Origin of the sequence: Roseivivax halotolerans (assembly GCF_900115815.1) — a bacterium.
GTDB lineage: Bacteria > Pseudomonadota > Alphaproteobacteria > Rhodobacterales > Rhodobacteraceae > Roseivivax > Roseivivax halotolerans.
Window position 1 is genome coordinate 1 of record NZ_FOXV01000006.1, and the last position, 109,794, is coordinate 109,794.

At 64.8% G+C, this 109,794-nt stretch carries 120 protein-coding genes and 1 tRNA gene (1 of these 121 only partly in view); 70 read left to right on the forward strand and 51 right to left on the reverse strand.

Annotation, left to right across the window (positions count from 1 at the left end):
• Positions 1–165 precede the first annotated feature (165 nt).
• Both csgH and BM171_RS18695 read left to right on the forward strand, forming a co-directional pair.
• Positions 166–516, forward strand: a complete 351-nt coding sequence (gene csgH / locus BM171_RS19435) for a curli-like amyloid fiber formation chaperone CsgH (RefSeq protein ID WP_425438944.1) — start codon at positions 166–168, stop codon at positions 514–516.
• Positions 517–610: 94 nt separating this feature from the next.
• A complete protein-coding gene (locus BM171_RS18695; RefSeq protein WP_139218689.1) occupies positions 611–934 on the forward strand; it encodes a hypothetical protein in 324 nt (107 codons plus the stop codon).
• A 34-nt stretch (positions 935–968) separates the two neighbouring features.
• Here the strand turns inward: BM171_RS18695 and BM171_RS09530 are convergent, their stop codons facing one another.
• The 3 genes from BM171_RS09530 to BM171_RS09540 all read right to left on the reverse strand — a co-directional run bounded on the left by BM171_RS09530 (position 969) and on the right by BM171_RS09540 (position 3,467).
• The gene (locus BM171_RS09530) at positions 969–1,505 is read right to left on the reverse strand and encodes an invasion associated locus B family protein (protein WP_175497526.1); all 537 of its coding nucleotides are present in this window, start codon (positions 1,503–1,505) and stop codon (positions 969–971) included.
• Positions 1,506–1,679: 174 nt separating this feature from the next.
• A complete protein-coding gene (locus BM171_RS09535; protein ID WP_093011111.1) occupies positions 1,680–1,997 on the reverse strand; it encodes a hypothetical protein in 318 nt (105 codons plus the stop codon).
• A 126-nt stretch (positions 1,998–2,123) separates the two neighbouring features.
• A complete protein-coding gene (locus tag BM171_RS09540; protein WP_093011114.1) occupies positions 2,124–3,467 on the reverse strand; it encodes a plasmid recombination protein in 1,344 nt (447 codons plus the stop codon).
• 479 nt (positions 3,468–3,946) lie between these two features.
• On the opposite strand from BM171_RS09540, the gene BM171_RS09545 reads away from it, so the two are divergent.
• The 4 genes from BM171_RS09545 to BM171_RS09560 all read left to right on the forward strand — a co-directional run bounded on the left by BM171_RS09545 (position 3,947) and on the right by BM171_RS09560 (position 6,760).
• Positions 3,947–4,477, forward strand: a complete 531-nt coding sequence (locus tag BM171_RS09545; RefSeq protein WP_093011118.1) for a hypothetical protein — start codon at positions 3,947–3,949, stop codon at positions 4,475–4,477.
• The gene (locus BM171_RS09550) at positions 4,470–4,871 is read left to right on the forward strand and encodes a hypothetical protein (RefSeq protein WP_093011121.1); all 402 of its coding nucleotides are present in this window, start codon (positions 4,470–4,472) and stop codon (positions 4,869–4,871) included. The genes BM171_RS09545 and BM171_RS09550 overlap by 8 nt, the downstream gene beginning before the upstream one ends.
• Positions 4,872–4,997: 126 nt before the next feature.
• The gene (locus BM171_RS09555) at positions 4,998–5,180 is read left to right on the forward strand and encodes a hypothetical protein (RefSeq protein WP_093011124.1); all 183 of its coding nucleotides are present in this window, start codon (positions 4,998–5,000) and stop codon (positions 5,178–5,180) included.
• Entirely contained in the window at positions 5,177–6,760 is a 1,584-nt protein-coding gene (locus tag BM171_RS09560) for a recombinase family protein (protein WP_093011127.1), read from the forward strand. The genes BM171_RS09555 and BM171_RS09560 overlap by 4 nt, the downstream gene beginning before the upstream one ends.
• Before the next feature lie 258 nt (positions 6,761–7,018).
• Here the strand turns inward: BM171_RS09560 and BM171_RS09565 are convergent, their stop codons facing one another.
• From BM171_RS09565 to BM171_RS09580, 4 genes are all read right to left on the reverse strand, one after another.
• The gene (locus BM171_RS09565; RefSeq protein WP_093011130.1) at positions 7,019–8,086 is read right to left on the reverse strand and encodes a hypothetical protein; all 1,068 of its coding nucleotides are present in this window, start codon (positions 8,084–8,086) and stop codon (positions 7,019–7,021) included.
• Positions 8,087–8,439: 353 nt separating this feature from the next.
• The gene (locus BM171_RS09570) at positions 8,440–8,940 is read right to left on the reverse strand and encodes a hypothetical protein (protein ID WP_139218690.1); all 501 of its coding nucleotides are present in this window, start codon (positions 8,938–8,940) and stop codon (positions 8,440–8,442) included.
• Between the two features lie 542 nt (positions 8,941–9,482).
• Complete coding sequence (locus BM171_RS09575; RefSeq protein ID WP_093011137.1) at positions 9,483–9,986, reverse strand: HugZ family pyridoxamine 5'-phosphate oxidase; 504 nt, start codon at positions 9,984–9,986, stop codon at positions 9,483–9,485.
• 20 nt (positions 9,987–10,006) lie between these two features.
• On the reverse strand, positions 10,007–10,666 hold the full coding sequence (locus BM171_RS09580; protein WP_093011140.1) for a hypothetical protein: 660 nt from the start codon (positions 10,664–10,666) through the stop codon (positions 10,007–10,009).
• 145 nt (positions 10,667–10,811) lie between these two features.
• Here BM171_RS09580 and parA point away from each other — a divergent pair, with 145 nt between their 5' ends.
• The 3 genes from parA to zapE are packed head-to-tail and all read left to right on the forward strand — an operon-like array spanning position 10,812 to position 13,390.
• The gene (parA, locus tag BM171_RS09585; RefSeq protein ID WP_093011143.1) at positions 10,812–11,453 is read left to right on the forward strand and encodes a ParA family partition ATPase; all 642 of its coding nucleotides are present in this window, start codon (positions 10,812–10,814) and stop codon (positions 11,451–11,453) included.
• Between the two features lie 34 nt (positions 11,454–11,487).
• Positions 11,488–12,333 carry a DUF6206 family protein gene (locus BM171_RS09590; protein ID WP_093011146.1) on the forward strand — a complete coding sequence of 282 codons (846 nt, stop codon included), beginning with the start codon at positions 11,488–11,490 and terminating at the stop codon, positions 12,331–12,333.
• Positions 12,326–13,390, forward strand: coding sequence for a cell division protein ZapE (gene zapE / locus BM171_RS09595; RefSeq protein WP_093011149.1), 1,065 nt, complete (start codon positions 12,326–12,328; stop codon positions 13,388–13,390). Before BM171_RS09590 ends, zapE begins: the two co-directional genes overlap by 8 nt.
• A 299-nt stretch (positions 13,391–13,689) precedes the next feature.
• On the opposite strand, the gene BM171_RS09600 is transcribed toward zapE, so the two are convergent.
• The 4 genes from BM171_RS09600 to BM171_RS09615 form a co-directional block, all read right to left on the reverse strand.
• A complete protein-coding gene (locus tag BM171_RS09600) occupies positions 13,690–14,964 on the reverse strand; it encodes a bifunctional folylpolyglutamate synthase/dihydrofolate synthase (RefSeq protein WP_093011152.1) in 1,275 nt (424 codons plus the stop codon).
• Positions 14,961–15,914, reverse strand: coding sequence for an acetyl-CoA carboxylase, carboxyltransferase subunit beta (accD, locus tag BM171_RS09605; RefSeq protein ID WP_093011155.1), 954 nt, complete (start codon positions 15,912–15,914; stop codon positions 14,961–14,963). Before accD ends, BM171_RS09600 begins: the two co-directional genes overlap by 4 nt.
• A 72-nt stretch (positions 15,915–15,986) precedes the next feature.
• Positions 15,987–16,865, reverse strand: a complete 879-nt coding sequence (locus tag BM171_RS09610) for a CPBP family intramembrane glutamic endopeptidase (protein ID WP_093011158.1) — start codon at positions 16,863–16,865, stop codon at positions 15,987–15,989.
• On the reverse strand, positions 16,862–17,806 hold the full coding sequence (locus tag BM171_RS09615) for a fatty acid desaturase family protein (RefSeq protein ID WP_093011161.1): 945 nt from the start codon (positions 17,804–17,806) through the stop codon (positions 16,862–16,864). Before BM171_RS09615 ends, BM171_RS09610 begins: the two co-directional genes overlap by 4 nt.
• A gap of 103 nt (positions 17,807–17,909) precedes the next feature.
• On the opposite strand from BM171_RS09615, the gene BM171_RS09620 reads away from it, so the two are divergent.
• The 3 genes from BM171_RS09620 to BM171_RS09630 all read left to right on the forward strand — a co-directional run bounded on the left by BM171_RS09620 (position 17,910) and on the right by BM171_RS09630 (position 19,623).
• Complete coding sequence (locus BM171_RS09620; RefSeq protein ID WP_175497527.1) at positions 17,910–18,527, forward strand: HAD family hydrolase; 618 nt, start codon at positions 17,910–17,912, stop codon at positions 18,525–18,527.
• A 100-nt stretch (positions 18,528–18,627) separates the two neighbouring features.
• Entirely contained in the window at positions 18,628–18,906 is a 279-nt protein-coding gene (locus tag BM171_RS09625; RefSeq protein ID WP_139218691.1) for a hypothetical protein, read from the forward strand.
• A 165-nt stretch (positions 18,907–19,071) separates the two neighbouring features.
• A complete protein-coding gene (locus BM171_RS09630) occupies positions 19,072–19,623 on the forward strand; it encodes a helix-turn-helix transcriptional regulator (protein WP_093011169.1) in 552 nt (183 codons plus the stop codon).
• Between the two features lie 33 nt (positions 19,624–19,656).
• Here BM171_RS09630 and BM171_RS09635 read toward each other — a convergent pair whose 3' ends face one another.
• The 8 genes from BM171_RS09635 to BM171_RS09670 form a co-directional block, all read right to left on the reverse strand.
• Positions 19,657–21,429 (reverse strand): pilus assembly protein TadG-related protein, encoded by a 1,773-nt coding sequence (locus BM171_RS09635; RefSeq protein ID WP_175497528.1) that lies wholly within the window; start codon positions 21,427–21,429, stop codon positions 19,657–19,659.
• Positions 21,416–21,835: a TadE/TadG family type IV pilus assembly protein gene (locus tag BM171_RS09640; RefSeq protein ID WP_175497529.1), complete on the reverse strand. Its 420-nt coding sequence runs from the start codon at positions 21,833–21,835 to the stop codon at positions 21,416–21,418. Before BM171_RS09640 ends, BM171_RS09635 begins: the two co-directional genes overlap by 14 nt.
• A gap of 5 nt (positions 21,836–21,840) precedes the next feature.
• Positions 21,841–22,812, reverse strand: a complete 972-nt coding sequence (locus tag BM171_RS09645; protein WP_093011178.1) for a type II secretion system F family protein — start codon at positions 22,810–22,812, stop codon at positions 21,841–21,843.
• A complete protein-coding gene (locus BM171_RS09650; RefSeq protein ID WP_175497530.1) occupies positions 22,805–23,749 on the reverse strand; it encodes a type II secretion system F family protein in 945 nt (314 codons plus the stop codon). Before BM171_RS09650 ends, BM171_RS09645 begins: the two co-directional genes overlap by 8 nt.
• A 9-nt stretch (positions 23,750–23,758) precedes the next feature.
• Positions 23,759–25,396, reverse strand: coding sequence for a TadA family conjugal transfer-associated ATPase (locus BM171_RS09655; protein ID WP_093011184.1), 1,638 nt, complete (start codon positions 25,394–25,396; stop codon positions 23,759–23,761).
• Positions 25,397–25,404: 8 nt separating this feature from the next.
• A complete protein-coding gene (locus BM171_RS09660) occupies positions 25,405–26,619 on the reverse strand; it encodes a CpaE/TadZ family protein (protein ID WP_093011187.1) in 1,215 nt (404 codons plus the stop codon).
• A gap of 76 nt (positions 26,620–26,695) precedes the next feature.
• Positions 26,696–26,908: a Flp family type IVb pilin gene (locus BM171_RS09665; RefSeq protein WP_093011190.1), complete on the reverse strand. Its 213-nt coding sequence runs from the start codon at positions 26,906–26,908 to the stop codon at positions 26,696–26,698.
• 520 nt (positions 26,909–27,428) lie between these two features.
• Positions 27,429–27,917 carry a peroxiredoxin gene (locus tag BM171_RS09670; protein WP_093011193.1) on the reverse strand — a complete coding sequence of 163 codons (489 nt, stop codon included), beginning with the start codon at positions 27,915–27,917 and terminating at the stop codon, positions 27,429–27,431.
• Positions 27,918–27,993: 76 nt separating this feature from the next.
• Here BM171_RS09670 and BM171_RS09675 point away from each other — a divergent pair, with 76 nt between their 5' ends.
• Together BM171_RS09675 and rsmD are read left to right on the forward strand one after the other, a co-directional pair.
• Complete coding sequence (locus BM171_RS09675) at positions 27,994–29,205, forward strand: NAD(P)/FAD-dependent oxidoreductase (protein WP_093011196.1); 1,212 nt, start codon at positions 27,994–27,996, stop codon at positions 29,203–29,205.
• Positions 29,202–29,759, forward strand: a complete 558-nt coding sequence (gene rsmD, locus BM171_RS09680) for a 16S rRNA (guanine(966)-N(2))-methyltransferase RsmD (protein ID WP_093011198.1) — start codon at positions 29,202–29,204, stop codon at positions 29,757–29,759. Before BM171_RS09675 ends, rsmD begins: the two co-directional genes overlap by 4 nt.
• Positions 29,760–29,791: 32 nt before the next feature.
• On the opposite strand, the gene BM171_RS09685 is transcribed toward rsmD, so the two are convergent.
• From BM171_RS09685 to sfsA, 3 genes are all read right to left on the reverse strand, one after another.
• A complete protein-coding gene (locus BM171_RS09685; protein ID WP_093011201.1) occupies positions 29,792–30,964 on the reverse strand; it encodes an MFS transporter in 1,173 nt (390 codons plus the stop codon).
• Positions 30,957–31,769 carry a type I methionyl aminopeptidase gene (map, locus tag BM171_RS09690; protein WP_093011204.1) on the reverse strand — a complete coding sequence of 271 codons (813 nt, stop codon included), beginning with the start codon at positions 31,767–31,769 and terminating at the stop codon, positions 30,957–30,959. The genes BM171_RS09685 and map overlap by 8 nt, the downstream gene beginning before the upstream one ends.
• A gap of 114 nt (positions 31,770–31,883) precedes the next feature.
• Positions 31,884–32,591 (reverse strand): DNA/RNA nuclease SfsA, encoded by a 708-nt coding sequence (sfsA, locus tag BM171_RS09695; protein WP_093011207.1) that lies wholly within the window; start codon positions 32,589–32,591, stop codon positions 31,884–31,886.
• A gap of 49 nt (positions 32,592–32,640) precedes the next feature.
• Between sfsA and BM171_RS09700 the strand changes: the two genes are divergently transcribed.
• The 7 genes from BM171_RS09700 (at position 32,641) to BM171_RS09730 (ending at position 37,821) form a co-directional block, all read left to right on the forward strand.
• On the forward strand, positions 32,641–33,363 hold the full coding sequence (locus BM171_RS09700) for a competence/damage-inducible protein A (protein ID WP_093011210.1): 723 nt from the start codon (positions 32,641–32,643) through the stop codon (positions 33,361–33,363).
• Positions 33,360–34,079 (forward strand): GNAT family N-acetyltransferase, encoded by a 720-nt coding sequence (locus BM171_RS09705; protein WP_093011213.1) that lies wholly within the window; start codon positions 33,360–33,362, stop codon positions 34,077–34,079. The genes BM171_RS09700 and BM171_RS09705 overlap by 4 nt, the downstream gene beginning before the upstream one ends.
• On the forward strand, positions 34,076–34,648 hold the full coding sequence (locus BM171_RS09710) for a peroxidase-related enzyme (RefSeq protein WP_093011216.1): 573 nt from the start codon (positions 34,076–34,078) through the stop codon (positions 34,646–34,648). The genes BM171_RS09705 and BM171_RS09710 overlap by 4 nt, the downstream gene beginning before the upstream one ends.
• The gene (locus BM171_RS09715; protein ID WP_093011219.1) at positions 34,623–35,549 is read left to right on the forward strand and encodes an OmpA family protein; all 927 of its coding nucleotides are present in this window, start codon (positions 34,623–34,625) and stop codon (positions 35,547–35,549) included. The genes BM171_RS09710 and BM171_RS09715 overlap by 26 nt, the downstream gene beginning before the upstream one ends.
• 70 nt (positions 35,550–35,619) lie before the next feature.
• Positions 35,620–36,570 carry a 4-hydroxy-3-methylbut-2-enyl diphosphate reductase gene (gene ispH, locus BM171_RS09720; protein WP_093011222.1) on the forward strand — a complete coding sequence of 317 codons (951 nt, stop codon included), beginning with the start codon at positions 35,620–35,622 and terminating at the stop codon, positions 36,568–36,570.
• A gap of 126 nt (positions 36,571–36,696) precedes the next feature.
• A complete protein-coding gene (locus BM171_RS09725) occupies positions 36,697–37,311 on the forward strand; it encodes a LysE family translocator (protein WP_093011225.1) in 615 nt (204 codons plus the stop codon).
• 57 nt (positions 37,312–37,368) lie between these two features.
• Positions 37,369–37,821: a DUF3429 domain-containing protein gene (locus BM171_RS09730; protein WP_093011228.1), complete on the forward strand. Its 453-nt coding sequence runs from the start codon at positions 37,369–37,371 to the stop codon at positions 37,819–37,821.
• A 1-nt stretch (position 37,822) separates the two neighbouring features.
• On the opposite strand, the gene BM171_RS09735 is transcribed toward BM171_RS09730, so the two are convergent.
• Positions 37,823–38,263, reverse strand: a complete 441-nt coding sequence (locus BM171_RS09735) for a YqaA family protein (RefSeq protein WP_093011231.1) — start codon at positions 38,261–38,263, stop codon at positions 37,823–37,825.
• Between the two features lie 9 nt (positions 38,264–38,272).
• A complete protein-coding gene (locus BM171_RS09740; RefSeq protein ID WP_093011234.1) occupies positions 38,273–38,842 on the reverse strand; it encodes a LabA-like NYN domain-containing protein in 570 nt (189 codons plus the stop codon).
• A gap of 133 nt (positions 38,843–38,975) precedes the next feature.
• On the opposite strand from BM171_RS09740, the gene folK reads away from it, so the two are divergent.
• From folK to BM171_RS09825, 17 genes are all read left to right on the forward strand, one after another.
• Positions 38,976–39,578 (forward strand): 2-amino-4-hydroxy-6-hydroxymethyldihydropteridine diphosphokinase, encoded by a 603-nt coding sequence (gene folK, locus BM171_RS09745; RefSeq protein WP_093011237.1) that lies wholly within the window; start codon positions 38,976–38,978, stop codon positions 39,576–39,578.
• Between the two features lie 80 nt (positions 39,579–39,658).
• Positions 39,659–40,015 carry a DNA-directed RNA polymerase subunit omega gene (rpoZ, locus tag BM171_RS09750; protein WP_093011240.1) on the forward strand — a complete coding sequence of 119 codons (357 nt, stop codon included), beginning with the start codon at positions 39,659–39,661 and terminating at the stop codon, positions 40,013–40,015.
• A gap of 38 nt (positions 40,016–40,053) precedes the next feature.
• Positions 40,054–42,195, forward strand: coding sequence for a RelA/SpoT family protein (locus BM171_RS09755; RefSeq protein WP_093011243.1), 2,142 nt, complete (start codon positions 40,054–40,056; stop codon positions 42,193–42,195).
• A gap of 15 nt (positions 42,196–42,210) precedes the next feature.
• A complete protein-coding gene (locus BM171_RS09760) occupies positions 42,211–42,867 on the forward strand; it encodes a DUF2062 domain-containing protein (protein ID WP_093011246.1) in 657 nt (218 codons plus the stop codon).
• A gap of 34 nt (positions 42,868–42,901) precedes the next feature.
• Complete coding sequence (locus BM171_RS09765) at positions 42,902–43,654, forward strand: pyridoxine 5'-phosphate synthase (RefSeq protein WP_093011249.1); 753 nt, start codon at positions 42,902–42,904, stop codon at positions 43,652–43,654.
• Complete coding sequence (locus tag BM171_RS09770; protein ID WP_093011252.1) at positions 43,651–44,097, forward strand: hypothetical protein; 447 nt, start codon at positions 43,651–43,653, stop codon at positions 44,095–44,097. Before BM171_RS09765 ends, BM171_RS09770 begins: the two co-directional genes overlap by 4 nt.
• On the forward strand, positions 44,094–44,558 hold the full coding sequence (locus BM171_RS09775; protein WP_245760223.1) for a nucleoside deaminase: 465 nt from the start codon (positions 44,094–44,096) through the stop codon (positions 44,556–44,558). Before BM171_RS09770 ends, BM171_RS09775 begins: the two co-directional genes overlap by 4 nt.
• The gene (gene acpS, locus BM171_RS09780; protein WP_093011256.1) at positions 44,555–44,956 is read left to right on the forward strand and encodes a holo-ACP synthase; all 402 of its coding nucleotides are present in this window, start codon (positions 44,555–44,557) and stop codon (positions 44,954–44,956) included. The genes BM171_RS09775 and acpS overlap by 4 nt, the downstream gene beginning before the upstream one ends.
• A 53-nt stretch (positions 44,957–45,009) precedes the next feature.
• The gene (lepB, locus tag BM171_RS09785) at positions 45,010–45,843 is read left to right on the forward strand and encodes a signal peptidase I (protein ID WP_093011259.1); all 834 of its coding nucleotides are present in this window, start codon (positions 45,010–45,012) and stop codon (positions 45,841–45,843) included.
• A complete protein-coding gene (rnc, locus tag BM171_RS09790; RefSeq protein WP_093011262.1) occupies positions 45,840–46,526 on the forward strand; it encodes a ribonuclease III in 687 nt (228 codons plus the stop codon). The genes lepB and rnc overlap by 4 nt, the downstream gene beginning before the upstream one ends.
• Entirely contained in the window at positions 46,523–47,443 is a 921-nt protein-coding gene (locus BM171_RS09795) for a DMT family transporter (protein WP_245760224.1), read from the forward strand. The genes rnc and BM171_RS09795 overlap by 4 nt, the downstream gene beginning before the upstream one ends.
• Positions 47,440–48,348, forward strand: a complete 909-nt coding sequence (gene era / locus BM171_RS09800) for a GTPase Era (protein ID WP_093011265.1) — start codon at positions 47,440–47,442, stop codon at positions 48,346–48,348. Before BM171_RS09795 ends, era begins: the two co-directional genes overlap by 4 nt.
• Positions 48,341–48,676: a DUF1491 family protein gene (locus BM171_RS09805; protein WP_093011268.1), complete on the forward strand. Its 336-nt coding sequence runs from the start codon at positions 48,341–48,343 to the stop codon at positions 48,674–48,676. The genes era and BM171_RS09805 overlap by 8 nt, the downstream gene beginning before the upstream one ends.
• A 109-nt stretch (positions 48,677–48,785) precedes the next feature.
• A complete protein-coding gene (recO, locus tag BM171_RS09810; RefSeq protein ID WP_093011271.1) occupies positions 48,786–49,523 on the forward strand; it encodes a DNA repair protein RecO in 738 nt (245 codons plus the stop codon).
• Between the two features lie 44 nt (positions 49,524–49,567).
• Entirely contained in the window at positions 49,568–50,233 is a 666-nt protein-coding gene (gene pgsA, locus BM171_RS09815; protein WP_093011274.1) for a CDP-diacylglycerol--glycerol-3-phosphate 3-phosphatidyltransferase, read from the forward strand.
• Positions 50,233–50,478 (forward strand): molybdopterin converting factor subunit 1, encoded by a 246-nt coding sequence (gene moaD, locus BM171_RS09820; RefSeq protein ID WP_093011277.1) that lies wholly within the window; start codon positions 50,233–50,235, stop codon positions 50,476–50,478. The genes pgsA and moaD overlap by 1 nt, the downstream gene beginning before the upstream one ends.
• On the forward strand, positions 50,478–50,915 hold the full coding sequence (locus BM171_RS09825) for a molybdenum cofactor biosynthesis protein MoaE (RefSeq protein WP_093011280.1): 438 nt from the start codon (positions 50,478–50,480) through the stop codon (positions 50,913–50,915). The genes moaD and BM171_RS09825 overlap by 1 nt, the downstream gene beginning before the upstream one ends.
• 9 nt (positions 50,916–50,924) lie before the next feature.
• Here BM171_RS09825 and BM171_RS09830 read toward each other — a convergent pair whose 3' ends face one another.
• Positions 50,925–52,319 (reverse strand): aspartate aminotransferase family protein, encoded by a 1,395-nt coding sequence (locus tag BM171_RS09830; protein ID WP_093011283.1) that lies wholly within the window; start codon positions 52,317–52,319, stop codon positions 50,925–50,927.
• A 57-nt stretch (positions 52,320–52,376) separates the two neighbouring features.
• The gene (locus BM171_RS09835; protein ID WP_093011286.1) at positions 52,377–53,066 is read right to left on the reverse strand and encodes a GntR family transcriptional regulator; all 690 of its coding nucleotides are present in this window, start codon (positions 53,064–53,066) and stop codon (positions 52,377–52,379) included.
• Positions 53,067–53,218: 152 nt separating this feature from the next.
• Between BM171_RS09835 and BM171_RS09840 the strand changes: the two genes are divergently transcribed.
• The 5 genes from BM171_RS09840 to BM171_RS09860 all read left to right on the forward strand — a co-directional run bounded on the left by BM171_RS09840 (position 53,219) and on the right by BM171_RS09860 (position 58,518).
• The gene (locus BM171_RS09840) at positions 53,219–54,304 is read left to right on the forward strand and encodes a polyamine ABC transporter substrate-binding protein (RefSeq protein WP_093011289.1); all 1,086 of its coding nucleotides are present in this window, start codon (positions 53,219–53,221) and stop codon (positions 54,302–54,304) included.
• 67 nt (positions 54,305–54,371) lie between these two features.
• Complete coding sequence (locus BM171_RS09845; protein ID WP_093011292.1) at positions 54,372–55,496, forward strand: ABC transporter ATP-binding protein; 1,125 nt, start codon at positions 54,372–54,374, stop codon at positions 55,494–55,496.
• A gap of 3 nt (positions 55,497–55,499) precedes the next feature.
• Positions 55,500–56,390: an ABC transporter permease subunit gene (locus BM171_RS09850; protein ID WP_093011295.1), complete on the forward strand. Its 891-nt coding sequence runs from the start codon at positions 55,500–55,502 to the stop codon at positions 56,388–56,390.
• Positions 56,387–57,208, forward strand: a complete 822-nt coding sequence (locus BM171_RS09855; protein WP_093011298.1) for an ABC transporter permease — start codon at positions 56,387–56,389, stop codon at positions 57,206–57,208. The genes BM171_RS09850 and BM171_RS09855 overlap by 4 nt, the downstream gene beginning before the upstream one ends.
• Positions 57,205–58,518 carry an NAD(P)/FAD-dependent oxidoreductase gene (locus BM171_RS09860; RefSeq protein WP_093011301.1) on the forward strand — a complete coding sequence of 438 codons (1,314 nt, stop codon included), beginning with the start codon at positions 57,205–57,207 and terminating at the stop codon, positions 58,516–58,518. The genes BM171_RS09855 and BM171_RS09860 overlap by 4 nt, the downstream gene beginning before the upstream one ends.
• Positions 58,519–58,633: 115 nt before the next feature.
• On the opposite strand, the gene BM171_RS09865 is transcribed toward BM171_RS09860, so the two are convergent.
• From BM171_RS09865 to BM171_RS09910, 10 genes are all read right to left on the reverse strand, one after another.
• Positions 58,634–59,011, reverse strand: a complete 378-nt coding sequence (locus BM171_RS09865) for a hypothetical protein (RefSeq protein ID WP_093011304.1) — start codon at positions 59,009–59,011, stop codon at positions 58,634–58,636.
• A 13-nt stretch (positions 59,012–59,024) separates the two neighbouring features.
• Entirely contained in the window at positions 59,025–59,795 is a 771-nt protein-coding gene (locus tag BM171_RS09870) for a DUF6478 family protein (RefSeq protein ID WP_093011306.1), read from the reverse strand.
• An 81-nt stretch (positions 59,796–59,876) separates the two neighbouring features.
• Positions 59,877–60,575, reverse strand: coding sequence for a hypothetical protein (locus tag BM171_RS09875; RefSeq protein WP_093011309.1), 699 nt, complete (start codon positions 60,573–60,575; stop codon positions 59,877–59,879).
• The gene (ilvD, locus tag BM171_RS09880) at positions 60,575–62,338 is read right to left on the reverse strand and encodes a dihydroxy-acid dehydratase (protein WP_093011312.1); all 1,764 of its coding nucleotides are present in this window, start codon (positions 62,336–62,338) and stop codon (positions 60,575–60,577) included. Before ilvD ends, BM171_RS09875 begins: the two co-directional genes overlap by 1 nt.
• A gap of 259 nt (positions 62,339–62,597) precedes the next feature.
• Positions 62,598–63,533, reverse strand: coding sequence for a 2-hydroxyacid dehydrogenase (locus BM171_RS09885; RefSeq protein WP_093011315.1), 936 nt, complete (start codon positions 63,531–63,533; stop codon positions 62,598–62,600).
• Entirely contained in the window at positions 63,533–64,672 is a 1,140-nt protein-coding gene (gene rodA, locus BM171_RS09890; protein ID WP_093011318.1) for a rod shape-determining protein RodA, read from the reverse strand. Before rodA ends, BM171_RS09885 begins: the two co-directional genes overlap by 1 nt.
• A complete protein-coding gene (gene mrdA, locus BM171_RS09895) occupies positions 64,669–66,612 on the reverse strand; it encodes a penicillin-binding protein 2 (protein ID WP_093011321.1) in 1,944 nt (647 codons plus the stop codon). Before mrdA ends, rodA begins: the two co-directional genes overlap by 4 nt.
• Entirely contained in the window at positions 66,609–67,145 is a 537-nt protein-coding gene (gene mreD / locus BM171_RS09900; RefSeq protein WP_093011325.1) for a rod shape-determining protein MreD, read from the reverse strand. Before mreD ends, mrdA begins: the two co-directional genes overlap by 4 nt.
• The gene (mreC, locus tag BM171_RS09905; RefSeq protein WP_093011328.1) at positions 67,142–68,068 is read right to left on the reverse strand and encodes a rod shape-determining protein MreC; all 927 of its coding nucleotides are present in this window, start codon (positions 68,066–68,068) and stop codon (positions 67,142–67,144) included. Before mreC ends, mreD begins: the two co-directional genes overlap by 4 nt.
• 30 nt (positions 68,069–68,098) lie before the next feature.
• Positions 68,099–69,145, reverse strand: coding sequence for a rod shape-determining protein (locus tag BM171_RS09910; protein ID WP_093011331.1), 1,047 nt, complete (start codon positions 69,143–69,145; stop codon positions 68,099–68,101).
• A gap of 307 nt (positions 69,146–69,452) precedes the next feature.
• Between BM171_RS09910 and BM171_RS09915 the strand changes: the two genes are divergently transcribed.
• Entirely contained in the window at positions 69,453–71,954 is a 2,502-nt protein-coding gene (locus tag BM171_RS09915) for a GcvT family protein (RefSeq protein WP_093011334.1), read from the forward strand.
• Positions 71,955–72,055: 101 nt separating this feature from the next.
• On the opposite strand, the gene BM171_RS09920 is transcribed toward BM171_RS09915, so the two are convergent.
• Positions 72,056–73,018: an acetyl-CoA carboxylase carboxyltransferase subunit alpha gene (locus BM171_RS09920; RefSeq protein WP_093011337.1), complete on the reverse strand. Its 963-nt coding sequence runs from the start codon at positions 73,016–73,018 to the stop codon at positions 72,056–72,058.
• Between the two features lie 58 nt (positions 73,019–73,076).
• The gene (locus tag BM171_RS09925) at positions 73,077–73,670 is read right to left on the reverse strand and encodes a LysE family translocator (RefSeq protein WP_093011341.1); all 594 of its coding nucleotides are present in this window, start codon (positions 73,668–73,670) and stop codon (positions 73,077–73,079) included.
• Between the two features lie 197 nt (positions 73,671–73,867).
• Between BM171_RS09925 and BM171_RS09930 the strand changes: the two genes are divergently transcribed.
• From BM171_RS09930 to BM171_RS09950, 5 genes are read left to right on the forward strand one after another with little or no spacing between them, the layout of a single operon-like run.
• Positions 73,868–74,326 (forward strand): GAF domain-containing protein, encoded by a 459-nt coding sequence (locus BM171_RS09930; protein WP_093011344.1) that lies wholly within the window; start codon positions 73,868–73,870, stop codon positions 74,324–74,326.
• Positions 74,323–74,934 carry a LysE family translocator gene (locus tag BM171_RS09935; RefSeq protein WP_093011347.1) on the forward strand — a complete coding sequence of 204 codons (612 nt, stop codon included), beginning with the start codon at positions 74,323–74,325 and terminating at the stop codon, positions 74,932–74,934. Before BM171_RS09930 ends, BM171_RS09935 begins: the two co-directional genes overlap by 4 nt.
• Before the next feature lie 9 nt (positions 74,935–74,943).
• Positions 74,944–75,555: a LysE family translocator gene (locus BM171_RS09940; RefSeq protein ID WP_093011350.1), complete on the forward strand. Its 612-nt coding sequence runs from the start codon at positions 74,944–74,946 to the stop codon at positions 75,553–75,555.
• A gap of 23 nt (positions 75,556–75,578) precedes the next feature.
• A complete protein-coding gene (locus BM171_RS09945; protein WP_093011353.1) occupies positions 75,579–76,475 on the forward strand; it encodes a homocysteine S-methyltransferase family protein in 897 nt (298 codons plus the stop codon).
• Entirely contained in the window at positions 76,468–77,127 is a 660-nt protein-coding gene (locus tag BM171_RS09950; protein ID WP_425438943.1) for an RluA family pseudouridine synthase, read from the forward strand. The genes BM171_RS09945 and BM171_RS09950 overlap by 8 nt, the downstream gene beginning before the upstream one ends.
• Before the next feature lie 84 nt (positions 77,128–77,211).
• On the opposite strand, the gene truB is transcribed toward BM171_RS09950, so the two are convergent.
• From truB to BM171_RS09995, 9 genes are all read right to left on the reverse strand, one after another.
• Positions 77,212–78,117, reverse strand: a complete 906-nt coding sequence (gene truB / locus BM171_RS09955; RefSeq protein WP_093011357.1) for a tRNA pseudouridine(55) synthase TruB — start codon at positions 78,115–78,117, stop codon at positions 77,212–77,214.
• A 52-nt stretch (positions 78,118–78,169) separates the two neighbouring features.
• Positions 78,170–79,555, reverse strand: coding sequence for an MATE family efflux transporter (locus BM171_RS09960; protein WP_245760225.1), 1,386 nt, complete (start codon positions 79,553–79,555; stop codon positions 78,170–78,172).
• Positions 79,556–79,595: 40 nt separating this feature from the next.
• Positions 79,596–79,787 carry a Trm112 family protein gene (locus tag BM171_RS09965; protein WP_093011360.1) on the reverse strand — a complete coding sequence of 64 codons (192 nt, stop codon included), beginning with the start codon at positions 79,785–79,787 and terminating at the stop codon, positions 79,596–79,598.
• On the reverse strand, positions 79,784–80,431 hold the full coding sequence (locus BM171_RS09970; RefSeq protein ID WP_093011362.1) for an LON peptidase substrate-binding domain-containing protein: 648 nt from the start codon (positions 80,429–80,431) through the stop codon (positions 79,784–79,786). The genes BM171_RS09965 and BM171_RS09970 overlap by 4 nt, the downstream gene beginning before the upstream one ends.
• Before the next feature lie 27 nt (positions 80,432–80,458).
• A complete protein-coding gene (trxA, locus tag BM171_RS09975; RefSeq protein ID WP_093011365.1) occupies positions 80,459–81,379 on the reverse strand; it encodes a thioredoxin in 921 nt (306 codons plus the stop codon).
• A 171-nt stretch (positions 81,380–81,550) separates the two neighbouring features.
• On the reverse strand, positions 81,551–82,339 hold the full coding sequence (locus tag BM171_RS09980) for an exodeoxyribonuclease III (protein WP_093011368.1): 789 nt from the start codon (positions 82,337–82,339) through the stop codon (positions 81,551–81,553).
• 17 nt (positions 82,340–82,356) lie between these two features.
• Positions 82,357–83,382 (reverse strand): succinylglutamate desuccinylase/aspartoacylase family protein, encoded by a 1,026-nt coding sequence (locus BM171_RS09985; protein ID WP_093011371.1) that lies wholly within the window; start codon positions 83,380–83,382, stop codon positions 82,357–82,359.
• Positions 83,383–83,442: 60 nt separating this feature from the next.
• A complete protein-coding gene (locus tag BM171_RS09990) occupies positions 83,443–84,717 on the reverse strand; it encodes a multidrug effflux MFS transporter (protein ID WP_093011374.1) in 1,275 nt (424 codons plus the stop codon).
• Between the two features lie 139 nt (positions 84,718–84,856).
• Positions 84,857–85,510: a peroxiredoxin gene (locus BM171_RS09995; protein ID WP_093011377.1), complete on the reverse strand. Its 654-nt coding sequence runs from the start codon at positions 85,508–85,510 to the stop codon at positions 84,857–84,859.
• Positions 85,511–85,652: 142 nt separating this feature from the next.
• On the opposite strand from BM171_RS09995, the gene BM171_RS10000 reads away from it, so the two are divergent.
• The gene (locus BM171_RS10000; RefSeq protein ID WP_093011382.1) at positions 85,653–87,098 is read left to right on the forward strand and encodes an aldehyde dehydrogenase family protein; all 1,446 of its coding nucleotides are present in this window, start codon (positions 85,653–85,655) and stop codon (positions 87,096–87,098) included.
• A 7-nt stretch (positions 87,099–87,105) separates the two neighbouring features.
• On the opposite strand, the gene BM171_RS10005 is transcribed toward BM171_RS10000, so the two are convergent.
• Positions 87,106–87,780 carry a GntR family transcriptional regulator gene (locus tag BM171_RS10005; protein WP_093011385.1) on the reverse strand — a complete coding sequence of 225 codons (675 nt, stop codon included), beginning with the start codon at positions 87,778–87,780 and terminating at the stop codon, positions 87,106–87,108.
• A gap of 33 nt (positions 87,781–87,813) precedes the next feature.
• The gene (locus tag BM171_RS10010) at positions 87,814–88,506 is read right to left on the reverse strand and encodes a M48 family metallopeptidase (protein WP_093011388.1); all 693 of its coding nucleotides are present in this window, start codon (positions 88,504–88,506) and stop codon (positions 87,814–87,816) included.
• Between the two features lie 117 nt (positions 88,507–88,623).
• On the opposite strand from BM171_RS10010, the gene BM171_RS10015 reads away from it, so the two are divergent.
• The 8 genes from BM171_RS10015 (at position 88,624) to BM171_RS10045 (ending at position 96,074) form a co-directional block, all read left to right on the forward strand.
• Positions 88,624–88,944 carry a TIGR02300 family protein gene (locus BM171_RS10015; protein WP_093011391.1) on the forward strand — a complete coding sequence of 107 codons (321 nt, stop codon included), beginning with the start codon at positions 88,624–88,626 and terminating at the stop codon, positions 88,942–88,944.
• A gap of 101 nt (positions 88,945–89,045) precedes the next feature.
• Positions 89,046–89,121 (forward strand) — tRNA-Ala (locus BM171_RS10020).
• A 171-nt stretch (positions 89,122–89,292) separates the two neighbouring features.
• Positions 89,293–90,918: a magnesium-protoporphyrin IX monomethyl ester anaerobic oxidative cyclase gene (gene bchE, locus BM171_RS10025; protein WP_093011394.1), complete on the forward strand. Its 1,626-nt coding sequence runs from the start codon at positions 89,293–89,295 to the stop codon at positions 90,916–90,918.
• 2 nt (positions 90,919–90,920) lie between these two features.
• On the forward strand, positions 90,921–91,643 hold the full coding sequence (gene bchJ, locus BM171_RS10030) for a bacteriochlorophyll 4-vinyl reductase (RefSeq protein WP_093011397.1): 723 nt from the start codon (positions 90,921–90,923) through the stop codon (positions 91,641–91,643).
• On the forward strand, positions 91,633–91,854 hold the full coding sequence (locus tag BM171_RS18700) for a hypothetical protein (protein WP_139218692.1): 222 nt from the start codon (positions 91,633–91,635) through the stop codon (positions 91,852–91,854). The genes bchJ and BM171_RS18700 overlap by 11 nt, the downstream gene beginning before the upstream one ends.
• Before the next feature lie 158 nt (positions 91,855–92,012).
• Positions 92,013–92,900: an MBL fold metallo-hydrolase gene (locus BM171_RS10035; protein ID WP_093011400.1), complete on the forward strand. Its 888-nt coding sequence runs from the start codon at positions 92,013–92,015 to the stop codon at positions 92,898–92,900.
• 106 nt (positions 92,901–93,006) lie between these two features.
• Complete coding sequence (locus tag BM171_RS10040; RefSeq protein ID WP_093011403.1) at positions 93,007–93,450, forward strand: pyridoxamine 5'-phosphate oxidase family protein; 444 nt, start codon at positions 93,007–93,009, stop codon at positions 93,448–93,450.
• Between the two features lie 164 nt (positions 93,451–93,614).
• Positions 93,615–96,074, forward strand: coding sequence for a mechanosensitive ion channel domain-containing protein (locus BM171_RS10045; RefSeq protein WP_093011406.1), 2,460 nt, complete (start codon positions 93,615–93,617; stop codon positions 96,072–96,074).
• Positions 96,075–96,140: 66 nt separating this feature from the next.
• On the opposite strand, the gene BM171_RS10050 is transcribed toward BM171_RS10045, so the two are convergent.
• Positions 96,141–96,893 (reverse strand): dienelactone hydrolase family protein, encoded by a 753-nt coding sequence (locus tag BM171_RS10050; protein WP_093011409.1) that lies wholly within the window; start codon positions 96,891–96,893, stop codon positions 96,141–96,143.
• A 111-nt stretch (positions 96,894–97,004) separates the two neighbouring features.
• Between BM171_RS10050 and BM171_RS10055 the strand changes: the two genes are divergently transcribed.
• The 5 genes from BM171_RS10055 to pnp all read left to right on the forward strand — a co-directional run bounded on the left by BM171_RS10055 (position 97,005) and on the right by pnp (position 102,521).
• Positions 97,005–97,511, forward strand: coding sequence for a DUF1643 domain-containing protein (locus BM171_RS10055; RefSeq protein WP_093011413.1), 507 nt, complete (start codon positions 97,005–97,007; stop codon positions 97,509–97,511).
• Positions 97,512–97,591: 80 nt separating this feature from the next.
• The gene (locus BM171_RS10060; RefSeq protein ID WP_093011415.1) at positions 97,592–98,584 is read left to right on the forward strand and encodes a calcium-binding protein; all 993 of its coding nucleotides are present in this window, start codon (positions 97,592–97,594) and stop codon (positions 98,582–98,584) included.
• A gap of 150 nt (positions 98,585–98,734) precedes the next feature.
• Complete coding sequence (gene rpsO, locus BM171_RS10065; protein ID WP_093011418.1) at positions 98,735–99,004, forward strand: 30S ribosomal protein S15; 270 nt, start codon at positions 98,735–98,737, stop codon at positions 99,002–99,004.
• A gap of 88 nt (positions 99,005–99,092) precedes the next feature.
• Positions 99,093–100,196 (forward strand): THUMP domain-containing class I SAM-dependent RNA methyltransferase, encoded by a 1,104-nt coding sequence (locus BM171_RS10070; protein ID WP_093011421.1) that lies wholly within the window; start codon positions 99,093–99,095, stop codon positions 100,194–100,196.
• 192 nt (positions 100,197–100,388) lie between these two features.
• Positions 100,389–102,521 carry a polyribonucleotide nucleotidyltransferase gene (pnp, locus tag BM171_RS10075; protein WP_093011793.1) on the forward strand — a complete coding sequence of 711 codons (2,133 nt, stop codon included), beginning with the start codon at positions 100,389–100,391 and terminating at the stop codon, positions 102,519–102,521.
• Positions 102,522–102,758: 237 nt separating this feature from the next.
• Here the strand turns inward: pnp and BM171_RS10080 are convergent, their stop codons facing one another.
• Positions 102,759–103,445 (reverse strand): response regulator transcription factor, encoded by a 687-nt coding sequence (locus BM171_RS10080; protein WP_093011424.1) that lies wholly within the window; start codon positions 103,443–103,445, stop codon positions 102,759–102,761.
• A gap of 120 nt (positions 103,446–103,565) precedes the next feature.
• On the opposite strand from BM171_RS10080, the gene ribA reads away from it, so the two are divergent.
• The 7 genes from ribA to BM171_RS10115 form a co-directional block, all read left to right on the forward strand.
• Positions 103,566–104,660, forward strand: coding sequence for a GTP cyclohydrolase II (gene ribA / locus BM171_RS10085; RefSeq protein ID WP_245760226.1), 1,095 nt, complete (start codon positions 103,566–103,568; stop codon positions 104,658–104,660).
• A 62-nt stretch (positions 104,661–104,722) separates the two neighbouring features.
• The gene (locus BM171_RS10090) at positions 104,723–105,724 is read left to right on the forward strand and encodes an LLM class flavin-dependent oxidoreductase (protein ID WP_093011427.1); all 1,002 of its coding nucleotides are present in this window, start codon (positions 104,723–104,725) and stop codon (positions 105,722–105,724) included.
• The gene (locus BM171_RS10095; protein WP_093011430.1) at positions 105,721–106,230 is read left to right on the forward strand and encodes a L,D-transpeptidase family protein; all 510 of its coding nucleotides are present in this window, start codon (positions 105,721–105,723) and stop codon (positions 106,228–106,230) included. Before BM171_RS10090 ends, BM171_RS10095 begins: the two co-directional genes overlap by 4 nt.
• Positions 106,227–106,808 carry a uracil-DNA glycosylase family protein gene (locus tag BM171_RS10100; RefSeq protein ID WP_245760227.1) on the forward strand — a complete coding sequence of 194 codons (582 nt, stop codon included), beginning with the start codon at positions 106,227–106,229 and terminating at the stop codon, positions 106,806–106,808. The genes BM171_RS10095 and BM171_RS10100 overlap by 4 nt, the downstream gene beginning before the upstream one ends.
• Before the next feature lie 137 nt (positions 106,809–106,945).
• The gene (locus tag BM171_RS10105; protein ID WP_093011436.1) at positions 106,946–108,115 is read left to right on the forward strand and encodes a DUF2235 domain-containing protein; all 1,170 of its coding nucleotides are present in this window, start codon (positions 106,946–106,948) and stop codon (positions 108,113–108,115) included.
• A 38-nt stretch (positions 108,116–108,153) separates the two neighbouring features.
• On the forward strand, positions 108,154–108,945 hold the full coding sequence (locus BM171_RS10110; protein ID WP_093011439.1) for an SseB family protein: 792 nt from the start codon (positions 108,154–108,156) through the stop codon (positions 108,943–108,945).
• 87 nt (positions 108,946–109,032) lie between these two features.
• Positions 109,033–109,794 carry the 5' portion of an ABC transporter substrate-binding protein gene (locus BM171_RS10115; RefSeq protein WP_093011442.1) on the forward strand. The gene runs 705 nt beyond the window's last position, so 762 of the gene's 1,467 nt are visible here — the first part of the coding sequence; it begins with the start codon at positions 109,033–109,035; its stop codon lies beyond the right edge, outside the window.

A 109,794-nucleotide genomic window follows, 5' to 3' on the forward strand; every position in this document is an offset into this window, starting at 1 on the left:
CTTGCGTTTCGACATCTCTGATCTCCTTCTCGTCGAAGATCAGCAGACTGCAAATCGTAGCTTATGTCAGTGTCCGAATTTCGGGGGATAGCTCAGATGGAAGGCCGAAGATAATCCTTGCTTGCTCTCTGAGCTTCGGGTCAGGCTATATTTATGAATATCCTGATGTCCGCAGTCTTGGCCGCAGCGACGCTACAGAGCTCGGCGGCGTCCTCTTCCGAGGATGTTTGCCGGATTCACATATCCGAAACGGGCGGCGTAGTAGGGGTCGAGGCGTATTTAACTGCGCAGGGCTGGGCTGATGGGAGCTTCTTTTTCACGAGCATCAGCCAAGTGGGATCTAACCGTTCGCAGAACTTTCAGGCTGGAATGATACCCTCAAACGCGAATTTGCTGCTTCCCGCCCGGCTGGCTTCTGTGACACTTAGTACTGGACCTGCTGCCCGTATGGAATTCCGTCTTCAGTTTTCCAAGGGCCGGGAGACAGCCGAGTGTACTGCTGTCTTCAGGCAGTAGGAGCCTTGCTCACACAAACTTTGCTCCCAAGGTTGAGATTGCACATCGTCTGCCGCAAGTATGCTTAAACGGCAAGAGACGGAGGACAACCAACATGGACGGTTTGTACGTGGTGCGAATTGCAGCGCTGGCGGCACTTGCGACACTTCTTTCGCCGAGTGTAAACGCTCAGGAGGCATTCCTTAACTACACGCAACCCTTCGCTACAGTTTCGACACCAGGCTACATCGCTCAAGTAGAGAATTATCCAGCTTTCCGCCCGGTATCGCCCCCGGCTGGAGACACCGCCTCGTCTGCTCCTGAGCCAGCTTCTGCACAATCGGCAGCACAGCCCGAACCGGAAGCCGAAGAGAACGTCATCCTTAATGTCGGTGGCAGCTTTCAGGTTGTTCCAAGGGCGCGGATTTCCGACAATTGACTGACGGACCCTCACACCACAGACCAAACTCACTTCACGATCCAGCCTCGTTGGAAGGATCTTCGGGCAAAGCACCGGCGCGTTCCACAAGTTGATCAAAAGCGTCGCTAAAACTCGAAATCGAAAATGGAATGTTGATGACATCGCCTGCGGCAGACTGCATGACCACTGATGCAGTTTCGCCATCGTTGATTGCTGACAGGATGTCTGAGGGTAATGAGCCTTGCACGAGACATCCTTCAGGCACACAAGTTCCGACAGGCAAAGGCACCGAAACCTCCTCATCGACACGCAACTCGGGCGGCACAGAGAACCTTATACCGAGTGGAAGCGCAATCTCGGTTTGGACCGTGCCATCGCCTAAAATCGCTATCGCGATCGCTAGCGCGACTACTCCCGCGTCTGCGTCCTCCACGCGCTGGTAGATCTGGCACTGCGGCTGCTCCTCGCTTGCAAAACATTCAAGCGACCACGATCCAATCTTCAAAACTTCATCCGGACCTGTTTGAGCGAGGCTCGGCTGGGCGATCACGTTCAACAAGAAAAAAGTCGTGAGGTAAGAAATACGCATTTGGGCAGCCTCTGGCATACAACTTACCTTAGCCTGACAGCCGACTTACGCGGGTACAACACTGGTTTTTCGGCTTGACGATAACCCCATCTCACAACGGCAGATCGTCCAAAATAAAAAGGCGCGGCTCCAGGTGCCGCGCCTTTGCCACTGATCGTGGGGAGTGGATCGGCCTTACTCGGCCTTTCCTTCATCTTTGGGTTTGCGCGTCGGCTTCTCGGCCTTCTGCGCATCGATCTCGGCCTTGCGGGCCTCGACCAGCTTGGTGACTTCCTCGGGGCGCAGCTCGTGCACGGCGATTTTCTTCGCCAGGCTGGCAGGCGCATGCACTTCGAGGTGCGTGAAGAGGACGGTGAGCAACTCTCTGTCGGCAGTGTTGAGAAGCTTCGGCAGCTTGTCGTTCACCATCTTCTTCATTGCGGTTTCCGCGGTTTCGCGATTGTTGTGTGCGAGTACGGTTTCGAACACGCGTTGTTGTGCGGTTGTCAGCATAGTGACCTCCTGATTGCGATTTAAATTCCGGGCATGGCCCGCGGCCTTGGGGTCGATCTCCTGGACATCTCACCCTCGGCTGAAGGGGACTTGTGGTCCTTTGGGATGGGACGGAAAAAACTTTTTTCAAAGTTTGATTGCTCGGCTCTCATCGCGATCCGCCTGATCACGGGCACCCCTCTGATCGAGGTGTCGCAGACCAAGGAGACGCTTGGTCAGCCCTTTCCGTAGCTCCGCGATCGTCTCGCGCACGGAGCTTGGCAGTTTGCTCGCGATCGCCACGATCGTGTCATCCGCTTTGCGGATTTCCTCGACATCCCGCGCGACTTTGCGGCGGGCCGCATCCTCGGCTTCGCCTCGCAAGCGCGCGAACGCCTTGCGGAACAGCGTGCGGGCTTTCTGCAAGCGTGGGCTTGCCGGTTTCTCGGGAGACGTTTGCGGCGACGGTCCGCTTCCGTTGGTCGGCTGCTCTTTGCCGGGCAACTCCGCACGTTCCGCAATATCGATGTCGCCAGACGCCACGGCCGCGGCAAGGTCCAGAACCTCGTCGGCTTCGCTCTCGCGCTGCGCGACGGCGCCTTCGCGGATCTCAAGCTCGGAAGCCTGTTTAGAGAGCTTGCGCTCTTCCTTGCGACGCCAAGCCCGCGGCGAGACATGCTGCCGCTTTTCCGGGATCTCGACCTTTGGTTCGTCGCCGCGTCGCGTGGCATTCTCTGCGATCGCCTCCCGGATCGCCTTGGCGCGTTTCTCACCCCGCACCAGGCCGATCTGACTGAACCAAGCGCCGACGCTGTCCTGCGCCAATTCGTAATCCTCGATGATCGCGTGCTTGGACGGCTGCAGCATCTGCCGTCCATCCTTGGTCTTGGCCCGCGGCAGGATGACCGCATGGATATGATAGGCCTCCTCGTCGAGATCCGCGCGGGCATGCACGACATCCTCGCCGAAGTGCTCTTGCAGCCAGGCGACCGCCAGCTCCTCGAATTGGGCCTCGTGTCTGTTGAGGGCGCGCGCCGCATCTTCGTCGCCGAAGAGTTCGTCGATGGGTTGGAAGCCTGGCGCTGTCGGCTGGGCTTGCGGGTTCTGCTTCTTCCTTTCGTCGTTCCCCGCTTCGAACCATTTGCGGTTCACCGTCAGGATGACCTCCCGCATCGGCCCGTGCCGGGTCGCCCGCCAGGGATCGCGCGGGCCTTCTGTGATGCGTTTGTGCAGCTCGCTCTTCCGCCGACGCCTCTTCAGCTTTTCGAGCTCATCGGCAAAGTTCTCCGTGGCCATCTCGCGTACTTCGTCCTGAACCTCGCGCGCCCAGCCCTCCGAGCCGAGAAGACGCCGGTTGTCCTTCGAACGCGCCTTGTCCACATGCCCGAGATCGCCGCCCTTGCGCGTCCGGTGGCCCTCGTAGCCTCCGAGATCCTTCGGCCAAAGCCCCGCCATGCGCAGCACCACGGGCGTGCCTGTCGTCTCTGTCATTGTGCGTCCTCCGTTTTGGAGGTCGGGACATCTGGTCGGGCCGAGTTCCGCAGAAACGGGTTGGGATCAGCGCTTCGCGTCAAAGGCTGCACGAGCGCTGCAGTTCCCCTTACTCACTAATCAGCCCGCGCAGTCGGCGCGCTCCGCGCGCCTTGGTGCTCGGGCTGTCGTTCGCCGGGGCGCTGCCCCGGACCCCGCTCGCCGAGGGGCAGGAGGTCGTTCGCTACTCTCCTGCACCGCTGGCGTCTCCGACGGCTCGGAGCATCGTTCCGCACTCCTCCGAGACCACCTGCTCGCGGCTCCCCGCGCGGGTTCGAGAGGGTCTGCCCTCTCGACGCTCTCCCAAAATGAAGCCGGAGCCCGGGCCCGGGATCCTCTTTGAAGCGACGCGCGGCTTGTGCCGCGTCGCTTCAAAGAGGCCCCGAGCCTCGGAGGCAGGAGCAACGCGGTGTTTCTCATCCCAGAAAGGAAGACACCGCATGAACACGTCCCAATCCCACACTGCCTGGAAAGACAGCCTCGCCCCGGGCGATGTCGTCTCGTTCTGCTTCCCGCATGAGCGGGAAGGCTCCAACGCGCCCAAGGTGCGCCCGAGCCTCGTCCTCGATGTCGAGGTTCGAGACGGCCAGCGCTACGCCCATCTCGCCTATGGTACGACCTCGCCAACCACCCGCCGGGCGGGCTACGCTATCGACGTCACCGATGCGGACGAGATTGCGTTCGCGTCTCTGCACAAACCGACCCGGTTTGATGCGGCGCGCCGCGTCATCGTCTCGCTCGCCAATCATAACTTCGACGTCAGCCCGACCCGCGGCACGCCGGTGCTCGGCCGTCTGACCGGCCGCGCCACCGAGCGCATGCACCGCATCCGCGCGCGCATTCACGCCGAGCACCATATGCGCCGGGCAGGGCTGTTCCGGACGCGGCGCGGGTATAACCCGCCACGCGAGATCACTGTTGAGCGACGGAAGGACGGGCGGATCACGGCCCGGCAGACGCGCAATGTCTGAGCCGTTGCAGAGCGCTCTCCTCGCTGTCATCGAACTGGTCCCCGCCGCCAAGAGCGCGCTCGCCGAGGCGGGGGCGCATCTCGACGCAAGCCAGCGCAAGGCCCCATTCAAGTTCTCGGGCAAGCTGGACGACGGCAAGGTGTTCCATGACCGCGACCTCGAAGAACTCGAGCGGCTGCTGAAGCCGCTCCAGAAGATCATCAGGGATGGCGAGCGCACCGAGGTGATCGTCGACGAAGGCTATGTCGACGAATCCTGGATCCAGACGATCCTGATCCCCGAGGCCCGCGAGCTGCAGGAGACCTGCGCGCCGCTCTTCCAGCTGCGCGACGCGCTCCGCCATGTGCGGGATCTGCGCCGCGTCGATCGGATCTATTCCCAGCTCGCGCACTGACCCTCTGCGGGGCATCTCCAGGTGCCCCGCAAAAAAAATAAAAAACTGACTCAAACTCGGATCTGCGGTCCCAGCCCCGGCCTGATGTCCCCTCGAGCGCAACAAAGCATCGAGAAAGGACAACAGATGCAGGCCCAGACAGATCGAGCAACCCTTCACGCCGCAAACGACAACCCTGGCGGAGACCAGAGCGCAGAGGTCGCGCTCCGCGGTCTCGTCACGCTCCTCGCGCGCGCCGAGATCCGCCGCGCCTCCGAGGCCGCGGCCAACACAAACACCGACAAGAACAAGAAAGGAGGCCGCGCATGACGACCCGCGTCGCAGTTTACGTCCGCTATAGCTCTGGACTTCAAAAGCCCACGTCGATCGAAGACCAGATCGCGATGGCAGAGATTGTCTGCAAGCAAAATGGCTGGACCATCGTCGAGACATTCATCGACATGGAAAAGACCGGGCGGAATACCAATCGCGCCGGCTATCAGGCCATGAAGGCGGCGGCACAAAGCCGGCGGTTCGACATGGTGGTCACGGAGTCCATGAGCCGTCTGAACCGCAATGTGCGGGACTCCATCGACATCTATACGGTGCTCTCGTTTCAAGACGTCAGCCTCTACACGATTGAAGAGAAGCATCAGGATTTCCTCAGGGTCCTGTTCCTCGGCTATGGCTCGCAAACGCAAAGCGAGAAGATTGGCGAAGCCACGCTTCGCGGTATGAAAGGCGCATTGAAGCGGAAGCGCCTTCACGGCAAAGCGTTCGGTTACCGCAAACGCAAAGCGGAGCACGGATGCAACCGTGAGATCGTTGAGGAGCAGGCGGCTGTCGTGCGGCGCATCTTCAAGGCGTTTGCCTCTGGCCAGAGCGCGACCGCCATTGCGGAAAGCTTGAACGCGGATCGTATTCCGGCACCGAAGGGCGGAAGCTGGGAAGGCTCGACCATCCGAGGCAACCCCGCCCGCGGGGAAGGCATCCTGCGCAACCGCCTCTACATCGGCATCCCCGGTATGGGCCGGACGAAGCACACCTATAATCCCGAGACATTCCAGAAGAGAATCAAGCCGACACCGGACCAGATGGTCGAGGAAGATATTCCGGAACTCCGGATCATCGATCAGCCGCTCTGGGACGCTGTCCAAGCCGAACTCGCGCGGCGGGCTGCCGCCTCGCCGAAGGCAGCGCGGGCTGCGCGGCGGAAGACGTACCTGCTCTCCGGTCTTCTGACCTGCGGCTGCTGCGGTGGTTCCTACATCACGGTAAACAAGACGAGCTACGGCTGCCGCGAGGCACGCAGGAAAGGCTGTAGCAACAAGGTTCTGATCTCCCGCAAACGCATCGAGACGCGCGTGTTTGCAGCTCTCGATCAGGCCTTCCGCTCGCCCGAGCTCATCGCGCAGTTCGAAGCCGCGATGGAATCCGAGCGGAAGGCGCTCGCAGATGGTAGCCTCGATACAGAACGCGCGCGCCTTGGCGCCGCGCTCAAGAAGGCGGAGCAAGGCAAGACCAACATCCTGAACGCGATTGCCGAGGGTGCGCCCTATGCAACCTTCAAGGAGAAAGCAGAAGCCTTGGAGGTCGAGATCGCCCAGCTGACGCAGCGCGTCTCGGACATCGACACACAGATCGAGAATAGCAGCCAGGTCATGGAAAGTGGCGCGGCCGTCTATGAGCGCGTCCTGAGCCAGCTGACGCAGCTCCTCTCCGATCGGGACTTCGTGGAGGAGGCCCACGGCTATCTTGCGGTGCTCATCCGGAAGATCGTGCTCATGCCGGACGAGACCGCAGAGCACGGCCTGAGGGCTACCATGGAGCTGTCCAGCGAGGCGCTTCTGCCAGGGGTCATGGGTGATCAGGGCGCAGGCTCGAAGAGCGGCACCAAGGTCGTTTGCTGACGACCGGCCCACGCGCTCGCGAAGCGCCGATCTCGACGTCGAACAGTACCTCCGTCAGCTATCTGGCGGAGGCGTTTTTGCGTTTGGGTGGGCGCAACTTTCGCGCTTCACAATTATATCTTTGGTCTGCTGATCGAATTACAAGGCAATGCGGAGGGCGGACAGCGATCGTTCGCTGCACTCAGGCAACGATGATTGCAGTGCGCCGAAGCGGGCTTTGCAGAGTCGCGGTATCTATATCGGCAGATGCATGGCGACCTATTCAGTGTCATTCACTGTGAGGTCTTCAAGGCGCAACGTTTCGCTTTTGATCGAGCGGATCTCAGATATCAAGCCCCGAAGCTCGCCAATAAGATGGGCTTGGGCCTGGTCCTGCAACTGCTCCTCCTCGTCAGCTTCCGGCTCAGGGGGCTGAAGATAGTCCATTTCGCCGCCCTTCTTGCTGAACTCAACGTATTTCTTCACCGCAGTCCGCAGGTGCGCATCATGCTCCTCAGCCAAGCCACCGGCACGGTTCTTCAGTTCGGCGATGATGTCATCGACAAGCGAACTTTCCCTCTTCTTGAGGTCCTCTCGCATCGACCTTTCGATTACTTCGTTCGAAATGCGCTTGTGGCGAAGGTCTTCGATGGCGTTTTGAACCTTTAGGACATCGAGCACGACCCCAGACACCTTCTTGGACATGAACGCAAACGCAGAGATAAGCGCCATGCTCCCGGAGACGCAGACGATGATCGACCCCTTGGAGGCGCCTACGACCTTCATGTCATGTGGAGTTTCGTCGACAAGATGCCCGATACCACGCACAATGTCGTTCCAGTCTGCCGACCACTTTTTCATGGCGGCAATGTTCTCGATCGAAGCATCCTGCCGAAACTGGATTCGCGCAATTGCGGTGTCGTCGTGGACCACATCCCCGGTCTGATCAGGCATGAAACCTGCTGCTTGCAGCGCAGTAGAGAGACTCTCCAGCATTCCGGTCACGCTTGTTACCTTATCCGCAGCAGTCTTCATTTCCGACGCAGAGGTTGCCGGGTCATAGCCTGACTCGGTAACCACCCGCTCTACGAACTCAGCGCCACGGACACCAAGAAATTGCCCAACCCCGATCTTGTCCAGCTGCGCGACCTGCTGGAGGTTCAGTTCGGTCATGGGCAGAGCGTTGAGGCCTTCCACCAATTCATGGAGTTGTTCACGAACCGGCTGCTTCTGGTTCTGCGAGGCATTGTGCTGGAGCACGTTCTGGAGGTTCTTATACTGCTTCCCTACCCTCGGACCATTACTCCGATACCAGTCTACCAAGTCGAAGATTTCGGCAACTTCCATCCGCAGTTTCTCCACTGGCGCAATTCGCATAATCAAATGAACCGATTGCACAATCCGAACTTCGGGGCATGGTTTCAACCTACGAAACGCGAAGCTTGAGAAAAACTCACGGTGAGAGTTTGCTGGCGGTGAGCAGCTTTCGTCCTTTTGAACACCCGCTTAGTGCTTCGGTACAATGAAACGATCTATCTGGCTGGAGAGACAACATTTCGCGTTAGATTTCGGTGTGATAGCTCAGCGGTGCCGAGGCCGATGGACAGCATAGGTTTGGGTCCGGCCGTCTGCTGGAGATTCACAGACGGCGGCTATGGTCAGAGACGACCTGAACCGCGACTTCACCCCACCATCTCTAATCATGTTTCTCCGAACATTCTTCGGGCGGCCGTGACTTCTGGACCCTGCTGACCGACCGGACGGCTGTTAAAAATTCCATGGACGACAACGTTGCGTAAGTATTTCGTATCGCGTTGGTTCCGGCACTCAGGATTCTGCCGCAGTGCAACTCCAAAGAGCATCTTTTCAACCCACTGGATCAACGGCTTGGCGCTCTTCCGGTTACGGCTGAAGTATCCTTCAGGCGTCAATAGTGGCATCAGAAACAAAATGGGCGTACCGCGATGCTCTCTGATTACAGCGTCATAGTGGTCGCGCTTATGCTTCTCGAGCACCTCGCGCCGAAATCCGCCCTTCGCCACGGTCATACCGATATACCAGGGCTTCATTGCATCGCCATGCCTGAGGCCGAATGCATAGCATCCGATCGCTCTCTCCAGCCCCTGAGATTCATAGTCATAGCGTGCGGATGCTTCCTGCACCTGCTCCCAGAAGTCCGGCTGCTGCGAGGGTATTTTCATGTCAATCCGGGCCAAATCGAACGGGCCATATATGTCAAACCACAAGATCCAAGCACTCCAGATTTGGCGAACGTCGATGGTAGAAGCCACGAACTCGCGCGCGCAATACAAACGCCTGAAGCCAACAGGCCAGTCGAGACTGGGTGACTGAGACTGTTCAGAGCAGCCTCGCGTCGCCCCGTAGTGAACAATCGCAGTGGGTTGGGCATTTGTCCACGTATAGGCGTGAGGTGCTGCACCGTGGCTGAGTGTCCGCTTTTGGGGGAGCCAGCCCCATATTGCGGAAAATTGGTCTCTTGAAATGCCACTGTGGGCCGTGAGTGGCCGCAGTCAGATCTGTACGCGATAATTGTCCTCAGCGTGATTGTCCTGATGGATCTTTCGATGCGTGCTCGCCTGCTCCGCTCATGGATGCTTTGTGTCACTTCGCGGCTCGGCTATCTGCCACGCCCACCCGAGACAGAAGAACGGCTGTCGAGGTGCAATCAACGCTTGAGCGAGGGGCGCTGCCCCTCGCGCTCCCCGGAGTATTTTTCGCCAGATCATGAGCAAATCGAGGGCGCGAGATCGGCCGGTGTCAGGCGAAAGGCTTTGCCGAAACCGCCATTCAGATGTGCCTCCACCGGAGTGAAGCGCAGGAGCGAGAAATCCGAGAAGCCGATATAGAGGCGGGCCTTGGGGTAATGCGCGAGATAGTGATCGGCGAGGGAGGCATGGTCGGGATCGCCGTGACGGATGAAGCTCGCGCGCGCCTGAAGCGTCAGGCGCGGATGGGTCAGCGGATCGCCTTTCGCGCCGGGCTGCCCGACCAGGAGCGAGCAACGCGGATCGCCCTTGAGGGCGCGGGTGTGGTGGGAGAGGTCCGAGACGAGAGCCAGCGGCAACCCGTCCGGCCCCGGCACGCAGCCGATCCGGGTCGCCATCGGGAAGGCCGTTTCGGGATCGAAAACCGCGAGCGCTGCGTATCGGGCGGCCTGGATCAACTCTCTGGCGAGGGTGCGCGCTTCGTCGTCGGTGGGCCTGATCGGATCTTGCGTGTCGGTCATGGCATGAAGCTAGGCGGTGCTCAGAACTCCGTCCAGAGGCCGAGCTTGAGACCCATGCTGGTATCGCCAAGAACGCCGTAGCTTACACCGAGCTCGAGATCGAAGCGCTTGCCGAGCGGCGTCGTCACCGATGGCACGATTCGCAGGAAGGCCTCGTCGCCGGTCTGCTGCCCGGTCTGGAACTGGACCATCGCGCGCCGTGCGCCAAGGTTCATTCCCAGAGTGAGATCGAGCTTCGCGTCGGCATTGCCCGTCTCCGGAAACAGCTCAGCCGCGAAATCCGCTGCCGCCCATCCCCGCGCCACGCCTTTGCCCAAGGACAATCCCGGGCGGATCACGGTCTTGCCCTCGATCTGGCCGATGCCGAGTTCTGGTGCAATCTGCATGCCGAGCCGTTCGCCAAGCGGGTATCTCACGAAGGCGACGACCTTGGTGCCGCCCGAGACCGAACGGCCGAGATCGAGCCCGACCGTCCAGCGATCCGTCAGACCGTACTCGAGATAAAGCGTGTCGTAGCGCGCGGTGGGCGCGTAGCTGACCCATGTCGTGTAATCCTGCGCCCAGGACAGGTACGAGGTCGCCGAGGCAAAGCCGGTGCCTTTCTCGCGCGGCCAGGCACCTGCCGCGGCCAGGCCAGGCAAGAGCAGCGACAGAGCAAGGGCGAGACACACGCGGATCATGTCTGCGAGCTATCCCGCGTTAAGGTTAATGAGCTGTTAAACACGCAGGTTCGACCCAATCGACGCAGGCGAATTGGCGTGGCGTGGTCATTTCCATGCTGCAGGTGCAAAATGCGCCCGCGTCAGGCAAGAGGGGCGATTCGCGATGACCGGCTCGATCATTACCGTAGCTCAGCAAAAAGGCGGCTCGGGCAAGACGACGCTGGCCGCCAATCTCGCGGTCGGGTTCTTGCGTCAGGGAAAGACCGTGGCGCTGGTCGATACCGACCCGCAAGGCAGCCTCGGGCGCTGGTTCATGACGCGCGTCGAGGAACACCCGGACGCCACGGTCGGCCTCGATTTCGCGACCTCTTCCGCCTGGGGGATCACCTACGAGACCCGGAAGCTGGCGGGCGCCTGCGACATCGTCATCGTCGACACTCCGCCGAAGGCCGACAGCGATCTGCGACCCGCGCTTCGGGTGGCGGACCTTGTCGTCGTGCCCGTGGCGATGAGCCATGTGGATCTCTGGGCGACAGAAGGCGTGCTGGATCTCGCGAGGCGCGAGGAGAAGGACGCGCTTGTCGTGATGAACCGCACCCGTGCGCGCACGCGTCTTGCGGGCGAAGTGGCGGAAGCGGCGGCACGGCTGGAGGCCACCATCGCCGAGACGCAGATTGCCAATCGCACGATCTATGCCGAAGCGATGGGCAAGGGATTGTCCGGGGCCGAGGGTCGCAAGACACCTGCGCGCGCCGAGGTCGACGCGCTGTCGCAAGAGGTGGCGGATCGGCTGGCAAAGGGGTAGACCGGAGGGCACACCGCCCGAGACCGGAGAGATCATGACCGACCTCGCTGCCCTTGCCGACCTCATTCGATCCGACACCGAGACCCGTGGCAGGGCGATCTCGCGGCTGGGCTATTTCTGCGCGCCGTTCCAGCCCCCAGAGGGTCCGTTCTCGGACAAGGTCATCAAGGTCTATCGTGGCGCGGCCAAGCCGGCGGAGCTGACACGCCTTGCAGAGGCGCATGACGATTACGTTCGGGTGCTGACCGAGTGCGGCGTCACGCTGCCTGAGACCGAGTTCCATCTCGTCGATCTCGGAGGGTCCACAAGAACGCCGGTCATCGTTCAGGAGGCGTTGCCTCTCAGCAGCCTGATGCGGCCGCGGATGCGCGAGGACAGCAAGGAAGAGACGCTGGCAATGATGCAGGCCGCAGGCGAGGTCATCGCGTCCTTCTGGACCGAGGCGCAGCGGGTGAAGACGCGCGTCGGCTTCCATCCCTCGATCCGCAATTTCGCGATCAGGGACGGCCGCGCGGTCTTTTTCGACACCTTCCCGCCGCTCATCCACTACAGCCGCGAGGAGATGGGCAAGCTGCTGCTGCAATTCTCCGAGAAGCGGATGATGCGACTTGTCGGGCCAATGATGCAGAAGCGTGTGACGGGTATCCAGGACGAATGGTATTCGCCGCCCGAGACACTTGTCGGGCTCGTCGGCTCGGCCTGCCGTCTGCGGCCCGAATTCGCCGAGGATTACCTCGAATGGGGACGGCTCTTCGCGCGCTCGCACATGCCACGCTGGGCTGAGCCCGCGATCGAAGGCCTGGACGGGCCGCCGCAGCTTCCGGGCTACTGGACGGGGTTCCGCAAGCTTCTTGGCCTTCAGGGCGAGCCGAATGTCTGAGCCCCTCTCTGCGCTTTACGAGGCGCGGGTGGCGGCTGGCAGCATCGAGGACGACCCCGCACAACGTGCCATCCTGCCCGAGTTCGACCGGATCGCCGAAGCGGTGAACGCGCCGCAAAAACGGGGGTTCTTCCGAAAGGCACCGCCGCCGCCCAAGGGTCTATATATCTGGGGCGGGGTCGGGCGCGGGAAGTCGATGCTCATGGATCTCTTCGTTGAAAGCCTCGATGTGCCCGCCCGCCGCGTGCATTTCCATGCCTTCATGCAGGAGGTGCAGGACGCGGTGCATCGCGAACGGAAGGCGGGCACCGAAGATCCGATCAAGCCGGTGGCCAAGGCCGTCTCCGACAGCGTGAAGGTCTTCGCCTTCGACGAGATGCAGATCACCGACATCGCCGACGCGATGATCGTCGGGCGGCTCTTCGAGCGGCTTTTCGAAGCGGGCTGCGTTGTCGTCACGACCTCCAACCGCGTCCCTGACGATCTTTACAAGGACGGGCTCAATCGCGAGCTGTTCCTGCCCTTCATCGCGCTTTTGAAAGAGTGGATGGTCATCCATGAACTCGCGGCCGAGAAGGATTATCGGCAAGACCGGATCGCCGGGAGCGAGAGCTATTTCACGCCTGCCAACGCCGAGGCGCGAACCGCCATCGACACCCTGTGGCAGCGTCTGTCAGGCGGGCAGGAGGAGCCTCTGACCCTGACGGTGAAAGGCCGCCAGATCGAGCTGCCACGCTATTCGGGCGGGGCCGCGCGCGTGCCGTTCTACGAGCTGTGCGGCAAACCTCTGGGACCGGCGGATTACCTCAAGCTCGCCGAAACGGTGCGGGTCTTGATCCTCGAGAACGTGCCGCAGCTCGGCCGGTCGAACTTCAACGAGGCTAAGCGCTTCGTGACGCTGATCGACACGCTTTACGAGGCGGGAACGCAGCTGATCGTCTCGGCGGCCGCTGAGCCGGAATATCTCTATGTCGAGGGGCCGGGTGCGTTCGAATTCGAAAGGACGGCGAGCCGTCTGCGCGAGATGCAGTCAGAGGGGTGGGGCGCGAAGGCGTGACAAAAAAAGGGGCCCCGAAGGACCCCTGAAATATTCTGTCTGCTGCTGCTCGATCCGGCTTTTATGCGCCTGTTTTGTCGTCTTTCGCCCGATGACGCGGTGCTGGTGCCGGGCAATAGCCGGCAGCTCGCGCAACGCGGTCATCGCATGGGCGATGTCCCTCGTGCCGTGGTCTGGTTTCGGTCGTTTTCGGCAAGATATTGACCGAATCATACGTGACGAACGGATGGTGCGTCAACATATAGTATGGCCATCAAGCACTCGCGGTGGACTTTTTCCGTGCCGCAACGGGTGGCGTGTCAGCCGTTCTCGCGCAGCACCCATCCAGCCAGGTACAGAGAGCCGCAGATCAGGATGCGAGCATGCGGGGCATCGGCGACGATCCCCTCGACGGCTGAAAGCGGCGAGGCAGCCGTCCGCGCGGCAAGGCCCGCATCGCGGGCGCATTCCGCCGTCTCTTCCGCCGAGAGCGTGTTCGCTTCGCTGGGGATCGATACGGCGCTGAGGCCGCGCACCTGACCCTCGAACGCACGCAGATAGCCGCGCACGTCCTTCGTGTTCAGCATTCCGCAGACCATGTAGGTGGGCCTCTCCGGCAGATCGCCGAGATGCGCCGCAAGCGCGACGCCCGCCGCTGGGTTGTGACCGCCATCAAGCCAAAGCTCGGCCGCGCCCGCGGCCTCGACAAGCGGCCCATGCCGTAGGCGTTGCATTCGGGCAGGCCATTCGGCGCGCGTGACCGCCGCCTCGCAGGCCGCCTCCTCCGCGCCGAGGTGCCGGAGCGCCGCCAGCGCTGCGCCTGCGTTGTCGAGCTGGTGCCGTCCCGGCAGGTTGGGCTTCGGCAGATCCAGGAGACCTTGCTCGTCCTGGAAGACGAGGCGGTCATGCTCTTCGTTCACATGCCAATGCTGGCCTTGGGCGATAAGCGGTGCACCGAGCGCCGCCGCGCGCGCTTCGATCACTTCGAGCGCTGCCTCCTCCTGCGGGCCCACGACGCATGGCGTGCCGCGCTTCAGGATGCCCGCCTTCTCGCCAGCGATCTTGGCGAGCGTGTCGCCGAGATAGCTTTCGTGGTCCATCGCCACCGGCGTGATGATCGTCAGGGCGGGGTGCTCGACCACGTTGGTCGCATCGAGCCGCCCCCCGAGCCCTGTCTCTAGAAGGAGGTAGTCCGCCGGAATACGGCTGAACGCCAACAGCGCCGCGCAGGTCGTGATCTCGAAATAGGTGATCGGGTCAGAGCCGTTGATCGCATAGACCTCGTCGAGCAGCACCGCGAGATCGGCTTCCGAGATCAGGTCTCCGGCGAGCCGGATCCGCTCGTGGAACCGGGCAAGATGCGGCGAGGTATAGGCGTGGACGCGGTTGCCCTGCGCCTCGAGCCCGGCGCGGATCATCGCCTGGGTGGAGCCTTTCCCGTTCGTGCCCGCCAGGTGGATGACCTTGGGCAACGACCGCTCGGGATGGCCGAGCTTTTCAAGAAGCTGCCAGACCCGATCCAGCGTTAGGTCGATGTATTTCGGGTGCAGGGCCATCATCCGCATGAGGATGTGGTCCGACGTGTTCCCGTTCATTCCTCGGGCTTCGCGGCCGTCTCTGCGCCGTCGTCGCTGTCATCCGCGTGGTCTTCGAGAACGGGATCTGCGGGCGGCGGCAGGTCGCCCCAGACCGGCGGCGGCTGCTGCATCAGCATTCGCAGTATTCCGACGAGCTCGTCGCGAAGCTCGCGCCGGTCAGTGACCCGGTCGAGCATGCCGTGCTCGAGTAGGTATTCTGCGCGCTGGAAGCCTTCGGGAAGCTTCTCGCGGATCGTCTGTTCGATCACGCGGGGGCCTGCGAAACAGATGAGCGCGTTCGGCTCCGCGATCTGAATATCGCCCAGCATCGCGTAGGAGGCCGTCACGCCGCCGGTCGTCGGATGGGTCAGGACGACGATATAGGGCAAACCCGCCTCGCGCAGCATCTGGATCGCCACCGTGGTGCGCGGCATCTGCATCAGCGAGAGGATACCTTCCTGCATCCGTGCACCGCCCGCGGCCGAAAACAGGACGAGCGGGCGTTTGAGCTTCAGCGCCTCTTCGGCCGCAGCGATGATCGCGTTGCCGACATACATGCCCATAGAGCCGCCCATGAACGAGAAATCCTGCGCCGCGGCCACGACGGGCGTTCGTCCGATCTCACCGGAGGCAACAAGCATCGCTTCCTTCTCGCCGGTGGATTTTTGCGCCGCGCGCATACGGTCGGGATATTTCTTCTGATCTCGGAATTGCAGCGGATCGGCCACCGGCTCCGGCACGGATACTTCCGTGAAAATGCCGCTGTCGAACAATGCCCGGAACCGCGCACGCGGCGTGATCTGCATGTGGTGCCCGCAATTGGAGCAAACATGGAGATTGTCGGTCAGTTCGCGATGGAACAGCATCGTTCCGCAGCTATCGCACTTGGTCCACAGGTTCTCGGGCACTTCGCGCCGCGAGAAGATGGAGTTGATGCGCGGGCGGACGTAGTTCGTGATCCAGTTCATGCGGCTCTTCCGGGGCTGCGACACGTGCGCCCGACTTATGACGCGAAACCGTGAAATGCAATCGAGTGCGGCTCAGACCCGAAGGGCGAGGCGCGCGGCAAGCCAGCTCACGATCAGCGAGGCGAATTCAAGCGGCAGCGCCGCCGCCACCGCTGCCTCGTCGGAGGGCGAGAACGGGAACGTATAGAGCGACAGCCCAGACAGCACGCCGTTCATGGAGATCAGCAGAATCACCACCGCATTGTTGGCGAAATGGAGCGCGATGGCCGGACCGAGCGTGCCCGACCGTGCCGTCAGATCGCCAGCGAGAAGCCCGAACGCCCCTGCCCAGAGCGCGATGCCAAGCGCGTTCGACCCGAACGTGCCCGCCGCGTAATGGCCCGCCGCGAAGAGCGCCGCTTGCGGGATCAGCCATAATGCAGGATGCCGGAACCGCCCGGCGAGCTGGCTCTGCAGGTAGCCGCGAAAGAATACCTCCTCCGCGCCGGTCTGGATCAGGAGGCCGAGAAGCGCGAAGGGCAGGAAGATCAGCCAGCGCGACATGGGCACGTTGCGTGACAGCTCCTGCCCCGAGCCCAGCGTCAGCAGCGCCAGAAGCACCGCTTGCAGGATCGCGATGGCGACGAGCACCCGCAGCCCTTGGTGCAGGGCCAAAGGCAACGGACCCATCACGCTGGCGATGCCGCGTCCGTGCAACAGCCGGGCCGCGAGGAAGGCTCCGATGGCCAGCGCTCCCATCGCGTAGAGGATCACCAAGAGCCCGCCCGGTGTCGTTCCGCTGAGCGCGCCCTGGATCAGCTCGCTGCCGCCAAGGGCCAGCGCGCCGAAAAGCGCTGCCTGGCTGATGGCGAGGGCGGTGAGGCCCGCAAGCGCGAGCCCGGCCAGAAGCCGCCAGATCTGCGGCTTGGCGCGGGCCTCCTCGATCACGGGGCCATAGGCGGCATAGCTCATGCGGGTTTCGACGACGCACGCGCCAGGACAGAGAGATAGTTCGGAGCGGTGGTCATCTTCTCGCCGTGGCCTTTCTCGATCATCAATCTGTGCAACTTCGGCAGGTTATGCGCCGGGATATGCATCACCAGGTGATGTTCGAGATGGTAGTTCACCCAGTAGGGCGCAACCAGGGCGCGCTCGATCGGGTTCGCCAATGTCGTTCGGGTGTTCCGAAACGGATCGTTCGAGAACTCCACAGCGCCGTGCTCGGCGATGTTGCGGATCCGCAGGACGAGCTGGAACCAGGTCAGGAGCGGCAGCAGCCAGAAGGCGAGCCACGCCCACCAAAGGCCGGAAACCGCCCAGAAGAGCGCGAAGATCACGACATTCGCGATGATCGCTCGTCCGATCACCGGCCCCGAGAACGCCTGCGCGAGATCCTGGCTCGATGGACTGCCCTCGACCTCGCCGGCCATCTTGAAGGCGAACATGATCTGCTGCGCCCGCTGCTTGAGGCCCGTCTGCCCGGTGATGTCCCGCAGAAATTTCCGCATCAGCGAGGCGCGCGTCGTCGGGAACGGCTTCGACAGGCGCAGGTCGGGATCTTTCTCGGTCTGCGTGTGCCGGTGATGTGTGAGGTGGTAGTGCCGGTATTCCGGCAGGTCTGCCACGATGGGCCGCCCGCAAAGCCACTCACCCGCCCATTCGTTCACGGATTTCGTCTTGAAAAGCGCGTTATGCGCCGCCTCGTGCATCAGGATCGCAAGACCGAGTTGGCGCGAGCCGATCAGGATCACGGCGAGAAGGAAGGTCAGCGCATTCGGCCAGACAGCGAAGAGGGCAAGCGCGCCGAGAATCACGCCCCAGGCATGGGTCACGAGCCACGCGCCCCAGAGATCGGACCGGGCCGAGAGGCTGCGGATTTCTTCGGATGTCAGGTAGGCTTTGCCGGGTGTCATGTTCGTATGTCCTCCCCATACGAGCCTGCGGCCCATATTGTGCCCGGTCAAGCCGGACGCGGCGTCCCTTGCCGGGCGCGCCGCGCACGATATCTCGCCGCCGATGACACAGGATCTGCAACTCATCGCGTGGGACTTCGACGGCGTTCTCAACCGCAACATCGTGAACGGGCGCTTCGTCTGGGCGGACGGCTTCGGAGCCGATTTCGGCCACCCCTTCTCCTCGCTGCAGGCCTATCTGTCCGGTGACACCTTCGAAGCCATCGTGACCGGCCGCCGCGATCTGCGCGACGCTGTCGGGGCATGGACCCGCGACGTCGGCTTCGCGCCCGGACCCGATGTCGTTCTCGACTACTGGTTCGCCCAAGACAGCCTGGCGGACCCCGACATGTGGGCTCGCCTCGATGCCATGCGGGCACGCGGACTGCGGCAAGTCATCGCCACCAACAACGAGGACCGCCGCTGCACCTATATCGAGCAAGAGATGGGCTTCGGCCCGCGCATCGACGGCATGTTCTCTTCGGGCCGGATGGGCGTTCGCAAGCCTGATGCAGGGTTTTTCGAGATCATCGAGCGTGAGACCGGCGTGCCTCCGTCCGCGATCCTTCTCGTGGATGACACCGGGGAGAACATCGCCGCCGCTCGCGCGCGGGGCTGGAAGACCTTCCACTATTCCGAGACCGCCGGTCCCGATCTCGACAAGTGCCTCAGCCTGTCCTGACAGGTGTCACACGGCAATCCGTTCGCCGTAGCAGCGTCCCGCTATTGACCCGTCACGGCCGCCCCCGCCCGCAATGGGGCTTGCCTTCCTGTTTTTCTCCATGGGCTACGACGCCTTCACCGGTCCGATTTTCAGCCAGAACCTCATCGGCCGAGGTGACCTGCGGATACAGGACCACTGTAAGGATGGGGCCCATTCCCTCATGGGCTACAACACCAACCAATTCCCGAATTTTTTCATGATTACGGGTGTCATGACGCCGTCCGCGCTGTTCAACATAGCTCTCGGGATCGAGCGGGACGCGGAGCGGCTCAGCGATCTTGTCGCATACATGGACGCGCATGAGTACGTCGCTGTCGAAGCCGACGCGCGTATCTGAGACGTTTTGGTACAGGCGTATTGACCTATCGAGCAGGCTCGAGAAGCCCGGTCACGTCTTCGCTTGGGCCTCCGCACACGCCATAAACCTCGTGCCAAACCAACCCGGGACAAATTTTAGACATGTTCGGCAGACACCTTGGCGGCACAGAAGGAGAATCTCTTCATGTCCCGCATCTTGATTACAGGTACAGCGGTCGTCGCAACGATTGCCGCGATTAAGACACTCATCTTGCTGACATTCGTCTTTCCGAAGGCCTCTGTCGGCGTCGTGACGATCACCGGACTATACGTTCTGTTCTTCGCGCTGACGGCTGCGGTCGCCTACGTGAGCTTCATTCAGCTCCGCGCGTTCCTTGAGCGGCAGCGCAAGGAGAAGCTGGTGCCCGGCGCCGGTGAGCCGATTGCGAAAGAAACCGTCGTTCTGCGCTACGCGACCGATTGGCGGCTCTCGCAAGCCGAGGCAGATATCGCGATCTTCGTCGCGAAAGGTTTCTCCAACAACGAGATCGCCGAGATGCGCGGCTGCGCCGTGTCCACGGTCAAATCCCAGCTTGGCAAGATCTATCAGAAGTCGGGCCTCGAATCGCGCTATCAGTTGATCTCCTTCGTCACCGACGAGGTCTGCGCGATGGCCAGCGAATCCGCCGATGACACCGCGCAGATCGAGACGCGGAAGGTCTTGCCGCTGACAGGGCGGGTGACCGAGGCGGCCTGATCCCAAGTCCGAAGCCTCGGCTCGCCACATATCTCAGCGCACCAGCCTGACGGTTTCGCAATGATGCCCCGTCAGCGTCAGCTCACCCGCGCCGAGCTCGATGCCAATCTCGGCAAGCGCTGCATCCAGAACGCCGTCGACCGGTGCTGTCACCTGTCCCAGAAGCTGCGTGCGCAGAACCGGCAGCAGGCCCGAGACGATGGGGCCTGCCACGCCGCTCACGAGACCCGTTTGATCGGGATCCACCCGCAGTTCCAGATGCTCCGGCGCGAAGAGGTCGCCGACAGCGCTGCTCAAGAGGTCCGCTGATCCGAAGCTCTTGGAAGTCGATCCCGCGGCGATCTCGCCATGCGAGAAGGTAAGCGTCTCGGCGCGCGAGGTGCCGACCTCGACATGCGAGCGCGCCTGGATCGTGATGCCGGGGATGACGATGTCGGGAAGAAGCGGCACGGCGATCGTCACGTTGACCTCGACAATATCGGCAAAGTCCAGATTGGCGGGATCGATGAGTCCCGCGCCGGCGCCGTGCGATCCAAGATAAAGCGCCGCGACCGACGTGCCGTTGCCGGGGTGGAGCGGTGTCGGCGCGGTGATGAACCGCGCGGCGAGATCCGTGCTTTCGGTGGGCGCGCAGGCGATCTCGTCCAGCTGTGCCGTCGCGCCGGCGATCTCTGCCGCGATGGGCAGATTGATCCGCGCGACATCCACGCCGAGACCGAGATTGCCCAGAATAGCGGTCGAAAGCTCGATATCAGTGGAGAGGCGGAGCGCGGCCCGGCTGAGCTGAACGCCATCCTCGCCAAGCGCGATCCAACCCGATCGGGCAGGCGGCTCGTTCGCTGTGACCTGCACATCCGCGGAAAGAAGGCCCGGCACGGCGAGATTGACCGGAACTTCGATATCGGTGCCGCCGCTTCTTGCAGCGACCGTGGCGCGCACCACGTCCAGCGCGGAGATCTCGATCTTCGCAAACGCCTCGGTTGCGGTCAGGCCCAGGGCGCTGTCGATACCGCCGACGAGATCCGAAACGGCAAAGCTTTGTCCCCCGGCCCCGTCCGCCATGCCATCGAGCGCCGAAGCGAGGGTGCCGGGCAGAAGGGATTGCAGTGCCGCGACCATTCGTTCGGTCGGCACGGCTTCATCGAAGATCGCGGCGGGATTGCGGGGCGGGTTTCCCATCAGACCTGACAGCGCCGCGATTAGGGCGCCGGAATCCAGCCTGCGCTTTGCGAGAAGGTCCATATCGCCAGCCGTGATCCGAGCGTTCACGCCGAAACTCTGCGCGAGAAGATCGTTCAGCGCCTCGCTGTCGAGATTCGCGACGTGACTGTCGAGCGTGAAGCTGGCAAGTGCGGTCCGCGAGGCAATCGCCGTGCGGTCGAGGGTGACATGGCTTGCTTCGCTGAAGACACGCGCGAAATGCAGGGGGCTTTCGTCTTCCAGTACGACGCGCACGGCATTGTTGCCTGGATTGCCCGCGGGCTGCACCGAGAACCGGCTTTCCGCCGGGATCGCGGGGTTTCGCAGGAAACGCCCGTGTTCGAGCCGCGCCAGCGTAGCATCCGGTGCCCCGTTGCGTGCGATCGCGGCCAAAGCGCGGCTTTCGGCGTTGCCTTGATCCGATATGGCGCTCATCGCGGTGAGGTCGCTCGTCGCTTGAAGCCGTGCCCGGTCGCGGTAGAGCGAGGCGACATCGACCCCGAAGGCGACGAAACCGAGGAGGACCGTCAGGACCAGCGAGACGATGACGGCCACGCTGCCATCCTCGTCCGAAACCATCCGGCGAACGAGATCAATACGCGACATAGGCCTGCCCCTTGATGGTCGAGAGGTCCAGCCCCAGGAAGCCATTGGCGATATCGAGAAGCGAGCCGTCGATGTCGTAGTCGATATTGACGGTAATGCCGCCGGCTGTGCTGTCCTCGTCGAAAGTGAAGCGGGGATCGACCGCGTCCTGGATCAGAAGCGGATAGCGCTCTCCCGCCTCGTTGAGATAGGTGGTCGCGAGGGCCTCGCGTTCGGCCTGATCGAGCCCGGCCACCGAACTCCGGGCCGCGCCGGCGGCGAGCTGATCGACCGAGTGGCTGACGCCCATGAAATAGCCCAGCACGACGGTCCCGAAGAGAAGCGCCAGAAGGAACGGCGCGATCAGCACGAACTCGACCGCGACGGCGCCCGATGTGTCACGGCAAAAGGCTCGGAGGCGGCTCATCACACTCATCCTCCCGACAGAATATTGTCGAAGACGCTCAGCGCGGCAGGACCGACGAGGACCACGAAAACGGAGGGCATGATGCAGAAGATCAGTGGGATCGTCATCAGGACGGGCAGGCGCGCGGCCTTCTCTTCGATCGCCATCAGCCGGTTGGCGCGCTGTTCGTTGATGAGCGTCCGCATGGCGCGCGAGAACGGCGTGCCGTAGGTGTCTGACTGGTCGAGAGTCTGGGTAAAGACGCCGATTTCAGGCAGCGGGACGCGCGCTGTCAGTCGCTCATAGGCCGTGCGGCGGTCATTCGTCATCGCCATCTCGGAGACCATTTCGTGGATGTCCTGGGACAATTCAGGGCAGATGGATGCCATCTCTCGCGCGACGCGATGCAGCGCCGGTTGCGGGCCGAGCCCCGCCTCGGACGAGATCACCAGCAATTCGAGCATATCCGGAAAGCCCTTGCGGATGCGCGTCAGGCGGAGCTGGCGTTGTCTGCCGACAACCGCATCGACCCCTTTCGAGAGCCCGAGCGCAATGGCGATGACGGCGGCAGCGGGCATCATCATCTCGAGGCCGGGCGTGCGCGTCGCCAGAAGCCAGGCAAGCCCCGCGACGACGGCGAGAAGCGGCAGAACGGTCTTGAGGAAGGCGTAGATCAGAAGCGCATCCCGGCTGCGATATCCTGCGGAGGCAAGCTCCGCCGTGGTCTCGATCGCTTCGCCGCCAAGGACTGCCGAGAACCGCTCTCCGATCCGGGCGACGATCCGGCGCAATTGCCGCAACGCATGGGCAACGCTGCCGCCACCAGCCTGCCGTGCAGGCGCGCGCGTTGCGGGCGCGGTCCCCGTCGCGCGCATCAACCTGAGCGCCAGGCGGCGTTGGATGCGTCCGGCCTGCAAGAGGGCGCCGAAGCTGCCGAGCATCAGGCACAGACCACCAAGCGCGATCAGGAAGACGAGCTGCGTCAGAGGATCAGACATCGAGCCGCCCCATCCGCGTCATCGAGAATATGCCCAGACCGATACTGACCAGAGCGACAGCCGCCATGACCCGGCCGCGTCCGTCGGTCCAGAGCGGCGCCAAGTAGTCGGCGTTCAGAAGAAACAGGACAAGCGTGATGGCGAAGGGCAGGGACGCCAGGATCACTGCGCTCGCCCGCGCCTCCGAAGACAAGGCCCGTGCCTTCTTGCGCAGCTTGCGACGTTCGCGAAGCTGCGAGGCGAGGCTCTCCATCGTTTCAATGAGGTTGCCGCCGGTCTCGGCCTGAAGGCTCGTTGCGACAGAGAAGAAACTGACTTCCGCTGTGGGCATCCGCTCTTCCAGCCGCGAGAGGCTTTCTGCGAGGCTGGTGCCCATCGAGATCTCGTCGTGGCAGATCGTGAACTCGCGCTGGATCGGGCCCTTTGCGTTCTTCACGACGATCTCGAGCGACGCCGAGACCGGCCGGCCCGCTCTGAGACCGCGCGCGAAGACGTCGAGGGCTTCGGGCAGATCGGCGGTGAAGGCAGCCCGATATCGCGCTTTCGCCATGCGAAGGACAAGCACGGCCACGGCGGGCGGGATCACGATCGCAACGGGCAGGGCGATAACCGGATGGAAATGTCCGACGAGGACGGCAAGCGCGTAGAGCGAGAGCGTGCCCAGCGATACCTGCAGGAGAAGTTCCGACACGCTCGTGCGCAAGTTCGTCTGTGCGAGCTGTTGCTCGATCCGCGTGAGCAACGGTGACGCCTCGCGCGCGGCGCTCTTCCTGGCGCGCGGTGCGATGGGTGCAGCGCTATGGGGCGTGCGGTCATCGGCACAGATCCGGGCAAGCCGTCCGTCATGCCGGCGGCGACGGCGATCGGCCATGACGATCAGGCACAAGGCGCTGGCGACGAACATGAGCGCCGCCGCGCCTGCGAGGAGGGTGGGCATATTCATCGCCTAGTGCCCCAAGACCGCGTTCAGGTCGTCAATTACGCCGTAATCGGCGGCTCGCGCGGCGCATTTTGGGCGGAACCCCGTGTATCGAAAGTCTCCGATGACGCGGTTGCGGGTGCTGCGCGGATCTGTCTCGAAGGTGAAAATGTCCTGTAGCGTGATGACGTCCTCCGCCATCCCTGCGATCTCCGAGATCGACGTTATGCGGCGCTTGCCGTCCCGCATCCGCGACACCTGGACCACCAGATTGACCGCCTCGGCGAGTTGGCGGCGGACCACGCCGGTTCCGGGGTTGAACCCGGCAAGCGACGCCATGCTCTCGACGCGGGTCAGGGCCTCGCGCGGGGAGTTGGCATGGAGCGTGCTCATGGAGCCGTCGTGCCCGGTATTCATCGCTTGCAGGAGGTCCAGCACCTCGTCGCCGCGGATCTCGCCGATAATGATGCGGTCAGGCCGCATCCTGAGCGCGTTGCGAACCAGCGTCCGCATCGTCACCTCGCCGGTGCCCTCGACATTGGGCGGGCGCGTCTCGAAGCGCACGACATGCGGTTGCTGCAGGCGCAGCTCGGCCGCGTCCTCGATGGTGACCAGCCGCTCGTCCTCGGGGATGTATTGCGACATCGCGTTCATCAGGGTCGTCTTGCCCGACCCGGTGCCGCCCGAGATCAGGATGTTGAGCCGCAGATGCGCCGCGAGGCTGAGAAAGCCCGCCATCTGCGAGGTGAGGCTGCCACCTTGCACCAACGTGTCCAGGCCAATGGGATGGGCCGGGAACTTGCGGATGGTGATCGTCGGCCCGTCAATCGCCAAGGGCGGGATCGCGACGTTCACGCGGCTGCCATCGGCAAGGCGCGCATCGACCATGGGCTGGCTCTCGTCGATCCGGCGGCCCACTTCGGAAACGATGCGGCTGGCGACGGCGCGCACATGGGTGTCGTCGCGAAACCGCACATCGGTCAGCTCCAGCTTGCCGTTCCGCTCGATGAAGACGCGGCGGGGGCCGTTCACCATGATATCGGTGATCTCGTCGTCGCTGAGCAGCGCCTCCAAAGGGCCAAGGCCCAGCATGTCGGCCAGAACCGCGCGGACGAGATCGGCGATCTCGCGTCCGTTCAGGTGCAGTTTGCGCTCGTCGGACAGCGCCCGGATCGCCTGATGGATCGCGGATTCCTGCTCTTCGCGCGATTGGGCGGCAAGATCGGAGAAGTCGAGCGTCCGCGACAGGCTGCGGATGACATCGCCCGAAAGGGCCGTGACGTCGGAAGAGTCCATCGATGCGGATGGCGCGGGTGGGGACGCAGGAACAGGGACCGGCATGGGCGCCGGCGTCCGAGCGGGTCTCGGCATCTCGGCACCCGGCTGAAGCTGCGGGCGCTTCTCCGGCCCGGGTGTGGCTGTCGTGGGCCGTCCTTCGGGTTTTGCCGACGCTTTGTTGTCCCGCTCGGCTTGCGCCTCAAGTGCCGCTGTCGCCGCGTGCAACAGATCGATCTGGCTGGCGAGGGGCCAATGCTCGTTCGAGCTTTCCACGAAGAAGCTGACCGCGTTGTTGGCCCGCTCCTGTGCCGAAAGGCCGGGAATATCTATCCGTGCCGCGATGGCATTGATCTTCTCCAGAGCCTCGCGGTGGGACGGCTGGAACATGTGCACGCTCATTTGCCGAACCTGCGTAGCAAGGATGGACGGCCGGACGTCTTGCCGGCCGGTGATGGCGGGGTGGTCGCGGCGGAAGAAATCTTGCGAACGGCCTTGGCATAGGCGCTTCGCGGCACGCATTCGAGAAGCGTGCGGCCCGCGCGCTGCGCCCGGACGATCTGGCGGTCCGCGCGCGGCAAGACCGCGACCGCGTCGACACCCAGTGCCTTTTGAACCGCCTTGGACGATAGCTTCGCATCGCTGCGTACTTCGGAGAGGACGACATGCACCCGGACATCCGGTGCCTCCGCCCCGATCCGTGACATCAAGCGGCTTGCGGCATTCACGCCCGCAAATCCGGCAGGGACCACCAGGAGCACGGCATCGAACAACTCGGCGATCTGCGGATCGCGCATGAGCACACTGCGGGGCAGGTCGGTGACGACCGCGTCGAATTCGCGGCGCAGCCGCGTGTAGAGAGGTGGCAATCCCGCTTCGAGCGCGAGGGTGTTCTGACCTGCCCGCGATTGCCCGGAATAAAGGAAGAGCTGATCGCCGATCTCCTCCATCGTGGCGGCAAGGAAGGTGCCGTCCACCCGCTCGGGCGCGCTCAGCGCTTCGAAAAGACCTGCTGTGCCGTCACGATCGAGGGTCACGGCCTGCGAGCCGAACTCGAGATCCGCATCGATCAGCGCCGTGCGAAGGCTCTTGCTTTTGGTGCCCGCGAAATCGACTGCGAGGCTTTGGGACAGCAGGCTTGCGCCGACGCCGCCGCAGCTTCCGACAACGGCGATGGAGGGGGCCGTCGCCCGAGGCTGCGGCATCTGCAGCACCTGCGCGGAAGGGCGAGGCGCCGGCTCGACGTTCAGGATGTCCTCGGCTTCGATCGGCATGGCGAAGTATTCCGATGCGCCCGCCCGGCGGAGCGCCCGGTAGGTCTCGATATCGTCGTGTTCTCCCAGAACGATGACGTCGGCGCCGTTGTCACAAAGGGCCGTCACGTATTCGCAGGCCATCGAGAGAGAGATCTGGCCCATTTCGGCGATGATCTTGCTCGCAACCGGGCGCTCGGCGCTGACCCGCGCCGCACCGCCTAGGCCGCCGCCATGTATGACCGCATCGCCAAGGCCGGCGCGTTCGATGGCGGCCCGAACGGATCGCGCACCTGCATCCGTGCAAACGAAGGTGGCAAGACGGGGCGTCTGTTCTGAATTTTGAATGTTGATAGGCATCACGATTCACCCGTTCAGCGACAGAAAAGGCGGGCCGCCGCACGCGCGGAACAGACGCGCGACGGTCCGAAGGGGATCATTCGCTGTCAGCTTCCGTCTGAGCTTCCGTCATTGCTGTGCTGACGGTTTGGAAACCGGTTCGCGTATCTGTGCCGAGCGTTGCCACTGCACCAACGATCACCGCACCGATCAGAGCGGCGAACAGGCCGTATTCGATGGCGGTGGCTCCGTCTTCGTCCCGAGCAAAGGTGCGGGCGATGGTGGCGATGGTTTTGCGTGTGAAGGTCATGGTTCGTCTCGCTGTTTGTGTGATGGACCCGAATGATCCGGGAATGCCGCATTCCTGATCCCAAACGTGATCCCACGATATCCACCGATGGTCTCGAACCTGGCCTCTCGACCCCTTGTAGGACGTCTGTCGTACCAAGGTCGGATGCCTTTCCGGCGGGAATCCGGCGGACCGCGGTGGGTTTGAGGCGAGATTGCGGCAAGGCGCGATGCGACGTGTCTCCGCTTTCCGGTCGAGGCCCGACCGGGCCGAGCGCCTTGCGGAATATGCGGGGTCCGACGGCCGTCAGGATGACGCAGATTCGGAAAAGACTCGCCCGCCGCTGGTCACCACGCGTCCCGCTTGGCCAGCCGCGTCGACTGACCGCCCTGCGCGCGGCGTCTTTCCTCAAAGCTTTTTGGGATGTGTTCGGGCGTTGGCTTCCCGAATGCCGGATCATGCCGGTATCGGAGCCTCACGCTCTTGCATCGCTGCAGACGCAATCAACGCCGGGGCAAGCAGCCTCGCCCCGGCGTGGCGTTCAAATCGCTTGGAGCATCGCCTCGCCGCCCGACACGTCACAGACGCCGGGGCCTTCCTCTTGCTGAAGCACTTTCACGACGCCCGCTTCGACGAGCATCGCGTAGCGCTTCGAGCGTGCGACGAGACCCGCGGGAGGGGCTGTGAATTCCATGCCGATCGCTTGCGTGAAGGCGCTTTCGGGATCGCCTAGTAGCGTGATCCCAGCCTCGCTCGCGCCCGTTGCCTCGCCCCACGCCTTCAACACGAAGGGATCGTTCACCGAGATGCAGATGATCTCGTCGACGCCTTTCTCCATGAAGGCGTCCTTGGTGCGGATGAAGCTCGGCACATGCGCGGAATGGCAGGTCGGCGTGAAAGCGCCCGGCACCGCGAAGATGATGACGCGCCGTCCGTCGAGCTTGTCTCCGAGTCGGACCTGCTCCGGCCCGTCGGGGCCCATCTGCACCAGCGTCGCCCCTGGCAGTGTGTCTTCTGTCTTGATCGGCATGCCCTGTCTCCCTTTAAGCTCCCGTCTCTGCCCGATATAGGCAGGGGACGCCCGAGGAAAACAAGCGAGAACGTCCATGCGCCATGTCGTCGTCATCGGAGCGGGCCAGGCCGGGGCCGCCTGTGTCGCGCGTCTGCGGAGCAAGGGATACGAAGGCCGGATCACCCTGATCGGCGAAGAGCCGGTCCCGCCTTACCAGCGTCCGCCCTTGTCCAAGGCTTACCTTCTGGGAGAGATGCCGCTCGAACGGCTCTATCTTCGCCCCGAAAGTTTCTATGCCGAGAACGGGATCGAGCTGCGCCTCGGTGCGCGGGTCGAGGCAATCGACCCCGCTGCCAAGATTGTGACGGTCGAGGGCGAGACGCTCGCCTATGACGATCTCGTTCTGACCACCGGCTCGACGCCGCGCCGCCTGCCGGCCGGGATGGGCGGCGATCTCGATGGCGTCGTGACTGTCCGCACCTTGGATGATGTCGACGCAATGGCGCACAGGTTCGGAGCGGGAGCGCGCGTCCTGATCGTGGGGGGCGGATATATCGGCCTCGAAGCGGCAGCCGTCGCGGCGAAGCGCGATCTCGACGTCACGCTCGTCGAGATGAGCGATCGCATTCTCTCTCGCGTCGCGGCACCCGAGACCTCCGATTTCTTCCGAGCCCTGCACGAGCGAAACGGCGTGACGATCCGAGAGGGCACAGGCCTCAGGCAGCTTATCGGCGAGGGCGGACACGTGACCGGGGCGGAATTGTCGGATGGCACGCGTCTCGAGCTCGACTTCGTGGTCGTCGGTGTCGGCATCGTGCCCGAAACCCAGCTCGCCGAAGCGGCCGCGCTCGAGATCGAGAACGGCGTCAAGACTGATCTGCAGGGGCGAACATCCGATCCGTCGATCTGGGCAGCGGGCGATTGCGCCTCCTTCCCGCATGGCGAGACGCGCCTGAGACTAGAAAGCGTCGGCAACGCCATCGATCAGGCCGAATGCGTTGCGGATAACATCGCGGGCGCGGCGCGCGATTATGCCGCCAAACCGTGGTTCTGGTCGGATCAGTACGATGTGAAGCTGCAAATCGCAGGGCTCTCGTCGGGCTATGACCGTGTCGTCACGCGCCCCGGTGAGGAGGGCGCGGTGTCTTTCTGGTATTACGCTGGCACGCGCTTGCTTGCCGTCGACGCGATGAACGATGCGCGTGCTTACATGGTCGGCAAGCGGCTCATCGAGGCGGGCAAGTCGCCCGATCCCGTTGCGGTTGCCGATCCCGCGACCGATCTCAAGGCATTGCTGAAAGCGTGAGGATCATCGCGGGCGCATATCGCGGCCGGCCGCTGACGGCCGTGGGCAAGGGCGATCCCGGCGCACATCTGCGCCCGACGACCGACCGCGTGCGCGAGAGCCTTTTCAACATGCTGGCGGGCGGGCGCTTCGGCGATCCGTTCGAAGATGCCGTCGTGCTGGACCTCTTTGCCGGGACCGGGGCGCTCGGCCTAGAGGCGCTCTCGCGCGGGGCGGCGCGGGCGGTCTTTGTCGATGAGGGGCGCAAGGCGCAGGCGCTTTTGCGGAAGAATGTCGCGCTTCTGGGCTGCGGTGAGCGGGCAAAGGTCATCGGCATGGACGCAACGCGCCTGCCAAGGGCGGAGGAAGCGGCGAGCCTCGTATTTCTCGATCCGCCTTACGGTCGCGATCTCGGTGCGCGAGCGCTGGTCGGGGCGAAAGAGGCGGGCTGGATCGCGAAGGGCGCGCTCATCGTCTGGGAGGAAAGCAGCCCGCAAGAGGCACCCGACGGCTTCGATCGGCTCGATACGCGGCGATATGGCGACACGCACGTGACGGTGCTCGAGGCGGACTGAGTGGGCCGCACAGGCTCGGGCGCGTCTGCCGCCTAGCTTTCCCGTCCCGCAAGTTTCGCCGACCGGTGCGACCAAAGGATATGCGTCAGTGCCCAGAGCGCTGCGATACTCGCGCCGATCCCCAGCGCGTCGATACCGGCCATATCGAGCACCAGCCCGCCGAAGGCCGACCCGCAAGCCGTGCCCACATAGATCGCCGCCGCGTTGAGGGCGAGCACGACGCTCGCCTCCTCAGGGGCGAGGCCGAGAAGGCGTACCTGCTGCGCCGCCATGAACGACCAGCCGAGGATCGACCAGAGGAAGACCAGTGCCATCAGCGCCCAGACCGGGTAGGGCAGCCCCGAGAAAAGCGGCATAGTCAAAAGCTGGCCCGCAACCAGAAGCAGAAGCGTGCGGAGGAACCCCAGATTGTCGGCCATCCAGCCGCCGAGCAGATTGCCGAGCACCGCACCCACCCCGAAGACAACGAGCGTCAGGGTGATCGCATCGCGTCCAAAGCCCATCGTCTCGCTCAGAAGTGGCGCGATGTAAGTGTAAAGGACGAAGATCGAGCCGAGAAAGGAGGCGGTGTAGAGGATTGCGCCCATTGCGATCCCGTCTCGAATGACACGGCCGAGATCCGACAGCGAGACCGGCGCGAAGCTGAGGCCGCGAGGCACGCGCGTCCAGACGAGCGCGATGCCGACCACGGCCAGTGCGGCGACAAGCCAGAATGCCACGCGCCAGCCGAAGGTAAAGGCGATCCAGCCGCCTGCCGGCACGCCCGCGACCTGTGCGAGCGTCAGCCCGAAGACGACAGCGGCAAGGACGCGGCCCCGCTCTTCGGGAGCGGCGAGCGCCGCCGCGACGGCGACCGAGACAGGCGTGAACATCCCCGCGCCCGCCGCCGCGACACCTCTGGCGAGGAGGAGCCAGCCCATCGACGGCGCGAGAGCTGCGCCCGTCATGCCGACCCCGAACAGTGCCATTCCGAGCGCCAGCACACGCCGCCGCCCGATCCGGCCGGTGGCGGAGACGAGGAGCGGTGAGAAGATCGCGTAGGAGATCGCGTAGATCGTCATCACCCAGCCCGCGCCGCTGCGCGAGACAGAGAGCGCCTCGGACATCGGGTCGATCAGCCCGATCACCACGAAGGCGCCCATGCCGATGACGAAGTTGCAGGCCGACAGCGTTGCGATGACGCTCCGGCTTGCGCCGTCAGTCATAAGTGGGGTGGAATTTGCCCGCCGGGGATTGCGTGAAGATCTCGACCCCGTCCGAGGTCACGCCGACCGAATGTTCAAACTGTGCGGAGAACGACTTGTCCCGCGTCACCGCCGTCCAGTCGTCGGACAGCACCTTGGTCTCGTGACGACCGAGATTCACCATCGGCTCGATAGTGAAAAACATGCCTTCCTCGAGCTGAGGGCCGGTGCCTGCGCGTCCATAATGCAGAACGTTCGGCGGCGCGTGGAACACCCGGCCCAATCCGTGTCCGCAGAAATCACGCACGACCGACATGCGCTGGCTCTCCACGTAGGTTTGAATGGCGTGGCCGATATCGCCGAAGGTGTTGCCCGGCTTGACCGCCTCGATCCCCATCATCAATGCGTCATAGGTGACCTGGATCAGCCGTTCGGATTTGCGCGGCAGCTTGCCCGCGACATACATCCGGCTCGTGTCGCCGTACCAGCCATCCACGATAACGGTGACGTCGATGTTGAGGATGTCGCCATCCTTCAGCTTCTTGTCGCCGGGGATGCCGTGGCAGACCACGTGGTTCACGCTGATGCAGGTGGCGTGCTGGTATCCCTTGTAACCGATCGTCGCAGAGGTCGCGCCTTCTTCCTCGATCCGCTTGCGAATGTAGTCGTCAAGCGCGCCGGTGGTCTGGCCGGGGTAGATATGCTCGGCCACCTCGTCGAGAAGCTGCGCCGCAAGACGCCCAGCCGCATGCATTCCCGCGAAATCGCCGGGTTCATAAATGCGGATCCCGTCTCGGGTCAGTCGTCCGGGGCTGGCTTCGTTCAAGGTTTATCTCCAAACATCTCTTGACGCGGAATTTAGGACCAAAAAGCGGGTATTTCCACCCGCTTGCTGCGATGCAGCTTGAAAGGGGCGTTCACGTGGCCTGCGAGATGGCTTTCAGGGCTCCGAAAAAGGCAGCGGCGTCGTGGTTTTGATGCCATCTGGCCCGATCTTGGTGGCCAGCGCGATGACCTCGACACCCGCGGCTCGGGCCTCGCGGAACGCCTTTGCGTAAGCGGGATCGATATCGGCGGCGAGCGCCACCTCGCGCGCATCATCGCGCGCGACGAGATAGAGCATGATGGCCCGCCCCTCCACTGACGCGATCTGGCCCAGTTCTTTCAAGTGCTTGGTGCCGCGCGCTGTCACGCTGTCGGGAAATTCCGCCACGCCCGGCGTTCGGGAGAGGGTGACGGACTTCACCTCGACATAGGCGGCGGGCAGGCCCGCGCCTTGGAGGAGGAAATCGATTCGGCTCGCCTCTCCGTATTTCTGCTCGGGGCGGACGCAGTCATAGGCGTCGAGCCCTGCGATTCGCTTCGCCTCCAGTGCCTCGCGAACGATCCTGTTGGCGAGCGCGGTATCGACGGCGACGCGCGCGCCGGTCTCCAGCTCTGCGATCTTCCAGCTCCATTTGAGCTTTTTCTTCGGATCGTCGTTGGGCTCGAGCCAGGCAATCGTGCCCGGCTCTGCAAGGCCAAGCATGGAGCCGGGGTTGGCCACGTGCGCGGTGATCTCGCGTCCGTCCTCGAGACGGCAATCGGCGAGAAAGCGTTTGTACCGCCGAAGCAGCGTCGCGCGGACGAGAGGGGTTTGAAAGCGCATGGCGCAGGCCTATAGCTGTGCCTCCAGCCGAGGCCAAGGAGGAGACGAGATGCCCAACCCCACAGCTGCCATGCTCGTGATCGGCAACGAGATCCTCTCGGGGCGGACGCGCGATGCGAACATGCATCATCTCGCGGGCGAATTCACAAAGCGCGGCATCGACCTCGCCGAGGTGCGGATCGTCTCGGACGAAAGCGCCGCCATCGTCGAGGCGCTCACGGCACTGAAAGATCGGTACGACATCGTCGTGACCTCCGGCGGGATCGGACCGACCCATGACGACATCACGGCCGATTGCGTAGCCGAGGCGATGGGCGTCTCCATCGACGTGCGGGACGACGCTCGTGCCATCCTGGCCGAACATTACGAGCGCACCGGCAAGGAACTGAACGACGCGCGCCTGCGGATGGCCCGCATCCCCGATGGCGCGACCTTGATCGAGAACCCGGTCTCCGCCGCGCCGGGCTTCTCCATCGGCAATGTGCATGTGATGGCCGGCGTGCCGCAGGTCTTCCAGGCGATGGTGGCGAGTGTCCTGCCGACGCTGACCGGCGGCGCGCCTCTGCTGTCGCAATCCATCCGGGTCGAGCGCGGCGAGGGCGATATTGCCGGACCGCTTCGCGAGCTGGCAGAGGAATTCCCGGACCTGTCGTTCGGCTCCTATCCGTTCCACGAAAACGGCATCTACGGCGCGCATGTGGTTGTCCGGGGAAGCGACGGGGCGCGGGTCGATGCGGCGGTGACGCAGCTGGCAGAAACGTTCGCGGAATGACCGATCTCTTCGAGATCGCCGAGGCGACATGGCCGCCCCTTGTGCGCCATGACGTGCCAGGCTTCACGCTTCGCGACGGGGCGGGCGGCGGCAAGCGCGTCTCGGCTGCAACAGCACGGGACGGGTGGACCGAGGCGGATATCGCAGGCGCGGAGACGCGGATGCGCGGTCTCGGGCAGACGCCGCTCTTCATGGTGCGGAGCGGTGAGACGGCGCTCGACGACGCGCTCGAGGCGCGGGGATACCGCGTGATCGACCCGGTGGTGATCCGCGCGGCGCCGGTCGAGGCAATCGATGATCGCCCGATCCCGCGCGTGACCGCCTTCACCATCTGGGAGCCGCTCGCGATCATGCGCGAGCTTTGGCAGGCTGGCGGGATCGGGCCGGCGCGGCTCGATGTGATGGCGCGCGTGGACGGCCCGAAGACGGCGATCCTCGGGCGCATGAAAGACACGCCCGGCGGCTGCGCCTTCGCAGCGATCCACGGCGAGACGGTCATGGTTCACGCGGTGGAGGTCACGCCCGCGCTCCGCCGTCTCGGGCTTGCCGCCTGGATGATGCGGCAGGCCGCTCGCTGGGGGCGCGAGCACGGCGCGTCGCGGATCGCAATCCTCGTCACGCGCGCGAATGAGGGCGCGAACGCGCTCTATGCTTCCCTTGGGATGGAGGAGGTGGGAGAGTATCACTACCGCATCCACGCCGAGGAGGAACCGTGACCGACACGACCCAGCCGACCGCGCTCGATCTGCCCCAGGTCGATCCGCTGCCCGACGAGACGCAGCGCTATTTCGACATATGCCAGGAAAAGCTCGGCATGGTGCCGAACGTTCTGCGCGCCCATGCTTTCTCGATCGAGAAGCTGAACGCCTTCACCGGGCTCTATAACGAGCTGATGCTCGCCGAGAGCGGGCTCAGCAAGCTCGAGCGCGAGATGATCGCGGTCTGCGTTTCCTCCATCAACAAATGCTTCTACTGCCTGACCGCGCATGGCGCGGCGGTGCGCGCGCTTTCGGGCGATCCGAAGCTCGGCGAGATGATGGTCATGAACTGGCGGGTCGCGGATCTCTCGCCGCGCCATCGCGCGATGCTGACCTTCACCGAAGCCGTGACCAAGGCTTCCGCCGAAGTGCAGGAAGCGGACCGTGCGGCGCTGCGCGATGTCGGCTTCACCGACCGCGACATCTGGGACATCATAAATGTCGCCGCATTCTTCAACATGACGAACCGGGTCGCGAGCGCGACCGATATGCGTCCGAACGATGACTATCATTCTCAGGCGCGCTAGCCTTCTTCTTGCCTGCCTCGCGGGGCCGCTTGCCGCGCAGGATCTGCCTCTGCAGGAAGCCGCCGAAGAAACGGTGTCGCTCACCGAGGCCGGGGTCAGCTACGCGCTGCCGAGCGGACCCTGGACGGCCGACAGCGGTCTGCCCGCACTGCGTGTCGACGGCACGCTCTCGCTGCGCGCCTGGCGGATCGACGATAGTGCCGCAACGCCGGCCGATCTGATGGGGCCGATTCGCGAGAGCCTGGAAGGGTCGGGTTACGAGATCCTGCTCGATTGCGCCGCTGCGCGGTGCGGCGGGTTCGACTTCCGCTTCGCAACGCGCGTTGCGCCCGCGCCGGGCATGTATGTCGACCTGACCGATTATCGGTTCCTTTCCGCACGAAAGGGCGACAGGGCCGTATCTGTCCTGACGAGCCGCAGTGCGGCGGCGGGCTTCGTGCAGAGCATCCAGATCTCCGAGAACGAAACACCCTCGGGCGGGATCGTCACGACACGTGCGGGCACGTCGGCACCTGACGTTGCCACCGGCGACTTGATCGCGCGGCTCGAGGCGCAGGGGCATGTGCCGCTCGAGGATGTGACCTTCGCCAGCGGTGACACTGCGCTCGGTCAGGACCGGATCGCCTCGCTCGATACCCTGGCCCGGTATCTCGCCGATACGCCCGATCGGCGTGTCCTGCTGGTCGGGCATACGGATGCGGAAGGCTCGCTCGCGGGCAATCGCGACTTGTCCCTCGCCCGCGCGCGCTCGGTCGCGGCCTATCTGCGCGAGGCGGGTGCACCTGCCGATCAGGTCGCTGCCGAAGGTGTCGGATACCTCGCGCCGCGCGCCTCGAACCTGTCGCCGGAGGGCCGCGCGCTCAATCGCCGTGTCGAGGCTGTGCTGCTTGCACGCGAATGAGCCGCCCCCGGGGTGGATTCAGTGCCGACCTTCCCTTACCTGTGGCAGGTAAGACGACCGGAGAGCCTTCATGACGACCCCGCCCCTCACGCTGTACCTCGCCGCACCGCGCGGCTTCTGCGCCGGCGTCGACCGCGCGATTAAGATCGTGGAGATGGCGCTCGAGAAATGGGGCGCGCCGGTCTACGTGCGCCACGAGATCGTGCACAACAAGTTCGTCGTGGACGGATTGCGCGATAAAGGCGCGGTCTTCGTCGAGGAGCTGGACGAATGCCCGCCGGACCGTCCGGTGATCTTCTCGGCGCATGGCGTGCCGAAGGCCGTGCCCGCCGAGGCGGCCGAGCGAGAGATGGTCTATGTGGACGCGACCTGTCCGCTTGTCTCGAAAGTGCATATCGAGGCCGCGCGGCACCATGAGAACGGCCTGCAGATGGTGATGATCGGACATGCCGGCCATCCCGAGACGGTCGGCACGATGGGGCAACTGCCCGAAGGCGAGGTGCTGCTGGTGGAGACGCCGGAGGATGTCGCGCATCTCGACGTGCGGGATCCCGAGAAACTGGCATTCGTCACGCAGACGACCCTGTCTCTCGACGACACCGCCGAAATCGTCGCCGCCCTCAAGGCGCGTTTCCCGGCCATCGTCGGCCCGCACAAGGAAGACATCTGCTACGCCACCACGAACCGGCAGGAAGCGGTGAAGGCGATGGCTCCCGATTGCGATGCGCTTCTGGTGGTCGGCGCGCCGAACTCGTCCAACTCCAAGCGGCTCGTCGAAGTCGGTGCGCGGGCAGGCTGCCGTTATGCCCAACTCGTCCAGAGAGCGGCCGATATCGACTGGCGCGCGCTCGAGGGGATCCGTTCCATCGGCCTCACGGCGGGCGCCTCCGCGCCTGACGTGCTCATCGAAGAGGTGATCGACGCCTTCCGCGCGCGTTATGACGTGACCGTCGAGACGGTGACGACGGCCGAGGAGAACGTCGAGTTCAAGGTGCCCCGCGTCCTGCGTGAGCCCGCCTGAAGCAAGCGGGGCTTGGCCTTAGCGTTCGCCCTCCCGAGTATTCGGGCTATCCCGGAAAAGAACGCGCCTTGACCGCGGTCCTGCCCCGGCGGACAGTCGGGCGGTTCGAACCGGGAAAGCCGCTCCATGTCGCTTCAATTCCTTCTGACCGCTTTCGTTGTCGTGATCGCTCCCGGAACGGGTGTTCTCTATACGCTGGCGATCTCGCTCGGGCAGGGGCGGCGCGCCGCGCTTTGGGCGGCGCTGGGCTGCACGTTCGGGATCGTGCCGCATCTGGCTGCGGCAATCCTTGGGCTTGCGGCGCTCCTGCATACCTCGGCGCTTCTTTTCACGGCGGTGAAGTGGGCGGGCGTGGCCTATCTTCTGTATCTCGCCTGGCAGTCGTTGCGCGCGGGCGGTGCGCTGGCCGTTTCCGAGGACCGGACGGCGGAGCCGGGCATTCGGATCGCGCGACGCGGAGCGCTCATCAACATCCTGAACCCGAAACTGTCGGTATTCTTCCTGGCACTGCTGCCGCCGTTCCTCTCGGGCAATCCCGCGACCGCGACCCTCGAGATGACCACGCTCGGCGCGATCTTCATGGCACTCACCTTCGTCGTCTTCGTCGGATACGGGCTGCTTGCCGCCGAGGCACGCGACCGTCTTCTGGCGAGCGCCCGCGCGATGCGCTGGCTCAACCGATCCTTCGCAACGCTCTTTGCCGCGCTGGCCGGCCGACTGGCGCTCGAACGGGCCGGGTGACAGGAGAGGCTGCCCGCGCTATCTCGCGCTCCGCAGACCTGTTCGCCGAGAGACGTGATGACCCAAATTCCCCGCTCCGCCCTGATCCTTGGACTGGCAGGCGTGATCCCGTTCGCCTGGGGCGCGCTGACGCTTCTGGCGCCCGCTCTGGCCGGCTGGGGCCAGCAGACTCTGGGGCCGCGCTTCATCGGGCCGTATGTGCAGCTTTACTACGGGGCGATCATTCTGAGCTTCATGTCGGGTGTGCTCTGGGGCTTTGCGACGAAGGCCGAAGACAGCCGCGCCGCCACGGGCTATGCGCTGTCGGTGATCCCGGCGCTCTGGGCCTTCTTCATGACGGGGGGTGGGCCCACCTCGGCGGCGATCAATCTGATGACCGGGTTCGCGGGGCTCCTGATCCTCGATTTCGCCTTCTGGCGCTGGGGACTCGCGCCGGGCTGGTGGATGCAGCTGCGCGTGCTTCTGACTGCCCTTGTCGTGCTCTGTCTCGCGGTCGGACCGATCTTCTGACCTAGCCCGCCGCAGCGGCGGTCGCCCAGGTAAGGACGATGTAGCGGCCGGTCTTCGCGACGCTCACGAGTGCCAGGAATTGCCAGAGCGGCACGCGCATGATCCCGGCGATCACGGTGAAGGCATCGCCGAAGGGAGCCCAGCTCAGGAGCAGGGTCCAGAGCCCGTAGCGCTGCCACCAGTCCTGCGCGCGATCAAGCTGCCGGCCAGAGGCGGGAAACCAGCGGCGGTCGCGGAATCGCTCGGCATAAAGGCCCATCACGAAATTGACGACCGCGCCGAGAATGTTGCCGATACTGGCGACGAGAACCAGGAGCCAGACCGGCCAGCGCCCGCCGAGTTGCAGGCCGACGAAGACCACTTCGGACTGGAACGGTAGGATCGTCGCAGCCCCGAAGGCCGCAAGAAACAGGCCGCCAAGAGCCGCGATAGCTGCCATCATCGGCTGAGATCAGCCGTTCGAGGCCTGCCGCTCGGACGCCTCGTCCTGATCGCGCGGCGGACGGCCGATCACGGTGCGAAGCTCATCGAGTTCGATGAAGTTGTCAGCCTGGCGGCGCAGCTCGTCGGCGATCATCGGCGGCTGGCTGCGGATCGTGGAGACAACCGAGACCCGCACGCCCTGACGTTGCAGGCTTTCCACGAGCGGACGAAAGTCGCCATCGCCGGAGAACAACACGATGTGATCCACCCGCGGGGCAAGCTCCATGGCATCGACGGTCAGTTCGATATCCATGTTGCCTTTCACCTTCCGGCGCCCCTGGCTGTCGGTGTATTCCTTGGCCGGCTTGGTCACCATCGAGAAACCGTTGTAATGCAGCCAGTCCACCAGAGGGCGGATCGGCGAGTATTCTTCGTTTTCCAGAAGCGCGGTGTAATAAAAGGCGCGAATCATGCGTCCACGACGGACAAATTCCTGCCGCAGAAGCTTGTAGTCGATGTCAAAGCCTAGGGACTTGGCTGCTGCGTACAGATTCGACCCGTCGATGAACAGCGCCAGCCGTTCGTCCTTGTAAAACATGAAATTCCTCTTCAATGAATGCGGGCTGCCGTCGGGCGAACGAAAGCAATCCTCCGAGTGCCAGACGTGCGATTATAATTGGAACATATTACGGCGAAACTGCACTGCAAGCGAGCGTAGACGTAACGGCAACATGACGTTCACGCAAGAAACCCCCTTCCTGTCTGGCGAACACCGCACCGCGCTGATCGCGCTTGGTGCGAATCTGCCTTGGAATGACGCGCCACCCGAGGCGACTTTGGCCGAGGCCCTGGTCGTGATCGCTCAGGGACCGCTCGGTCTTCGGGCGGTAAGCCGATTCTACCGGACACCATGTTTTCCCGCCGGGGCAGGCCCGGATTACGTGAATGCCGCGATCCTCTGCGACGTGCCGGACGGGCTCGAAGCACGCGACGTGCTGGCCGAGCTTCACCGGATCGAGACGCATTTCGGCCGGGCGCGGGCGCAACGATGGGGGATGCGGACGCTCGACCTCGATCTGGTCGCGATGGACGGTGCGGTTGCGCCTGACGAGCATACTTGGCGCCAATGGCACGATCTTCCCGCGGCGGAGCAGCGCCGCGTTGCGCCCGATGAGCTGATCTTGCCGCATCCGAGGCTTCAGGACAGGGGCTTCGTGCTGGTGCCGCTGGCCGATATCGCGCCCGCCTGGCGGCACCCGGTCCTGGGGCGGACGATCTTCGAGATGCGGGCCGCGCTGCCTCGTGAGGCCTGCGACGAAATCGCGCCGATGTAAAAAGAAGGCTTCTTGTCAAGCCCTAGCTTGCGCGTTACATACCACCTTTCTGACGTCAGACCCGAAGACTGGAGACATACATGGCCCGCGTGACGGTTGAAGATTGCGTCGACAAGGTTCCGAATCGCTTCGAGCTGGTTCTCCTGTCCGCCCATCGCGCCCGCGAGATCTCGTCCGGCGCCGCGATCACGGTGGACCGTGACAACGACAAGAACCCCGTCGTGTCGCTCCGCGAGATCGCCGAGGAAACGCAGTCCGCAGAAGAGCTGCGCGAGCGCCTCATCGAGTCCAAGCAGACCCAGATCGAGGTGGACGAGCCCGAGGACGACGCAATGGCGCTCCTGATGGGCTCCGAGCCGGACAAGCCGCAGCAGGACGACGACATGTCCGAGGAGAAGCTGCTCCGCGCGCTGATGGAGGCGCAGGGCGAGAGCTGATGCCTCGCGCGCGTCGGGCATCTTGAGGATGATGGCGCATGATTGCCGCCGAGGATCTCATTGCGCTCGTCCGCAACTACAATCCCAGAACGAATGAAAAGCTCATTCGCGCGGCCTACGAGTACGGCCGCGCGATGCATGAAGGGCAGATGCGGCAGTCGGGCGAGCCCTACTTCACGCATCCCGTCGCTGTGGCGGCGATCCTGACCGAGCAACAGCTCGACGACGCCACAATCATCACCGCGCTCCTTCACGACACGATCGAAGACACCAAGTCGACCTACAACGAGATCTCCGAGCGTTTCGGCGCGGAGACCGCGATGCTGGTGGACGGGGTGACGAAGCTCACCAACCTTCAACTCTCCTCGACCGAGACCAAGCAGGCGGAGAATTTCCGCAAGCTTTTCATGGCGATGTCGAAGGATTTGCGGGTGATCCTCGTCAAGCTCGCCGACCGGCTGCACAACATGCGTACCATCAAGGCGATGCGTGAGGAGAAGCAGCTCCAGAAAGCGCGCGAGACGATGGATATCTACGCGCCGCTCGCAGGCCGGATGGGGATGCAGTGGATGCGCGAGGAGCTCGAGGATCTCGCCTTCCGCGTCATCAACCCCGAAGCGAGGCTGTCGATCATCCGCCGCTTCATCACCCTTCAGCGCGAGGCCGGCGACGTCATTCCGCGTATCACGTCCGACATGCGCCATGAGCTGGACCAGGTCGGGATCGACGCGGAGGTCTTCGGGCGCGCGAAGAAACCCTATTCGATCTGGCGCAAGATGCAGGAGAAGGAGCTGTCCTTCTCGCGGCTGTCGGACATCTACGGCTTCCGCGTCATCACCGCCAGCGAGATGGATTGCTACCGCGCGCTCGGCGCGATCCACCGCCGCTGGCGCGCCGTGCCGGGCAGGTTCAAGGACTACGTGAGCCAGCCCAAGACGAACGGTTACCGCTCGATCCACACCACCGTTTCGGGCCGCGACGGTAAGCGCGTCGAGGTGCAGATCCGCACCCGGCAGATGCACGAGGTCGCAGAGACCGGCGTCGCCGCGCATTGGTCTTACCGCGACGGTGTACGCGCGCAGAACCCGTTCGCGGTCGATCCGGCCAAATGGATCGCCTCCCTGACGGAGCAGTTCACCGCTGAGGAGGATCACGACGAATTCCTCGAGGCGGTCAAGCTCGAGATGTATTCCGACCAGGTCTTCTGCTTCACGCCGAAGGGCGACGTGGTGAAGTTGCCGCGCGGCGCGACGCCGCTCGATTTCGGCTACGCGATCCACACCCGCATCGGCTCGGCCTGCGTCGGCGCGAAGGTGGACGGGCTGCGCGTGCCGCTCTGGACCCGTCTCAAGAACGGTCAATCGGTGGAGATCATCACCGCCGAAGGACAGACGCCGCAGGCGACCTGGCTCGATATCGCGCAGACCGGCAAGGCCAAGACCGCGATCCGGCGGGCGTTGCGCGAGGCGCGCAAGGAACGTTTCGTCAAGCTCGGCCACGAGATCGCGCGCTCCGCTTTCGAGCATGTGGGCAAGAAAGCCTCCGATAAAGTGCTTGAGAAGGCGGCGAAGACCCTGCGCCTCGAGGACGGCGAAGAGCTTCTGGCGCGGCTCGGTTCGGCCGAGATCTCCGCCCGCGAAGTCGTGGCTGCGGTCTATCCCGACCTCTCGCCGCGTCCATCCTCCGAAGTCGACACGGCTCGAGCGGTCATTGGTCTGGCCCATGACCAGGGGTTCGCACGTGCGAAATGCTGTCAGCCTCTGCCCGGCGAGCGGATTGTCGGTATCGCGCGGCGCGGTCACGGTGTCGTGGTCCACGCGATCGATTGCCCTAGCCTGGCCGAGTTCGAGGACGAGCCGGACCGCTGGCTCGACCTGCAATGGGCCGAAGGGCGGCATCCGCCGCTCTACGATGTCACCCTCGAACTGACGATCGGAAACGATGCGGGTGTATTGGGTCGGATTTGCACATTGATCGGAGAGCGCAAGGCCAATATCTCGGACCTTGAGTTCCGTGACCGGAAGCCGGACTACTACCGGCTCGAGGTCGAGCTGCAGCTCAGCGATGCCGAACACCTTCACTCGGTGATCTCGGCTCTCGAAGCCGAAAGCGACGTCGCACAGGTCGAGCGCCGCCGGGACACGGACCGAAGCGAAAAGGCCCGCACGGCCGCCGAATAGGATTGGGATCCCTCCTTGGTCTTCAGGAGACGCGAACAGCAGCCGTACTGGAAGCAGGGCTTGCGCTTTCTCTGGCCGAAAGGCGGGTGGGGCCGCGCGGCACGCTATATCCGTCACCGGCTGCAGCGCCTGCCCGACCCGCCGGACAAGATCGCGCGCGGCATCTTCGCCGGCGTCTTCATGACCTTCACGCCGCTCTACGGGTTGCACTTCTTTCTGGCGGCGCTTTTGGCATGGGTGCTGCGCGGGAATATCGTCGCGGCACTGATGGGCACCTTTTTCGGCAACCCGCTGACCTACGTGCCGATCGCGGTGGTCTCGCTGCAGACCGGGCATTGGATTCTCGGCGATGAAAGCGATCCCGAGGATCACCGCTGGGTCGGCGACAAGTTCGCGGCCGCTGGCCGCGACCTGTGGGACAATTTCGTCGCGATCTTCACATCCGACCGGGCCGACTGGAGCGATCTGGCGCTTTTCTACGACGATGTCTTCTTTCCCTATCTCGTGGGCGGCATCATTCCCGGGATCATCACGGGACTCATCTGCTACTACATCTCGCTGCCGCTGATCCGCGCCTACCAGAACCGGCGCAAGGGGATCATCGCGGCCAAGATCGCGGCGATGAAGGCAAAAAAGCAGAAACAGGCTGACGGCAACGCCTCCGCGGACTAGCTTTCCCGCCACAGACAGGACGGAGACCCCCGCCATGGCGACCGAGGATCAAACACTCAGGCTCGGTGTGAACATCGATCACGTTGCGACCGTAAGAAACGCGCGCGGCAGCGCCTATCCCGATCCCGTCCGTGCGGCAGAGACAGCCGAGAAAGCCGGGGCCGACGGCATCACGGCGCATCTGCGCGAGGATCGCCGGCACATTCGCGACGGCGATATCGAAGCGCTCATGGCGTCGCTCCGCACACCGCTCAATTTCGAGATGGCGGCGACCGAGGAGATGCAGAAAATCGCCCTTCGGCATCGCCCGCACGCGGTGTGCATCGTGCCCGAGAAGCGCGAGGAGCGCACGACCGAAGGCGGCCTCGAAGTCGCGAAGGATCAGAACCGGCTCGCTGATTTCATCGCGCCCCTGCGCGAGGCAGGCGCACGCGTGTCGCTCTTCATCGCGGCCGACGCCGAGCAGATCGAGGCCTCCGCCCGCATCGGCGCGGCGGTCGTGGAGCTGCACACGGGCGCTTATTGCGACCTGCATTACGAAGAGCGGTTCGAGGAACGAGATGCGGAACTCGAACGGCTGCGGAACGCGGCGGCTCAGGCCCACGGGCTGGGGCTCGAGGTTCATGCGGGCCACGGGCTCACCTTCGAAACGGTCGGCCCGATCGCAGCGATCCCCGAGATCCGCGAGCTCAATATCGGGCATTTCCTGATCGCAGAGGCCATCTTCCTCGGTCTTGACGGGGCGATCCGCGAAATGCGCCGCCTGATGGACGAGGCGCGGGCATGATCCGCTCTGTCGCTCTCGCGAGCGTCTTCGCGCTGGCCGGGCAGGGCGCCTTGGCCGATGTCACGCGCGATTGCGGCACCTTCGAGGCGAATGCGCGCAACCTTGTCCTGCCGCCCGAGATCGGCATTCGGACTTTCGCTCAAGGCGCGATCCGGATGTTCTATCTCGACACCGGCGGAGAGCCGGCCTGCTGCTCCTCGCACCTTATGGTGGTCCTGCCATCCCCCGAAGATCCGGGCGATATTTGCACGCTGATCTCGAATGAGCGCAATTTCGGCTATGGCGGGTTGGATCTTGCGGGGGCTGTCGCCTCCTATGATGCCGCGACCGGCCTCAGCGTCGATGTCCCCGTGCGCGTCTTCGACGGTGCGGATTTCGTGGACGAAACGCTGACCGTCACCATCAATCAGCAAAGCGGCGTCGTCGCGACCTCGCAGCGATGAGCTTCGAGCTGACCCCGACCGAGGCGGACGCGCTTGGCCGCGTGATCGACGAGGCGCGACGGCTTTACACGCCCGGTGGCGGCCCCGTCTTCACCGCGGCGATCGTCCGAAACGACCGGATCGTCATGCTGGCCCGGAACGAGGTCGGTGACGAGCGCGATCCTTCCCGGCATGCCGAGATCGTCGCCATCGCCCGCGCCTGCCGCACGCTCGGCACGAAGGATCTGTCGGGCGCGAGCCTGATCGCCTCGATGCAGCCCTGCGAGATGTGCCTGGCCGCGATGCGCTGGGCGGGCATCGACCGTCTGGCGTTCGCGATGACGCAGGAAGCCGCGCCGGATTTCTTCCAGTTTCCAGGCCTCGGAATCGCGGATTACGCCCGCGCCTCGGGCGATGCCTTCATCTGGACGGGCGGGCTCCGGCAGGACGACGTCGCGCATATCTATCGGGGAGAAACATGATCCTCGGCGTCGGCACAGATCTGGCGAATATCGAGCGCATCCAGGGCACGCTTGACCGCTTTGGCGACCGCTTCCGCAACCGTGTCTTCACCGAGACCGAGCAGCGCAAGGCGGAACGCCGCGCGGATGTCGCCGGCACCTATGCCAAGCGCTGGGCGGCGAAAGAGGCCTGCTCCAAGGCGCTTGGCACCGGGCTTCGAATGGGGATCGCCTGGAAGGATATGGCCGTGACCAACCTGCGAACGGGCCAGCCCGTCATGCATGTCACCGGCTGGGCCGCCGACCGGCTGGCCGAAATGACCCCCGAAGGACACGAGGCGATCATCCACGTCACCCTGACCGACGATCATCCCTGGGCGCAGGCCTTCGTCGTGATCGAGGCGCGCCCTCGCGCTTGACTTCGCGGGTGCCGGTCGGCACTTAACCGGCGCAAAGGGCAAAGGGGCAGAACATGGCATCGAAAGCATCGTCGGGCGGCTTTGTCGAGACCGTCAAAACGGTGGTTTACGCGCTCCTGATCGCAGGCGTGTTCCGCACGTTGTTCTTCCAACCCTTCTGGATTCCCTCGGGCTCGATGAAGGACACGCTGCTGATCGGCGACTTCCTGTTCGTCAACAAGATGGCCTACGGCTATTCCTACGCCTCCTGCCCTTCAGTGCGGATTCCGAGCATCGGCATCGACATCGATGCCGAAGACATCTGCGGCATTTTCGACGGCGACAACGAACGCTTCCTTGGCTCTGAGCCCGAGCGCGGCGATATTGTCGTCTTCCGTCACCCGGTGAACGGGTCGGATTTCATCAAACGCCTCATCGGCTTGCCCGGCGACCGCGTGCAGGTGCGTGACGGCCGCATCTTCATCAACGACGAGCCGGTCGGCCTCGAACCTGACGGCACCTTCGAAGAGATCGCTCGTCCGCAAGGCCCGCAAGGGGTCCGACCGCGCTGCGCCAACGGACCCGTCGGCGAGGGCGGCACCTGCATCAAGGAAAAGTTCGTCGAAACGCTGCCGAACGGCGTCAGCCATTCGGTTCTGAACATCACGTCCCAGGGTTCGGACAACACGCCCGTCTATACCGTCCCCGAAGGCCATTACTTCTTCATGGGCGACAACCGCGACAATTCGGCCGACAGCCGTGTGCCGAGCGTCGCGGGCGGCGTCGGCTTCGTGCCTTTCGAGAACCTCGTCGGCCGTGCCGATCGCGTGATCTTCTCCTCCGCAGGGCGCTCGATGCTGTATTTCTGGACCTGGCGCGGTGACAGGTTCTTCGAGGCGCTGGATTGAAGCGGTCAGCCGAGATTGCAGACCTCGAAGGCCGGATCGGCGTGCGTTTCGACCGGCCGGAGCTCTTGCGTGAGGCCCTGACGCATCCTTCGATGTCCAGCCCGACGCGCAGCGACAACCAGCGCCTGGAATTTCTCGGCGACCGCGTGCTCGGTCTCGTCATGGCCGAAGCGCTTCTGGAGCGTGACCCCAAAGCGGCCGAAGGCGCGCTCGCGCCGCGCTATAATGCGCTTGTGCGGAAAGAAACCTGCGCCGATGTCGCGCGCGAGTTCGGCATCGGCGATGCGCTGAAACTTGGCCGGTCGGAGCGCCTCTCGGGCGGGCGCCGCAAGATGGCGCTTCTGGGCGACGCGATGGAGGCGGTGATCGCCGCGATCTACATCGATCAGGGGTTCGAGGCCGCCAAAACCTGCATCCTGCGCCTCTGGGGCGAGCGGATCGCCTCGGTCGAGGAGGATGCCCGCGACGCCAAAACCGCGCTGCAGGAATGGGCCCAGGCCCGCGGCCTTCCGCCCCCGGCCTATGTCGAGACCGCGCGCAGCGGCCCCGATCACCAGCCTGTCTTCACCATCGAGGCGCGCCTGGAGACGGGACAGAGTGCCAGCGCGACCGCCGGCTCGAAACGCCAGGCCGAGCAGGGCGCCGCCCAGTCGCTGCTGGCAGAGGTCGAGGCGAAGGCGTGAGCGACAACCTCCGCGGCTCTCTGTTCATGATCGCCGCGATGCTGGGCTTTGCCATCGAGGATTCGCTTTTCAAGGCGGCTACAGCCGGCATTTCCCCGGGGCTCGGGACATTCTTCTTCGGACTGACGGGGCTCGTGATCTATGCCGCGCTCGTGCGCCGGAGCGGGCTGCCGGTCTGGACGCGGGGCTATCTCGGCCGCACGATGCTCATCCGCTCGGCTTTCGAGGTGATGGGGCGGCTCTTCTTCGCGCTTGCGCTGGCCTACGCGCCGCTCTCGGTGACCTCGTCGATCCTGCAGGCGGCTCCGCTGGTCGTGACGCTATGCGCGGCGCTGATCCTAGGCGAGCGGGTCGGGGCGGGGCGCTGGATCGCGATGGCGGTCGGATTTGCCGGCGTCCTTCTGATCCTGCGCCCGTCGCTGGACGGGATCGAGCTTTCGGCGCTCTACGGGCTTCTGGGCATGATCGGCTTTGCCTGCCGGGATGTCGCCACGCGCGCGAGCCCGCCCGAGATCTCCGCGATGCAACTCGGTATTCCGGGTTTTCTGACGGTGACACTGGCCGGGCTGGTGATCCTGGCGTTCGAGCCCGGGCTTCCGGCCATGCCGACGCCGCGCGCCGCGCTTTTGATCCTCGCCACGGGGCTCACCGGCGTTCTGGCTTACACCGCGCTCACACGGGCCATGCGCACGGGCGAGGTCTCGGTCGTCGCGCCGTTCCGCTACAGCCGGCTCCTCTTCGCGCTGATCCTGGCATTCCTCGTCTTCGGTGAACGGCCCGACGCGCTGACGCTCGTGGGCGCGGCGTTGATCGTCGTGTCGGGGCTCTATACGCTCGTTCGCTCAGGCGCGGGCTCTGGCCAAATGCCGCGCACTCGGCTAAGCGAGCGGGCCTCAGGCAAGGAGCGCCGCCCATGACCACCCGCGCCGGTTTCGTCGCGCTGATCGGAGAGCCCAATGCGGGCAAATCGACCCTGACCAACCGTATGGTCGGGGCGAAGGTCTCGATCGTGACGCACAAGGTTCAGACGACGCGCACGCGCATCCGGGGCGTTGCGCTGGAAGGCGACGCGCAGATCGTCTTCGTCGATACTCCCGGCCTCTTCAAGCCGCGCCGCAGGCTGGACCGGGCGATGGTCAAGGCCGCGTGGGGCGGCGCTGCGGATGCCGATATCGTCGTGCTGCTCATCGAGGCGCATCGCGGCGTGACCGAAGGCGTCGAGGCCATCCTCGAGGAGCTCGACACGGTCGGTCACGGCCGGCCCGTAGCGCTCGCCATCAACAAGATCGACCGGGTGAAGGCGGAGACGTTGCTGGCGCTCTCCAAGACCCTCAACGAGCGGTTCACCTTTGCCGAGACCTTCATGATCTCGGCAGAGAAGGGACACGGCGTCGAGGATCTGCGCCTCTGGCTTGCAGGCAGTCTGCCCGAGGGGCCGTGGCTTTATCCCGAAGACCAGATCGCCGATCTGCCCATGCGTATGATCGCCGCCGAGATGACGCGCGAGAAGCTGACGTTGCGGCTGCACCAGGAACTGCCCTACCAGCTCACCGTCGAGACGGAGAGCTGGGACGAGCGCAAGGACGGCTCAGCACGGATCGACCAGGTGATCTATGTCAGCAGGGACGGTCACAAGGGCATCCTGCTCGGTCACAAGGGCGAGACGGTCAAGGCAATCTCCAAGGCCGCGCGCGAAGAGCTCGAGGATTTCCTGGGCCGCAAGGTGCACCTGTTCCTGCAGGTGAAGGTCCGCGAGCGCTGGCAGGACGAGGCCGAGCGCTATTCCGAGATGGGTCTCGATTTCCGCGACGGCGATGGCTGAGCCGCGCCTCACCGCGCGGTTCTGGGTCGATGCCTACCGGCGGCGACTCGCCTTCCACGACATTCCCTGTTTCGTGGTCGCCCATGGCGACGACACGGCGGGCGCGGTCCTCGTCAAGCTCGCAACGCTCGACGGGCGGGCGCGCGCCTTCACGCGAAGCTTCGATCTTGCGAGCGGCGCGCGTGTCTGGGCCGAGCTTTCCTCGGGGCCTGAGGCGGAGGTCGACGCGGCCATCGCCAGGCAGCGCGGCTTCGATCCCGATCTCTGGGTCATAGAGGTCGAGGACCGCGCGGGGCGGCACCTTCTGGACGAGGACGGGCTCGCCTGATGCGATCCCGACGAGAGGCGCTGCCTCTCGTGCTCTCCGCGGTATTTTTGCCAACCCAAAGACAGGATGGCCCCTTGCGCTTGCCTGCCGCTCGGCCAACGTTGCCGGGATGGAATGGCGCGATACCGGCATATTGCTTTCGACGCGGCGGCACGGGGAGAGCTCGGCCATCCTCGAGGTATTTACCGCAGGGCATGGGCGCCATGCCGGGGTCGTGCGGGGCGGGGCGAGCCGCAAGCTCGCGCCGATCCTGCAGCCGGGGGCGGAGCTGGACCTTGCCTGGCGGGCGCGGCTCGAGGATCATATCGGCACCTACACGGTCGAGCTCAATCGCTCGCGCGCGGCCATCGCGATGGCCGACCGGCTCACGCTGGCGGGGCTGAACGCGCTCCTCGCGCTTTTGTCCTTCACCTTGCCCGAGCGGGAGGCACAGCCCGACATCTATGCGCGGACCGCGACGCTGCTCGACCTGCTCGACCGGCCCGATATCTGGCCGCTGGCCTACTTGCGCTGGGAGATGGCGCTTCTGGAGGATATGGGCTTCGGGCTCGACCTGTCGCGCTGCGCGGCGGGCGGGAACGCCAATGACCTCGCCTACGTTTCTCCGAAGACGGGCCGGGCGGTGAGCTGGTCGGGCGCGGGCGACTGGGCGCCGCGGCTCTTGCCTTTACCGGCAGTGATGATGGGAAGCGGGTCCGGAGAGGATGCAGAGGTCCTGGCCGCTCTCGGCACGACGGGACATTTCTTCGAGGCGCACCTCGCCCCCTCGCTGGGCGATCGGCCGGTGCCACCGGCGCGGGCGCTCTTTCTGGATCGGCTGGCGCGGCGTGCGCGGGCCACAAGCTGAGCTGGCGTCTTTCGCGTGACGCAAAGGCAGGATAGGACAAAGACATGCAATGGACGCTGCCGAACATACTGACCGCCCTGCGCCTTCTGGCCGCGCCTGGCCTGGCGGTCATGTTCCTCTATTTCTCGCGCCCCTTCGCCGATTGGTGTGCGCTGATCCTGTTTCTCGGCGCGGCGATCACCGACTGGTTCGACGGCTATATCGCGCGGTCATGGGGGGCCGAGACCAAGATCGGCGCAATGCTCGACCCGATCGCGGACAAGGCGATGGTCGTGATCGCGCTCATGGTGATCGTGGGCTATTCCTCCTACACGCCGTGGATCGTTCTGCCCGCGACGGTGATCCTGTTTCGCGAGGTCTTCGTCTCGGGCTTGCGCGAGTTTCTGGGCGACACCGCGGGCCTTCTCAAGGTGACCAAGCTCGCCAAGTGGAAGACAACGCTGCAGATGGTCGCCATCGCGGTGCTGTTCGGGCAGGGCATTTTCGAACATTATCTCATCGCCGCGACCTACGGGATGGATTCGGATCTCGTCACCTCGATCCTCGCCGGTGAGACGGAGGATGAACTCGGGCTCGCCTGGCGGCAAACCGGCATGATCTGGACCGGCTATCTCGGCCTCACGCTTTTGTGGATCGCGGCGCTGCTGACGGCGATCACGGGCTGGGATTATTTCCGAAAGGCCGTGCCCCATCTCAAGGAGACGCGCTGATGGATGTACTCTACTTCGCCTGGGTCCGGGAGCGGATCGGCATCCCGAAGGAACGGATCGAGACCGAGGCCGCGACGGTGAGCGAGCTCGTCGATGAGCTGCGCTCCCGCGAGGCGCGCTACGCGGCGGCTTTTGCCGATCTGTCTGCGCTGCGCGTGGCCGTCGACCAGGAACTTTCCGATTTCGACGCAACGCTGTCGGGTGCGCGCGAGGTCGCCTTCTTTCCGCCGATGACGGGGGGCTGATGCGGATCGTCGTTCAGGACGCGCCCTTCGATTTCGGAGAGGAAGCCGAACGCTTCGCCGCGGGGCGCAGCGATGTGGGGGCGATCGTCACCTTCTCCGGCATCGTGAGAGGCGATGGCGATCTCGACGTGATGGAAATCGAGCATTACCCCGGCATGACCGAAAAGGCGCTGGAGCAGATCGCAGGCGAGGCGAAAGAGCGCTGGTCGCTTGGCGACGTCCTGGTCATTCACAGATATGGCCCGCTGCGGCCCGGCGAGAAGATCATGATGGTCGCTACCGCCGCCCCGCATCGCAAGGATGCCTTCGAGGCGGCGGAATACCTCATGGATTACCTCAAGTCCCGCGCGCCCTTCTGGAAAAAGGAACGCGCAGGCGAAGATGCATCCTGGGTCGCCGCGAAGGACGAGGACGAAGCGGCGCTCGACCGCTGGTGAGGCCTCTGCTCAGGCCGCTTCGAAGAGCCCATTTTCCTTGGCCTCGACCATGGCCTCGTCGAGGCTTTTCCAGGCGCGGGCGATCAGCGCGTCGATCTCCTCCTTCGAGATGACGAGTGGCGGCGAGATGATCATCCGGTCGCCGACGTGACGCATCACGAGGTTGTTCGCGAAGCAGCGCTCGCGGCAGAGATAGCCCACCGTGCCCGCATCGGCCTTGAAGGCGGCACGTCGCGCCTTGTCGGGCGTCAGCGCGATGGAGCCCATCATGCCGACGATCTTCGCCTCGCCCACCATCGGATGCTCGGCGAGGCTCTCGAATTTTTCCTTGAGGTAGGGGCCCGTCTCTTCGCGGACGCGGGTGACGATGCCCTCCTCATCGAGGAGGCGCAGGTTCTCGAGCGCGACCGCGGCGGCCACCGGGTGACCCGAATAGGTGTAGCCGTGGTTGAACTCGCCACCGCCGATCACGCTCGCCACGTCGGAGGATACGATGGACCCGCCGATCGGCAGGTAGCCCGAGGAGAGGCCCTTCGCGACTGTCATGATGTCCGGCTCGATCCCGACGGTCTGGCTGCCGAACCAGTTGCCGGTACGTCCGAACCCGCAGATCACCTCGTCGGCAATGAGAAGGATGCCGTATTCCTTCACGATCCGGCTCACCTCGGGCCAGTAGCTTTCGGGCGGGACGATGACGCCGCCTGCGCCCTGCACCGGCTCGGCGATGAAGGCCGCGACATTCTCGGGGCCGAGCTCGAGGATCTTTTCCTCGAGCTGTCGCGCGCGGGCGATGCCGAAATCGTGCTCGCTCATCTCGCCACCCTCGGACCACCAATTCGGCTGGTCGATATGATGGATGTCCGGGATCGGCAGGCCGCCTTGGGCGTGCATGCCCTTCATGCCGCCGAGGCTGCCGGAGCCGACGGACGAGCCGTGATAGGCGTTCCACCGCGAGATGATCGCACGGCGCTGCGGCTCTCCCTTCATCTCCCAATAGGTCCGCACGAGACGGATATTGGTATCGTTCGCCTCGGAGCCCGAAGACGCGAAGAAGACGTGATCGAGATCGCCGGGTGCCAGCTGCGCCAGCCGCTCGGCAAGCTGGATCGCGGGAAGGTGGCTGGTCTGGAAGAAGGTGTTGTAGAAGGGCAGCTCGCTCATCTGGCGCGTTGCCGAGTCAACGAGTTCCTGCCGTCCATAGCCGATGTTCACGCACCAGAGGCCGGCCATCCCGTCGAGGATGCGGTTGCCTTCGCTGTCGGTCAGCCAACAGCCATCGGCACTGGTGATGATGCGCGCGCCCTTCTGGCCGAGCTCCGCGCCGTGAGTGAAGGGATGCATGTGATGCGCGGCATCGAGCGCCTGCAATTCCGCGGTCGGACGCGTGTTCGTGAGCTGTGCCATGGGCGCACCTTTCCTGTTCGGTGAGTTGCACTCAAAATATGATCAAATTCTGCGCTGTCAATCAGAAGGCGGCGCAGGGCCGAGCCCGAGAGCGATCTGCTCCATGCCCTGACAGACATCGGCATCCATCGCACTGGCCGCCGCATCGGCATCCCCTGCCGAGAGCGCGTCCAGAAGATCCTTATGTCGGTCGGGCAGGCCTTCGGTGCCGAAACGGCCGCAGACCACCCGCAAAGACGGGCCAAAGCGCAGCCACAGACCCTCGACGAGGCCGGTCAGGATCGCGGCATCGGCGCAGGCGTTGATGCGCGCGTGAAATGCATGGTTGCCAATGAGGTAGCCCGGCACGTCGCCGCGCCTCATGGCGGTGTCGATGGACGTGTCGATCTCGCTCAGTGCCTCGACGACGTCGGGCGATGCCCGTTCTGCCGCGCGGCGCGCAAGCTCGGGCTCGAGCGCGCGTCGGGCGATGGTCAGTTCCTCCAGCGCGGCGTGATCGAGCACCGGCACCGCGATCCGCCGGTTGCCCTGGAAGTCGAGCGCGCCTTCCGCCGTCAGCCGCCGCAGCGCCTCGCGCACCGGTGTCATGCCGGCACCAAGCGTCTCCGTCAGACCCTGGATCGTGACCGCCTGGCCCGGAGCAAGCTCGCCGAAGAGAATCATCTCGCGCAGGTGCCGGTAGACCTGTTCATGCGCGGGCAGACCCGCAGGGCCCGACATGTCCTCGCGCGATGCCGTTTTATTCATCGAATGCTCTCTCCGGACCCTGCATGTGCGCGCAATCTTGCACGCGCCCGTGCGAGGTGAAAACATCCCATTGTTGCCAGAGGCGGCAATATTTGATCAAATTGCCACGGTCAGAGCGGAGAAACCGCCTCACGACCTAGGGAGAATGAAGAATGACACTCAAGCTCACGACCGGCGTCGCCGTGTTCGCGCTTACGGCCGGTGCGGCCTCGGCGCAGGAAGTTCGGGTCTACAATTGGTCGGATTACATCGACGAAGACCTGCTGACCCAATTCGAGGAAGAAACCGGGATCGACCTGATCTACGACGTCTTCGACTCCAACGAGGTGCTGGAGACGAAAATGCTCGCGGGCTCCTCCGGCTATGACGTGGTGGTGCCGACGGGCACATTCCTGCAGCGTCAGATCCAGGCCGGGGCGTTCCAGAAGCTCGACACCGAGCAGTTGCCCAACCTCGACAACATGTGGGACGTCATCGAAGAGCGCACCGCGACCTACGATCCGGGCAACGAATATTCGATCAATTACATGTGGGGTACGACCGGCATCGGCGTGAATGTCGGCCGCGTGCAGGAAATCCTCGGCGAGGATGCGCCGCTGACCTCCTGGGATCTCGTGTTCGACCCCGCCAACATGGAGCAGCTGGCAGAATGCGGTGTGCATTTCCTCGATGCACCGGCAGAGATGATCCCCGCCGCGCTCAACTATCTGGGCGAGGATCCCGACAGCCACGATCCCGAGGTGATCGCCCGTGCGAGCGAGGGGTTCGAGCCGATCCGTCCCTATATCCAGAAGTTCCACTCGTCCGAGTACATCAACGCGCTGGCAAACGGCGACATCTGCGTGGCCGTCGGCTGGTCCGGCGACATCCTGCAAGCGCGTGATCGTGCCGCCGAGGCCGGCAACGGCGTGGAGATCGCCTACAACGCACCGGACGAAGGCGCGCAGATGTGGTTCGACCAGATGGCCATCCCGGTTGATGCCCCGAACCCCGAAGCGGCGCATACCTTCCTGAACTTCATCATGGATGCCGAGAACATGGCCCAGGCGTCCAACTACGTCTATTACGCCAACGGCAACGAGGCTTCGCAGGAATACCTCAACGAGGACGTGATCGGTGATCCGGCGATCTATCCCTCCGAGGCGGCGCTCGACAACCTGTTCACGACGACGCCCTATCCGCCGCGCGTGCAGCGTGACGTGACGCGGCTCTGGACTGCGATCAAGTCCGGCGTCTGATCCGACGCTCCAAGGCCCGCGCCTCACCCTGGCGCGGGCCGCTTCCTCCGATCATCGGGACATCTTCATGAGCCAGACCGTCTTCGCCCCCTGGGAGAACCCGGAGGAAAAGCCCCTCATCGAGTTTCGGAACGTCACCAAGCGGTTCGGCAGCTTCACAGCCATCGACGATCTGTCGCTCGACATCTACGCGCGGGAATTCTTCGCGCTGCTCGGCCCGTCGGGCTGCGGCAAGACGACCATGATGCGGATGCTTGCGGGCTTCGAGAACGCGACAGAGGGCCAGATCCTGCTGTCGGGTCAGAATATCGGGCCGATCCCGCCGAACCGGCGCGCGGTCAACATGATGTTCCAGAGCTACGCGCTTTTTCCGCATCTCTCCGTCTGGGAGAATATCGCCTTCGGCCTCAAGCGCGAGAGCAAGGACAAGGAGGCGATCTCGGCCCGCGTCGAGGAGATGCTGCGCCTCACGCGCCTGACCAAGTTCGCCAAGCGCAAGCCGCACCAGATATCCGGCGGCCAGCGCCAGCGCGTCGCGCTCGCGCGCAGCCTTGCCAAGGCCCCGAAGCTTCTTCTGCTCGACGAGCCGCTGGGCGCGCTCGACCGCAAGCTTCGGGAAGAGACGCAATTCGAGCTCATGGATATCCAGGAGAAGACCGGCACCACCTTCGTCATCGTCACCCACGACCAGGAAGAAGCGATGACCGTCGCCTCTCGCGTTGCGGTAATGGACGAAGGAAAACTTATCCAGGTCGCCACGCCCGACGTGATCTACGAAGCGCCGAACTCGGTCTATGTGGCCGATTTCATCGGTGACGTGAACCTGATCGAGGGGCGCGGCACGACGGAGGGCGAGCGCATCCGCCTCGATTGGGCGGAAGGGCAGCCACCGATCTGGGCGACGCCGCGCGGACCGGTCGACACGGACCGCGCGCTGACCTTCGCGATCCGCCCCGAGAAGGTCTCCATCGCCAAGGACAAGCCCGAGGACCGGCGTAATCTCCTTGAGGGAGAGGTGATCGACATCGCCTATCTCGGCAATATCTCGACCTACCACGTGAAAATAGCCGGCGGGCAGATCATCAAGGCGCAGACCGCCAATACCCGTCGCCTCGCCAATCGCGACATCACCTGGGAGGACCGCGTCTGGCTCTCCTTCACCGAGACCTCCGGCGTCCTGTTGGAGCACTGAGCGATGCGGCGTCTGGTTCTCATCGCGGTTCCCTATATCTGGCTCCTGGCACTGTTCCTGGTGCCGTTCATCATCGTTCTGAAGATCTCGCTCTCGGATATCGCTCTGGCGATCCCGCCCTATACGCCGACCCTCGATCTGTCCGGCGGCTGGAGCGCGATCCGCGATTTCTTCGGCGCGCTCGATTTCGAGAACTTCGTGTTCCTGACGACCGACGATCTTTACTGGCGCGCATACCTGTCTTCGCTCCGGATCGCCGCGATCTCGACACTCATCACCCTCGCGATCGGGTATCCGATTGCCTACGCGATGGCCCGATCCGCGCCCGAATGGCGGCCGACGCTGCTGATGCTGGTGATCCTGCCGTTCTGGACCTCGTTCCTGATCCGCGTCTATTCGTGGATGGGCATCCTGTCCTCGGAGGGCGTGCTGAACCAGTTCCTCATTGGGATCGGACTGATCGATACCCCGCTGCAGATCCTGTCGACGAACATCGCCGTCTATATCGGCATCGTCTATACCTACCTGCCTTTCATGATCCTGCCGATCTACGCGACGCTCGAGAAAATGGACGAATCGCTCCTCGAGGCGGCCGAAGACCTCGGCTGCTCGCGCCTCTCGGCCTTCTGGCTCGTCACGATACCCCTGTCCAAAGGCGGGATCATCGCGGGATGCTTTCTCGTCTTCATCCCCGCCATCGGCGAGTTCGTCATTCCCTCGCTGCTCGGCGGCTCCGACACGCTGATGATCGGCAAGGTTCTCTGGGAGGAGTTCTTCTCCAACCGTGACTGGCCTGTCGCGAGCGCGGTGGCGATCGTGCTCCTGCTGATCCTGATCGTGCCCATCGTGCTCTTCCAGCGGAACGAGCAGAAAGCGCGGGAGGCCGAGGGATGAGACGCTTTTCCTGGTTCAACGCCACGTCCCTGACGCTCGGCTTCGCCTTTCTCTACCTGCCGATGGTCATCCTGGTGATCTACAGCTTCAACGCCTCGAAGCTGGTGACGGTCTGGGCGGGCTTCTCGACCCGCTGGTACGTGGAGCTCTTCCAGGATCAGGAATTCCTGGACGCGGCCTGGGTCACGGTCCGGGTCGCGGTCTTCTCCTCGACCATCGCGACCGTTCTCGGCACGATGGCAGCGAGCGTCCTCGTGCGTGCGGGCCGCTTCCGGGGGCGGACACTCTTCTCAGGCATGATCTACGCTCCGCTCGTCATGCCGGAGGTGATCACCGGCCTGTCGCTGCTTCTTCTCTTCATCGGGATCGGTCTCGACCGCGGGATCTTCACCATCGTGCTGGCGCATACGACCTTTTCGATGTGCTACGTCTCGGTGGTCGTCTCCTCGCGGCTCGCGACGTTCGACCGCTCGCTCGAAGAGGCGGCGCTCGATCTCGGCTGTTCGCCGTTTCAGGCTTTTCGTCTCGTCACCTTGCCGATCATTGCGCCGGCGGTGATTTCGGGCTGGCTTCTGGCCTTCACGCTGTCGCTCGACGATCTCGTCATCGCGAGCTTCACCACGGGCCCGTCGGCGACCACGCTGCCGATCAAGATCTTCTCCGCGGTGCGGCTCGGGGTCAGCCCGCAGATCAACGCGCTCTCGACGATCATGATCGCGATCGTGGCGGTCGGCGTCATCACGGCCTCGCTCATCACCAAGCGTGCGGCGGTCACCCAGGCACGGGATGAACAGGCTGCGGTGCGCGCCACCGGATGAGGCGGATCTACGAGCCCGGCGCCTACGAGACACCCCGGCGCTGCTACTGGGACGAAGGCGTCACGCCACCCGTCTGGCCGCGCCTCGAGGGCACAGACCGGGCAGATGTCGCCATCATCGGTGGCGGCTATACCGGTGTCTCGGCGGCCCTCACCCTCGCCGAAGCCGGAGCCGAGGTCATCCTCGTGGACGCCGAGACCCCCGGCTGGGGCGCGTCCGGCCGCAATGGCGGGTTCTGCTGCCTTGGCGGCGCGAAGGCCCCCGCCAGCCTCCTGCGCCGCCGCTTCGGCGAGGACGGGCTTGCCGAGTGGCGCAGCACGGAAATGGCCGCGATCGAGACCGTCGCCGCGCGCCTCTCGCGATACGGCATCGAGGCTGACACCCATTCGGACGGGGAGACGCTTCTGGCCCATACGCCCAGGCAGGCCCGCGGTTTCGAGGCAGCCGCGCGCGAGATCGAGGCGGCATACGGGCTCGCGCCCCGGATCCACACGCGCGAGACGTTGCGGCAGGGCGGCTTCGGCGGCACGTTCCATGGCGCGATGACGACACCGCTCGGCTTCGCGCTGCATCCTCGCAAGTATCACGGCGGTCTGGCCCGCGCGGCGCAGAAGGCCGGAGCAAGGCTCTACGGCCAAAGCCCCGCGATCGGTCTCAAGCGTGGGCGCGACTGGCGCATCGACACGCCGCATGGCCAGATCCGCGCGGACAGCGTTTTGATCGCGACCAACGGCTATTCGTCAGAAGATCTGCCGGATTGGCTTCGTGCGCGCACCTTGCCGGTGCAAAGCTCCGTGATCGTCACGCGACCGCTCACCGATGCCGAACGCGAGGCGCAGGGCTGGACCACGCGGCAGATGGCCTACGACACGCGCCAACTTCTGCACTATTTCCGCTTGTTGCCTGACAACCGCTTCCTTTTCGGGATGCGCGGCGGCCTGACCGCCCGCCCGTCCGCCGCGACGGCGATCTCGGCGCGCATCAGGCGCGATTTCGCGCGGATGTTTCCCGTCTGGCGCGATGTCGCGATCACCCATGAATGGTCCGGCCTTGTCTGCCTGATGGCGAATCTTGCGCCTTATGCAGGGCCTGTACCCGGTCATCCCGGCCTCTTCGCAGCGCTCGGCTATCACGGCAACGGTGTCGCGATGGCGAGCCACACGGGCGGGCTCATCGCCCAAGAGATCCTCGGCCGAGGCCCCGCGATACCTGCGGTCATGCGCCATCAACCGGGGCGATTTCCGCTTGGGCGGTATCGCCGTGCCCTTCTCGCGCCGGCCTATCTCGCGGCGGAGTGGCTCGATCTCTGACCTTCTGCAACTTGGGTTGGCCGAAATACCGCGGGGTTCGGGGCAGCGCCCCGATCCGCCCGGGGATCGGAACGATCCTCGGGCCAGAAAAGTGCGCGGCTCTGCCGCGCTCCGCCTAACTGGTCTCGAGGCAATGACGCCGGAAAGCGCGTTTCAGCATGTCGAGCTCGGCCCGCAGAAGCGCCATCTCGGCGCGGATATCCTCGGCGAGCGCGTCGTCTCCGATCATGGTGAAGGAGCCCATCACCTCCTCGGTAACCGCATCGGCCACGAGAAAAGTCATCACGCCGTCGCCGATCGCTTCGGGCGGAACGGGAACTTCGAGGAGCCATTGCCCCGACTCGCCGACCGGCGCGACGCTCGCGCCGCGGATCGGTGTGTCAAAGAGCGAGACGACCACGTCCGGGGCGGGTGCATCGCGCGCCTCGCTCGAGATCAATCCCTCCCAGACACCTTCCTTGAAACGGGTTTTCGTCAGGCTGTAGCGGCTCATCGGGCTTCCTTCGTCACAACTCGGCGCGGGGGCGGCGCGAAAAGGTCAAGTCGCGCAGGATCACCTGGTTCATCTGCGGTCCCTCGAAGATCACATCGAGCCAGAGCTTTTCCACGCGCTTTTCGTTGAGCTTGGTATAGGCGAGATCGAATTCGACGATCACATCGCTCTCGTGAAGCGGCAATTCCCGCACGACTTGTTCGGTGTTCGGCCCGTTCTTGATGTTGAGGCGCGCGAAGATCTCGATCGGCTTTTCGAGCTCGACAATGGTCTCGAGCCGGATGAGGTGCCGTCGCATCAGGCCCTGTGCGGCTTCCGGCGGCAGATCAATGGCGAGCGAGAGGTACGATCCGTCGAACCGAAAGACATCCATCCGGAGTCCATAGGCCGCGAGATCGGCCTGCCGCGTGTTCCTGAGCTGGCGCAAGGTCAGCTCGGAGCGGTCGCAATCGTGAAACAGCGTCGCTTCGCGGCCGAGCATGGATTTCGTCGCCACCGACGAGATTCCCTTCACCGGCAGCGGACCGGACCAGATCTCGGGCCGCCAGGCCCAGTCCGCATCATGCGGCCGGGGAAAGGATTGCGTGCCGATGGCCGGCAGCGCGAGGCGATTGTCGGCGACATGCAGAAGTTCGTCGATTTCCCGCTTCAGGTTGCGCGCCCAGCCGCGCTGCCGGCGAAGGCGGGGCAGGGCGGTGTCGGGCGCGGCCTTCGCCATGCGCCGCAGCCGCCGTACCGCGCCGCGCTGAATGAGGTTGTCGAGAATCCCCTGCCGATCCGCCATTTTGCCCGTTATCTGCCCGCGGCCTCGAGTGCCGGTCGTTTCCGTTTCCGCAACAAAGTGTTTCCGGTTTCCGCGCAGAGATCAACCGCGCGACGTGCCGGCTCCGTTGCCTGAGACCGGGATCGGTGCGTCCGGGCTCGCGCGCCGGATCCGTTCCGCGGTGAGCTCCAGAAGACGCCGGCCTTCGGCGCGGGTCAATCCGCTATTCGGTGGCGCGTAGACGGCGATGCCGATCAACCGCGCCCCGACAAGGAACGCGCCGCGCCAATATTGCGGTGCCCCGCCGGGCAGGAGCGCATCCCCGCCTTCAGCGAGATAGACCATCGTGAGCGTGTCGCTTTCGTCCGCTGCCAGCGCCGAGGCATCCGACAGGCGGGCCAATGTCTCTGCGCCCGGCTGCACCGGCTGCGCCTCGCGCGGGCCTGCCGAAACCGTCACCAGAGCCGGTGTCACCGCCGCTCCCGACTGGCCCGCCGAGAGAATGTTGCAGCTTGCCAGCACGGCGAACCCGCCGCGCGGTGAGGACTCCACCGTCGAGGTGTCGATGCAGTAGCCGGGCGGGCCCGCGACCACGACGTCGCCGCCCGCGATCGCCGCGGCCTCGACAAGATCCGCGCTGCCGCCCGGTTCCGCCCGTGCGCTCGGCCCGCCGCTCACATCCGGAGCGGCGAAACCGCTCAGGAAACCGCGCTGCGGGACGATCTCGCCCTCGGGCGTGACTTCGCAGGCGGCCAGAGCCAGCAGGACGGGCAAGACGAGGGCGGCGCGCACAGGCAGCATCAAAGATCCATGTAGACGTGTTTCTCGGACGCGCCGCCCGGATGGGTTACGGCGCCCTTGTAGGTGGCTCCGACGAGCTTGGCGAATTTCCAAAGCGCGCCGCTCGAATAGATCGTCTCGCGGGGGCCGGACCATGCGGCGCGGCGCTTTTCGAGCTCGTCCTCCGAGAGGTCGACAGACAGCTCGCCCTTGATCGCGTCGATGGTGATGACGTCGCCGGTCTTCAGAAGCGCGATCGGTCCGCCCTGGGCCGCTTCGGGCCCGACATGGCCGACGCAGAAGCCTCGGGTCGCGCCCGAGAAACGCCCGTCGGTGATGAGCGCTACCTTCTTGCCCATGCCCTGACCCGAAAGCGCGGCGGTGGTGGCCAGCATCTCGCGCATGCCCGGCCCGCCTGCGGGGCCTTCATTGCGGATGACGATGACCTCGCCCTCGTTGTATTCGCGGTTCTTGACGCCCTCGAAGGCGTCTTCTTCGCATTCATAGACGCGCGCCGGACCGGTGAAGACCTGGTTCTCTGCGGCGATCCCGGCGACTTTCACAATCGCACCTTCGGGTGCGAGATTGCCCTTCAGGCCGACGACGCCGCCGGTCTTGGTGATCGGGTTGTCGATCGCGTGGATCACGCGGCCATCGGCCTCGCGCGCGGTGCGGTCGAGCTCTTCGCCGATGGAGCGGCCGCTCGCGGTGATGCAATCCTCGTGGACAAGGCCCGCCTTTCGCAGCTCCTTCATCACGACCGGAAGGCCGCCGGCCTCGTAGAGATCCTTGGCGACGAACTGACCGCCCGGCTTGAGGTCGACGAAATAGGGCGTGTCCCGGAAGATCTCGCAGACATCGTCGAGGTAGAACTCGATACCCGCTTCATGGGCGATGGCAGGCAGATGCAGGCCGGCATTCGTCGACCCGCCGGTGCATGCCACGACCCGCGCCGCGTTCTCGAGCGATTGCCGGGTGACGATATCGCGGGCACGGATGTTGTTCTCGATGAGGTCCATCACCGCCCGGCCCGACGCTTCGCCATACTGGTCGCGGCTCTCGTAGGGCGCGGGCATGCCGGAAGAGTTGAAGAGCGCGAGGCCGATGGCCTCGGAGACGCAGGCCATCGTGTTCGCGGTGAACTGGCCGCCGCACGCCCCCGCCGAGGGACAGGCCACGCGCTCGAGCATCTCGAGGGCAGCGTCCGACAATTCGCCGTTCTGGTGACGGCCGACCGCCTCGAACATGTCCTGCACGGTCAGGTCGCGGCTCGCGAAATCGGCCGGAATGTCTGCATGGGCCGGCGCCTTGCCCGGCAGGATCGAACCGCCGTAGATGAAGACGGAGGGCACGTTCAGACGGACCATCGCCATCATCATGCCGGGCAGCGACTTGTCGCAGCCCGCAAGGCCGACAAGCGCGTCGTAGCAATGCCCGCGCATCGTCAACTCCACCGTGTCGGCGATGGCTTCGCGCGAGGCGAGGCTAGAGCGCATGCCCTCATGGCCCATCGCGATGCCGTCGGTCACGGTGATCGTGGTGAACTCGCGCGGGGAGCCGGAGGCCGCCTTCACGCCGAGCTTGACCGCCTGAGCCTGTCGCGACAGCGCGATGTTGCAGGGCGCGGCCTCGTTCCAGCAGGTGGCGACGCCGACGAGAGGCTGGTGGATCTCGTCCTCCGTCATGCCCATCGCGTAGTAGTAGGAGCGATGCGGCGCGCGTGCGGGCCCTTCGGTCACATGACGGCTGGGCAGTTTGGTCTTGTCGAAGGGGCGCTTCAGCATCGGATCCTCCCAATGGGCATTGTTCGCATTTCAATCCGCATACAAAAGCGCCTTTGGCTTCACAAGAACGAAGGAGTTCACGAAAGCCTGCCGAGCCTTGTCCGAGAAAGCCAGCGCCGGGCGAGTTCGTGCGTGGATCTGAGCCGGATCATGCCGATCCTGCGGCATGTGGCGGCCGGGGCGAGGGGGCTGGCTGCCCCCTCGAGCTCCCCCGCCGGTATTTGGGCCAACCCAAGGAAGAGAGCGCGCAGTGCCCGGATCAGTAGCCTGCGTCGCGGTCCACCACGTAGAGAAGCGGCTCACCCACCTCGCTCCGGCGGATATTCTCGGCGATGACGCGCGAGGCGGAAGGCGGCCGGGTTTCGGAGGCGATATGCGGCGTGACGGTGACCTTGGGATGCGCCCAGAACGGGTGATCCTGCGGCAGGGGTTCCGTTCGGAAGACATCCAGCGTCGCATGCGAGAGCTGGCCGCTGTCCAGCGCCGAGATCAGGTCGGCCTCGTCGATAAGCGGTCCGCGGCCGGGATTGACGATCACGGCGCCCGGCGCGAGCAAGGCCAGCGTGCGCGCATTGATCACGTCGCGCGTGTCGCTCGTATCGGGCAGTAGCAGCACCACGATCTCCGCGCCCGAGAGCGCCGCGTCGAGCCCGTCCTCGCCCGCATGGCACGCGACACCGTCGAGCGCTTTTTGACTGCGCGCCCAGCCCCGCAGGGTGAAGCCGAGATGGCGCAGCATCCCCGCCACGGCAGAGCCCAGCGCGCCAAGCCCGAGGATCGTGACGACGCGCTCGGAGGCGAGCGGCGGGATCGTCTTGTCCCAGGCATGGTCCGGGTTCACGATATGCGCGTCCATGCCGAGATGGTGGCGCAGCACATGGCCCGTCACCCATTCGACCATGCCTTGCGTGAGCCCCTCCTCGTCGACCATGCGCGTCAGCGGCACATTCAGGGTCTCGTTGCCGGTGATGCCCTCGACGCCGGCCCAGAGGTTCAGCACCGCCTTGAGGCGGGTATAGGGACGGAAATCCTGCACATCGCTATTGGGCGCATAGACGATGTAGTCGACCTCCTCGGGCGGCATCTCGGTGTCGATGGCGTAGTCGAGCCCGGTCTCGTCCAGCGCGCGCCGCAGATGCGCCTCGTATTGCGTCCAGCGGTCAGCTTGCGCGGCGAAAAGGATATTGATGCTCATTAGCGAGGCCTGTGAATATGCGCGCTTTGCACGAGGCCGAACGCGGCCATGAGAACCAGCATGGCCGAGCCGCCGTAACTCACGAGCGGCAGCGGCACGCCGACGACCGGGGCAAGGCCCATCACCATCGACATGTTCACCGCGAAGAACAGGAAGAAGGTCAGCCCGACGCCCAGGATCAGGAGCGAGGAGAAGCGATCGCGGTTCTGGAGCGCCGCCACGATGCAAAAGACAAGCACGAGCACGTAAAGTGCAAGGAGAGACATGCCGCCCACGAACCCGAACTCTTCGGCCAGCGTGTTGAAGATGAAGTCGGTGTGCTTCTCGGGCAGGAAGTTCAGACGCGACTGCGTGCCTTGCATGAAGCCGCGCCCCGTCCAGCCGCCCGAGCCCATCGCGATCTTGGCCTGCGTAATGTGATAGCCTGCACCCAGCGGATCGGTCGACGGGTCGAGGAACGTGTCGATCCGGCGGAACTGGTAATCCTTGAGGAGCTGCCAGTCAGTGCCGCGGCTCTTGAAGATGGTGGAGATGCCCGCCGCGCCTGCCGCGATGACCAGCCCGAAATAGGCCCAATGCACGCCGGCGAGAAACATCATGAGACCACCCGCGATCAAAAGCAGGATCGCCGTGCCGAGATCCGGCTGTGTCAGCACGAGGCCCGTCGGCAGGATGATGAGGACAATCGGCAGGAGCACCCAGAACGGGCGCGAGGTCTTCTTGAGCGGCAGCCAGTCATAATAGGCGGCCAGCGCCATGACGAGGGCGATCTTCATCAGTTCCGACGGCTGCAGCTGCATGAACCCCAGATCGATCCAGCGCTGCGCGCCCATCCCCACGGAGCCGATGAACTCGACCGCGACCAAGAGCGCGAAAGCCCCGAGATAGGCAACGAACGCCATGTTGCGCCAGATCCAGATCGGAACCAGCGCGACGACGAACATCACGATGAGGCCGAGGATGTAGCGCTTCATCTGGGGCTCCGCCCAGGGCGAGAGCGATCCTCCCGCGACGGAGTAGAGCATCAGGAACCCCACGCCGGCCACCGCGGTCAGAAGCACCACGATCGACCAGTTGAAATAGAGCACCTTGCGCCATCCCGACGGTGTCGTCTTGACCGTGTATTCGAGATAGCTCATGCGCGGCTCTGCGCGGATTTGAGGCGCTCTTCGCGCTCCGCGGCGAGGCGCTCCTGCAACTCGCGGATGCGGTCGCGATCCTTGGTCGGATACGCCTCAAGCGGTGGATCGCCGCCGAAGAGGGCCTGCAAGGTCACGTCGCGGGCGATGGGCGCGGCCGCCGAAGAGCCGCCGCCGCCATGTTCGACGACGACCGAGACCGCGATGCGCGGTGCCTCGTAGGGCGCGAAATTCACGAACAGAGCGTGGTCCCGCCGATTCCACGGTAAGTCCTCATTCCGCACGACGCCCCGCGCGCGTTCGGCGGCGGTGATGTTGCGAACCTGACTCGTCCCGGTCTTGCCCGCCATCCGCATCGCATCGTCGATGATGCGCGATCCGTAGGCGGTCCCACGGCGGTTGTTCGAGACCGAGAACATCGCCTCGCGTAGCCGGGCGAGATGGGCTTCATTGAACCCGAGATCTTCGCCGGGGCGTCCCGGCGTCTCGACCCCGTCGACCGATTTCACGAGCCGGGGAGAGATCGACCGCCCGGTGGCGAGCCGTGCCGACATGACCGCCTGTTGCAGCGGGGAAGAGAGCACGAAGCCCTGTCCGATAGAGGCGTTTACCGTATCGCCGATCACCCATCCCGCGCCGCGGTTGATACGCTTCCAGTCCTTGTCGGGGATCAGCCCGTCGGTGACCGCCGACATCGGGATGTCATGCACCTCGCCCAGGCCGAGGCGGCGCGCGGTCTCGGCGATCTTCTCGATCCCGACCTTGAGCGCGAGATCGTAATAATAGACATCGCAGCTTTCGCGCAGCGACTGCTCAAGGTTCATCCAGCCGTGGCCTGCGCGCTTCCAGCAGTGGAAGCGGCGGCCGCCCACGGTCAGGTGCCCCGGGCACCAGACGGTCTCGGACGGCGAGACGACGCCTGCATCCATCGCCGCGAGCGCCGTGATCATCTTGAACGTCGAGCCGGGCGGGTAGGCATCCTGCACCGCCTTGGACGCCAGCGGGCGGCGGATGTTGTCCCGGTAGATGCCGTAATCTGCGACCGAGATCCCGCGCACGAACTTGTTCGGATCGTAGGAGGGCGAGGAGGCGATCGCGGTCAGGTCGCCCTCCGCGAGGTCCATGACGACCACGCTCGCGCTTTCCTCTCCGAGCCGGGCGCGGATGTAGTTCTGCAGCTCCACATCGATGGTGAGCTGCACGTCGGAGCCAGCCTCACCTTCGCGGCGGTCGAGCTCGCGCATCACGCGGCCGACGGCGTTGACCTCCACCCGCTTGGCGCCGGCGCGGCCACGCAGCTGTTCCTCGTAGTTCCGCTCGACACCGACCTTGCCGATCTGGAAGCGCGGGATCCGCAGGACCGGTTCGGGCTCCTCGTAGCGGGCGAGATCGCGTTCCGAGACGGGGCCCACATAGCCGACCACATGCGCGAAGGTTTCGCGGTGCGGATAGATGCGACTGAGGCCCACTTCGGGTGTGATGCCGGGCAGGGCGGGAGCGTTGACCGCAACGCGGCTCACCTCGTCCCAGGTCACGCGATCCGCGACGCTGACCGGAAGGAACGGGGCGGAGCGGGCCATCTCGGCCTTGGCACGCTCGATCTCGTCGGGATCGAGCGAGACGAGCTGGGCCAGCCGGTCCAGCACGGCGTCGACATCGTCCGCCTCCTCGCGGACCATGGTGATCCGGTAGGCCGGCTCATTGGCGGCGATGACGCGCCCTTCGCGGTCGAAGATCTGCCCGCGAGACGGCGGAATGAGCCGCAGGTTGATCCGGTTCTCCTCGGCCAAAAGACGGAATTCGTCGGCTTGGTCGACCTGCATATAGCGCATCCGCATCGCCAGCGCGCTGGCGAAGCCAAGCTGCACGCCGCCGAGGATCAGCCCGCGGCGGGTGATCCGTGCCCAGCTTTCGCTCTTCTCCTTGGCGGTGCGTTTCATGCCCCTTGCCCCAATCTATCTCCGTCGCCGCGACCATGACGTGACACGCCGAGAAGGCGGCTCAGCGCCACGACCGCGGGATATGCGAGGATGGAGGTCAGGCCGGCGGAGAGCGCCAGCACCCATCCGATCGGCTCGATAATAAGCAGAAGCTTGATCAATTGATAGACCAGACCCATCGCGAAGATGCTGAAGGATACCGACAGCCATTCCAGCAGGAAATTGGTCTCTCGCTGCCGGCGCTCCCCGTTCTTCAGCGTTTCGGCGACGATCACCGTCAGCGCCGCCCAGAGACCCGGCGGCCGCTGCAGAACGAGGTCCGCCAGAAGGGCCACCAGCGCCACGAGCCACACCGGAACGTATTCCGGACGGCGGAGCGCCCAGGCGAAGACCATCAGCGTGATGAGATCCGGCCCGGCCACGCGCGGTGGCAGGTGCGAGAGCGGCAAGAGGTGAAAGAAGATCACCGCGAAGGACAGCCCCACGAAGAGCGCGCGCATGGTCCAGATGCGGACGAGATCGGCGTCGATCATTGCCCGACCTCCTCCGCGTCGGCATCCAAGCCGGTCTCCTCGGGCTGCTCGGGGCCAGGCAACGGCGAGACGGGCGCGATCAGACCGCCCTGTTCGGACACGCGCCGCGCTCCGTGATCGCGCAGCACCCGCAGGAACTCGAGCCGCTCGTAATCGGCCGCGAGGCGAACGCGCAGCCGCCCGTTCGGGTCTTCGGCCACCTGCCCGACCAGCAGGCCCGGCGGGAAGACTTCACCATCCCCGGAGGTCACGATCCGGTCGCCGGGGCGGACGAGGTCGGGATTTTCCAGGAAGTCGATGGGCGGTGCCGCGGAATTGTCGCCCGCGATGATCGCGCGTTGTCCCGAAGGCTGTATGACCGCCGGAATCCGGCTCGTCGCATCGGTCAGAAGCAAGACGCGTGACGTGTTCGCGCCGACGCCCGAGATCCGTCCGACAAGGCCGATCCCGTCCATCGTCGCCCAGCCATCCACTATCCCGTCGCGGCTGCCGACATTGATGAGCACCGATTGCCGGAACGGAGAGCCGGAATCGGCCAGGACGACGCCGGTGATGTAGGTGAGCTTCGGATCGAGTTGCACGTTGTTGAGATCGCGCAGCCGGGCGTTCTCCTGCTCGAGCTGCAGCGCGGCTTCTTTCCAGGCGGTCATCTGGCGCAGCTCGCGGCGCAGCTCCTGATTCTGCTCGTAAATTTGTTGGTAGGAGCGGAAATCGCCTGCGAGATCGACAACAGCCGTGACCGGCGCCATCGCCCAGGAGAAGCTCGGCACGATGCTGTCGACAACCTGCGCGCGGAACCGTTCCACGCGCGGGCTGTCGATACGCCAGACGAGGAAGATGGCGATCAGGCACAGGACCAGAACCGCAACAAGCAGTCGCTTCAGCGGACCGGTAAAATCGTCTCCTGATCTCTCCCGTGCCATTCAGTCATCCCCGGGGCAAAGGGGCGGTCGTCAGCTGTCGTAGTCGATAGCGTGACGCAGCTGCTTTTCATATTCCAGCGCCTTGCCGGTGCCGAGCGCCACGCAGTTGAGGCTTTCGTCCGCAATCGAGACGGCAAGACCCGTCTGCTCGCGCAGTGCAAGGTCCAGATCGCCCAGAAGCGCGCCGCCGCCGGTCAGCATCACGCCCCGGTCGACAATGTCGGCAGCGAGGTCCGGCGGGGTCGCCTCGAGTGCGGTCATCACCGCCTCGCAGATCGATTGCACCGGCTCGGACAGCGCCTCGGCGACCTGTGCCTGGCTGATCTCGGTCTCTTTCGGCACGCCATTCAGAAGATCGCGCCCGCGAATCTGCAGCGATGCGCCGCGACCGTCATCAGGCATCCGCGCGGTGCCGATGGATGTCTTGATCCGCTCGGCCGTCGATTCGCCGATGAGGAGGTTCTGCTGGCGGCGCAAATAGTTGATGATCGCCTCGTCCATCCGGTCGCCGCCGACGCGCACCGAGCGCGCGTAAACGATGTCACCGAGCGACAGGACCGCAACCTCGGTGGTGCCGCCGCCGATATCGACGACCATGTTGCCGGTCGGATCGGTGATCGGCATGCCGGCGCCGATGGCCGCCGCGATCGGTTCCGCGATGAGACCCGCCTTGCGCGCGCCCGCCGAAAGCACCGAGGAGCGGATCGCACGTTTCTCGACCGGCGTTGCGCCATGCGGAACGCAGACGATGATCTTCGGCTTGTGGAAGGTCGAGCGGCGATGAACCTTGCGGATGAAATGCTTGATCATCGCCTCGGCGGTGTCGAAGTCGGCGATCACGCCTTCGCGCATCGGGCGAATCGCCTCTATGGATCCAGGCGTCCGCCCCAGCATCAGCTTGGCGTCCTCGCCCACGGCCAGAACCTTCTTCACGCCATCCTTGACGTGATAGGCGACCACGGACGGCTCGGACAGGATTATGCCGCGTCCCTTGACGTAGACCAGCGTATTCGCGGTGCCGAGGTCGATGGCCATGTCCGCCGAAAAGGCGCCCATGAGCTTGTCCAAACCAAACATGATTGCGTTCCCCTAAAGCGTCATCGGCCCGCGTTACCTCGCAAGGCCGAGCGGGGGCCTTATAGGTCCGTCGCGATGCAGACGAAAGGGCTGTCGCGGGGCACATCAGCGTGAATTTGCCGCCGACCCGCGCATGGAGGCGCGTCGCGATAGGGCCGAGTGCACCGAGCCACCGCGAATTCGGCAGAGTCGTCCCAGGCCGCGAGCGCCGCATGTCGTTTTCCTGCCGCGACTTGTCGGGCGCAATCTGAGAGCGCCCCGCGTGAGCCGATAGGAGGGGTCGAAACGGACAGGGAGTCTCGCTCCGATGAAATCACATGTAAAAGCCCTCGTGGTCGGCGGCGGCGCCGTCGGAACCTCCATCGCCTATCATCTGGCCCGCGCCGGCTGGGAGGATGTGGTTCTTCTGGAACGCGACGAACTGACATCGGGCTCGACCTGGCATGCTGCGGGGCTTCTGCCCTATTTCAACATGTCCTACGCGACGACCCACATCCACGACTATTCGATCAAGTTCTACAAGACGCTCGAGGAAGAGACTGGCCTCAATGCGGGCTTTTCAGTGGTCGGCAACCTGCGGATGGCGCAGACGAAAGAGCGGATGGACGAGTACCGTCTCTACGCCACGACCGCCGAGACCTGCGGCGTGCCCTTTGAATGGATGACGCCCGCAGAGATCAAGGAGCGCTGGCCGCTGGTCAATACCTCCGACCTTGAAGGCGCGATCTACCACCCGACGGACGGCTACATTAACCCCGCTGACGTCACGATGGCGATGGCCAAGGGCGCGCGGCAGCGCGGCGTCTCCATCGAGCGCAAATGGCAGGTCGATGGCTACGACTGGACGGGCTCCGAGTGGCGCGTCACGCTCACCAAGATGGTCGAGAAGGGCGGCAATCTCGTCCCCTCCGAGGAACAGACCACGATCACCGCGGAGCACGTGGTCACCGCCACCGGCAACCACGCGCAGCGCACGGCGAAACTCCTCGGCATCAAGATCCCGGCGATCCCGGTCGAGCACCAGTTCATCGTGACCGAACCCGATCCGGCGCTTGTGGAATACCGCAAGACCCACGGCGAGCACCCGGTTCTGCGCGATGCCGACGCCAAGTGGTATGTCCGCGAAGAGCGCGGCGGCTGGATCCTCGGCCCCTACGAGCGCAATGCGCCCGCGCGGTTCGAATACGGTGTGCCCGACAGTTTCCGTGCCGACCTCTTCCCGCTCGACCTCGAGCGGATCGAGGAAGAATACATGTCGATGATCCACCGCATCCCGTCGTCTGAGGAGGTGGGCCTTAAGGACGATTTCAACGGCCCGATCTGTTACACGCCCGACGGCAATCCGCTGATCGGTCCGGCGCCCGGCCTGCGAAACATGTGGCTCGCGGAAGGCTTCTCCTTCGGGATCACTGCCGCGGGCGGCGCCGGCCACTACCTCGCGCAGATGATGGTGGAAGGGGAGGCCGAGATCGACATGGCCTCGCTCGACCCCAAGCGCTACGGCTCCTGGATGACGACCGAATACGCCGCCCGCAAGAACGAGGAAGCGTATGAGCACGTCTACATCATCCACCACCCCGACGAGGAACGGCCCGCCTGCCGTCCCTTGCGGACAGCACCGGTCTACGACCGCCAGAAGGCGCTCGGCGCGCAGTTCGGACAGGTGAACGGCTGGGAGCGGCCGAACTATTACGGCCCTCTCGATGCGGACGAGAATTTCGACCATGACGCGCGCTCCTTCCGCCGCGGCGGCTGGTGGCACTATGCCAAGGAAGAGGCCGAGGCGATCCGGAACGGTGTCGGCATGATCGACGCGACCGCCTTCACCAAGCATTTGGTCAAAGGCCCGGGTGCTGCGGCCTTCATCGACTGGTTCACCTGCAACAAGCTGCCCAAGGTCGGGCGCATCAACCTGACCTACGCGCTGACCGAAGCGGGAACGACGCGCACCGAATACACCGTTGTGCGCCTCGCCGACGACGAGTTCTACCTCGTCTCCGCAGGGGCTTGGACCGCGTATGACGGCGACTACCTGCGGAAAGCCGCCGAGGACAAGCGCGACGAGATGGGCTGGATCGAGATCCAGGATGTCACGACGCAATGGGGCGTCCTGGCGGTCGCGGGGCCGAAATCGCGCGATCTTCTGAACGCGCTCGTCAAGGATGCCGATCCGGCCACCGTGCTTTCGAACAAGCGCTTCCCCTGGCTCTCCTGCCGAGACATCGAGCTCGGCATGTGCCCGGTCCGCGCCATTCGCGTCGCTTATACCGGCGAGCTCGGCTGGGAGCTGCACCACCCGATCGAGATGCAGAGATATCTCTGGGATCTGATCACGACCGAGGGCGAGGCGCACGGGCTCAAGCTCGTCGGCGCGCGGGCGCAGAACTGGCTCCGTCAGGAAAAATCCTACCGTGCCTTCGGTCACGAGCTTGGCCGCGACGCGACCCCGCTCGAGGCGGACCTGCCGCGCTTCGTCGATTTGTCGAAGGACTTCCACGGCAAGGCCGCGATGGAGAAAACCGGTATCCGCTCGAAATGCGTCACGGTCCTGATCGACGGGCCGGATGATACCGACCCCTGGGGCCGCGAGGCGCTTTACCTCGAGGATGGAACGCGCGTCGGACGCCTGACCTCGGGCGGCTACTCGGTCGCCTTCGGCAAATCCATCGGCATGGGCTACGTCTCACCCGAGGTGGCGAAGACGGGCCAGGCGCTCAAGGTGAAGATGCTCGACAAGCTCTGGGATGCGACGGTGACGGAAGACAGCCCGTACGATCCTGAGAACGCGCGCATCCGTCAGGACGGCTGACGCCCGACACTCGGCCCCGGCGGTGACCTGCCGGGGCCATACTCGCCGCTTGTTCGCCCTGGATCGACCCAGATCTCCTCGGGGACCGGAATCGCTCAGTCTCAGGCGGCGAGGCCCTTGGAGCCGAGATTCAGGAACTTCTTGCGGCGCGCCTCGACCAGCGCATCGGGCGCGCTGCCGTCGAACTCACCCAGCATCGCGGAGATCGCTTCGCCCACCGCCTCGATCGTCGCCGCCTTGTCGCGATGCGCGCCGCCCAGGGGCTCGGGGATGACCCGGTCACAAACGCCGAGCTTTTTCAGATCCTGTGCCGTCAGTCGCAGCGCCTCGGCGGCCTCCCGCATCTTTTCGGCGTTTTTCCACAGGATCGACGCGCAGCCCTCGGGCGAGATCACCGAATAGACCGAATGCTCCAGCATCGCGATCCGGTTGGCGGTGGCAAAGGCCACCGCGCCGCCCGAGCCGCCCTCGCCGATGATGACCGACACGAGCGGTACGCCGATCTGCAGACATTTTTCGGTCGAGCGGGCAATTGCCTCGGACTGGCCGCGCTCTTCTGCGCCCTTGCCGGGATAGGCGCCGGGCGTGTCGACAAGCGTGATCACCGGCAGGCCGAAACGGTGCGCGATATCCATCAGGCGGATCGCCTTGCGATAGCCTTCCGGACGCGCCATCCCGAAATTATGCGTCAGGCGCGAGGACGTATCGTGGCCCTTCTCGTGCCCGATCACGACGACGGGGCGATCGTTGAAACGCGCAAGCCCGCCCAGGACCGCGTGGTCGTCACCGAAGGCACGATCGCCCGCGAGGGGCGTGTATTCGGTGAAGAGCGCCTCGATGTAGTCGCGACAATGCGGCCGTTCGGGGTGGCGCGCGATCTGGCATTTCCGCCAGGGGGTGAGCTTGGAGTAGAGATCCTTGAGAAGGTTCGTCGCCTTCTGATCGAGCGCGCGGGCCTCGGCCTCGATATCCATTTCCTCGTTCGACCGCGCCATCGCGCGCAGCTCTTCCGCCTTGCCTTCGATCTCGGCCAGCGGTTTCTCGAAATCCAGATAATGGGTCATCGCAATGTCCTTCGCTCTTGTGCCGATATGCCGCTGCAGGGGGCGCTTTGCAACCGCCCTAGCGCAGGATCACCGGGATCAGGGATGCCACCAGAAGCGCTGCCATCGTCCAGTTGAACATCTTGAGACGGCGTCCTTCCTGCAGGAAACGGCGCAAGGTCGTGCCGATCGCGGTCCAGGTGGAGGTCGAGATGACCGAGCAGGCGACATAGACGCCGACCACCCAAAGAACCGCGCCCACCGACCGGCCCGGCGCGTAGAGCGTGATCGCCGACAGCGCCATCGACCAGGCCTTGGGATTCACCCACTGAAACGAGGCGGCCTCGAAGAACGTGAGCGGCTTGCCTGTCACGGCGCTCTTTTCGGGGGCGGAGGCATTCGCGATCTTCCACGCAAGATAGAGCATGTAGCCGACCGACAGTACGGTCAGGATCGTGTAGAGCGGCGGCCAGAGATCGAAGAGCCGCATCACGCCGAGGCCGACGCAAAAGCACATCGCCGGAAAGCCGAGCCCGACACCGAGCATATGCGGCAAGGTGCGGCGGAAGCCGAAATTCGCGCCCGAGGCCATCAGCATGAAGTTGTTCGGCCCCGGCGTGATCACCGTGACGAGCGCGAAGGCCACGAGGGCAGAGAGAAGATCGAGCGTCATAAGCGCCTCCTTCCGCGAATTGCCGCGCAACGCAAGAGGGAGCGCGGCGGACCGGGCATCAAGCCCGGCCCGCCCCGGGCGAGAGGCCCTGCCTCTCGCGCTCTCCGCGGTATTTTCGCCAATCCAAAGGGGCAGGGCGGCGCTTGCACTCGGGCCTTGCGCGGGGCTAGAGGCGAGGAAAGGCAGAGGAGAGGGCGATGCGCGCGGATTACGACGAGCTGGCCAAGACGATCGCGTCCTTGACCGAGGGCGAGACCGACAGCGTCGCGCTGATGGCGACCATCGCTTGCGAGCTTCACCACGCCGATACGCGCTTCGACTGGACCGGGTTTTACCGGGTGACCGCGCCCGCGCTCCTGAAGATCGGGCCCTACCAGGGCGGGCATGGCTGCCTCGTGATCCCGTTCGACCGGGGTGTCTGCGGGGCCGCGGCGCGCACCGGCGAGGTGCAGATCGTGGACGATGTCGAGGCGTTTCCGGGGCATATCGCCTGTTCGTCCTCGACGCGGTCTGAGATCGTGTTGCCGGTCTGGGACGGATCCGGGCGGCTCCTCGGTGTGCTCGACATCGACAGCGATCAGCCGGGGGCGTTCGACGCGGCGGATGCCGAGGCGCTCGGGGCCATCCTCGAGGCGAGTTTCCGAGACGCCGAATGAGCGTCGAGAGCTGGCTCGTCTTCGCCGGGTTCTGGGTTCTCTTCGTGACCTCGCCCGGGCCGAACGCGGTCAATTGCATCCGCAACGGCATGGCGTTCGGATTGCCGCGCGCGCTCTGGGCCGTCCTTGCGATCCTGACGCAGGCGGCGCTGTTCCTGACGCTCTCCGCGCTCGGGATCACGGCGCTTCTGATAACCGCGCCGACGCTCTTTCTGTTGGCGAAGATCGCAGGCGCGGCGGTGCTCATCTGGCTCGGCGTCCGCGGGTGGATGCGTGCGGGTCAGCCTATCGCCGATGCGCCTTACGGGGCGGCCTCGATCTGGATGCGCGCTTTTCTCGTCGCGACGATCAATCCCAAGAGCGTTGCGGGCTATCTCGCCGCGTTCTCGCAATTCGTGGCACCGAACGTGCCCATCGGCCAGCAGATGTGGGTCATCGTCCCGACAGCGCTGACCATCACGGCGGCGAGCTATACCGGCTACACGCTCCTTGGCGTCTGGATCGGACAGGCGGCGCTGGGCGCTGTTGCGAACACGGTTGTCCGGCGTATCCTCGCGGGATGTTTCATCTTCTACGGCGTGGCGCTGGCCGCGACGATTTTCGTCTGAGGAGCCGGCGTGATCGCCTTGCCTGACCTTGCAACGCTGATAGCGTTCCTCGGCGCGGGGGTTTTGCTGAACCTGACGCCGGGCGCGGACGTGATGTTCGCCATCGCCTCCGGCGCGCGCGGCGGCGCGAAGGCGGGTGTGGCGGCTGCGGCGGGGGTCGCTTCGGGGAGCTTTGTGCATATTGCGCTCACGGCGCTTGGGGTGGCAGCGGCGATTCGTGCGATGCCGGGCGCGTTCGAGGTGATCCGCTGGGCCGGTGCCGGGTATCTTCTTTATCTTGCCGTGCAGAGCTGGCGGGCACTGCCGCAGGAAGCGCGCGCTGGCCGGGACGGGCTCGCGGCAGCGTTTCGGCGGGGCTTCGTGACGAACCTGCTCAATCCCAAGGTCGCGCTCTTCATCCTGGCCTTCCTGCCGCAATTCGCAGATCCGGCGCGCGGGCCACTCTGGAGCCAGCTTCTCGCGCTGGGGCTCGTTTTCGTGCTGACTGGCTTCTGCATCACTGCCGCCTATGGCGCGGCCGGCGGAGCGCTCGCGGGCCGGATCGCGCGGCACGGCCGGGCACTGAACCGGATCGCGGCGCTGGTCTTCGGCGGACTGGCGGTTAGGTTGGCCTCTGGATAGCGCAGCAATCGAAGGAGCGGAGAATGGCGAAGATCACCTTGCTCGATGGCGGGCTCGGACAGGAGCTCATCCGCCGGTCTGGGCAGGCGCCGACGCCGCTCTGGGCGACGCAGGTCATGATCGACCGGCCGGGTCTCGTGCAACAGGTCCACGAGGATTTCTTCCGCGCGGGGGCGAGCGTTGCAATGACCAATACCTACGCCCTCCTGCCCGACAGGCTGGAGCGCGCAGGGCTTCAGGACCGGATCGAGGAGTTCCGCGCGGCCGCGCTTGCCGAGGCCGAATGGGCGCTCGAAGCCTATCCCAAGGGGCGTATCGCGGGCGCGATCGGCCCTTTGGGCGCCTCCTACCGGACGGATCTTTTCCCCGGCATGGACATCGCGGTCGAGACCTATTCCGAGATTGTTCGCAAGATGTCGCCCGAGGTCGACGTGATTGTCTTCGAGACGTTGGCGACGCTAGAGAACCTCGAGGCGGCGCTGAAGGCGGGAGAGGTCTCCTCGCGGCCCGTCTGGGTCGCGGTGACGCTCGATGACGAGGATGGCAGCGTGCTGCGTTCGGGCGAGAGCGTGGCGGAGGCTGCGCGAATGGCGGAGCGCTACAAGGCGGGCGCGATCCTCGCCAATTGCTCTGCCCCCGAGGCGATGGCCCCGGCGCTGTCGGCCTTTGCCGAAACCGATCTGAGGTTCGGCGCCTATGCCAATGCCTTCGCGCAGATCACCAAGGATTTCCTCACGCCCGATCCAACGGTCGATGCGCTCTCCACCCGCCGCGACATGGGGCCGGAGCGCTATGCGGGCTTCGCGCTTGACTGGGTGCGGCGGGGCGCGAGCATCGTCGGCGGGTGCTGCGAGACTGGCCCCGACCATATCCGCGCCATTGCAGAAGCGCTGAAGAATGACGGGCACGAGATTGTCTGAACCCCTTCTTACCGATTCCGCGCCGCCGGAGGGCGAGATCCCGGTCCTGCATGCCGATCACGAACTGCTCGTCGTCGACAAGCCGGCGGGGCTTCTGACGGTGCCCGGCAAGGGACCGGATCTCGCCGATTGCCTGATCGCGCGGCTTGCGGAGGCCTTTCCCGAAGTGCTGCTCGTGCACCGGCTCGACCGCGATACTTCGGGCGTCATGGTCTTTGCGCTGACCCATCACGCGCAGCGGCATCTGGGGCTGCAATTCGAGAAGCGGCAGACGAAAAAGACCTACGTGGCGCGTGTCGCGGGCCGCATGGAAGAGAAGGCGGGCGAGGTCGATCTGCCGATCGGTGTCGATTGGCCGAACCGGCCGCGGCAGATGATCGACCCCGAGAACGGGCGGGCGGCGCTGACGGGCTGGAAGGTGCAGCGCGCGCGTGAGGAAGAGACGCGCGTGCGGCTCTATCCCAGGACCGGGCGGTCACATCAGCTCAGGGTTCACATGCTCTCGCTTGGCCATCCGATCCTCGGCGATCCGCTCTATGCGCCGGAGACGGCGGCCGATTATCCGCGCATGATGCTGCATGCCGAGGAATTGCGGCTGCGGCATCCTGATGGCGGGCGGGGCATGCAATTCCGGGCGAAGCCGCCGTTCTGAGGCCGCGCATGCGGAGAGGGGGCAAGCGAGGGGCCAGCCCCTCGCGCTCCCCGCGGGTATTTGGGCCAATCCAAAGAGGGGGCGTCAGCCTGCGAAGACACGCGCGGGGTGCAGCGCCCCGGCCTTGAAGCGGCCCACCGCCACCGCGCGGCCGTCGCAGGATGCCCAGCATTCCTCGCCGTATTCGAGGCCTGAGGCGAAGACCATTCCGGGATTGCCGTTGCGGATGCGGGTGGCCTCTTCGGGCGTGCAGCGCGCTTCGGGCAGATCGGCGAGGCCCGCTTCCACGGGCAAAAGATATGCATCGAGCGCGGGGTCTTTGGCGAGGCGGTCGATCTCGTCGAGGGAGAGGCCGTTTTCCGCCTCGAACGGACCCGACCAGATCCGGCGCAGCTCGCGCACATGGCCGAGACAGCCGAGCGCGTCGCCGAGATCGCGGGCGATCGAGCGCACGTAGCCGCCCTTGCCACAGACCATCTCAAGGGTGACGTGGTCGGCATCCTCGCGCCCGGTCATGGTCAACTCCTCGACCCAGAGCGGGCGGGCCGCGATCTCCATCGCCTCGCCGTCGCGCGCGCGCTTGTAGGCGCGTTCGCCGTCGATCTTCACGGCGGAGAATTGCGGCGGCACTTGCATGATCTCTCCGACGAAGCCATGCAGCGCTTCCTTGATCTGCGCGTCGCCGGGCCGTGTGTCCGAGCGCGCGATCACCTCGCCCTCGGCGTCGTCGGTATTGGTGGCCGCGCCGAACGTGACGGTAAAGCGGTACGCCTTGAGTGCATCGGTGATATAGGGCACGGTTTTCGTCGCCTCGCCGAGCGCCACTGCGAGAACGCCGGTTGCCTCGGGGTCGAGCGTGCCCGCATGTCCCGCCTTTTTCGCCGAGAAGGCCCAGCGGACCTTGTTCACCACAGCGGTGGAGCTGATGCCCGCCGGCTTGTCCACGACCAGCCAGCCCGAGATATCGCGTCCCTTGCGCGCGCGCCCCATGATGCCTCCTGCGTTTCAGAGGCGCGGGAGGTAGCCGAAGGCGTCATGCCTGTCAATCGGCGCGGGCGGCGCTTTTGGCCTCTGCAATCGGATGGCCCGGATCGGCGCGGAAAAGGCCGACGCGGCGGGTCAGGATCAGTGCGCCCGCGACCGCGGCGAGATTGGCGGCGACCGCGCCTGCGAGGATGCCGCCATAGCCGAAGACCGAGGCTCCGATCCACGCGACCGGCACATAGACGAGCCCGATCCGCCCCAGGCTGAGGCTCAGCGAGTGCAGCGGTTTCTCGCGGGCGTTCATCGCGGCATTGGCGGTGACGAGGATGCCGTAGCCGAAAAAGCTCAGCGACACCCAGCGCAGGTAGTCGGTGGCGTATGGCACGGCGTCAAGCCCGTCGGTCATCACCCGCGCCACGGGCTCGGCCAGGAGCCAGAGCGCGGCTGACAGGATCGCGCCGTAGCCAAGGCAGAGAAGGAAGGTCAGCCGCACCGTCGCTTCCGCGCGCGCCCTGTCACCCGCGCCCCAGGCCTGGCCCACAACCGGGCCGATCCCGGCGGAGAGCGCCAGCATCGGCACGAACAAGAGGTTCTGGACCCGCGTCGCCGCGCCGAAGCCGCCGACCGCCGCCTCGCCGATCATCGCGACGGCGGCTGTGACGATCGCCATGCCGGCTGGGTTGATCGCGTTGGAAAAGGCCGCAGGTCCGCCGATCTTCGCGATCCGCGCAACCGAACGGTTGAAGCCCTGGAACGAGCATTCGGACAGGTCGATGCGCCCGGTTTTGATCGCGAATGCGAGACAGCCTGCAAAGGCGAGGACCCGCGCCGCCGCCGTGGCGATGCCCGCGCCTTCTATGCCCATCGCCGGCACCGGGCCGAGCCCGAAGATCAAGAGCGGATCGAGAGCGACGTTGATGAGCGCTTGAGACACCATGACCGTCGCTGCGATCCGCGCCTCGCCGCCTGCGCGGAATACCGAGTTCAGTGCCTGGCCCGCGACGATGAAGGGAAAGCCGAGCGCCCACCAGGGCGTATAAGCGCGAATGCCGTCGAGGACCGCGCCTTCGGCCCCCATCGTGGCGAAGAGAAGGGGCGAGAAGAGCCAGAAGATTAGCGCGACGAGCGTCGCCGCCGACGCCGCGACGATGAGCGCGTGCAGCGCAAGCCGGGCGCTGACACTCTCGTCGCCCCGCGTTGCGCCGAGCGATTGGCTGACGACGGCGCTCGTGCCCGCCGAGAGGCCGATGGACAGAGACGTGATCGCGACGATCACCGGGTAGATGAAGCCGATCGCGGCGAGCTCGTCGGCACCGGCGCGGGCGAGGAAGAAACTGTCGGCAAGGCCCACCGACAGGACGCCGAGGATGCCGATCGCCATCGGCGCACTGACACGCCAGAGGGCGCGCGGGACGGAAATATCGTTCAGATCTAGATTGCTCACCGGTCGGCGCTCCTGTCGCGGTCAGGAGCGACCTAGACGGTCAAGCCGGATCGTCCAGCGTCCGTGCCTCGGAAACGAGCATGACCGGGATTCCGTCGCGGATCGGATAGGCCAGGTTCGCCGTCTTGCTGACAAGCTCCTGGCGGTCAGGATCGTATTCGAGAGTGCCGTGGCTCTCGGGGCAGATCAGCGCTTCGAGCATGTGACGGTCGAAACCGGGGCCTTCGGTCATTGCAGGATGCCTCCCTCGCCGGTGTCCCCGGAGCGTAGCGCATATTCCAGAAGCGTAACCAGCGTCTCGCGCCGGGTCGAGAGCGAGGGCGCTTCGAGAAGCGCCTGCTTTTCCTCGGCGTCGAATTCCAGAAGCATCGCGAGCGAATTGATCAAGAGCTCGTCATCGGCTTCCTTGAGCGATTCCCAATCCGCCGACAGCTCGCGAGAGGAAAAGAAGCGATTGAGGAGCGCGAGAAACGCGGCGCGGTCGAAGTCGTGATCGTACTCCGCCTTGCCCTTGTCGCGGTCGAACCCTGTCCAGTTCACCTTGGCGCGGCGGTAGGGGGTGAAGCCGTCCACCTCCTCGATGACGCGGAAGCGCGATATGCCGGTCAGGGTGATCATGTAGCGTCCGTCCTCGGTCTCCGAGAACTGGGTGAGGCGTCCCGCGCAGCCGATCTTGTGCAGCGCCTTGTCGTTGCCGGGAACCGGGTTCGGCTGAACCATCCCGATCAGCCGCGCGTCGGTCTTGATGATGTCGTCGAACATCTGGAGGTAACGCGGCTCGAACAAATGCAGCGGCAGGTGCGCCCTCGGTAGAAGGAGCGCACCCGGAAGCGGGAAAATCGCAATGGTCTCGGGAAGATCCGTGGGCCTTGGCATGACGGTTCAGCTAGCGTCGCCGGAGCCTCAGGCAAATATCATCGACGAGAGTTTTCGCCGACCGTTCAAAACGATCGGATCGTTGGGCTTGAGGGCGTCGAAAATAGTGAAGAGCTGCTGCTTCGCGGCGCCGTCGTTCCACTCGCGATCACGGCGGAACAGCTCCAGGAGCTGGTTGACGGCGTCTTCCGTCCGACCGCCTGCATAGAGCGCCTGCGCGAGGTCGAAGCGGGCCTGGTGGTTGTCCGGCTCGGCATCGACCTTTTCTTGCAGCTCGGCGATCGGTCCGGCCTGCTCGGCCTGGCGGGCAAGCTCGATCTGGGCGCGCGCGGCCTCGAGCTCGGCATGGTCCGCGATCTCGGCGGGAGCTCCGTTCAGGATCGCCTCTGCCTGCTCTACATCGCCTGCCGCGATAGCGACCCGTGCGAAGCCGCCATAGGCTTTCGCATTGGTTGAATCCTCGGCCATGACAGCCTGGAAGATCTGCGCGGCATCTTCAAGTTGGCCGGCCTCCAGCATCTCTTCAGCGGCTGCCAGCGCATCGTCGAGCCCGCCCGACGTATCGCCACCGCCCATCTTGGCGATCTGCTCCACGAATTGCTTGAGCTGGCTTTCGGGGACCGCGCCCTGGAAGCCATCGACCGGCTGGCCCTTGTGGAAGGCATAGACCGTGGGGATCGACTGGATGCGAAGCTGCCCGGCAATGGCTTGCGCCTCGTCCACATTGACCTTCGCCATTTTCACAGCGCCGCGCTGGGCGCGCACCGCCGCTTCAAGCTGGGGCCCGAGCGTCTTGCAGGGGCCGCACCAGGGTGCCCAGAAATCGACGATGACCGGCACGTCCTGAGACGCTTCGATCACTTCTTTCATGAAGTCCTGTTCGGCGACGTCCTTGATGACGTCATCCGTTGCGGCGGCATTCTGCGTCGAAGTTCCGAGCTCGATCATCGGGCGGATCCCTCTTGTCTGTCGGGGTGGGTCAGTTGCCTGCTAGATGGCGCTCGCAGCTTCGTGATGCAAGGGGCGCCGGGCAAGCTTTGCGGCATGCGTCATTGGGCCCCTGCGGAGCGGCAGCAGGCCGTGCTCAAGAAGAACGGTCCCAGGACGCACCGGGTGATCCTAGAGATCGAAGGTGGCGAAGACGGGCGCATGGTCCGAAGGTTGCGTCCATCCGCGCACCTCGCGCAGGATCCGGCTGCCATGCGCTGCGCCCGCGATGTCCGGGGTCGCCCAGACGTGATCGAGGCGGCGGCCCTTGTCGGCGGCGTCCCAGTCGGGCGAGCGGTAGGACCACCAGGAATAGAGCTGGCCTTCGGGGATGTCCTTGCGCGTCACGTCGACCCAGCCGCCGGCCTCCTGCGCGGCACCCAGGTGTTCGACCTCTATCGGCGTGTGCGAGACCACTTTCAGAAGCTGCTTGTGCGACCAGACATCGTCCTCGCGCGGCGCGATATTGAGGTCGCCGACGAGGATCGCCCGCTCGGGGCGCTCCGCGTGAAACCAGTCGCGCATCTCCGTGAGATAGTCGAGTTTCTGGCCGAACTTCTCATTGACCTCGCGGTCGGGCTTGTCGCCACCCGCGGGCACGTAGAAATTGTGGATCGTCGCGCCGTTCTCGAGCCGCCCGGCGATGTGACGGGCATGGCCGAGCGAGGCGAAATCCTTGTCGCCCACATCTTCGATCGGCATCTTCGACAGGATCGCGACGCCGTTATAACCCTTCTGGCCCCGCGCGATCATGTGCGTGTAGCCGAGCGCGCGGAAACGCTCCATCGGGATCTTTTCGACCGGGCTCTTGCATTCCTGCAGGCAGAGAATGTCGGGCGCTTCCGTCTCCAGAAGGTCTGCGACGAGCCCCTCTCGCAAGCGAACGGAGTTGATGTTCCATGTGGCCAGGGTGAAGGGCATCGGCGGCTCCTCGGAGTTCAGATGATTTCGTCTTCGTCGTAGAGTTGCGGCAATTCGAGATGATCCGACATCGCGTCAGGGCCCATCGGCCGCGCGGGCACGGCGATGTGGAAGCAGGCGTCGCCCTCGTTCACGACCGGCAGGTTCGTGCGTCCGATCACCACGCCGGCGGCGGGGGCCGCGATCTCGTCGTCGACATGCCCGAACGGGTCCGAGACGATCCCGAGCGTCTCGCCCTCGGAGACGTAGTCGCCCGCCGCCTTGAGCGTCCTCAGCAGCCCGCCCGAGGGGGTTCGCACCCAGGTCGAGGTCTCGCAGAACACCGAAGGTCCGCGCGCTTTCGGCACGCCGCGTCCGGCGATCATGCCGAGATGGTGGAGAACGCGCAGAATGCCCGCGACGCCCGCCCGCGCCGCAGTCTCATCGAAGCGCAGGCCCTCGCCCGCCTCGTAGAGCAACACGTCCACCCCGGCGTCATCGGCAGCCTCGCGCAGGGATCCGTCGCGCACTCGCGAGGTCAGCGTCACCGGCGCACCGAAAGCGCGGCCAAGTTCGGCGAGGCGCGGATCGTTTGGCGTCAACCGGATCTGGGGCAGGTTCGTTCGTCCGACCGCGGCCGAATGCAGGTCGATCCCCACATCGCAGCGCGTGACGATCTCGGTCATGAAGATATTGGCAAGGCGCGCGGCGAGCGATCCATCTCCGTGGCCCGGAAAGCAGCGGTTGAGATCGCGTCGGTCGGGCAGGTAGCGGGACTGGTTCAGAAAGCCGAACGTGTTCACCACCGGCACCGCGATCAGCGTGCCCGCGAGACGCGTCAGGGGCTGTGCGCGCAGAAGACGTCGGACGATCTCTACCCCGATCACCTCGTCCCCGTGGATCGCCGCAGAGACGAAGACCGTGGGGCCGGGCTTGCGGCCGTGCAGCACCTCTGCGGACAGCGTGACCGGCGTGTGATCCGACAGGACGGAGACCGGCAGGTCGACCGAGGCGCGGTGGCCGGGCGCGATGGAGATGTCGCCGATCTCGAACGGGTCTTGCATGGGTCCGGCTCCTGCTGGCTTGCGCCCGGATACGATGCAAGGGACGGGCAGGCAACCGGATCAGGCGCGGCGGCGCTGGTAGAGCCCCCATCCCTCGGCGTAGGCCGCAAGCGTCAGCGAAATGACCCCGAGGATGGCAAAGCCGCCGAACATCGGAAGGATGGTGCCATTGTAGAGCAGCCCCAGCGCCGATCCGATGATGCCGCCGCCCAGCGTCTGCACGGTGCCGAGAACCGCCGAGGCGGTGCCTGCGACATGGCCCAGCTCTTCCATCGCGAGAGAATTGAAGTTCGCCGGGATGAAGCCGAAGAAACAGAATTGCGGGATCAGGAGCACGAGGAACAGCCAGAACGGCGTCGCCCCGCCCATCGAGGCCGCGAGCGCGAAGTGGATCGCGCCGAGGATCGCGAACCCCGTCAATGCCGAGTGGCTGAGCCGCCGCGTGCCGAAAATCCTGACGAGTCGCGAATTGGCGAAGCTGGACGCCGCCATGAAACAGGCCACCAGCGCAAAATAGAGCGTGAACTCCGCGCCGATCCCGAAGACTTCGACGTAGATCTGCTCGGCCTGAGCGATAAAGGAGAAGAGAACGCCGAAGAACGCCCCTGTCGCCAGAGTGTAGCCGAACGCGCGACGGTTGGTGAAGATGATGCGGAACGCCTCCCAGACGCGCGCACCGCTTAGCTCGCGCCGATCCTCTTCGCGCAAGGTTTCCGGCAGGCGGAACCACGTCCAAAAGAACGCCGCTGCCCCAAAAAGAAACATCACCGCCGCCAGAACGCGCCAATCTCCGAAGAGCAGGACCGCCGAGCCGATATTGGGCGCAAGCACCGGCATGACCATGAAGACCATCATCACCAGCGACATGACCGAGGCCATCGCCTCGCCCTTGAAGCGGTCGCGCACCACCGAAAGTGCCACCACCCGCGTCGAGGCCGCGCCGATCCCTTGCAAAAGACGCAGCGCAAGAAGCGTGCCGAATGTCGGCGCGAAGACTGCCGCGATGGCCGCGGCGCAATAGAGCCCGAGCCCGAAGAACAGGACCGGTCGCCGCCCGAAGCGGTCCGAAAGCGGCCCGTAGATCACCTGCGCGCCGCCGAAGCCGATGACGTAAGCTCCGATCACGAGCTGCCGCGTATTGTCGTCGGCCACGCCGAGCGCTGCACCGATTTCCGACAGGCCCGGAATGTAGACGTCGATGGCCGCCGCGTTGAGCGCCATGAGGAATGCGATCATGCCGACGAATTCCCAGTAGGGGATGCGCTCTGCGGCGCTTGTCGGCTCACGGTCGTGCGGAGCCTGGGAGGGCGCTGGGGATGCGACGGGATGTGTCATGACGAGGGACCAATACGGCAAACGAATGAAAAAGGCCGGTGCGGAACACCGGCCCTCTGTCAATGTATAACTGAACCGAGCGGTTCAACCCAAGGAAAGTGCGGGATTGCACAAACTCATATGCGCGTCCGCACGGGCCTCAGCCCGGAAGCTTTGTCATCCGCAGGTAGGGAAGAACCGTCTGGTATTGGCCGAACTTCTCGCGTGCGTCCTCTTCGCTGACCGTCGCGGGGATCACGACATCGTCGCCGACGTTCCAGTTGGCGGGCGTCGCGACGGTGTGGGTCGTCGCGGTTTGCAGCCCGTCGAGCGCGCGCAGCACCTCGGCGAAGTTGCGGCCGACGTTCATCGGATAGGTCATCGAAAGCTTCAGCGTCTTGTCCGGTCCGATGATGAAGACCGCGCGCACGGTCGCGGTGTCGTTGGGCGTGCGGCCGTCTGGCAGATACGCCTCGGCGGGCAACATCCCGAACGCCTTGGAGACAGCGAGATCGCTATCGGCGATGATCGGGAATTCGGGATCCGCGCCGCCTGCGGTCTTGATGTCCTTCTTCCAGCCCTTGTGCTCCTCGACGCCGTCCACGGACACGCCGATCACCTTGACGCCGCGCTTGTCCCACTCGTCCTTGAGCTGCGCGACCGCACCGAATTCGGTGGTGCAGACCGGCGTGAAGTCCTTCGGGTGCGAGAACACGATAGCCCAGCTGTCACCGATCCACTCGTGCAGGCTGAACGTGCCGAGATCGGTCTCGACGGTAAGGTCGGGGATCGTTTCGTTGATACGCAAGGACATGGCATCCTCCTGTCTGTTAACTTCGTGGCTCTACTTAAGACGCGATGCGGACCATTGCATCCCCCGATTGCGGGCGGCATGCTCAGCGGCAATATGATCAAATTTCGCGCGACCTGTTCGCGCGCCATTGCGGGAGAGAGCGATGATCGAGAAGCGGCAGTTCTATATCGGTGGTGCATGGGTGGACCCCAAGGAGGGCACGGATCACGCGGTCATCGACCCGTCGACCGAAGAGGCCTTCGCGACGATCTCGCTTGGTGGTCAGGCCGATACCGACGCGGCCGTCGCGGCGGCGAAAGACGCGCTGCCTGGCTGGATGGCGACGCCGCCCGAAGAGCGGATCGCGGCGGTGGAGCGGCTGCGCGACGCTTACAAGGCCCGCGCCGAGGACCTCGCCCATGCGATGAGCCAGGAAATGGGCGCGCCGATCGACCTTGCACGCAAGAACCAGTTCCTCGCCGGGGCCTTCCACCTCAAGAATTTCATCGAGGCGGCGAAGGCCTTCTCCTGGGAAGCCCCGCTCGGCGATCACGCGCCGAACGACCGGATCATTCACGAAGCCGTCGGGGTCTGCGCGCTCATCACGCCGTGGAACTGGCCGATGAACCAGATCACGCTCAAGGTGGGTGCGGCGGCGGTCGCGGGCTGCACGATGATTCTGAAACCCTCCGAGGAGAGCCCGCTTTCGGGTATCGTCTTCGCCGAGATCATGGATGCGGCGGGCTTTCCGCCGGGCGTCTTCAACCTCGTGAATGGAGATGGCGCGGGCGTCGGCTCGCAGCTATCGGCGCATGAGGATGTGGACATGGTCAGCTTCACCGGCTCCACGCGGGCGGGCAAACTTATCTCCAAGGCTGCGGCCGATACGCTGAAGCGGGTGCATCTCGAGCTTGGCGGGAAAGGCGCGAACCTGATCTTCGCCGGTGCCGACGAGAAGGCCGTCAAGCGCGGCGTCCTGCACATGATGCAGAACACCGGGCAGAGCTGCAATGCACCGTCGCGGATGATCGTCGAGGCATCGGTCTACGACCGCGTCGTCGAAGAGGCCGCCGAGATCGCGAGCAAGGTCGAGGTCGGCCCCGCGGCGGAAGAGGGAGGGCATATCGGTCCCGTCGTGAACCGCACACAATGGGACAAGGTGCAGGGCCTTATCCAGACGGGTATCGACGAAGGAGCGCGACTTGTCGCGGGCGGTCCGGGTCTGCCCGACGGCATGAACAAGGGCTTCTTCGTCAGGCCCACCGTCTTCGCGGATGTCACGCCCGACATGACCATCGCCCGCGAAGAGATCTTCGGGCCGGTTCTGTCGATCATGCGCGTCGAGACCGAAGAAGAGGCGATCCGGCTCGCCAACGACACGCCGTACGGCTTGACGAACTACGCCCAGACGCAAGACGGCGCGCGGCGCAATCGGCTGGCGCGGGCGCTGCGCTCGGGTATGGTGGAGATGAACGGACAGGATCGCGCGGCTGGCGCGCCCTTCGGCGGCATGAAGCAGTCGGGCAACGGCCGCGAAGGCGGTGCCTGGGGCATCCACGATTTCGTCGAGGTGAAAGCGGTGTCCGGCTGGGATCCAGAGGCGGCCTGATCGCCGCTCAGCCGATCAGCATCTTGAGGCCCTGCGTCACGTCGGAGCGGACGGCGAGGCGCAGGGACGGCTCGTCGCCCGCCTTCAGTGCCGCGATGATGAGCCGGTGATATTGCGGCGCCTCGGTGCGGCGCAGCCGCGCATAAAGCGCCCGCATCGTCGGTCCGAGCTGCAGCCAGACGGTCTCTGCCATCGCGAGCATCGCCGGAGCCTGCGCGCGCAGGTACAGCGTCCGGTGAAATTCGAGATTGGCGCGAATATACCCCACCGCATCTCGGTTCGAGACGACGTCGCTTATCCCGCCATTGATCGTCTGCAGCCGGTCGATGAGCGCGATATGCGCGCGGGGCAGGGCGCGCGAGGCAAGTTCCACCTCGATCAGCGCGCGCAGAGCGGCCAACTCCTCGATTCTCTCTGAGGACAGCTCCGGCGTCGCGACACGGCCCGAGCCCGACATCGACAGCGCGCCTTCGGCCACAAGCCGGTTCACCGCTTCGCGGGCGGGCGTCATCGAGACGCCGAACTCCCGTCCGATCCCCCGCAAGGTCAGCGCCGCGCCGGGCGCGATCTGGCCGAACATGATCCGTGAGCGCAGCCCGCGATAGACGCGGTCATGGGCCGAAGGCGCGGCTTCGGCGACGCGAGGCGCGGTGACGGGGATGGATCGGGGCGGCGTGATCATGAGGCGGAATTTGTGATCACGTTCGCGCCTTGGTCAATCCTGAAAACGGTAGCGGTGCAACTCGCCGCCGTTCTCGCGCAGCCAGCGACGGGGTGCGCGCCAGTCGCCGTGGATTTGGGTCAGCGTATCCCAGTAGGCGCGGGAATGGTTCATGTGCGCCAGATGCGCGACCTCGTGCGCGGCGACGTAGTCGAGCACCTCCGGGGGCGCGAGGATCAGCCGCCACGAATAGGACAGCGCCCCTTGCGAGGAGCAAGACCCCCAGCGCGAGCGCGTGTCGCGCAGTGTGATCCGGGTATAGCCTTTGCCCAGGACCGCCGCGTAGCGGTCAGAGGCGGCCGCCAGCCGCTCTCGTGCGAGGGTCTTGAGATAGCCGAGACTGCGCGCGGCGATCCGCTCTTCGGGGCCGGGAACAAGCAGCGCGCCCGTCTCAAGGACGACGGAGCGCCCGCTGCCTGGGCGAATCTCGCGCGGCTCCCCGGCGATCGGCACCATCGCTCCGAGGCCGATCCGCACCGGCTCGCCCCGGTTCTCGAGGTGCCCGCGCAGCCAGGATTCCTTCTCGCGCAGGAACGCCATGCCCTCGCGCTCCGGGACGCGTGGGGGCAGGGTCAGCGTGACGCGCCCATCGACGCCCGACAGCCGCAACGAGATCCGCCGCGCCCGTGAGGAGCGTCGCAACGTGACGGCAATCGGCGGGTTGCCGGAGAGTTCGATCACACCCATATCGGCTCCGTTCACGGGGGATGCGTGCGGGGGCGTCAAAGCCTTTGACACCGCCCGGGCCTTATGGCAGGTGCCCCGAATTGTCCGCAAGAGTGACCAGAGTGAAAGGGACTTCCCATGGCCAAGGAAGAATGGGGCGTCAAACGGCTTTGCCCGACCACCGGCAAGCGGTTCTACGACATGAACCGGGATCCCGTCGTCAGCCCCTACACGGGCGAAGTGGTCGAGATCGAGACCGGCAAGCGCAGCATGATCGCCGCCGATGCCGAGGACGGCGCGACCCGCAAGTCGAAGTCCAAGGAAAAAGAAGAGACCGAGAACACCGACGACGATGATGTCGACGTCGATCTCGGCGATGACGATGTTCTTGACGACGAGGATGACGATAACGTCTCGCTCGACGAGATCGCAGACGTCTCCGACGACGACGAGGACTGATCCTCGAAAACGGGCCGCGGCGGGTCGATTTTGGTCTTGAACCCGCCCCGGTCCCCCGATAATTGATCCGCCACGCGAGAGGGTCCGCCCTCCGGCGATCCGGGGCCTTAGCTCAGCTGGGAGAGCGCTTGCATGGCATGCAAGAGGTCAGGGGTTCGATCCCCCTAGGCTCCACCAATTTCCCTCAGACAATGTCAGCTGGCCGTGGGCTTGCCCATTTGCGCGGAATCCGGTCTTCGCCGAGTGCCGCTTGTCCGGCAATGACGCCCTCCGGCCGTCCTTGATGTAAATCAAGGCTGCGTCGCGCCCTGCGTGTCAACTTAGGTTGACATAAACGAGGGGCCAGCCATGCGGATTCTGTTCGTCCATCCCAATTACCGCTCCGGCGGCGCGGAGATCGCGGGCACCTGGCCGCCAGCCTGGGTGGCGTACCTGACCGGGCATCTGAGGCAGGCCGGGTTCGACGACATCCATTTCGTCGATGCGATGACGGACAACGTCTCAGACGAAGCGCTTGCCGAACGGATGGCCGAGTTGCGGCCGGACATCGTGGGCGTGACCGCAATCACGCCGTCGATCTACCGCGCCGAGGACGTTCTGAGGATCGCGCGGGACACGGTGCCCGACGCGGTGCGCGTTCTGGGCGGGGTCCATGCGACTTTCATGTTCCGGCAGGTTCTCTCCGAGGCGCCGTGGGTCGACGTGATCGTGCGCGGCGAGGGCGAGGAGGTCTGCACGGATCTCTTTCAGACCATCGCAGCGGGGCGCTGGCCGGAAGATCGTAGTCGGATCAAGGGGCTGGCCTATCACGACGGCAACGAGATCGTCGCGACACCTGCGGCGAGCACCGTGAAGGACCTCTCCAAGATCAAACCGGACTGGGCGATCCTCGACTGGGAGAAATACATCTACATTCCGCTCGGCACCCGCGTTGCGATCCCGAACCTCGCGCGCGGCTGCCCGTTCACCTGTTCCTTCTGTTCGCAATGGAAGTTCTGGCGCGATTACCGCGTGCGCGAGCCGAAAGACGTGGTCGATGAAATCGAGGACTTGGTGACGAACCACGGTGTCGGCTTCTTCATCCTCGCGGACGAGGAGCCGACCATCAATCGCAAGAAATTTGTCGCTTTCTGCGAGGAGCTTATCGCCCGCGGACTGCCGGACAAGGTCAAATGGGGCATCAATACCCGCGTCACCGACATCTACCGCGACCGTGAGCTTTTGACGTTCTACCGCAAGGCGGGGCTCGTGCATGTCTCGCTCGGCACCGAGGCGGCGGCCCAGATGAAGCTCGACCTGTTCAACAAGGAAACGAAAGTCGACGAGAACAAGACCGCGATCCGGCTTCTGCGCGAGGCCGATATTCTCGTCGAGGCGCAGTTTATCGTGGGGCTCGACAACGAGACGCCCGAGACGCTGGAAGAAACCTACCGAATGGCCTGGGACTGGCAGCCGGACCTCGCCAATTGGTCGATGTACACCCCCTGGCCGTTCACGCCGCTCTTCCAGGAGCTGCGTGACCAGGTCGAGGTGCATGATTTCAGCAAGTACAACTTCGTGACCCCGATCATGAAGCCCGCCGCGATGGAACGCGGGGAATTGCTCGACGGCGTGATGAAGAACTACCGGCGGTTCTACATGCGTAAAGCGCTGTTCCATTACCCCTGGCGCGGCACGGGCTTCCACCGCCGCTACCTGCTCGGATGCCTTTACGCCTTCATGAAAGCGGGTTTTGCGCGCACCTTCTACGATCTCGGCAAGGCAGGCTATTGGGGGCCGCAGACGAAGAACTCCGTGGATTTCCATTTCGACGAGACGCGGCAGATCGCCGACGCCCAGCTCGCCGATTGGGAAGCCGCGGCAGACCGCGCTGCACGGGCCGCCGAACGGCGCGATGCGCTTCGAGCACAGATGAAGGACCGCGCCGAACTGCGCGCCTGCGGTGGCGGCGATCTGCAGATGGAGGAGCGCTGATCATGCCGGTCGCCGGCACGCCTCTCGCGAGGATCGGGCCGAACGCGATCCTGCAATTGCTCGCGGTGCTCGAAGCGCGGGGCGGACCACGCCTGTGCGAGCGCGTGATGTCGCGCGCGGGGATTGCAAGCCTGCCCGATTGCAGCACCATGATCGACGAGTGCATCGCGGTCTCGCTGCATCATGCCGTGCGCGCAGAGCTTTCCGAAAGCGCCGAGGATATCCTGCGCGAGGCCGGAGAGCGCACCGCCGCCTATATCCTCGCGCACCGGATCCCGCCTCTCGCGCAGCGGATCCTGAAGATCCTGCCGCCACCGCTTTCGGCGCGCCTGCTCTCCGGCGCGATCACGCGGCACGCCTGGACGTTCGCAGGCTCGGCCGGGTTCCGGACGCTTGGCCCCTATGGCTTTGAGCTGACGCGAAACCCCTTCGCGCACGGTGCGGTTTCGGATCAGGCCCTGTGCGGCTGGCATGCCGCGGTCTTCGCCGGACTTTACAACGCGCTTGTGTCAGCCGCGTTCGACTGCACCGAAACATCCTGCATCGCGCAGGGAGACCCATCCTGCCGCTTCGAGCTGACACGAAAATATGATAAAGAGCAAAGGCAGAGCGACGGAGTCCGTCGGCGCCTCAGCGCGCCGTTCGGCAACCGGCAGACAGGCCCCACCGGAAGCACCCGGACCTCCGGGCTTCCCCGTGACATCGGAACCTACGATGGAACTTGAGAAATACGCCTTGAAGCCGAGAGATCCCGATGCATTGCAAGAGGGACGCATGGTCCCGCGCGTGCAGGAGTGCCTTTCGCGAATCGACCCGGAGCTCAGACCGTCCTCACCGCTGCGCCGGAGCAAAGCCTGCATGGACCCGGTCACCGTGCACGATATCGCGGTATCGGCACTTCTGATGATCGCGGCCCATCACAGCCGCAGGCACTGAGCAGGCCGGAGGAGGCGCCACGTCGCCTTTGTTGCTTCTGCGGCGTTTCATCCGCCTCGCAAGTCAGTCTAAGGTCGCTTCCGGAGCGCGGCGATACGCCCGGGAGGATCCGATATGACACGTCACGACCTGACCTTCGACGCCAAGCCGGACGGGTCATGAGCGGCGAGGCAGCGGTCACGCTTCTCGGCACGAAAGGCGGCCCTGCGATTCGTCCGGGCACGCGGATGCCGACCGCGACGCTGATGCAGATGGGCGGGCACACGATCCTCGTCGATGCGGGGCTTGGAGTGACGCGAGGGATCTGCGATGCGGGTATCGCGCTGACGGAGCTCGACGCAATCCTGATCACGCATCTGCATTCCGATCATTACCTCGAGCTTGGCCCGCTGTTGCACACGGCCTGGACGGCCGGGCTGAAGCGGCCCGTGCCGGTCTACGGGCCTGATGGGCTTGCCGCCTATTGGCAGGGTTTCCTGACGTCGATGGCCTTCGATATCGAGCTTCGGATCCGCGACGAGGGACGCCCGAACCTCGGGGCCCTTGCCGAGATCAAGCAGATTCCGGAGGCTGGCCTAACGGTAGGTCCGGTGGCCATCTCCAGCCTCCGCAACCTTCATCCGCCCATCGTGGAAAGTTACGCGCTCCGTTTCGAGTGCGGGGGGCAAAGCGCCGTTCTTTCCGGTGACACCGCGCCGATGCACGACATGGTATCCTTCGCCAGTGGGGCGGAGTTGCTCGTGCACGAGGCGATGCTCACCGCCGGGATCGATGCACTGTGCAAGCGGGTCGGCAATGGCGACGACAGGCTGCGCCGGCATCTCGAACGATCTCACACCCCCGCGGCCGAGGCGGGACGGATCGCGCATGAGGCCGGCGTGGGTGCGCTCGCGCTCAATCATCTTGTGCCCTGTGACGATCCGGCTTTCACGGAGGAAGACTGGCAGCGCGAGGTGCGCCGCGGCTGGGATGGGCCGATTTACATCGGACAGGACGGAATGCGTATCGCGCTCGCGCCTCTGGCCGCGCGGGTCGGCGATGCCTGACGACATTTGCGAACCTGCCGGGTCATGGAGGTCAACGTCACCTTGGTGCTGGCGCATCAACCTCGAAGACCGCGAAACGCGCAGACGGACATCAGGAGAATGAGCCGTGAGCTGGACGATCGAAGACACCTGCCGCCACTCCGTTCTTTGCTGGCTTGCGACCGTTGACGCGAAAGGCCGTCCCAGCGTCTCTCCGAAAGAGATGTGGCGTCTTGCCGGCGAGGAGTTCCAGATCGCGGATATCGCCTCGGCAGGCTCGGTCCGCGCGATCCGGGCCAATCCCGAAGTCTGCGTCAGCCTGATCGACATCTTCCGCCAGCGGGGACACAAGCTCTGTGGCGCTGCCGAGATCATCGGATGCGAGGATGAGGGCTTCGACGCGCTGCATGGCCCGCTTGCCGATATGGCCGGTCCGCATTTCCCGATCCGGCACGTCATCCGCATCAAGATCGAGCGCAGCGCCGAGATCCTCGCGCCGAGCTACCGGATCTTCCCGGACCGAACCGAGGGGGAGCATATCGGCGCGACGAAGGCGCGTTACGGGGTCTGAAGTTGCCTCCGCCAGGCCCGAACGGGCGGCTTTCAACCGCTATGGGAACGGCTTCGGCAATCCGGTTGTTTATCGCATAACCATGTGCGAGTCCGATGCTCAAGCGCCTCTTGACACGTCAATGCGGGTGTTAGGTATGTCCGGATCACACAGAAGGATCACCCATGTTCCGAGTTTTGTTCGAGCGGATTTGCGGCATTCGCGCGCTCGCCCTTGTTCTCGTCGCGGTTACAACTGCCGTTCTGGCGCTGTCATCCCCGCAAAGTGCCGCGGCACAAGGCGCCCTCGGAGCGGGAGGTGGCGGTGAAAGTGGCTCTTCCTCCGGGGAGGAGGCGCAAAACGAGACACCCTTTGCGCTGCAAGCCCTGCTCGAAGTTCTTCGGAACGAAGCGGCCCGTCAGACCCTGATCGACGAGTTGGAACAACTGACGCAAGGCGGCACCGGCACGTCCGAAGGGGACAGCTCGTCCAGTGAGACCGGCCCGTCGGAGCCGCAACTGGACCCGGCTCCGGGGGAGACGAATTCGCTCGGTGCTCGCGTCGCGGAGTTCACGCAGGAGGTGGCTCAGGGCACGGCGGGATGGGTACTCGGTGTCTTCAATGGCGTGACCAGCGGCGATACCGTCCTCTCCGGCCTCTCGGGAGACGAACTCGGCGTTCTCATCGAAGCCTTCCAGGCACTGATCCTCGTCATCGTCATTACCGTCGCGGTCTACCTATTGCTGCGCCGCCTCGCGATGCCGGTCTATACGCGGATGGGTCGACGCGCCGAGGACGCCAACGCCCTTCGCACGGTCTTCATCTTCCTTGAAACCTTGATCCTCGACGCGCTCATCGTCGTCGTGGCCTGGGGGCTCGGCTATGCGATTGCCCTCGGCGTTCTCGGGGATGCGGGGCAGATCGGCTTCCGGCAGGCGCTCTATCTCAACGCGTTCCTGCTGGTGGAGATGGTCAAGGTCTTCGCCCGCGCGATCATCTCGCCGTCGAGCTACGGCCTGCGCCTTGTGAACGTGTCGAACCGGGCGGCACTGAAGCTCAATCGGCACATAAATGTCGTGGTCAGCGTCCTCGGCTACGGCCAGCTGCTGATCGTACCCATCGTGAACCGCAACGTCTCCCTCGCGGGCGGCACGGCGATCTCGGCGATCCTGTCGATCTTCGTTCTGGTCTACCTCGTCGTCATCGTGATCCGGAACCGCGAGGCGGTCGCCAACTGGATCGCGCGGCGGCTCATGTCGCAGGACAGCGCGCCGGAACAAGACGACGCAGCCCCGGCACGCGAGCGTCTGGGCGGCATCCTCGGGACGCTGACCCGCACCTGGCATTGGTTCGTTCTCGCCTATCTTGCGATGATGGTGATCGTGGTGCTGTCGCAGCCGAACGACGTGGTCTTCGACTACATCACCCGCTCTGCGAAGGTGTTCGTGGCGATCCTGCTCGGCTCGGTGCTGGTCGGTGCCATCGGTGGCTGGCTTCGCAACGGGATCGAGCTGCCCGAGGACATCAACCAGCGCATTCCGCTTCTCGAGCAGCGTCTCAACAAGATCGTGCCGAAGATTCTGATCGCGCTTCGCGTCATCGTCGGGATCGCGGTCCTGCTCTATGCGATCAATGCCAGCGGCCTTCTGAATATTGGCAGCTGGTTCTCGAGCGATGTCGGCATCGACGCGTCGGGACGCCTCGTGTCGGTCCTTTTCATCCTCGCCGTCGCGGCGCTGATCTGGCTGGCGATGAACTCGTGGATCGACTTTCGGCTCAGCCCCGATATCGGCGCGGTGCCTACGTCGCGTGAAAAGACGCTTCTGACGCTTCTGCGGAATGCCGCGACGATCGCGCTCATCATCCTCACGCTGATGTTCGCGCTGTCCGAAATCGGCATCAATATCGGTCCGCTTCTCGCCTCTGCGGGTGTCCTTGGCCTCGCCATCGGTTTCGGCGCGCAGAAGATGGTGCAGGACATCATCACCGGTGTCTTCATCCAGTTCGAGAACGCGATGAACGTGGGGGATGTCGTGACCGTGGGCGGCACGACCGGTGTCGTGGAGAAGCTGACGGTGCGTTCGGTCTCCCTGCGCGATCTGCAGGGCACCTACCACATCATTCCTTTTTCCTCGGTCGACATGGTGTCCAACTTCATGCGCGATTTCTCCTACTTCGTGTGCGACATGGGGATCGCCTACCGCGAGGATATCGAAGAGGCGAAGCAGGCCATGTTCGACGGCTTCGAGGAGCTGCGGAGCGACCCCGACCAGAACGCGCTGATCCTCGGCGATCTCGAGTGGTTCGGCCTCAACTCCTTCGGCGACAGCGCCGTCGTGCTGCGCGCGCGGATCAAGACCGTGCCGGGCAGCCAATGGGGTGTCGGACGGGCCTACAACGCGATCCTGAAGCGCATCTTCGACGAGCGCGGTATCGAGATCCCGTTCCCGCACCAGACGATCTTCTTCGGCGAGGCCAAGGACGGCCGGACCCAGGCCTTGCGCCTGCGGAACGTCGAGGACGAGGCGATCGAGGGCGAGGCGAGCGAGCCCGATGCGCCGAAAGCACCGGAAGACGAGGGCAAGACGCCGACGCAGGATGCCCCGCCCGACGAGGAAGGTCCGGACGCCGATCCGGGCCGCTGAGACGCCTCACATGCAAAACGCCCCGGGCCACGGCCCGGGGCGTTCTTTTTTAAGCTGGATGACGCGTCAGAGCTGCGCGTTCAAAAAGCTCATGAAGCCGTCCCAGGACGCTTCGTCGGCGTCGAGATCGTAATCGTCCGAGCCCCAGACGGTGAAGCTGTGGCGCGCGCCGCCGAAGATTTGCGCGTCGTGCTCGACCCCGGCTTCCTGCATCTCGTTCAGAACCGCGGCCATCGCGTCCATTCCAGAGACCGGGTCCGCCGAGCCGTGGAAGAGCATGATCGGGCCGGTCACGCCGTCATAGCTTTGCCCCTCGGGCGTGCCGAGCCCCGCGTGGAACGCGGCGAACCCATCGAGATCTGCGCCCGCGCGCGCCGCTTCCAGAACCGCCGCACCGCCGAAGCAATAGCCCGAGATGACCATGTTCTCGGTTGCGCCGGGTATGTTCGACGCTTCCATGATCGATCCCATCAGGCGTTCTTGGAAAAGCTCCCGATCTTCATAGAGCGCGCCCGACAACGCCCGGTTCTCCTCGACGCTTTGCGGGTTCTCGTCGGCCCCGTAGACGTCGATCGCGAAGGCGGTGTAGCCCGCCGCGGCGAGCATCTCGGCCCGGCGCATCTCGTACTCGGTGAGCCCGTCCCAGTCGTGCACGATGAGAACCGTGCCCTTGGTGGTCTCAAGATCGGTGTTGCGGGCGACGTAGCCCTCGAACTCGGTATCTCCCACGGTGTAGGTATACGCCTCTCCGGTGATCTCGGCCGAGGCGATGCCTGCGACGAGCATCATCGGAAGTGCTGTCAGGGTTGTGCGGAACATGATGATCTCCCTCTTGGTTTTGATGACGCTAGGGAAGCTAGGGCGCATCTGCCGAAAGGAAGGGGGCACACGGCCTTGTGTGCCCCGAGCGGATGCGCTTGAACCGCGCCGATGATCCGCCGCACGCACCAGACCACCGAGAGCTTTTCCGAAGCGCTTTATTCCACCTGCGAGACCTATCGCTACGGGCTGGCGCGCACATGGTCCGAGGCTGCGCCAGTGCTCTTCGTGATGCTCAATCCCTCGACAGCGACGGAGATGGCGAACGACCCGACCATCCATCGCTGCGAGACACGGGCGCGCGCGATGAATGCAGGAGGCGTGCGGATCGCCAACCTCTTCGCATTCCGTGCAACGCGGCCGCAGGATCTCAAACGCGCGGCAGATCCGGTCGGGCCGGAGAATGACACGTTGCTGATGGAGTGGGCCGCGGGCTCGGCGATGACCATTGCGGCGTGGGGCGTGCATGGGGCCCATCTTGGGCGGGCTGCGGCGCTTCGGCCCAAGCTTGGCACGCTCTGGCACCTTGGTTTGACCAAGGCCGGGCACCCGCGCCACCCGCTCTACGTGCCTTATGCGCGCCGGCCGGAGCGCTGGTCTGTTGACACACCTGCTTAACCACGGCTGGCGAATAATTTTGCGCGCGCCCGGCGCGACAGGCATGATCACGGCGTTGTCTTGGTTCGAGGTGTGACGCGGTGCTCTTTCTGGCGGGGCTGATGGGAATGATGATCGTCGGCTCCGTCGCCGTTCTTTCTATTGCCCCCGGCGAAGAGGGACCGGACCCCGATGACATCGATGCGCCGACCTCGGCAGACGAGGCGCAGCCCACAGGTTCCGATCATGGCCTTCTGGAAGCTGCCGCGCAGCAGCTCGTCCTGACGGACGAGGGCGGCATCATGACCGCAGGTTCGCCCGATGCGGATGCGCTGACGGGCACCGATGTGACCGATCATATCTCGGGGGGCGATGGGTCCGATACGATCCTCGGCGGCGCCGGTGAAGATTCGCTCGCAGGCGAAGACGATGCTGACCGGATCGAGGCTGGTTCCGGGAATGACACGGCGCATGGCGGTGCCGGCGATGATCTTCTTTTCGGGGAGGAAGGGGACGATTCCCTCTTCGGTCATGACGGCAGCGATACGCTGTCTGGCGGTGACGGCGCGGATACCCTCGAAGGCGGGCTGGGCGACGACTGGCTGAGCGGTGACGAGGGGGCCGATGCGCTTCACGGGCGTGAGGGGAACGACACGCTCTCTGGCGGCCTCGGCAGCGACACGCTCTTTGGCGGCGATGGCGACGACCTCGTTTCGGGAACCTCCATGCGCGGGATCGACGATGGTTCGGATTTCGTGAATGGCGGTGCGGGGCAGGACGTTCTGGTGCTTGGCGATGGCGATACCGGGCATGGCGGCGACGGGGCGGATTCATTCCTGACCGGATACTGGATGCAGGCGGGCGGCTCGGAGATCGCGGATTTCGACAGCACCGCCGATCGCATGATCGTGGTCTACGACGAGGCTGACGGACCGCCAGACGATCTGACCTACACCGCCGACCCGGACGATGACGGCAGCGTCCTCCTCCGTGCCGAAGATCAGGTCCTTGCCCGTTTTGCAGCCGCTAGTGCACCGCCCCTCGGCGATATCATACTGATGTCCGCGTCAGAGGCGGAAAGTTTCGCGATCTGACCTTTGGCGGCCCCAGTAGATTCCCCCTTTTCAAGGCACGGCATGTAACCTATACGCCGCGGGTCTCGAACCAAGGTTCGGAACACCTCCATCGGCCCTGCTGGACGACATCCCGGCTTGCGCCTTCACTCGAATTCAAAGGAGACCCCGATGTCGATTACGCAAGAAGAGAAGCAGAAGATCATCAAGGAACACGCGACGGCCGAAGGCGATACCGGTTCGCCCGAGGTTCAGGTTGCGATCCTGACGACGCGCATCACCGCCCTGACCGAGCACTTCAAGACCCACGCGAAGGACAACCACTCGCGCCGCGGTCTGCTGAAGCTCGTCGCGCAGCGCCGCAAGCTGCTCGACTATCTCAAGGCGCGCGACGAAGAGCGTTACCGCACCCTGATCGGCAAGCTCGGCATCCGCCGCTGACCGATCCTCACAGATTTCGCGAAGGGCCGTCCTCAGGGGCGGCCCTTTTCGCATTGTGGCGCGGCGCTGCGGCGCGCTACTCCGAGGCATGAACGACAGCTTGGACATATTCCTCGTCACCGCACCGGGACTCGAGCATTTCCTGGGGGAGGAGGCGCGCGAGGCCGGTTTCAAGGTCACCGCCAACCTGGCCGGCGGTGTCTCCATCAAGGGGGGCTGGTCCGAAGTGCGGCGCGCGAACCTCACCTTGCGCGGCGCGACGCGCGTGCTTGTCCGCCTCGCGCGGTTTCCGGTCGCCAACACCGCCGAGCTCGACAATCGCCTGCGGCACTTGCCCTGGTCCGACTGGTTGCGGCGCGACGTGCCGGTGCGGGCCGACGTGTCCTGCCGGGCCTCGAAAATCTACCATGAAGGCGATGCGAAAAACCGGATCGAGCGGGCGATCGCAATGGCGACGGGGGCCGAGACCGGCGCGGGCGCGCTGGTCGCGATCAAGGCCCGGATCGAGGAGAACGTCTGCACGCTCTCCGTCGACACATCGGGCACGTCGCTGCACAAGCGGGGCACCAAGGAAGAGGTGAACAAGGCGCCTATGCGCGAGACGCTGGCGAGCCTCTTCCTGAGGGCCGCAGGGTTCGATGGGTCGGAGCCTGTCTGCGATCCGATGTGCGGTTCGGGCACGTTCATCCTCGAAGCGGCGGAGCGAGCGGCGGGCCTCCTGCCCGGGCGCGGGCGCGACTTTGCCTACGAGTATCTCGCCACGTTCGATCCCGCAGACCGCGAAGACGTCCCGCAGGGGTGGAAGAGCCCGCCGCCTCACCGCTTCCAAGGCTCGGATCGCGACGCGGGCGCGATCGCCATGTCCCGCGCGAATGCCGAGCGTGCAGGTATAGCCGATCTGTGCACTTTCGAGACGCTGCCGATCTCGGAGGCCAGCCCGCCAGATGGCCCGCCGGGCCTCGTGATCGTCAACCCGCCCTACGGCCACAGGATCGGCGCGAAGTCCCCGCTCTTCCCGCTCTATGCCGCGTTCGGCACGCGCATGAAGGCGGCCTTCCCCGGATGGCGCATCGGGCTCGTGAACTCGGAGGCGGGTCTCGCGAAGGCGACGGGTCTGCCCTTTGGCAAGCCGGGCCCGCATGTCGATCATGGCGGCACCAAGGTGCGCCTCTGGCAGACCAAGCCGCTCTGATGCCCGTGCCAGCATGACGCCGGGGCTTTCTCTTTCCAAACGTCTCGAAAACCGTTAGGGGCGTGGCTATCTGAGACGTGATGCCCTGAGCCCCCGGGCCATGCGACAGGATAGGGGGCGGCGGCAATGGGGCCGCCAATCAAACGGGAGACCCGGGATACGCCCGGGAGTGCTCCTCGATAGGATACGATGATGTTCAAAACGACGACGAAAAGCATGCAGTGGGGCGAGGATACGCTCACGCTGGAAACGGGTAAGGTTGCCCGTCAGGCTGACGGATCGGTGATCGCCACTCTGGGCGAGACCTCCGTGATGGCCAACGTGACCTTTGCCAAGCAGGCGAAGGAAGGGCAGGACTTCTTCCCGCTCACGGTTCACTACCAGGAAAAATACTACGCGGCCGGCAAGGTGCCCGGCGGCTTCTTCAAGCGCGAGGCGCGTCCGACCGAGAAGGAAACGCTGACCGCGCGCCTGATCGACCGTCCGATCCGCCCGCTCTTCGTGCCGGGCTTCAAGAACGAAGTGCTCGTGATGTGCACCGTGCTCAGCCACGACCTCGTCAACGATCCCGATATCGTGGCGATGATCGCGGCCTCCGCGGCGCTGACCATTTCGGGCGCGCCCTTCATGGGGCCGATCGCGGGCTGCCGCGTGGGCTACGAGGATGGCGAATACATCCTCAACCCCGATGTCGAGGACATGCAGAATCTGCGGGCCAACCCCGACCAGCGTCTCGACCTTGTTGTCGCAGGCACCAAGGACGCGGTGATGATGGTCGAATCGGAAGCCTACGAGCTGACCGAGGAAGAGATGCTGGGCGCAGTGACCTTCGCGCACGAGCAGATCCAGCCCGTCGTGGACCTGATCGTCTCGCTCGCCGAAGATGCTGCGAAAGAGCCGTTCGACTTCACCCCGCCGGATTATTCCGCGCTCTACGAGAAGGTGAAGGGTCTGGGCGAGACCCAGATGCGCGACGCCTATGCCATCACCGAAAAGCAGGAGCGCCAGGCTGCCGTCTCCGCCGCGAAAGAGGCGATCAAGGCGCAACTCTCCGAGGAAGACCTCGAGGACGCTAATCTCGGCTCCGCGCTCAAGAAGCTGGAATCGACCGTTCTGCGCGCCGATGTCGTGAAGAACTCGCGCCGCATCGACGGCCGGGCGCTCGACCAGGTGCGCCAGATCGAGAGCGAGACCTCCGTTCTGCCCCGGACCCATGGCTCGGCGCTCTTCACGCGCGGTGAAACGCAGGCGCTGGTCGTGACCACGCTCGGCACCGGTGACGACGAGCAGATCATCGACGCGCTCCACGGGAATTTCCGCTCGAATTTCCTTCTGCACTACAACTTCCCGCCCTACTCGGTCGGCGAAGCGGGCCGCGTTGGTCCTCCGGGACGCCGTGAGGTCGGTCACGGCAAGCTCGCCTGGCGCGCGCTTCAGGCGGTCCTGCCGGCACCGACGGACTTCCCCTACACGATCCGCGTTGTCTCCGAGATCACCGAGTCGAACGGCTCGTCCTCGATGGCATCCGTCTGCGGCGGCTCGCTGTCGATGATGGATGCGGGCGTTCCGCTGAAGTCCGCGGTCGCCGGTGTCGCGATGGGCCTCGTTCTGGAAGATGACGGTGAGTTCGCTGTCCTGACCGACATTCTTGGCGACGAGGATCATCTCGGCGATATGGACTTCAAGGTCGCGGGCACCGAAACCGGCATCACCTCGCTTCAGATGGACATCAAGGTCCAGGGCATCACGCCCGAGATCATGAAGCAGGCCCTGGCGCAGGCCAAGGAAGGCCGGATGCACATCCTCGGCGAGATGAACAAGGCACTTTCCGAGGCGGGCAGCTTCTCCGATTACGCACCGCGTATCGAGACGATGCAGATCCCGACCGACAAGATCCGCGAAGTGATCGGCTCGGGTGGCAAGGTCATCCGCGAGATCGTGGAAACCTCGGGTGCCAAGGTCGACATCAACGACGAAGGCATCATCAAGATCGCATCGCCCAACGGGGAGGCCATCCAGAAGGCATACGACATGATCTACTCGATCGTGGCTGAGCCGGAAGAGGGCCAGGTCTACAAAGGCAAGGTCGTGAAGATCGTCGATTTCGGCGCCTTCGTGAACTTCTTCGGCAAGCGGGACGGCCTCGTGCATGTCTCCCAGATCGAGAACCGCCGCCTGAACCATCCGTCGGATGTGCTGAAGGAAGGCCAAGAGGTCTGGGTCAAGCTTCTGGGCTTCGACGATCGCGGCAAGGTACGCCTGTCGATGAAGGTCGTGGATCAGGAGACCGGCGAGGAAGCCAAGAGCGAGGAAGACGCGGAGTAATCCGCATCCTCTCTACGAATGCGAAAAGCCCCGGCAGCGCCCGGGGCTTTTTCTTTTGCGACGCTCTAGGCCGCGCGCGATTCCGAGACTGGTTCCGAAACTTGGTCGGACGAAAAAAGGCCCGGGCGCGAAGCCCGGGCCAGTCCAACAGGGAGGTGCATGTGAGGTCCCGCACATGCAACGGGCTGAAGATGCAACAAGCGAGATCTCATCAGGTTCCCGCGTGCCGCAAACGGCTCAGGACATGAGCCGATATCCGCCACTCTCGGTGACGAGCAGACGCGCATTCGACGGATCTGGCTCGATCTTCTGGCGAAGCCGGTAGATGTGCGTTTCCAGCGTGTGGGTGGTCACGCCCGCATTGTAGCCCCAGACCTCATGCAAGAGCACGTCGCGCGGCACGACACCGTCGGGCGCTCTGTAGAGGAATTTCAGGATATTGGTTTCCTTCTCGGTCAGGCGAATCTTCTTTTCCGCCTCGTCCACGAGGATTTTCATCGCCGGACGGAAGGAATACGGCCCGAGCTGGAAGACCGCGTCTTCGGACTGCTCGTGCTGGCGCAGCTGTGCCCGGATACGGGCCAGCAGGACAGGAAACTTGAAGGGCTTGCTGACGTAATCGTTCGCGCCCGCATCGAGGCCGAGGATCGTGTCCGCGTCCGAGTCGTGCCCGGTCAGCATCAGCACGGGTGCCTTCACGCCTTGCTTTCGCATCAGCTTGCACAATTCGCGGCCATCGGTATCTGGCAACCCGACATCGAGAATGACAAGATCGTGGTGCTGCTCTTTGACCTTCTGCATGGCCTGGCTGCCGTTCTCTGCTTCGAAGACCTCGAAATCCTCGGTCAGAACGAGCTGCTCCGCGAGCGCTTCGCGCAGGTCATCATCGTCATCGACGAGAAGAATGTTTTTGAGTTGCGCCATTGGTGCGTCCTCCGTTTCTTGTGACAGAAATGTGAGCCGATGCGATCTGCTGCAAGTTTTGCTGCAAGTCTCTCACGTCGTCGTGTAAACGGCGCAGGATTATTACAGGATTGTAAGGACATGACCTCCGATCCCGCCTTCTCGCCCGACCTGACGGAGACGATTGCCCGCGCGCGCGGGGATCTGCGGATGGGCGTGCCGGTCGTCCTGCGCGCGCCCGAGGGGGCCGCGCTTGTCATGGCGGCCGAGACGTTGACCGAGGCGCGGCTTGCGGCGGCGCGCGGGCTGGCGCGGCCAGTGGATCTTGCGCTGACCGGGCGGCGGGCGACCACGCTCCGCGCGCGGGCCTATGACGGCGATATCGCGCGCGTGGCGCTCCCGCCCGATGCCGATCTCGGCTGGGTGCAGGCGCTGGCCGATCCCGCCGACGATCTCGCTCGCCCCATGAAAGGCCCGCTCGAGACGCGCCGCGAGGGCAGCGCGGAGCTGCACCGGCTTGCTCTGACGCTGGCCAAGTCCGCGCGCCTTCTGCCTGCGGCTCTGGTGGTGCCGCTCGGCGAGAACGCGCCACCCGGAGGCTTGACCACGATCGATGCCGGTCTTGCCGCGCCGCACCTGTCCCGCCTCGCGCCCTTGGAGCACGTCATCAGCGCGCGCGTGCCGCTCAAGCACGCAGAGCGCGCAAGGCTGCACATCTTCCGCCCCGAGGACGGCTCCGAGGAGCATTACGCGGTCGAGATCGGCAAGCCGGACCGGGACAAGCCGGTTCTGAGTCGCCTGCACTCTGCCTGCTTCACGGGGGATCTTCTGGGCTCGCTCAAATGCGATTGCGGCCCGCAGCTCAATGCTGCGCTCGCGCAGATGGGTGCCGAGGGCGAGGGCGTGCTGCTCTATCTCAACCAGGAGGGCCGGGGGATCGGGCTTGCCAACAAGATGCGGGCCTATGCGCTGCAAGATCAGGGCTTCGATACCGTCGAGGCGAACCATCGCCTCGGTTTCGAGGATGACGAGCGCGACTTCCGTCTGGGCGCGCAGATCCTTGCGCGTCTCGGTTTCGGCGCGGTGCGGCTTTTGACCAACAATCCCGCCAAGATCGCAAGGATGGAAGGCGAGGGGATCGTTGTGACCGAACGCGTGGCGCTCAAGGTCGGAGAGACGCGCTTCAATCATCATTACCTCGAGACCAAGGCGAAGAAGTCCGGTCACCTTCTCTGAACGTCGCCCCCCTTTGAACCGATCGGTTCAGCCCTTAGGTTCGAACCAACAGGAGGCGATCCATGCACTATTCCCTACTCGACCTTGCCCCGGTGCCCGAGGGCACGACCACGAGGGAGGCTCTCAAGAACCTCGGAGAGCTTGCCGAACATGCCGAACGGCTCGGCTATCACCGCTATTGGCTGGCAGAGCATCACAACATGCCGGGCATCGCATCGGCGGCGACGGCTGTCCTGATTGGCCATGTCGCGCAGCGCACCTCGCGGATGCGCGTCGGTGCGGGCGGGATCATGCTGCCGAACCATGCTCCGCTCGCCGTGGCCGAAGCCTTCGGTACACTCTCCGAACTCTATGACGGGCGGATCGACCTCGGGCTCGGACGCGCGCCGGGGGGAGACCAGATGGTGATGCAGGCGCTTGGCGTCACGCCCCAGCGCGCCGAGCAGTTCCCCGAGGAGGTGGCCGAACTCCTGCGCCTTTTCGGCCCGCACGAGCCTTCAGCGCCGATCAACGCTCATCCCGGCGCGGAGACAGGCGTGCCGCTCTGGATCCTCGGCTCCTCGCTTTATGGCGCACAGGTCGCGGCGCATTTCGGACTGCCCTATGCCTTCGCCTCGCATTTCGCGCCCGCCGCGCTGGAGCGGGCCTTCGAGGTCTATCGCGAGAGGTTCCAGCCGAGCGCCGCGTTCCCGCGACCGCACGCGATGCTGGCGGTGAACGTCTTCGGTGCGGATACCGAGGCAGAGGCCAAGCGGCTCAAGACTTCCATGCAGCAGGCGTTCTACCGGTTGCGGACCGGCCAGCCCGGGAAGCTGCCCGCGCCGGTGGACGATATCGGCGAGGTCATTCCCGCAGGCGCGCTGGCGCAGGTCGACGAGGCTTTGCGGATCTCGGCCACGGGCACGCCCGCGCAGGTCGAGCGGCAGCTTGACGAGTTGATCGCCCGTCACCGGCCTGACGAGGTTATTGTCACAGGGCAGATTCACGATCACGCGGCGCGAATGCGCTCATTCGAGATCGCGGCGGGTGCGCTCTCCAACCTCGAGCGGGCGAGCGCCGCATGAGGCCTGCCGACATGGTCCTGACCCAGCGCGGCCTGCGCTTTCGGGGGCGAACGATTCCGTGCGTGATCGGGCGGGGCGGGGTCAGGTCCGACAAGCGCGAAGGCGACGGCGCAACTCCGAGTGGCACACACCGGATTGTCGGGATGCTCTACCGTCCCGACCGGATCGCGCGGCCCGCGGACTGGGCCGTACCGATCCGGCCGGGCGATCTCTGGTCCGACGATCCCGGCCACGAGGATTACAACCTCATGGTCCGCACGCCATACCCGCACAGCCACGAGGCGCTGCGGCGCGCCGATCCGCTCTACGATCTCGTCATCCTGACAGATTGGAACTGGCCGCGCGCCGAAGCCGGGCGGGGATCGGCGATCTTCCTGCACCAATGGCGCAGGCCCGGCTATCCGACCGAAGGATGCGTCGCGTTCCGCCGCGAAGACCTGCACTGGATCGCCCCGCGCATCGGCTACGAGACCCGGCTCATCGTGCCCGAGGCGCTGGGCCGGTGAGCCTTGCCGATGAGATCCGAGCCTGCCGCCTTTGCGCGGATCGCTTCGCCGCGACGAAGACCGCACATGCGCCGCGCCCTGTCGCGTGGTTCGATCCCTCCGCCACGATCCTGGTCGCGGGACAAGCGCCGGGCATGCGGGTGCATCAGTCGGGCATTCCTTTCGACGATCCGTCCGGCGATCGCCTTCGTGACTGGCTCGGCATCGACCGGGAGACATTCTACGACCGGACCCGCATCGCCATCGTGCCGATGGCCTTCTGCTTTCCGGGCTACGATGCCAAGGGCTCCGATTTGCCGCCGCCGCGAATTTGCGGGCAGACCTGGCACGACCGGGTGATGTCGGCGCTGCCGAATATCCGCCTGCGCCTCATCGTCGGCGGCTACGCGCACCGGTATCACCTGGGCGTCAGGACGGGCGTGACCGAGACCGTGTCGCGGTGGCGCGACGCCGGGCAGGGAACCTTCCCTCTGCCGCATCCGTCCTGGCGCAACACCGCCTGGCTGAAGAAGAACCCCTGGTTCGAAGCCGACGTACTGCCTGCGCTCAGGGCCGGTGTATCCGAGGCGCTCGGCTGAAGCGCTTCTCGCGCTTGCCGCAGCGTAAGCTTCGTGGCAGGCTCTTCATCGCATATTCGATTTATTCATTTTGATGTGCGACCGCTTCTGCCTGCCGGCTGCTCGCGCGTATCCCGCGCCTCAGGAAGGTCATTTCGATGCCCCGGAACATCGTCATCCTGCTCGACGGCACGTCCAACGAGATCGAGAAATCCAAACACACCAATATCCTGCGGCTCTACGAATGCCTGCTGAAGCGAGACGATCAGATCGTCTATTACGATCCCGGCGTCGGCACGATCGGTGACGAGACCGCGTGGCTGCGCGTCTGGCGCAAGGCGCAGGAAATCTGGGGTATGGCGACGGGCTGGGGCCTCGATACCAACGTGAAGGAGGCGTATCGCTTTCTCGTGGAAACCTATGAGAAAGGCGAGGGCGGTGCGGATCGCGACCGTATCTATATTCTCGGCTTCTCGCGCGGCGCCTATTCCGCCCGCGTCCTTGCAGGCTTCATCCACGCTTTCGGCATCATGGAGCGGCGCAACCTCAATCTGCTCGACTACGCCTATCGCGCCTACAAGCGCATCGGGGAGGATGGCGACGACGATGCCTTCGCCGAGATCCGCCTGTTCGAGAAGTTTCTCGATCCCGACCGCCCGCCGATCCGGTTTCTCGGTCTCTTCGATACCGTCGCCTCGGTGATCGAATGGGGCCGCATCGCGCCCCGTCTGAAATCTCATGCCTTTACGAAGACCAACCCCAGCGTGGAGAGCGTGCGCCACGCCGTCGCGATAGATGAACGTCGGACCATGTTCCGCGCGAAGCTCTGGCCCGAGGGCGGGCTCTTCAAGCGGCACCGGTTCATGAAGGACGAGGACGCCGCGCCGCAGGACGCGCGGGAGGTCTGGTTCACCGGCGTGCATGGCGATGTCGGCGGGGGCTATCCTGAAGCGGAGTCGGGTCTGGCGAAGCTGCCGCTTCTCTGGATGATCCTCGAGGCGCAGCGCCAAGGGGCCGGGTTCTGGACGCAGAGCGTCAATCGCATCGCGTGCGGCGACGGCGAGGGATATGTCCCGCCCGATCCACTGGGCAAGACGCATAATTCCATGACCCCCGGCTGGAAGCCGCTCGAGATCCTGCCGCGCCGGCAGCCCGAAGGATCGCGCCGGCCGAGCCTTGGCGGATGGTATCTGCCGCTCTGCGATCCGCGCACGATCCCGGACAACGCGCGTATCCACGCCGCCGTCATCGCGCGGGCCGAAGCACGGGGGCGCTGGCCCAAGGCGCTGCCATCGACATATCGTGTGGAGGAGACGGACGGGGCGTGAGGCTTGTTTCGCGCGCATTGCCCGGCTAACTCGCAGTCATGGAAAGCGATACCCCCCTCGATCAGGCCTTCGCGGCCATGGAGGCCGCGCCTGAAAGCGACGCGGCCCGTCTTCGCTTTTACGAGCGGCTGGCCGACACGGAGCTGAATCTCCTTCTGAAAACCGAACCCACGGCCGAAACCCTCGATCCCGAGGTGTTCGAGGTCGATGGAACGTCCTTCGTTCTGGTCTTCGATACCGATGCGCGGCTTGCGGGTTTCGTCGGCCGCGCCGCGCCCTATGCCGCTCTGCCGGGCCGCGTGATCGCGCAGATGCTCGCGGGGCAGGGCGCGGGCCTCGGGCTCAATCTCGATGTTGCACCGTCAGCCTACCTCATCCCGCCCGACGCGGTGGCGTGGCTTGCCGAAACGCTGGGTCACGGCCCCGAGGAAGGCGCGGCGAAACCATCGGAGCTCTTCGCGCCGAGCGATCTTCCCGAAGCGCTCCTTACCGCGCTCGACGGGAAACTCGGCCGTGCGGCTGACCTTGCGCGCAAGGCCTATCTCGCCGCCGTCAGCTACGATGATGGCAGCCGCGGACACATGCTCGGTATCACCGGCGCGAAAGACGGCGCCGAAGCGCCGCTCGCCCGCGCGGTGAACGAGGCGCTGGTATTCTCCGGGATCGAAGCAGGCGCGCTCGACGTGGTATTCCTGTCAGAGACCGATCCCTTCACCGCGCGCATCGCGCGGGTCGGTCTGCGCTTCGACCTTCCCGAACCGCAGGAGCCACAGCGCGCGGCACCGGCCGCGCCGGGAAGCGACCCCAGCAAGCCGCCGCGCCTGCGCTAAGGGGCGCTTTCCCGCCTCGGCGCTTGATCGTCGCGGCGAATGAATCAAGGATGCGCCCAAGACAACAGAGCCCGAGGAGGCCCGCCCATGTTCCGCCGCACACTGACCGCGCTCGCCCTCGTCGCGAGCCCAGCGCTCGCGCAAGAGACCGATCTGACCATCGCGATCCAGCTCGAGCCGCCGCATCTCGACCCGACCTCGGCCGCAGCGGGCGCCATCGACAGCGTGCTTTATTCCAACGTTTTCGAAGGGCTGACCCGCTTTGCCGCTGATGGCTCCGTCGAGCCCGCGCTCGCAGAGGATTGGAAGATTTCCGAGGACGGAACCACCTACACCTTCACTCTGCGCGAGGGCGTGAGCTTCCACGACGGCAGCGACTTCACGGCGGAGGATGTGAAGTTCACCCTCGACCGCGCCCGCGCCGAGGACAGCGTGAACGCGCAGAAGGCGCTGTTCGAGGGGATCTCCGAGGTGAACGTCGTCGATCCGCAGACCGTTGAGATCGTGCTGTCGCAGCCCGACGGCAACTTCCTCTTCAACCTTGCCTGGGGCGATGCCGTGATCGTCGCCGAAGAGAGCATCGAGAACATCAAGTCAAACCCGGTCGGCACCGGGCCGTTCACCTTCTCCGAATGGGTGCAGGGCGATCGGGTCGAGCTGGCGCGCAATTCCGACTACTGGGGCGAGGCCCCGTCCCTCGAAGCCGCGACGATCAAGTTCATCTCTGATCCGACCGCCGCTTTCGCCGCGATGATGGCGCAGGATATCGACGCTTTCGCTGGCTACCCCGCGCCCGAGAACCTGCCGCAATTCGAGGCCGATCCGCGCTTCCAGGTGATCGTCGGCTCA

What these genes read in the sequence shown, in the direction of transcription:
- BM171_RS09685 (WP_093011201.1), bottom strand. Translation starts at nt 30,964, where the DNA reads ATGACTGACGGCGCAAGCCGGAGCGTCATCGCAACGCTGTCGGCCTGC.
- acpS (WP_093011256.1), top strand. Translation starts at nt 44,555, where the DNA reads ATGATCCTCGGCGTCGGCACAGATCTGGCGAATATCGAGCGCATCCAG.
- rpsO (WP_093011418.1), top strand. Translation starts at nt 98,735, where the DNA reads ATGTCGATTACGCAAGAAGAGAAGCAGAAGATCATCAAGGAACACGCG.
- parA (WP_093011143.1), top strand. Translation starts at nt 10,812, where the DNA reads ATGACCGGCTCGATCATTACCGTAGCTCAGCAAAAAGGCGGCTCGGGC.
- BM171_RS09830 (WP_093011283.1), bottom strand. Translation starts at nt 52,319, where the DNA reads ATGGCACAGCTCACGAACACGCGTCCGACCGCGGAATTGCAGGCGCTC.
- BM171_RS09860 (WP_093011301.1), top strand. Translation starts at nt 57,205, where the DNA reads ATGAGGCGGATCTACGAGCCCGGCGCCTACGAGACACCCCGGCGCTGC.
- BM171_RS09535 (WP_093011111.1), bottom strand. Translation starts at nt 1,997, where the DNA reads ATGCTGACAACCGCACAACAACGCGTGTTCGAAACCGTACTCGCACAC.
- mreC (WP_093011328.1), bottom strand. Translation starts at nt 68,068, where the DNA reads ATGGCACGGGAGAGATCAGGAGACGATTTTACCGGTCCGCTGAAGCGA.
- bchE (WP_093011394.1), top strand. Translation starts at nt 89,293, where the DNA reads ATGCGGATTCTGTTCGTCCATCCCAATTACCGCTCCGGCGGCGCGGAG.
- BM171_RS09650 (WP_175497530.1), bottom strand. Translation starts at nt 23,749, where the DNA reads ATGCCCACCCTCCTCGCAGGCGCGGCGGCGCTCATGTTCGTCGCCAGC.
- BM171_RS09985 (WP_093011371.1), bottom strand. Translation starts at nt 83,382, where the DNA reads ATGCAAGACCCGTTCGAGATCGGCGACATCTCCATCGCGCCCGGCCAC.
- BM171_RS09635 (WP_175497528.1), bottom strand. Translation starts at nt 21,429, where the DNA reads ATGTCGCGTATTGATCTCGTTCGCCGGATGGTTTCGGACGAGGATGGC.
- BM171_RS09550 (WP_093011121.1), top strand. Translation starts at nt 4,470, where the DNA reads ATGTCTGAGCCGTTGCAGAGCGCTCTCCTCGCTGTCATCGAACTGGTC.
- BM171_RS09735 (WP_093011231.1), bottom strand. Translation starts at nt 38,263, where the DNA reads ATGATGGCAGCTATCGCGGCTCTTGGCGGCCTGTTTCTTGCGGCCTTC.
- BM171_RS09580 (WP_093011140.1), bottom strand. Translation starts at nt 10,666, where the DNA reads ATGATCCGCGTGTGTCTCGCCCTTGCTCTGTCGCTGCTCTTGCCTGGC.
- pnp (WP_093011793.1), top strand. Translation starts at nt 100,389, where the DNA reads ATGTTCAAAACGACGACGAAAAGCATGCAGTGGGGCGAGGATACGCTC.
- BM171_RS09910 (WP_093011331.1), bottom strand. Translation starts at nt 69,145, where the DNA reads ATGTTTGGTTTGGACAAGCTCATGGGCGCCTTTTCGGCGGACATGGCC.
- BM171_RS09725 (WP_093011225.1), top strand. Translation starts at nt 36,697, where the DNA reads ATGTCGCTTCAATTCCTTCTGACCGCTTTCGTTGTCGTGATCGCTCCC.
- BM171_RS09600 (WP_093011152.1), bottom strand. Translation starts at nt 14,964, where the DNA reads ATGAACGGGAACACGTCGGACCACATCCTCATGCGGATGATGGCCCTG.
- rpoZ (WP_093011240.1), top strand. Translation starts at nt 39,659, where the DNA reads ATGGCCCGCGTGACGGTTGAAGATTGCGTCGACAAGGTTCCGAATCGC.
- recO (WP_093011271.1), top strand. Translation starts at nt 48,786, where the DNA reads ATGGAATGGCGCGATACCGGCATATTGCTTTCGACGCGGCGGCACGGG.
- BM171_RS09865 (WP_093011304.1), bottom strand. Translation starts at nt 59,011, where the DNA reads ATGAGCCGCTACAGCCTGACGAAAACCCGTTTCAAGGAAGGTGTCTGG.
- rodA (WP_093011318.1), bottom strand. Translation starts at nt 64,672, where the DNA reads ATGAGCTATCTCGAATACACGGTCAAGACGACACCGTCGGGATGGCGC.
- BM171_RS10095 (WP_093011430.1), top strand. Translation starts at nt 105,721, where the DNA reads ATGAGGCCTGCCGACATGGTCCTGACCCAGCGCGGCCTGCGCTTTCGG.
- BM171_RS09920 (WP_093011337.1), bottom strand. Translation starts at nt 73,018, where the DNA reads ATGACCCATTATCTGGATTTCGAGAAACCGCTGGCCGAGATCGAAGGC.
- BM171_RS09620 (WP_175497527.1), top strand. Translation starts at nt 17,910, where the DNA reads ATGACACAGGATCTGCAACTCATCGCGTGGGACTTCGACGGCGTTCTC.
- BM171_RS09570 (WP_139218690.1), bottom strand. Translation starts at nt 8,940, where the DNA reads ATGAAAATACCCTCGCAGCAGCCGGACTTCTGGGAGCAGGTGCAGGAA.
- BM171_RS09875 (WP_093011309.1), bottom strand. Translation starts at nt 60,575, where the DNA reads ATGCTGCCTGTGCGCGCCGCCCTCGTCTTGCCCGTCCTGCTGGCTCTG.
- BM171_RS09665 (WP_093011190.1), bottom strand. Translation starts at nt 26,908, where the DNA reads ATGACCTTCACACGCAAAACCATCGCCACCATCGCCCGCACCTTTGCT.
- BM171_RS09845 (WP_093011292.1), top strand. Translation starts at nt 54,372, where the DNA reads ATGAGCCAGACCGTCTTCGCCCCCTGGGAGAACCCGGAGGAAAAGCCC.
- BM171_RS09545 (WP_093011118.1), top strand. Translation starts at nt 3,947, where the DNA reads ATGAACACGTCCCAATCCCACACTGCCTGGAAAGACAGCCTCGCCCCG.
- BM171_RS10080 (WP_093011424.1), bottom strand. Translation starts at nt 103,445, where the DNA reads ATGGCGCAACTCAAAAACATTCTTCTCGTCGATGACGATGATGACCTG.
- BM171_RS10055 (WP_093011413.1), top strand. Translation starts at nt 97,005, where the DNA reads ATGATCCGCCGCACGCACCAGACCACCGAGAGCTTTTCCGAAGCGCTT.
- bchJ (WP_093011397.1), top strand. Translation starts at nt 90,921, where the DNA reads ATGCCGGTCGCCGGCACGCCTCTCGCGAGGATCGGGCCGAACGCGATC.
- BM171_RS09715 (WP_093011219.1), top strand. Translation starts at nt 34,623, where the DNA reads ATGACTATCATTCTCAGGCGCGCTAGCCTTCTTCTTGCCTGCCTCGCG.
- BM171_RS09970 (WP_093011362.1), bottom strand. Translation starts at nt 80,431, where the DNA reads ATGCCAAGGCCCACGGATCTTCCCGAGACCATTGCGATTTTCCCGCTT.
- BM171_RS10015 (WP_093011391.1), top strand. Translation starts at nt 88,624, where the DNA reads ATGGCCAAGGAAGAATGGGGCGTCAAACGGCTTTGCCCGACCACCGGC.
- BM171_RS09670 (WP_093011193.1), bottom strand. Translation starts at nt 27,917, where the DNA reads ATGCCGATCAAGACAGAAGACACACTGCCAGGGGCGACGCTGGTGCAG.
- trxA (WP_093011365.1), bottom strand. Translation starts at nt 81,379, where the DNA reads ATGATCGAGCTCGGAACTTCGACGCAGAATGCCGCCGCAACGGATGAC.
- lepB (WP_093011259.1), top strand. Translation starts at nt 45,010, where the DNA reads ATGGCATCGAAAGCATCGTCGGGCGGCTTTGTCGAGACCGTCAAAACG.
- BM171_RS10045 (WP_093011406.1), top strand. Translation starts at nt 93,615, where the DNA reads ATGTTCCGAGTTTTGTTCGAGCGGATTTGCGGCATTCGCGCGCTCGCC.
- BM171_RS09560 (WP_093011127.1), top strand. Translation starts at nt 5,177, where the DNA reads ATGACGACCCGCGTCGCAGTTTACGTCCGCTATAGCTCTGGACTTCAA.
- BM171_RS09660 (WP_093011187.1), bottom strand. Translation starts at nt 26,619, where the DNA reads ATGCCTATCAACATTCAAAATTCAGAACAGACGCCCCGTCTTGCCACC.
- csgH (WP_425438944.1), top strand. Translation starts at nt 166, where the DNA reads ATGTCCGCAGTCTTGGCCGCAGCGACGCTACAGAGCTCGGCGGCGTCC.
- BM171_RS09575 (WP_093011137.1), bottom strand. Translation starts at nt 9,986, where the DNA reads ATGACCGACACGCAAGATCCGATCAGGCCCACCGACGACGAAGCGCGC.
- BM171_RS09835 (WP_093011286.1), bottom strand. Translation starts at nt 53,066, where the DNA reads ATGAATAAAACGGCATCGCGCGAGGACATGTCGGGCCCTGCGGGTCTG.
- BM171_RS10035 (WP_093011400.1), top strand. Translation starts at nt 92,013, where the DNA reads ATGAGCGGCGAGGCAGCGGTCACGCTTCTCGGCACGAAAGGCGGCCCT.
- BM171_RS09915 (WP_093011334.1), top strand. Translation starts at nt 69,453, where the DNA reads ATGAAATCACATGTAAAAGCCCTCGTGGTCGGCGGCGGCGCCGTCGGA.
- BM171_RS09590 (WP_093011146.1), top strand. Translation starts at nt 11,488, where the DNA reads ATGACCGACCTCGCTGCCCTTGCCGACCTCATTCGATCCGACACCGAG.
- ispH (WP_093011222.1), top strand. Translation starts at nt 35,620, where the DNA reads ATGACGACCCCGCCCCTCACGCTGTACCTCGCCGCACCGCGCGGCTTC.
- BM171_RS10000 (WP_093011382.1), top strand. Translation starts at nt 85,653, where the DNA reads ATGATCGAGAAGCGGCAGTTCTATATCGGTGGTGCATGGGTGGACCCC.
- BM171_RS10005 (WP_093011385.1), bottom strand. Translation starts at nt 87,780, where the DNA reads ATGATCACGCCGCCCCGATCCATCCCCGTCACCGCGCCTCGCGTCGCC.
- mreD (WP_093011325.1), bottom strand. Translation starts at nt 67,145, where the DNA reads ATGATCGACGCCGATCTCGTCCGCATCTGGACCATGCGCGCGCTCTTC.
- BM171_RS09655 (WP_093011184.1), bottom strand. Translation starts at nt 25,396, where the DNA reads ATGTTCCAGCCGTCCCACCGCGAGGCTCTGGAGAAGATCAATGCCATC.
- BM171_RS09700 (WP_093011210.1), top strand. Translation starts at nt 32,641, where the DNA reads ATGCCCAACCCCACAGCTGCCATGCTCGTGATCGGCAACGAGATCCTC.
- BM171_RS09555 (WP_093011124.1), top strand. Translation starts at nt 4,998, where the DNA reads ATGCAGGCCCAGACAGATCGAGCAACCCTTCACGCCGCAAACGACAAC.
- BM171_RS09610 (WP_093011158.1), bottom strand. Translation starts at nt 16,865, where the DNA reads ATGAGCTATGCCGCCTATGGCCCCGTGATCGAGGAGGCCCGCGCCAAG.
- BM171_RS09995 (WP_093011377.1), bottom strand. Translation starts at nt 85,510, where the DNA reads ATGTCCTTGCGTATCAACGAAACGATCCCCGACCTTACCGTCGAGACC.
- BM171_RS09540 (WP_093011114.1), bottom strand. Translation starts at nt 3,467, where the DNA reads ATGACAGAGACGACAGGCACGCCCGTGGTGCTGCGCATGGCGGGGCTT.
- BM171_RS09770 (WP_093011252.1), top strand. Translation starts at nt 43,651, where the DNA reads ATGATCCGCTCTGTCGCTCTCGCGAGCGTCTTCGCGCTGGCCGGGCAG.
- folK (WP_093011237.1), top strand. Translation starts at nt 38,976, where the DNA reads ATGACGTTCACGCAAGAAACCCCCTTCCTGTCTGGCGAACACCGCACC.
- BM171_RS09870 (WP_093011306.1), bottom strand. Translation starts at nt 59,795, where the DNA reads ATGGCGGATCGGCAGGGGATTCTCGACAACCTCATTCAGCGCGGCGCG.
- BM171_RS09675 (WP_093011196.1), top strand. Translation starts at nt 27,994, where the DNA reads ATGCGCCATGTCGTCGTCATCGGAGCGGGCCAGGCCGGGGCCGCCTGT.
- BM171_RS09755 (WP_093011243.1), top strand. Translation starts at nt 40,054, where the DNA reads ATGATTGCCGCCGAGGATCTCATTGCGCTCGTCCGCAACTACAATCCC.
- BM171_RS10105 (WP_093011436.1), top strand. Translation starts at nt 106,946, where the DNA reads ATGCCCCGGAACATCGTCATCCTGCTCGACGGCACGTCCAACGAGATC.
- BM171_RS09740 (WP_093011234.1), bottom strand. Translation starts at nt 38,842, where the DNA reads ATGTTTTACAAGGACGAACGGCTGGCGCTGTTCATCGACGGGTCGAAT.
- BM171_RS10050 (WP_093011409.1), bottom strand. Translation starts at nt 96,893, where the DNA reads ATGTTCCGCACAACCCTGACAGCACTTCCGATGATGCTCGTCGCAGGC.
- sfsA (WP_093011207.1), bottom strand. Translation starts at nt 32,591, where the DNA reads ATGCGCTTTCAAACCCCTCTCGTCCGCGCGACGCTGCTTCGGCGGTAC.
- BM171_RS09645 (WP_093011178.1), bottom strand. Translation starts at nt 22,812, where the DNA reads ATGTCTGATCCTCTGACGCAGCTCGTCTTCCTGATCGCGCTTGGTGGT.
- BM171_RS09965 (WP_093011360.1), bottom strand. Translation starts at nt 79,787, where the DNA reads ATGACCGAAGGCCCCGGTTTCGACCGTCACATGCTCGAAGCGCTGATC.
- BM171_RS18700 (WP_139218692.1), top strand. Translation starts at nt 91,633, where the DNA reads ATGGAACTTGAGAAATACGCCTTGAAGCCGAGAGATCCCGATGCATTG.
- accD (WP_093011155.1), bottom strand. Translation starts at nt 15,914, where the DNA reads ATGAACTGGATCACGAACTACGTCCGCCCGCGCATCAACTCCATCTTC.
- truB (WP_093011357.1), bottom strand. Translation starts at nt 78,117, where the DNA reads ATGGGGCGCGCGCGCAAGGGACGCGATATCTCGGGCTGGCTGGTCGTG.
- BM171_RS09705 (WP_093011213.1), top strand. Translation starts at nt 33,360, where the DNA reads ATGACCGATCTCTTCGAGATCGCCGAGGCGACATGGCCGCCCCTTGTG.
- BM171_RS09615 (WP_093011161.1), bottom strand. Translation starts at nt 17,806, where the DNA reads ATGACACCCGGCAAAGCCTACCTGACATCCGAAGAAATCCGCAGCCTC.
- BM171_RS09825 (WP_093011280.1), top strand. Translation starts at nt 50,478, where the DNA reads ATGCGGATCGTCGTTCAGGACGCGCCCTTCGATTTCGGAGAGGAAGCC.
- BM171_RS09730 (WP_093011228.1), top strand. Translation starts at nt 37,369, where the DNA reads ATGACCCAAATTCCCCGCTCCGCCCTGATCCTTGGACTGGCAGGCGTG.
- BM171_RS09630 (WP_093011169.1), top strand. Translation starts at nt 19,072, where the DNA reads ATGTCCCGCATCTTGATTACAGGTACAGCGGTCGTCGCAACGATTGCC.
- BM171_RS09990 (WP_093011374.1), bottom strand. Translation starts at nt 84,717, where the DNA reads ATGACACATCCCGTCGCATCCCCAGCGCCCTCCCAGGCTCCGCACGAC.
- BM171_RS18695 (WP_139218689.1), top strand. Translation starts at nt 611, where the DNA reads ATGGACGGTTTGTACGTGGTGCGAATTGCAGCGCTGGCGGCACTTGCG.
- BM171_RS09855 (WP_093011298.1), top strand. Translation starts at nt 56,387, where the DNA reads ATGAGACGCTTTTCCTGGTTCAACGCCACGTCCCTGACGCTCGGCTTC.
- zapE (WP_093011149.1), top strand. Translation starts at nt 12,326, where the DNA reads ATGTCTGAGCCCCTCTCTGCGCTTTACGAGGCGCGGGTGGCGGCTGGC.
- BM171_RS10090 (WP_093011427.1), top strand. Translation starts at nt 104,723, where the DNA reads ATGCACTATTCCCTACTCGACCTTGCCCCGGTGCCCGAGGGCACGACC.
- ilvD (WP_093011312.1), bottom strand. Translation starts at nt 62,338, where the DNA reads ATGCTGAAGCGCCCCTTCGACAAGACCAAACTGCCCAGCCGTCATGTG.
- BM171_RS09980 (WP_093011368.1), bottom strand. Translation starts at nt 82,339, where the DNA reads ATGCCCTTCACCCTGGCCACATGGAACATCAACTCCGTTCGCTTGCGA.
- BM171_RS09935 (WP_093011347.1), top strand. Translation starts at nt 74,323, where the DNA reads ATGAGCGTCGAGAGCTGGCTCGTCTTCGCCGGGTTCTGGGTTCTCTTC.
- BM171_RS09925 (WP_093011341.1), bottom strand. Translation starts at nt 73,670, where the DNA reads ATGACGCTCGATCTTCTCTCTGCCCTCGTGGCCTTCGCGCTCGTCACG.
- moaD (WP_093011277.1), top strand. Translation starts at nt 50,233, where the DNA reads ATGGATGTACTCTACTTCGCCTGGGTCCGGGAGCGGATCGGCATCCCG.
- BM171_RS10110 (WP_093011439.1), top strand. Translation starts at nt 108,154, where the DNA reads ATGGAAAGCGATACCCCCCTCGATCAGGCCTTCGCGGCCATGGAGGCC.
- BM171_RS09945 (WP_093011353.1), top strand. Translation starts at nt 75,579, where the DNA reads ATGGCGAAGATCACCTTGCTCGATGGCGGGCTCGGACAGGAGCTCATC.
- BM171_RS09840 (WP_093011289.1), top strand. Translation starts at nt 53,219, where the DNA reads ATGACACTCAAGCTCACGACCGGCGTCGCCGTGTTCGCGCTTACGGCC.
- BM171_RS09625 (WP_139218691.1), top strand. Translation starts at nt 18,628, where the DNA reads ATGGGCTACGACGCCTTCACCGGTCCGATTTTCAGCCAGAACCTCATC.
- BM171_RS09565 (WP_093011130.1), bottom strand. Translation starts at nt 8,086, where the DNA reads ATGGAAGTTGCCGAAATCTTCGACTTGGTAGACTGGTATCGGAGTAAT.
- BM171_RS09765 (WP_093011249.1), top strand. Translation starts at nt 42,902, where the DNA reads ATGGCGACCGAGGATCAAACACTCAGGCTCGGTGTGAACATCGATCAC.
- mrdA (WP_093011321.1), bottom strand. Translation starts at nt 66,612, where the DNA reads ATGAAACGCACCGCCAAGGAGAAGAGCGAAAGCTGGGCACGGATCACC.
- era (WP_093011265.1), top strand. Translation starts at nt 47,440, where the DNA reads ATGACCACCCGCGCCGGTTTCGTCGCGCTGATCGGAGAGCCCAATGCG.
- BM171_RS09640 (WP_175497529.1), bottom strand. Translation starts at nt 21,835, where the DNA reads ATGAGCCGCCTCCGAGCCTTTTGCCGTGACACATCGGGCGCCGTCGCG.
- BM171_RS10070 (WP_093011421.1), top strand. Translation starts at nt 99,093, where the DNA reads ATGAACGACAGCTTGGACATATTCCTCGTCACCGCACCGGGACTCGAG.
- BM171_RS09530 (WP_175497526.1), bottom strand. Translation starts at nt 1,505, where the DNA reads ATGCGTATTTCTTACCTCACGACTTTTTTCTTGTTGAACGTGATCGCC.
- BM171_RS09885 (WP_093011315.1), bottom strand. Translation starts at nt 63,533, where the DNA reads ATGAGCATCAATATCCTTTTCGCCGCGCAAGCTGACCGCTGGACGCAA.
- BM171_RS09775 (WP_245760223.1), top strand. Translation starts at nt 44,094, where the DNA reads ATGAGCTTCGAGCTGACCCCGACCGAGGCGGACGCGCTTGGCCGCGTG.
- BM171_RS09805 (WP_093011268.1), top strand. Translation starts at nt 48,341, where the DNA reads ATGGCTGAGCCGCGCCTCACCGCGCGGTTCTGGGTCGATGCCTACCGG.
- BM171_RS10010 (WP_093011388.1), bottom strand. Translation starts at nt 88,506, where the DNA reads ATGGGTGTGATCGAACTCTCCGGCAACCCGCCGATTGCCGTCACGTTG.
- BM171_RS09930 (WP_093011344.1), top strand. Translation starts at nt 73,868, where the DNA reads ATGCGCGCGGATTACGACGAGCTGGCCAAGACGATCGCGTCCTTGACC.
- pgsA (WP_093011274.1), top strand. Translation starts at nt 49,568, where the DNA reads ATGCAATGGACGCTGCCGAACATACTGACCGCCCTGCGCCTTCTGGCC.
- BM171_RS09850 (WP_093011295.1), top strand. Translation starts at nt 55,500, where the DNA reads ATGCGGCGTCTGGTTCTCATCGCGGTTCCCTATATCTGGCTCCTGGCA.
- ribA (WP_245760226.1), top strand. Translation starts at nt 103,566, where the DNA reads ATGACCTCCGATCCCGCCTTCTCGCCCGACCTGACGGAGACGATTGCC.